The organism is Arthrobacter sp. N199823, from assembly GCF_002929705.1.
Lineage (GTDB): Bacteria > Actinomycetota > Actinomycetes > Actinomycetales > Micrococcaceae > Specibacter.
Genome location: NZ_PJIN01000009.1, coordinates 57,019 through 156,762, shown reverse-complemented (window position 1 = coordinate 156,762; position 99,744 = coordinate 57,019). Strand labels below are relative to the sequence as shown.

Sequence of the window (99,744 nt, the reverse complement as noted above, 5' to 3'; positions counted from 1 at the left end):
CACCTCGCTCACATCGCTGAAGGCATCGAAGATTCCGGCCACACCCGCCAAGAAGCCGCCTCCCTCCTCGCCGCACACTAATTCCTTCAGAACCCGCTAGAATTGAATCACTATGGCCAAAACAGACTCCGCATCCAGTAGCACCGACGACACCAAGCGCTCCTTGTTCTCGCGCAAGCCCAAGGCTGAGAAGCCGAAAAAGGACAAGAAGCCCAGCCGCATCAAGCAAATGGTGGACATCTTTAAGATGACCCGTAAGCATGATCCGATGGTTACCTGGCTGATGATTGGCGCATTCTTGCTGCCCATCGCCATCGCCCTCGGCATCGGTTTCTTGTTCGATAACTGGATCACCGGTTTGCTGATCGGTATTCCTTTGGGCTTGCTGTGTGCACTGCTGATCATGTCTCGCCGCGCCGAGCGTGCCGCTTATTCTCAGATTGAAGGCAAGGCTGGTGCTGCCGGGGCCGCGCTGAGTTCATTGAAGAAGGGCTGGATCTTTGATGAGCAGCCCGCCTCAGTGAACCCGCGGACGCAGGATGTCGTATTCCGTGCCATTGGAAAGCCCGGCATCGTTCTGGTCACCGAGGGCCCGTCCACCCGTATCAAGGGTTTGGTTGATGCAGAGCGACGCCGCCTGAGCCGCATTTTGCCGAACGTGAAGATCACCGTGATTGAGACCGGCAAGGCCGAAGGTCAGGTTCCCATCGCCAAGGTGACCAAGGCTCTGGGTAAGCTCCCCAAGGAGCTGACCAAGGTTGAGGTTAGCGCAGTCAACAAGCGCATCAGCTCGATGGGCAACAAGCTGCCGATCCCCAAGGGCATTGACCCCTACAAGGCCCGCCCGGATCGCAAAGCAGGACGCGGACGCTAGCCAGTAGAACATGAGAACACGCAGAAAGGCCCGGCAGGAATTCCTGCCGGGCCTTTCTGCGTCCACTCCTCACTGCTGAAGCCGTGCTACGCTCGCTGCAAGATTGGGCAATTCACATTGGGGGCTTCATGAATACCATGCGCAGCAACACCGTCCGCCTCAGTCTGGTGTGCGCCGTAAGCGTGCTAGCGCTGGGACTGACTGGCTGCACCGCTACCTCCGGCCCACCGCAGCTTTCGGATCCGCCCAGCGTTGCAGCCGAAGCAGCACCTAGTCAGACGGCCGCCGCTGTGCAGCAAAGCGTCCCGCACCCCGAAACGCAAGGGGAAACACTGGGCAGCTATGCCTCCGCACCGGCAACGGGAGGTAGTGCTCAGTCAGGCGGGGGCTTCGATGCCAACGGGGCCGGCCTCGATTTTCAGCTCAACTGTCAGGGCGCAGGAACCGTGACAGTGCTGGTCACGGGCGCCTCTGGCGACGCCGAAGCCGGCATCACATCCTTTATGGTTCGCTGCGAGGACGGAAAGCTGAACAGCACGGGGAATCGGGACTACACCTCACACGGGACCACCTCCGTGAGCGTCTCAGCCCCAGCCACCGTGACCTGGGCAATGACCGTGGGCGCAGTTCCCGCCGGTGAGACGCCACCAGCCTAGGTGGGCCGTCCGCCGTCGAACATTAACAGCAAAGCCTCCACCCAGCCAGAGCTTAAAGTCAGATGCGGGGCCGTCATTCGGCACCCGCATCGGTAAGTACTGTCTCGAAGCTGGCTTAGCGGCGAATCAAGATCGACTTGATAGCCCGGTCGTGGAGGCCGCGGTGATCGGCATCGACAATGATGACGGGGAAGACCAGGCACACCAGCAAGGAACGGATCACGCCGTCGAGCAGGCTGGGCTGGCGACCGTCGAGTCTGACCACTTCAATGCCCATAATTCGGTGCCCCACACTGTAGCCAAGGAAGCCTACGAGCAACATCTGCTCGATCGCGAAAATGGCCAGAACGGCGTTGGGATTGCCGTCGAAAAATGCGTTGGCAATCAGATAGCACAGGGCCCAGTCAATGCAAATGGCAAGGATGCGCCGCCCTGCTCGGGCCATAGATCCTGGGCCGGATTCGGGTTGCCCCAAACGCTCGCCGGGAAATTTGGATATATTAGAAGTGTCCGGCCCGCTGAGCCAAGAACTTATGTCTTTACGATCTACCACTCCTCCAGCCTACCGCCGCCGGGACGAACCCGAGCATCGGGGCTGATACGGAGGGTATGTAACATGCCGGAAACATTTCTGACACTGTTGAGTAATGGCGCTGTTCTACGCTTGTAGCAGTTGCACATGCACGATGGCCGCACCCAGCCGGCCGAAACCCCCAGCGCCAAGGAGCGTAGATGTTCAAGAACGCGGAAGAAGTACTTCAGTTCATCAAGGACGAAGATGTAAAATTCGTCGACATTCGGTTCACTGACCTGCCCGGCGTCCAGCAGCACTTCAATGTGCCCGCCAAGACTGTAGACCTTGACTTCTTCGTCAACGGCCAGCTCTTCGATGGTTCCTCCATCCGCGGCTTCCAGGGCATTGCCGAATCAGACATGCAGCTGATCCCGGACCCCACCACCGCCTTCGTTGACACGTTCCGCAAAGAGAAGACTCTTGCGTTGAACTTCTCAATCGTGAACCCGCGCACCGGAGATCCGTACCACCGCGACCCTCGTGGCGTAGCCGAAAAAGCCGAAGCCTACTTGGCGTCCACCGGCATTGCCGACACCGCTTTCTTTGGCTCGGAGGCTGAATTCTTCGTCTTCGACAACGTCCAGTACGAATCCTCCCCGCAGGGATCTTTCTACAAGATCGATTCGGAAGAAGCCAACTGGAACACCGGCCGCGAAGAAGTTGGCGGCAACTTGGGTTACAAGACCCCCGTCAAGGGCGGTTACTTCCCGGTTGCCCCGATTGACCACCAGGCAGACCTGCGCGACGCAATGTGCATGGAACTGGATGCCGCTGGCCTCGAAGTTGAGCGCTCTCACCACGAAGTTGGTGCCGCCGGTCAGGCTGAAATCAACTACAAGTTCAATACCCTTGTTCACTCTGCTGACGATCTGCAGAAGTTCAAGTACGTCATCAAGAACACCGCATGGGCCGCCGGCAAGTCCGTCACCTTCATGCCGAAGCCGGTCTTCGGCGACAACGGTTCAGGCATGCACTGCCACCAGTCACTGTGGAGCAATGGCGAGCCGCTGTTCTACGATGAGAAGGGCTACGCAGGCCTCTCTGACATGGCTCGCTGGTACATCGGTGGTCTGCTCAAGCACTCCTCCGCTGTGTTGGCATTCACCAACCCGACGGTGAACTCCTACCGCCGCTTGGTCAAGGGCTTCGAAGCCCCCGTGAACATGGTCTACTCGCAGGGCAACCGCTCTGCCGGTATCCGTATCCCGATCACCGGTTCCAACCCGAAGGCCAAGCGCCTCGAGTTCCGCGCACCGGATGCTTCCTCCAACCCGTACCTGGCCTTCTCAGCTCAGCTGATGGCTGGCCTTGACGGAATCAAGAACCGGATCGAACCCCCGGCTCCCATCGACAAGGACCTCTACGAGCTCCCCCCGGAAGAAGCCAAGGACATCCCCAAGGCTCCCGAGTCACTGGAAGAGGCACTCATTGCCTTGGAAAACGACAACGAGTTCCTCCAGGCCGGTGGCGTGTTCACCCAGGACCTGATCGACACCTGGATCGACTACAAGCGCGAATACGAGATCAAGCCGCTCTCACTGCGCCCGAACCCGTACGAGTTCGAGCTCTACTACGGCTGCTAGCTAGAACAGGCGGCTAAACGCGGTTTAGTCCGCAAGCAGTCCGCAAGAGAAAAACCTTGAGATAAAAGAAGGGCCGGAACATTGCGTTCCGGCCCTTCTTTTTCTTTACCCAGAAGCTCATGAGCCCAACTTCTGCTCCTGTCCGCCAAGAGACTTTCTACGTGCAGCAAGGACGCCGGCAACAGCGGTCCTCGATGCCTCATCTTTGTCTGGCCACATGTGACTATAGGTGTCCAAGGTGGTCTTTGCGGATGCGTGCCTCAGCCACGCCAGGACAACCTTCACATCGAGCCCCTCCGAGATCAAGAGGGACGCTAAGTAATGCGGATCATGGGCGCGAAATCCCTCAGGTAACCCAGCAATGGACTCTCTGGCTTCGCGGAACCGTACCTCAAATGTGTAGGGTCACATCGTCCACCCATGTTTGGCTTCGTCAAAGATTTCGGATGCGAGCAGGGACGGGTTGTGGTTGAGAATCACGGCGACCTCCCTCAGGATGCTAATCGGCGTATTCGCGATTTCAGCCTACAGCCTTCAGCCTTCAGCCTTCAGAAGATCAACTGGAGACGGACGGCTGGCGAGATCAAGCCGCGCACGAATGCCCCGCCCACTTTCGTGGACGGGGTTTGGCGGCGGCTTAGCCGAGCGTGGCGATAGGATCGCGGAATGACATTAGAACGTTGGGAGCGGGCTTCCGAATGGCCACTGATCGCTATTTCTGTGCTTTTCCTTGCCGCATATTCGGTCCAGGTTCTGGCATCTAATGCCCCAGCCGCAATCGCGAGCTGGTTCATGACCGTAACCTGGGGACTGTTTGCAGTCGACTACCTCGCCTCACTCTGGTTAGCCCAACAGCGTGGCCGTTGGTTCGTCCGGCACCTGCATGAATTGGCCATCGTGGCACTCCCGATGCTTCGGCCACTGCGCCTCTTGCGCCTCGTCACTTTGATAGGAGTGCTACAACGGGTAGCCGGGAATGCGCTGCGTGGCCGCGTAGTGACTTACGTGGTGGCAGCGTCCGGATTGCTGGTCTACATTGGCGCGCTCGCCATGTACGACGCTGAGAAGGGCGTGCCAAATGCCAATATTCAGTCATTCGGAGACGCAGCGTGTTGGGCGATCGTCACCATCACAACCGTCGGCTATGGTGATCTTTCCCCAGTAACTGCAACGGGCAGGGTTATCGCAGTAGCGCTTATGATTGGCGGCATAGCTTTGTTGGGAACGGTAACCGCCACCTTGGCAAGCTGGCTTGTCGATAAAGTCTCAGCCGAGGACAGTAAAGGACAGGCTGTTACGGCGGAACAGTTGGAGGCCTTACTGGCTGAGATAGGATCGCTGCGCGAGGAACTAAGCCGCTCACAATAAATGGGTGACTAGGCAAATTTAGAGACCCTGGTCACGAGTTCCAGCAGCGTTCGCATCTGCCAGCTCAAGGTTGTCCGACATGACGACGGTAGCTACTAATGGGGGAAACTGTCCCTGGCGTGCGGTCACATATACCTTGGCATCAAATGCAGAGTTTGCCATCTAACGGACATAGAAGTCGCGCAACACACTGCACGCCGATCCCGGAGCGGGAGCTGCACAGTCGTCCCGGTCATGCATGAGACTACTGGCGCAACTTTGGCCCCAGTTGCGGTCCGAGGTGTAAACGGGCCTACAACAATCGTGGCCCTAAACACGATATGCGATCGACTGGGTAACCCCATACTGTCCTAGTCCTAGAACACGCCCTGGACGGCGCGGGCCGAGCAAAGTCACTGATTAAACACTGCGGGGCCGGAACATTGTGTTCCGGCCCCGCAGTGTTTAATACTCAGTTCACACGCTATTTGCCGAAGACATCGTTGGCAGCGTCCTTGACGTGTTCGCCGGCCTGCTTTGCCTTCGCGGCGGCCTGATCGGCTGCGCCTTCAGCCTGAAGTTTTTCGTTGTTTACAGCATCGCCAACAGCTTCCTTGGCCTTGCCGGTCATTTCCTGTGCCTTGTTGCTGATCTTATCTCCGAGTCCCATGAGGACCTCCTTCAATATGAATCCAACGGGTTACGCTATTCACGGTACGAACTTAATCTGAGAGTAACCTGAGAACGGGATGAACGATGAGGACCGGCTCCTCTTAACGTTTCCCGTATTTCTTGTGCACCGCCTGCTTACTGACTCCCAAACACAGCGCAATGGCTTCCCAGGAAAGCCCCGCAGACCGTGCTCTCGCAACCATCTCCGACTCTGTGCGCGCAAGCTCCTTGCGCCATTCGGCAACGGCATACAAGGCTTCCGCGGGGCCCATTCCTTCAGTATTTCCCACCAGTGTTTCCATAATCAAACCTCCCATGTCAACTTTAGTTGACCATCATTCGGAGGTCAATGATTGTTGACAATTCAGGGAGTCCAACGAGTGACATGAGGCTCCGCCCAGCACCCACGGCGGGCTAGAAGATGGACCAACCCGTGAGAGCGGTAAGCTCCTCCACCGCACCGATGATTGCCACGGAATTGCCGTTGGGGCCCAGCGCTGAGCCTCACACAGTAATGGAGCAGCGGCCGATGAGACCACGAGGACGAAGAGGTGACAGGCCGGGTCCGCCAACGCTAGCTACACCATTTCGAAAGAGTTACCAACAGAAGCCTTCTGGCCAAGCGCTAGCTCCAACCCCGCTATGCCCTCACGGAGAATCTCTAACGTTGCTTCCGGAAGGCCTTTCAACGGAGGCAGCGTGAGCAGCGGTACGCAAGTACCCATTTCACAAGCCTCAACGGCGACGACGGCAACGCCGTAAAGTGATGCGGCGTTCACGTAAAACGGCCGTAAAGTGGTGCGGCGTTGGTAGTGGAGTGGAGCTAGAAGATGGACCAACCCGTGAGGGCAGTGAATTCATCCAGTGCAGCGATGCCGGCCACGGAGTTGCCGTTGGGACCCAGCGCGGGGCCCCACACAGTAATCGAGCAGCGGCCGGGCACAATGGCGACAATGCCTCCACCCACCCCACTCTTGCCCGGCAAGCCCACACGGTAGGCGAACTCCCCCGCAGCGTCGTAGGTGCCACAGGTAAGCATCACGGCGTTCACACGCTTGCTCTGGTTGGGACTCAAGAACGGGGAGCCACCAGCAGCAACACCGTGGCGGGCTAGGAAGAGCGACGCTTTCGCCAGGTCTTCGCACGTCATGGCCAACGCACACTGCTTGAAATAGTTCTCCAGCACGTCCTCCACGGGATTTTCAAGGTTCCCGTAGCTGGCCAGCAGATGCGCCAGGGAGGCATTGCGGTGCCCATGATCGGCTTCTGAGGCGGCCACGAGTGCGTCAATGTCCACTGTCGGGTTGCCGGACTCCAGACGCATGAGACCTCGAATGGCGCCCGCCGCGTCCCCTGTCAGGGTCAGCAGCCTATCGGTAACCACCAGAGCCCCGGCGTTAATGAACGGGTTCCGTGGAATGCCCTTGTCCGCTTCGAGCTGGATCATGGAGTTGAACGGCGTGCCCGACGGCTCCCTGAACACGCGTCGCCAGATCGAGTCGTAGTCGTAAGACATGACCAGCGCCAATGAGAACACCTTGGAAATACTCTGGATAGAGAAGGACTTCTGCCAGTCCCCCGCGCCGTACAGCTCACCGTCAGCCATGGCTACGCAAATACCAAAGTTGTCCGGCGAGACTTCGCCCAGACTGGGTATGTAGGAGGCTACTTCACCCTGTCGGCACAACGGCGCCACATGCCCCACAATTTCATCCAGGATCCCCTGCATGTCTTTCACGTGCGCTCCCCGCTGGCGTGCCGCCGTCGTACTTCAAGAAAATTGGACTGCCAAGAAAATCTGATCTCAAGGAAAAAGGGCGGTAGCTTCACAGCCACCGCCCCACTTAACCAAAGTGCTAGAGCACCTTCGCCAGGAATTCCTGCAGACGCGGCTGCTGAGCGTTCGTGAAGATGGCCTCAGGGGTGCCTTCTTCACAAATATAGCCGCCATCCATGAAGATCACGCGGTCGGCAACTTCGCGAGCGAAGCCCATCTCGTGCGTGACAACCACCATGGTCATACCCTCGGCGGCGAGGTCGCGAATGACCTGCAGCACCTCGCCCACCATTTCCGGGTCAAGGGCGCTGGTGGCCTCATCGAAGAGCATAATGCCGGGGTTCATGGCCAGCGCACGGGCAATCGCCACACGCTGCTTCTGACCACCCGAGAGCGACGCCGGACGGGCATCAGCTTTCTCGGCCAGCCCCACGCGCTCGAGCAGTTGCATGGCCTTGGCCCGACCCGCAGTCTTGTCCAGCTTCTTGAGCTCAACCGGGGCCATCATGATGTTCTGGATGACGCTCATGTGTGGGAAAAGGTTGAAGTGCTGGAACACCATGCCAATGTTTTGGCGCACCGTGTTCAGGTCAACCTTGGCATCGGTGAGGTCGTAACCGTTAACGGTTACGGTGCCTGCGGTAATGTCCTCAAGCTTGTTCAAGCAGCGCAAGAACGTGGATTTACCGGAGCCTGAGGGCCCAATGACACACACCACTTCACCCTCGGCGATATCAACGTCCAGGCCCTTGAGAACCTCATTGGAACCGAAGGATTTCTTCAAATCCCGGACACTGATTTTGGCGTTTTTCACAGCTGCTGTGGCTTCGCTCATTTGTTGAACTTCCTGTCCAGGACGTTGGAAAGCTGGGTCAAGATAGAGATCACGATGAAGTACAGCGCAGCGACGATCAACAGCGTTTCACCCGTACGGAAGTTGGACGCGTAGATCTGCTGGCCCTGATACGTCAGCTCCGCGAAGCCGATAACGGCCAGCAAGGAGGTGTCCTTCAAGGTGATGACGAACTGATTGATGAACGACGGCGTCATGATCTTCACCGCCTGCGGCACCACTACACGGCGCATGGAGGTGACGTAGCCCAGGCCCAGACTGCGGCTGGCCTCGAGCTGGCCGGGATCCACTGACTGGATACCGCCACGGACAATCTCTGTCATGTAAGCACCGGCGTTAAGGCTCAAGGTGAGTACACCAGCGGTGAGCACATCAATGGGCTGTCCTGTCATCTGCGGCAGACCAAAGTAGAAGAAGAACGCCTGGACCAACAGCGGGGTACCACGGAAAATGGATACGTAGACGGTGGCGATGGCGCGCAGAATCTTACTCTCTGCAACCTTGAAGAAGCCGAACAAGACACCGATCACCAAGGCGATGACCAAGGAAAGGACGGTGGCGACCATAGTCAGCCACAAACCCTTCATGAGGGCGGGGAAGCTGTCCTTGACGAGCTGGAAGAATCCGCCCTGTTCGGTTGCTTCGGTCTTGGCCAGGTACTTATCAAGAATGGCGTCATACTGGCCGTTAGCCTTCAACTCGGTCAAGCCGGTATTGAAGGCTTCCAGCAAGTCAGCATTTTGGCCCTTGTTCACGGCAAAACCGTACGAGCTACCCTGTTCCTTGTCGGTGACAATCTTCAGCCCGTTGTTCTGGCTCACACCATAGGCAAGCACCGGGTAATCGTCAAACACGGCTACAGAGTTGCCGGCCTTGACGTCGTCGTACATGGTTGCCGAATCAGCGAGGGCCTTGACTGTGAAGCCATACTCCCCCTTGATGGAGTTAGCGAAGGTTTCGCCCTCACTGCCGCGCTTGGCCGTGACGGTCTTACCCTTCAGATCAGCGTAAGTCTTGATGTCCTGGTCGTTCTTGCCCACGGCCATCTGCACGCCGGAGTCAAAGTACGGATCCGAGAAATCAAAGACATTCTTACGTTCGTCAGTGATGGACATGCCAGCAATAACGCCAGCAACCTGGTTGGACTGCAGTGCCTGCAGTGCCGCGTCAAAGCCCAGTGACTTAATGTCCACTTCGAAGCCCTGATTCTTGGCAATGGCATTCAACAGATCCATGTCGATGCCGACAAGGTTGCCGCTGCCATCACGGAATTCGAACGGGGCAAAGGTGGTGTCAGTGGCAATGGCAAATTTCTTACCCTTGACGTCGGCGTGCTGCACTGCGGTGTTCAGCGATGCCGGGGCGGACAGGCTCAACGCTGAGGCGCCACCCATCCCGAGCAACATGAAGACAACAGTAAAAAGGGCGGCGAGGGCGGCAAATTTGCCGCCACTGCGTCGCCGTAGAGGCGGAAGCCTGAGCATAAATTTTCCCTCACAACGTTATCGCGCCCCAGTTGGGGCGAATGAAGTACCCCTCGACGTTACAGCCTTTAGCTCAATCATGCGAGACGCATCACGATTCGGTATCAGTATTTGCCCCAACACACTAGTCGCGTCGACCCGCTAGGACAGATTTGCCCTCATGAACGGCCCCCGGGATGGCGAATTTAGCCGTAGTACAGCCGTTCAAAGACGGCCCGCGCCCTACGGGTCAGACCCAGATAATCGTCCTCAAAGGTTGAGGCGTTACCGGGTTCGTAACCGCACCATCGGGCGACTGCTTCCAGATCGCCTCTGGCTGACGGGAGAAGATCGGAGTTCTTTCCTGTCCACATGACGTTGGCGTTGCGGATTTTCCCGGCCAGCCGCCACGCTGCTTCCAAGACGGCCGCGTCCTCATCGTCCACCAAACCTATGACGCGAGCGGCTTCCAGCGCCGGCAGTGTTTGTGTGGTTCGCAGAGACTCATGCGCATGGGCGTGCTGCAGTTGCCACAATTGGACCAGCCACTCGACGTCGCTGAGGCCGCCCCGGCCTAGTTTGACGTGCCGGGCGGGGTCGGCGCCGCGAGGCAACCGCTCCCCTTCCATGCGGGCCTTGATCCGCTTGATCTCCCGCTGATCATCTTCGGAAAGCACCTTGGGGTAGCGAACAGGATCGGCCATGGCCACAAAGTCCCGGGCCAAATTGTCCGAACCAGCCATGGGACGTGCCCGAAGCAGAGCCTGAGCCTCCCAGGCAGATGACCAGCGGCCATAGTATTCCGCATATGCGTCCAGCGAACGAACCAACGGCCCACTTCTACCTTCGGGTCGCAAATCAGCATCGATACTCAGAACCCGTTCGGCCTGAATAGCAGGGCGTACCGGAGCAGTGAGCAGCGACATCAGTTTTTGCACAATGGCTATGGCCTGCTGGTTTGCGGCATCCACACGATCCTCCGCCACGCCGGGAACCGGCTGATGGACAAACAACACGTCAGCATCGGAGCCGTACCCAATTTCCCGTCCGCCTTGGCGCCCCATGGCTACGACCAGCACATTGGTTAGCGGCTCTGTGCCTGCGTAAACGGACGTCTCGGCGATCATCAGCGCGCCTAGAACCGCTGCCCTATCGGCATCGCTGAGTGCCTCGGAAACCTGATCCTGATCCAACAACCCTGAGCTATCGGCAATCCCAATACGGAGGATCTCTCGCTGCCGCAACAATCGCAGCAGCCGCACGGCCTCACTTGTTTCACTGTGGCGGCCAAGTTTGGAGCGGATTTCTGTCCACTGAGCCTCGAAACTCAATGGCACCAGTTCCTTGGAGTTGCCCAGCCAGGCAGTTGCCTCGGGCGAGACCTCCAACAAGTCACTGACAAGACGGGAACTCGAGAGTAAATGACACAGGCGCTCGGCCGCGGCTTGGTGGTCGCGCAGCATGCCAAGGTACCAATGGTAGGTTCCCAGCGCCTCGCTGACGCGGCGGAAGGCGAGGAGTCCGGCGTCGGGGTCTACTCCATCTGCCAGCCAGCCCAGCAGAACCGGCAAAAGCTGGCGCTGCAGCGCAGCACGCCGGCTCACTCCCGCGGTGAGGGATTCAATATGACGCACAGCTCCGGCCGTGTCCCGGTAACCCAAGGCAGCCAAGCGCGCACGGGCGGCGTCAGACGTCAACGCGGCATCCTCGGCGCTCAGGTGTGCGGCCGTGGCCAAAATGGGGCGGTAGAAGATTTGTTCATGTAGAGAGCGCACGGAACGCTTGACCTTCACCCAGTCGGCCTCAAGCGAATCGGCGCTGGGGCGCTTCATGCTCAAGGGCCCCTCTAACGCTCGGGCCAGGGCGCGCAATTGCTCAGGCGCGGTGGGCATGGTGTGGGTGCGGCGCATCTGCACCAGCTGAATCCGGTGCTCAAGCACACGCAGGTACGTGTAGTGCCGCAAAAGCAGCGCAGCATCGGTGCGGCCAATATAGCCGGCCATGGTCAGTGCATTAATGGCCTCTGTGGTGGACCGTAAACGAATGCTGGAGTCAGTCTTGCCATGCACCAATTGCAGCAACTGGACAGTGAATTCAACGTCACGCAGCCCACCCTTGCCCAGCTTGATCTGGCGCTCCGCATCGGCGTCACGAATACTTGCCGTCACGCGTCGACGCATGGCTTGAACGGACTCAACGAACCCATCCCGCTCGGAAGAGTTCCAAATCAGTGGCGACACAGCCTCCTCAAATTCCAGGCCCAGTTCCCGGTCCCCGGCAATGGCACGGGCCTTGAGAAGTGCTTGGAACTCCCAGCTCTGCGCCCACCGGTGATAGTAGGCCATGTAGGAATCAAGGGTGCGCACCAGCTGGCCGTCCCTGCCTTCCGGGCGCAGATTGGCGTCCACTTCCCACAGGCCTGGCTCACGTTCTGGGGCATAAATGATGCGTGAGATGGCGCTGGCCAGAGCGTTGCCGACCTGGACCATCTCGCCTTCGTCCAGAGCGATGGAGTCGCTGCCGGTGCCGGCTTTGGCACTGTCGCTGGGGTCGGGGTCCGCTTCCTCGGGGGGTTCATCCAGCGCCACGACGTACATGACGTCGACGTCGGAGATATAGTTCAGTTCCCGCGCGCCACACTTGCCCATCCCCAGCACGGCAAAACGCAGTGCGGCAACCTTCTCGGCTCCCATGGTTGCGCCCACTTCGGTCCGAGCCACGGCCAAGGCCGCCTCGAGCGCAGCCGCCGCCAAATCTGCCAGCTCAGCCCCCACCTTTGGCATTGCCTCCAAAGGAGACGGTGCTGCTAGGTCTCGCAACGCCAGCTCACACAGGTGCCTGCGGTATTTGGTGCGCAAGGCGATGCGAGCCTGCGTTCCGGACAGCTGCGCAACGGGACGCCCCGACGTCGGATCCGCCCCGACTGCCTCCAGCAACGAGGCCCGCAGTGCGGCTCCGTCTGCAGCGTCTGGGCTGGAGCTGGCGGACGGGTCCACCACGTCAAGATGTTCCGGATGGCGCATGAGGAATTCCGCCAATGCCTCCGAGGCTCCCAAAAGCCTAAACAGGGACACATTGGAAACCGTGGCCCCAGAGACTGGATCCGTGACGCTCAACAGCTCGCGGCTGGCTGGTACGGCACTGAGTAGCCGGACCAGCGATTGCAGGGCCATATCCGGATTGTCGGCCACGGCCAACGCATCGAGTAGCTCCGCCTGGTCAAGGTCTGCGAGTTCGGTGAATCCGAGGAACCGCTCACAGGTTTTCAGATCGGAGAAGCCACGGGATATCAGGGTGCGCGTCAGGGAGCTCATAGCAGTGGCTTAGAGCACCCCGAGGTAGCGGTTGATCTCGTAGGGGGTGACCTGGAGACGGTACTCCTGCCATTCGGCACGCTTGTTGCGCAAGAAGTTCTCAAACACCTGCTCGCCCAAAATCTCAGGCATGAGCTCAGATTCCTCCATCTGGCGCACAGCATCATGGAGGCTCGAGGGCAGCGGATCATGTCCCATGAGGCGGCGTTCTGCACTGGTCAAAGTGCTGATGTCTTCCACGGCTGCGGCGGGAAGCTCGTAGCCTTCTTCAATGCCCTTGAGCCCGGCACCGAGCAACACGGCGTAGGCCAGGTACGGGTTGGCAGCGGAATCGATCCCGCGGTATTCCAGGCGAGCGGCTTGACCCTTGCCCGGCTTGTAGAGCGGCACGCGCATCAGCGCTGAACGGTTATTGTGGCCCCAGGACAGGTAGCTGGGAGCCTCTCCCCCGCCCCAAAGACGCTTGTAAGAATTCACGAACTGGTTGGTCACTGCCGTGAACTCCGGGGCGTGCTTGAGGATTCCGGCCATAAACTGGCGCGCAGTTGTTGAGAGCTGGAATTCGGCGCTCGGATCGTAGAAGGCGTTACTGTCGCCCTCAAACAGCGAGAAGTGGGTATGCATGCCAGAGCCGGGGTGGTCCGAGAACGGCTTGGGCATAAACGTCGCGTACGTGCCCTGCTGGATGGCGACCTCGCGGATCACTGTGCGGAACGTCATGATGTTATCGGCTGTCGCCAGTGCATCGGCGTAGCGCAAATCAATTTCGTTCTGCCCGGGGCCACCTTCGTGGTGACTGAACTCGACGGAGATGCCAACGTCCTCGAGCATGGTCACAGCGGTGCGGCGGAAGTCCTGGGCAACACCACCGGGCACGTGGTCAAAGTAGCCGGCCTGGTCCACGGGTACGGGGATGCCATCAGGTCCGGGGCGGTCGGATTTCAGCAGGTAGAACTCAATTTCAGGGTGCGTGTAGCAGGTGAAGCCCATGTCTGCCGCCTTGGCCAGAACACGCTTCAAGACGTTGCGCGGATCGGCTGCGGAGGGCTCGCCGTCGGGAGTCAACACGTCGCAGAACATGCGTGAGGTCTGCTCCGTCTTGCCATTTCCGCGCCAGGGCAGGATCTGGAAGGTGGACGGGTCCGGCTGAGCCAACATGTCCGATTCGAAAACCCGAGCCAATCCTTCAATGGCCGAACCATCGAAGCCCAGCCCCTCTTCAAAGGCGCCTTCAACTTCGGCCGGGGCCAGTGCCACAGATTTCAGGCTGCCTACAACGTCGGTAAACCACAGGCGAACAAACCGAACATCGCGCTCCTCAATGGTGCGCAGCACAAACTCCTGTTGACGGTTCACGTACGGGCCTCTTCCTTCGGTCACCACCATCTGGCTCCATTTGCGGGCAGGTGGCGGGCTGGTTTGTGGCAGGTGGGTTGCCTGCAGTCATTACTCTACTAACTAGTGTGGCGCCCGATGCCCAATCCACGCGGGGAATCGTAATAAGCTGGGAACATGTCACCCACAAGCACCCCTGACTCAACCGCGTCCGCCGAGCTGGCGGCTCCCTACGGTGCTGGCGCGGCCGGCCGAACTGGAACGCCCGGCGGCATTCCTGCCACCGCAGCCAAGGTACGCACCCACCACCTGCTGGCAGCCAAAGCGGCGGGGAAGAAATTCGCCATGCTGACGGCTTATGACCAGTACACGGCACAAATTTTTGATGAAGCGGGCATTGAAGTGTTGCTCGTGGGCGATTCGGCCTCCAACAACGTCCTGGGCAACGAGACCTCGCTGCCCATCACCCTCGATGAGATGATCATCTTCTCCCGCGCCGTGACGGCCGGAGCCAAGCGTGCTTTAGTGGTGGCCGATCTGCCCTTCGGTAGTTATGAGCAGTCACCCGCGCAAGCCATCGCCTCCTCGGTTCGTCTCATGAAGGAGGGCCTGGTCCACGCCGTCAAGATGGAAGGCGGCGCCTACTACGCCCCCACCGTCCGTGCGCTGACGCAGGCTGGCGTGCCGGTCATGGCGCACATTGGCTTCACCCCGCAGAGCGAACACATGCTGGGCGGCTATCGGGTTCAGGGCCGCGGCGAGATGGCCCAGATCATGATTGACGACGCCGTGGCCCTGGCTGAGGCGGGCGCGTTCTGTGTGTTGATGGAAATGGTCCCCGCCGACACCGCTTCCGCTGTGGACGCCGCCGTGACTGTGCCCACCGTGGGCATCGGCGCAGGCAACTCCACCACCGGGCAGGTACTGGTATGGCAGGACATGGCCGGCTTGCGTACCGGCAAGATGGCCAAGTTCGTCAAGCAGTACGCCCAGATGCGCACAGTGCTGGCAGACGCGGCACGTGAATTTGGTGACGAAGTCCGCACCGGCGTCTTCCCAGGCCCCGAGCACACGTTCTAACCGAGGTTTATACGCACCACACCGACGTGTAGTTGCGTATAAGCAAACTGCACTTTGTTTATACGCAACGGATCCCTTCCGAGTTGCGGCAGTATGAGAGCACCGCAACTCGCCCGGGCGTGGCGTGCGTATAAACAAAGTGGTTAATCTGAGTACACCAGTCAAGCGGGCGGTGTGCAGCAGCCACACGAGGTGAGTTAGTCGTCGTCGGACTCTTCATCGAGGGCATCCGCCGCTGCATTGCGTTCCTGGACCTTCGCTAGAGCCCGCTCGGCTTCGGCGGCACTTTCATACGGTCCAATCAAGGACTTCCAACCCGACTGAGCGTCCTTTTCCACGGCGTGGGTTTCTACGTTGTACCAATACTGCGACATGATGGTCTCCAACTTTCGTAACTGAACGCTTCTAACTGCTGCCATCATAGGACTTTCTGGCGGGCAAAAACTTATAGGATGATGGCATGTCTTCAACAGCAACCTCAGCACCCCTTGGCAAATTGGTCCCCGGCACTATCAGCCCCGAACTGGCAGTCCCCTTCTCCATACCTCGCCCCGAATACGTGGGCAAGGCCGGTCCCGCACCATTCAAGGGCTCGGAAGTCAAGGACGCAGAGACGCTGGAAAAGATCCGCATCTCGAGCAAGATTGCCGCGCAGGCCATTGTGGAGGTTGGCAAACACATTCTCCCCGGTGTCACCACTGACGCCCTGGACCGCATAGGCCACGAGTTCCTCTTGGACCACAAGGCATACCCGTCAACGCTGGGATACCGCGGATTCCCCAAGTCACTGTGCTCCTCCCTCAACGAGGTAATTTGCCACGGCATCCCGGACACTACGGTGGTGGAGGACGGGGACATCATCAACATTGACATCACGGCTTTCAAGAACGGCGTCCACGGCGACACCAACTGGACGTTCACTGTGGGCGACGTTGATGAAGAGTCACGCCTGCTGGTGGAACGCACCCAAGAGTCCTTGAACCGCGCTATCCGCGCCGTTGCTCCGGGCCGGGAAATCAACGTCATTGGCCGCACCATCGCCTCCTACGCCAAGCGTTTTGGGTACGGAGTGGTGCGGGACTTCACCGGCCACGGCGTGGGCGAGGCCTTCCACACCGGCCTGATTATTCCGCATTATGACGCAGCACCGGCGTACAACACTGTGATGGAAGAGGGCATGGTCTTCACCATCGAACCCATGCTGGCCTTGGGAACCATTGATTGGGACATGTGGGCGGACGACTGGACAGTTGTCACTCGTGACCGCAAGCGCACAGCTCAGTTTGAACACACCATGGTTGTTACGTCCACAGGTGCAGAAGTCCTCACACTGCCGTAGCATTACCCGGTCACCACCTCTCCGCCAGCCGTGGCACTTGTACGCGAAAATCCATCTACCCTTGGAGCCTGCATGACTAAGAAGCACCCGTCCCGCACCACCGTCATTGGTATTGACATTGGCGGTACCGGCATCAAGGGCGGCATAGTCGACCTGGAAACCGGCGAGGTTGTGGGTGACCGCTTCCGGATCCCGACACCCAGCCCCTCCACCCCGCAGGCGGTGGCCAAGGTAGTCAAGGAGATCGTTGATGAGCTCTCCGGCCGCAAGCACGCCCCCAGCGAAGACGCACCCGTAGGCATCACGTTCCCGGCCATCGTTTCCCACGGCGTCTCCCGTTCAGCGGCCAATGTGGACAAGTCCTGGATCGATGCCAACGTCGATGAGATCTTCACGAACGAACTGGGCCGTGACGTTCAGGTCATGAATGACGCCGACGCAGCCGGCTTGGCCGAAGCCCGCTACGGTGCCGGCAAGGACGTCAAGGGCACAGTTTTGGTCATCACCCTCGGCACCGGCATTGGCTCCGCGTTCATCTACAACGGCAAGCTCATCCCCAACGTAGAACTGGGCCACCTGGAACTCGACGGCTTCGATGCCGAGACGAAGGCTTCAGCCAGCGCCCGCGAACGCGACGGCATCAGCTGGGACGAGTACGCAGTCCGGCTTCAGCGTTACTTCTCCCACGTGGAATTCTTGTTCTCGCCGGAGCTGTTCATTGTTGGCGGCGGAATTTCCAAGCGCAGCGAAGACTATCTGCCCCAGCTGGATCTACGCACCAAGATTATCCCGGCCGAGCTGGCCAACAACGCCGGCATTGTGGGCGGCGCCTTGCAGGCGGCCGTTCACTTCAAGCTGACCAAGTAGCCTTCAGCGAAACAGTAAAGGGTGTGTGCTCCAATCGTGATGATCGGAGCACACACCCTTTAGTGTGAAATCAGGTCCCGCTTATGCACTAGCGGCTGCTATTGCTGGGCAGCGGAGGAATCCTCGGAAAGCAGCTGATCCTCGCTGCGCAGCTGGGCAATGGACGATTCAAAGTCTTCAAGCGATTCAAAGGCTTGGTAGACACTGGCGAACCGCATATAGGCCACCAAGTCCAGCCGTCGAAGAGGCGCCAGAATAGCCAGCCCAACGTCATTGGCCTCAATCTCAGCCGCACCGCTGGCCCGAATGGACTCTTCGACTTCCTGCGCAAGCTTGGCCAGATCATCGTCAGTGACGGGACGTCCCTGACAGGCTTTACGGACACCACTGATGACCTTGCTGCGGCTGAACGGCTCCGCAACTCCGGACCGCTTGCTCACGGACAGGCTGGCGGTTTCTATGGTGCTGAATCGGCGGCCGCACTCGGTGCACTGCCGCCGTCGCCGGATGGATGAGCCGTCATCTGAAAGCCTTGAATCAACCACCCGGGAATCGGGATTACGGCAAAACGGACAATACATGCAACCCCCTTCGAATCAAGATCATCTTTAGTCTAGGTTCTAAACTAAACAAACTACAATCGCGTAATTATCGTGCGGACACGCCAGCGCTCTCGGACATGCGCCTAAGGAAACCGCACAGCTACGGCGTCTCCGTGCGCCGGCAGGCCTTCAGCACGCGACAAGGTAATGACGTGTCCGGCCACTTGCGCCAGCGCTTCCTTGTTGTAATTGATCAGCTGCACGGCGCGCAGGAACGTGGTCACGTTCAGGCCAGAGGAGAAGGCGGCTGTGCCACTGGTGGGCAGCACGTGGTTGGATCCGGCACAGTAATCGCCCAGGCTCACCGGGCTGTAGTCGCCCACGAAAATGGCCCCGGCGCTGGTGATTTGTGCGGCAACGCCGGGCGCATTCTCTGTCACCACCTCGAGGTGCTCGGCAGCGTAAGCGTTGCACACTGCCACGCCCTGGGCGATGTCATCCACCAGCACAATGCCCGACTGCACACCACTGAGTGCCGTCTCTACGCGTTCCCGGTGAGTAGTTTTAGCTACCTGCTGTGCCAATTCACGCTCGACGGCGTCCGCCAGTTCCAGCGAGGTGGTCACCAAAACTGATGCGGCGTTGGGATCGTGCTCGGCCTGGCTAATGAGGTCCGCGGCAACAAAGACCGGATTAGCCGTGTGGTCTGCCAGAACAGCAATTTCCGTGGCGCCAGCTTCGGAGTCAATACCCACAACACCCTTGACCAGGCGCTTGGCGGTGGCCACAAAAATGTTGCCCGGGCCAGTGACCACGTCAACAGGTTCAAGAGCTTCTCCCCCACCGTTTTCCGAGCTGCCGGCGGCTACCCCGTAGGCGAACGCGGCAATGGCTTGGGCGCCACCCATGGCGTAGACCTCGTCAATGCCTAGCAGAGCTGCTGCGGCTAGGACCGTCAGGTCAGGGAGTCCGCCAAATTCCTTCTGCGGCGGAGAAGCCAAAGCCACCGACCCCACGCCAGCAGCCAGGGCAGGAACAACGTTCATCACTACCGACGACGGGTATGCGGCGAGACCACCAGGTACGTAGAGCCCCACGCGACGCACGGGGATCCAGTGGGAGGAGACCACTGCTCCATCAGCCATGGGATAGTCAACATCTGCCGGCTTCTGCGCTTGGGCAAAGGCTTTGGCCCGGGTGATGGATTCTTCCAGCGCCGCACGCACGGCGGGGTCCAGCTCGGCCAGCGCTTGCGCCAGTGCCGCTGCCGGGACACGGGGATGTTCTTGACTCACGCCGTCGAACTTGAGGGCAAGACCAGCCAAGGCCGCGTGGCCGTCGCGGCGGACATCGGCAATGATGGTTTGCACGGCGGCTTCGGCGGTGGTTACGGTCGCGGAGGCGGTGCGGGGAACAGCACTTTTGAGCTCGGCCAGGGACAGGGTGTGCCCGCGGAGGTCCGTGCGGCGCAGGCGAACTGCGGATTCTGGGCTGTTGGCGGTTCCGGACACTGAAGTTTCAAGGTTGCTCACAACAGTGAAGTTTACCCGTTGCCCGGCACCCGTGTGGTCCGGGCCCCGTAGCCGCCGTTACTGGACTGCTGCTTCGCTCACCTGAGGCTGCTGCGCCGCGGTGACCTCCGGCGATGGGGCCTCCGAACGTTCTTTGGCGGGAGGCACCAAATAGTGGGCAAAGTGGACCACGAATAGCACCGCCGCGCTGGCCAGCGGCCAGAGCAGGAGCACCGCGGGTGAGCGGAGCGAGAAAATCATGCTGGGGCTGGGCAGATTATCCGGCACCGTCTGGAAGAGGTCTCCGGCGAACACACCGACGCGCCAGGCCAGCACCGAGCCGGCCAGCCCGGCAACTAGCAGGGCCAGCGTTGGGGCCGCCGATCCCCAGATGTGCGGAGTCTTGCGTCCTTGCCGCAACAACAGCACTGCCGACAAGACACCGGCCACGAGCATCAGGGCAGCCAGTGCCAGATCGCGAGGGAACCAGGTGGCGTAGTCCTTTCCATCCCCGTAAATGGCGCCGCCCGGGGCCAGCACAAACCATGCTGCACCCATGACGGCTCCCAAAGCTAAACTGACGCGCATCCAGCGCTGCCAAATGGCGGCGGGTCGGCTCGTTTTTCGCGACCTTGTGGCCGGTGTTAGCCGGGCCATGGAATCGTTCATCATTAGCCTTCCAAACAGGTGGGACCGAGCAAGACCTTTAAGTCGCCAAAGAGCGACGGCGTGGGGTTGACGCGGTGGTGCAATGGCAACTTCATGACCTTCATGGAGCGGGTTCCGGCGAGGTGCATCTTGACCTCGGTGTTGCCGCGGTGATCATTGAGCACTGACTTCAGCGCCTCGAGAATCTGTTCGTTGGCTTTATGTTCGGGCATGGAGATCACCAGCGGGCCGGACATGCCTTCGGTGAGGTCAGGGACGGTCATTTCCATGGCGTTCAAGGTGACGGCACCGTCGTCGCGCTTTTGGAGCCTTCCCTTGACCACCACAATCAAGTCCTCAGCCAACACGTTGGCAATGGGTCCGTAGGTCTGGCCGAAGAACATGACTTCAATGGAGCCGCCCAAGTCCTCGATTTCACAGCGGGCATAGGGATTACCGCTGCTCTTGGCGATGCGACGTTGCAGGTTGGTGATCATGCCGGAAATGGTGATGATGTGCCCGTCCTGGGGGCCGTCGTCGCCCAAGAGTTGGGTGATAGACATGTCCGCGTTCTGACTGAGGATGCCTTCAAGTCCACGCAGGGGATGGTCAGAAACGTAGAGGCCCAGCATGTCGCGTTCAAACGCCAGCTTGTCCTTCTTTTCCCATTCGGGCAGGTCGGGGATCTCTGTGATGAGAGCCGACTCAGGTTCCTCTTCCCCACCAATGCCGGCGAAGAGGTCAAACTGGCCAACAGCCTCGTTACGTTTGATCCCAATGACGGAGTCAACAGCTTCTTCGTGAATCATGGCCAGCGCCCGCCGGGCATGACCGAGGGAATCGAAGGCACCGGCCTTGACGAGAGATTCAATGGTGCGTTTGTTACAGACCACCGCGGGAACCTTCATCAGGAAGTCGGAGAAGCTTTCAAAGTTCCCCTTCTCCTTGCGCGAATCCACCAGTCCGTTGACCACATTGGCACCAACGTTGCGGATGGCACCCATACCGAAGCGGATATCGTGACCCACCGGAGTGAAGTTCAAGGCGGATTCGTTCACGTCCGGAGCCAGCACCGTAATGCCCATATGGCGGCATTCGTTCAGGTAGAGGGCAAGCTTGTCCTTGTCATCACCAACGCTAGTCAGCAGCGCAGCCATGTATTCGGCCGGGTAATGCGCCTTGAGGTAAGCGGTCCAGTAACTAATGACGCCGTAAGCCGCCGAGTGGGCCTTGTTGAAGGCGTAATCGGAGAACGGCAGCAAAATGCCCCACAGGGTGGTGACAGCGGCGTCGGAGTAGCCATTGTCCACCATGCCCTGATGGAAGCCGGCATACTGCTTATCCAGCTCAGACTTCTTCTTCTTACCCATGGCACGGCGCAAAATGTCGGCACGGCCCAGTGAATAGCCGGCCAACTTCTGCGCAATGGACATAACCTGCTCTTGGTACACGATCAGCCCGTAGGTACCACCCAGAATCTCGGCCAGAGGTTCCTCTAGCTCGGGGTGGATGGGGGTAATCGGCTGCAGGCCGTTCTTGCGCAAGGCATAGTTGGTGTGCGAATCGGCACCCATGGGACCTGGCCGGTACAGAGCCAAAACAGCAGAGATATCTTCAAAGTTATCCGGGCGCATGAGCTTGAGTAGCCCGCGCATGGGGCCACCATCTAGCTGGAAAACGCCCAGCGTGTCGCCACGGGCCATGAGCTCATAAGATCCGACGTCGTCGAGCTCCAGCGTCTCCAAGTCAAGGTCAACATTTTGGTTGGCTTTGATGTTTTCCAGCGCGTCAGTGATGATGGTGAGGTTTCGCAGCCCCAAAAAGTCCATCTTGATGAGGCCAAGGCCTTCACTGGTGGGGTAGTCAAACTGGGTGATGACCTGCCCGTCCTGGATGCGGCGCATGATCGGAATGACATCGATGATGGGATCCGAGCTCATGATCACACCGGCGGCGTGCACACCCCACTGGCGTTTGAGCCCTTCGAGTCCCTTGCCCAGTTCAAAGACCTTGGCGGCCTCGGGATCGGTGTTCATCAGGTTCCGGAAGTCCGCCGCTTCGCTGTAGCGCTTGGCCTCGGGGTTCTCAATGTCATTGAGCAGGATGTCCTTGGCCATGACTGCCGGAGGAAGGGCTTTGGTCAGCATTTCGCCCATGCTGAAGGGGTGGCCCAGGACGCGTGAGGCATCCTTCAACGCCTGCTTGGTCTTGATGCTGCCGTAGGTGACGATCATGGCGACGCGCTCATCGCCGTACTTTTCGGTCACATACTTAATGACCTCGTGGCGGCGACGATCATCGAAGTCAACGTCAAAGTCAGGCATGGAGACGCGCTCAGGGTTCAGGAAGCGCTCAAAGATCAGCCCGTGATGGATGGGATCCAGATCGGTGATGCGCATGGCGTAGGCCACCATGGAACCGGCACCGGAACCTCGGCCGGGACCAACGCGGATGCCGTGGTCCTTGGACCAGTTAATGAAGTCAGCAACCACCAGGAAGTAGCCGGGGAAGCCCATCTTGATGATGACGCCCAGCTCATAATCGGCCCGCTCACGTACATCGTCCGGGATGCCCTTGGGGTAGCGGTACTTCAGCCCGGCGTCGACCTCTTTAACAAGCCACGACGTTTCATCGTCACCCGGCGGGCAGGGGAACCGCGGCATGTAGTTGGCGTTGGTGTTGAAGGAAACTTCGCACCGCTCGGCGATCAGCAGCGTGTTATCGCAGGCCTCAGGGAGTTCAGAGAATAGCGCCCGCATTTCCGCAGGAGATTTCAGGTAGTAGCCGCTGCCGTTAAAGGCGAAGCGCTTGCCACCCTGGTCATAGGTGGGTTCGGTGAGTGTGGAGGCCGATTGCAACGCCAGCAGAGCCTCGTGAGCCTTGGCGTCGTGTTCGTGGGTGTAATGCAGATCATTCGTGGCAACCAGTGGAATCGCCAGTTCTTTGGCGAGGCGGAGAAGATCCTTGGTTACCCGGCGCTCAATGTCCAGACCGTGGTCCATGAGCTCACAGAAGTAGTTTTCTTTGCCGAAGATGTCCTGGAACTCGGCCGCGGCAGCCTTCGCCTCGTTGTACTGGCCCAAACGCAAACGGGTTTGGACCTCGCCGGAGGGGCAGCCGGTGGTGGCAATAAGTCCCGGGTGGTATTCGTTGAGCAGCTCCCGGTCCAGGCGCGGGTACTTGCCCATGGGCGAATCCAAGGACCCAATCGAGGAGGCGCGGAACAAGTTGCGCATGCCCTGGTTGTTGTAGCTGAGCAGAGTCATGTGCGTGTAGAAGCCACCGCCGGAGACATCGTCCTTCTTCTGCGCCTCTTCCGTACGCCACTTCACCCTGGTCTTGTCGGTGCGAGCCGTACCCGGGGTGACGTAAGCTTCCACGCCAATGATGGGCTTGATGCCGGCGTCGGTGGCCTTTTTCCAGAAGTCGAAGGCGCCAAACAAGTAACCGTGATCAGTGGTGGCCAGAGCGGGCATTTGGAGCCGCTTGGCCTCATCAAAGAGTTCGGTCAGGCGCGCCGCACCGTCCAGCATGGAATATTCGGTGTGCGTATGAAGATGAACAAAACTGTCAGTCGATGAGCTAGCCACCGAACCATTCTAGTGCTGATTCTCCACCCCTCTCTCCCAACGCCGCACCACTTTACGGCGTCATCGAGCTAACGCCGCACCACTTTACGGCGTCAGAGGGCCAACGCCGCACCACTTCCCGGCGGCATTAGCGAACCCCGCACCACGGAGGTGGTGCGGGGTTCGGGAAAAACCGCCTGGAAGTGATGCGGGGTTCCGGAAAAACCGCCGTAAGGTGGTGCGGCGTTCGAGAAAAACCGCCGGGAAGTGATGCGGGGTTGCTAGTGTTCGCCGCGAAGGTGATCCAGGGCGTACTCCAGGTCTTGCGGGTACGGGCTGGTGACGCTGACCCACTCCCCCGTGGCCGGGTGCGTGAATCCGAGCTTGTGGGCGTGCAGCCATTGGCGGGTCAGCCCCAGCTCGGCAGCCAAAGAGGGGTCTGCACCATACGTCAGGTCGCCGGCGCAGGGGTGTCGCAGCGCAGAAAAGTGTACGCGGATTTGATGAGTGCGGCCCGTCTCCAGGTGCACCTCCACCAGTGTTGCCTTGCCAAACGCCTCCAGCACCTCGTAGTGGGTTATGGAGGGACGTCCATCCTCAATGACGGCGAAGCGCCAGTCATGACCCGGGTGCCGACCGATAGGGGCATCAATGGTGCCCTGAAGCGGATCGGGCAAGCCCTGAACCACTGCGTGGTAAATCTTCTCCACGGTCCGCTCGCGGAAGGCCTGCTTGAGCACTGTGTAGGCATGCTCGGTCTTGGCCACCACCATGGCGCCGGAGGTACCCACGTCCAGACGGTGCACAATGCCCACCCGTTCCTGCGCACCTGAGGTGGAGATGCGGAAGCCGGCCGCAGCCAGCCCGCCCACTACTGTGGGACCAACCCAGCCCGGCGAGGGGTGTGCTGCCACGCCCACGGGCTTGTCAACCACCACGAAGTGCTCGTCATCGAGCAAGATATTCAACCCGTCCACGGGCTCCACCACAACCTCGAGAGGATCCTTACGCTCAGGAATGGTGACCTGAATGCTGGCACCCAGGACGAACTTGTCGCTTTTACCCAAGGCAGCACCGTTTTGCAGGACATTACCCTCGGTGCACAACAGTGCCGCAGCGGACCGGGAGATGCCCAGCAGCGCTGCCAGTCCGGCGTCGGCCCGGCTTCCGGAAACGTCCTCCGGAATCAAGAATGTCTCAGTCATTGCGTTCCTCATTATCTGAATTCTGTGCGTCTGGAGTCTTGGCTTCCGTGGCCGCGTTGTCGTTCGCCTTGCCGGACGTGCTCGCTGCTGCCTTGGAGCCGTCCATGCCGATTCCCAACAGGGTCAGGAGGCAGATCACAATGACCCCGCCCACGACGGCCATATCTGCCATGTTGAAGATGGCGAAGTTGGGGAAGGAAATGAAATCAACCACGTGCCCCATGGCGAACGACGGCGGACGCAACAGCCGGTCTGTCAGGTTACCGAGGGCGCCACCCAAGACCAGGCCTAAGCCAATAGCCCACCAGATGGAGGCAATCCTGCGCGAGAAAATCACGATCCCGACGGAAACGCACGCCATGATGATGGTGAAAACCCACGTGAAGTTCTCACCAATGGAGAAGGCAGCACCGGAATTGAGAATGTGGTACCACTGCAACACCCCTGGAATGACGGGGATCTTCTCACCAATTTCCATGGTGGAGCTCACCCACCATTTGGTCAGCTGGTCGCATAGGTAGGCAAAGGCGCCAACGCCAAGCCAGATCCACCAATAGTGGCGGCGGCGGGACTTGGCAGCGGGTGCCGTAGCCGGCAAAAAGTTCTCGCTCATGACACTTTCGGTTGTTTGAGTGATTCGGGCAAAAGGTACTTCTCAATCATAGGCGGCTATATCGGCAGCCCCATGACGAGGCTGTTGTGCGTTGTCCGCTTTCGAAAACTGGTTTAACAAACTAAAGCCGGTGGAACAAGTTTCCTTGCACCACCGGCTTTGAGTTATTCAGGCTAGGACTCCAGGCTGCTCTCGGTAAAGTCCGGGGCAGCCACTGAGCCGCGTGCGTCCAAGTCGCGCAGCTGGCCTTCGATGTAGCTCTTCAGGCGTGAGCGGTAATCGCGCTCGAAGCCGCGAAGCTGCTCAACCTTACGTTCAAGCACTGAACGCTGCTGCTCCAGGGCGCCAAGCGTCTTACGGCTCTTCTCCTGGGCATCGTTGACGAGCGTGCTGGCTTCGATCTGTGCCTCAGCAATGATCTTGTCGCGCTGCTCAACACCGGCGTTGACGTATTCGTCATGCAAGCGCTCGGCCAAGGCGATAACGCCGCTGGCTGACTGTGCGGAGGAAAGCGGAGCTGCCGGAGCAGGCGCTGCCTCTACCTTTTCTTCAACAACGGGCTCAGGAGCCTTGACAGGCTCCTTGACCTCAGGCTTAACGACAACGGGCTCGGCCTTTGCGGGCTCGGGTTCCTTGGCCAGCAGCGGGGCTACGGGAGCCGGAGCTGCTGCGGTGTTGGAACCACCGTCTGCGAGCTGCTTGCGCAGCTCGTCGTTTTCCTGGTGGAGTCTGCGAAGCTCGACGACGATCTCGTCAAGAAAATCGTCGACTTCGTCCTGGTCATAGCCTTCACGAAACTTTGTCGGCTGGAACCGCTTGTTGACAACGTCTTCTGGCGTAAGCGCCATCTAGTCACCTCATTGGTCTTATGTGAGTCAGAAACCGGCCGAAACCTGCCCGGACTACGGTACCGAATACAAATCGGGAGATCTGAACTTGGGTCTTTCGCTTTTACAATATAACTTTTCGTCGACGAAAACTAACGACGCGACACTAACCAGCAAAACTTCTTGTGATACTCATCCCAATGCCGACTGCAACAAGCAATAAAAGGAAGCCAATATCCAGTGCAACGGCCCCAATTTTAAGTGGCGGAATCATGGCCCGTAACTTGCGCAAAGGCGGATCGGTCAGCCGGTAAACCACGGAGGCGCCTACTAAAGCCGCACCCTTGGGGCGCCAGTCGCGAGCAAACACCTGAATCCAGTCAAAGACCATGCGTAGCAGCAGCGTCAAGAAGTAGAGCAGCAGGAGCAGGTACAGGAGAGCAAAGACAATTGTCACGCGTGTGCACACAATCACTAGGTGGCGGGAAAAGAACCGGCAGGAAAGGACGAGCCTTGCAACCAGAGTAAAGCAATGAGCGCGGGATTGCCCCGGACTCACCGGAACTTGCGTCCATCAGCTTAACGAACTGCCCGGACACAAAGTGCCCGGGCAGTTGGTTGAAATCTTTTTATTGCGTTGTGCGACTAGCTTTGGTTGAAGAAGGTGGCCTGCGTGTCGGAGATTTTCTTGTCATCGCCCAAAACTTCGATGTAGGACGGCGAGAGCAAGAACACCTTGTTGGTGACCCGCTCGATGGAGCCCCGAAGACCGAAGACCAGACCAGCGGAGAAATCCACCAGGCGCTTGGCGTCGGCTTCACCCATGTCGGTGACGTTCATGATGACAGGAATGCCATCCCGAAAGCTCTCCCCAATGATTTTGGCATCATTGTAGGAACGAGGATGGACTGTGGTGATCTGGCGCAAACTTTCAGCCTCTTCCCGGGTAGATGCAGCACGCTTGATGGGGGTTACCGGAGCGCGGTATTCGTCATCGCCGGCTTTGGGTGTGGCCGGTTCCACTGCAGCGGCCGGAGCCGGAGCAACGTCGCGTTCAAACACGTCTGCGTGGGTGTCCTCTTTGGGCAACGTCGGCGCGTACTCCGCGTCGTAGTGCTCGTCACCGTCGGCGAGCCCAAGAAAGATCATTGTCTTGCGCATAGCGCCAGCCATGGTTGCTCCTCATTAGTGTGCAAAGCTAAAAAACTCTGTGTTCAAAACGCTACAGCACCACGGGACGGGGTCCGAGGATATCGGAACCGACACGCAGGTGTGTCGCCCCGACCGCCATGGCCGCCTCCAAATCGTGGCTCATCCCAGCTGAAATACCCCTAGCGTTTGGGTGTTCCGCTACCAACCTCGCCGAGATGGCAGCCAGCAGTTCGAAGGCTGGCGCCGGCGCCTGACCCAGAGGAGCCACCGCCATGACCCCTGCGAGCCTTAGATGGGGCGATCCGGCGATCTGTTCTGCCAGTTTTAGGACGTCCGACGGCGCTGCCCCTCCCCTGCCGAGCGAGGGAGCGTCGGAGCCGGCTCCGTTGCCCAGATCCGCATAGGCCTCAGAGAGATCCACTTGAATGAAGCACTCCAGCGGATCCCGGACACTGAAATCTCGTTCCCTCGCCATCGCATTGGCCAGGGCAGTAATAAGCGAATCTCTGTCTATGGACTGCACGGAGTGGGCGTATGCCGCCACCGACTTGGCTTTGTTTTTCTGCAACTGGCCAATGAAGTGCCAGCGTAGTGGCGCTGCACCCGCGGCTGCCACTTCCAAGGACTTGGCAGCAGCTTCCTGGTCGCGGTTTTCGCCGACGTCAGCCACACCAAGGCTGCGCAGGCGCAGCACATCGGCGCCAGGATGGAACTTGGTCACGACGATGAGCGTGGGTCCGCCGGTCTCGGATGCAGCAGCACCGGACGGGGCAACGAGTGCCTGGGCGGCTATGATGCGCGCCTTGACCACGGCTAGGCGTTCGGCAAGTTGGAGTGTGCGGGGGTCCTGAGAGTTCATGGAAATATTTGCTTTCACTGCGCAATTGCGGGGAAATAGCTGACTGCGGACGTGCCCAACAGCCACGGAATCGTGGGCGGGAGCCTACTAACGGGACGAGACGGCAAAGCCAATAAAACGCCCTTCAGGCGAACCGTCGCTCATGGAACGGCGATGCGAATAGAACTCGGGGTTTTCCAGTGTGCACTCACCGCTGGCATGGGCACTGACGTTGTTGGCCCCCAATTGCGCCAGAACGGCAGCCGGCAAATCCAACGCTGGCGTGCCCCACGAGGTGGTGGCAAAGGATGCAGGCACCTTCCGGGCCACGGAGGCCCGCATGGTCTCGGGAACTTCGTAGCACTGACAGCAAACGCTCGGGCCTAGCCACCCCTCAATGGATGCGGCCCCGGCTGCATGCATGCTCGCCACAACGGCTCCCACCACATCGGCCTCAACCCCGGGACGCCCGGCATGGGCAACAGCTAAGATGACGCCGCCGTCCGCGGTATCACCCACAAGCACCACGGGGACACAATCGGCAACCATTACGGCAAGAGCAGCTCCTGTGGAGACCATGGCGTCAGCCGTTGGCGCTGCCCGGGGCACTTGCGTTACCTCGCCAGTACTTGCACTCTCTGAAATCGTGGCCACCACGTTTCCGTGGACCTGATTCATAAAGGCAAGAGACACCGGAGAGCCAGCCGTCTGGGACAGCGCGGCATTCAGCGCAACACGCCGCAGGACGACTGCGTGCTCGTCATCGCCAACGTGAAAGGCCAGGTTGCCAGTTTCCGTGCCGGTGAAACCGACCCAAATTCCTGGCCGCACCTGCTGAGCGGAAAACATAGAAGACAACCTGACCATTCATGAACGTTCGGCGCGCCGGCTGCGGTAGGCGCCGGCACGTACTGCTTACTTGAGGAAGTCGGGGACGTCCAGGTCATCGGAACGGTGTCCGGTGAGGTCTGGCTCCACGATAGCTGGCAGTTCTACATCAAAGCCACCGTCAGCAGGAACGTGAGATGCCGACTGCTGGCCCCACTGGTTCAGGTTGGTCACTGATGCGCTGCTGGGCACGGCGGCAGGGGCCGGCGGAACAACAGCGGCAGCAGGCTCTGCAGCTACGGGGGCAGCATCAGGGGCATCGAAGCCTGCGGCGATGACAGTGACACGGACCTCGTCACCCAGGGCGTCGTCAATGACGGCACCGAAGATGATGTTGGCCTCGGGGTGAGCCACTTCCTGAACGAGGCGGGCTGCCTCGTTGATTTCGAACAGCCCAAGATCGGAGCCACCCTGGACAGACAGCAGCACGCCGTGCGCACCATCAATGGAGGCTTCCAGCAGCGGGGAGGCAATGGCCAGTTCCGCAGCCTTGACGGCGCGGTCCTCGCCACGGGCCGAACCGATGCCCATCAGAGCCGAGCCGGCGCCCTGCATAACCGACTTTACGTCGGCAAAGTCAAGGTTGATCAGGCCGGGGGTGGTGATGAGGTCGGTGATGCCCTGGACGCCGGACAGCAGCACCTGATCGGCGGAACGGAAAGCATCCATGACGGAGACGTTGCGGTCGCTGATGGACAGCAAGCGATCGTTCGGGATGACGATCAGGGTGTCAACTTCGCCGCGCAACTCTTCGATGCCGTTATCGGCGCTGGAAGCGCGACGGCGGCCTTCGAAGGTAAACGGGCGCGTGACCACACCAATGGTCAGGGCGCCGAGGGAACGGGCGATCCGGGCCACCACGGGAGCGCCACCGGTTCCGGTTCCGCCGCCTTCGCCCGCTGTTACGAACACCATGTCAGCGCCACGCAGGACTTCTTCAATCTCTTCCTGGTGGTCCTCTGCTGCCTGCCGACCAACCTCCGGGTTGGCGCCGGCACCGAGGCCACGCGTTAGTTCGCGTCCAACATCAAGCTTGACGTCGGCGTCACTCATCAACAGCGCCTGAGCGTCTGTGTTGATGGCGATGAACTCAACGCCGCGCAGACCCACGTCAATCATGCGGTTCACTGCATTTACGCCGCCACCGCCGATGCCGACGACTTTGATGACTGCCAAGTAATTCTGGGGTGCTGCCACGTTACGTGTCCCTTGTTCGTATGTTGCTGGAAGATCAAAAAGCGTACCTTGCCACCTGAAATCAATGCGCTTGCAAGCTGCCAGCATCAATCCTGGGAGCAACCTTGAAGCAATGCCTGAAGCCTTGGTAGCTTAACCTTCAAGTTGAAGGTTATAGTTATGTCAACTAACTCTTGTCTGTGACGTTATTGCGCATCTGCGCCGCATGCAATTACCGCCACCGCGTGTCGCCCGAATCCGCGTAAAAAAGGTCCAAAACGACTCTTTTGTGTCCTCTTACGCACCCTCCGGCCAACTGTGGCCGCCGACACCAAAGTATCATCTGGTGACCGGATGGCGTGGCGCACTGACGTCAAACACCTTTGCTGGCACCGGAGCGGGCTTCCCCGCCGGGACTGTGGGTAGCGGGGCATTGAGCAGTGCTTCCAGTACCTGAGCCTTCAGTTCCATGTCGCTGGCGTTGCCCCAAATGACGCTCCGCCCGTCGGTGAGTTTGAGTTCCACGGTATCTCTGGACTTAGCACTCGCGTTGGCCAGCTGGCTGAGAATCGACTTGGGCAGGGTTGCTAAAACGCCGGTCATAGCTTGGAAGGTGTCCTTTCCAATAGCCGCCTTGCCCCCATCGATCAGTGGCAAGCCGGCCTTGGCCGGTTCCTTGGTGGTGCCCAGCTCAACCCCGTCCTGATCCACCAATGAATACGCCGAACCATTCTTCAAGAGCGCAACCGGCACTCGTTCCACCACGTGGACTACCAAGGTGGAGGGCGGCCTGGCTTCAATTCTTGAGCTCTTCACCTGCACCACCGGCCTCAGGAGCGAGGAAACATCCGCCCCCGTCACTTGCGGGAGCGGGCGTGACATGACGGGAGCCAAGGCCTCCTGCAGGGTGTCCTCGCTTACTAACTTGTTGCCTTCAAACTCAATGGTCTGTACTGACAACGCCGGGGAATATAGGGCAATACCCATCACCAGGATCAGGACCGCCACAATAGCTGCGACAGAGATCAAAATCGTACGTCGGCGACGCTTGTAACTCGGCAGCGGAAACGCCAGTACCTTTGCTACGGCGCTACCGTCCCCGGGTGCACCAGGCTCACCCTCAACCGAGCTTCCGCGGCCAGCACTCCCCCGCAGTGAGCTCTCAGCCTTAGCTTTAGCCGTGGCTGTTGATTCTTCTTCGACAATTCTTTTGCCCGGCGCTACCGTCCTCGGAACGGCTTTTACTGGCAGGGACGACTTTGGCGCGAGCTTCCCTGGCACGTGCGTCGTTGGGGCTGACTTTGGCTGTGCTGGCTTAGTCTGTGCCGACTTTGTCTGTGCAGCTTGAGCTGGCCCCGGAGCAGTTTTCTTGCCGGTACTTGTTGGACGAGTCATTGCCGCCGGACGCGGCACCCGGGGCGTTGGCTTCGCGTCGTCGAGAGGCACCGGGAGCATGGCCACCTTTTCGCTGGTGCCTCGCACTGTGCCGAAAGCCGCCGCAGAGCCGGGGGCCTGCGTTGCCGGCACCTCGGCAGCTGAGCCCACCGCTGGGACCACAGGCAGCGCGCCCGTGGCTGGCTTGCGGGTGCGGATGACTCGCGGTTTGCGCGGTTCAGCCATTGCCGCCGCCTGCGGCAAGGGTTGCCACAAGGATGGGGCCGAATTCTGTCACGTCACCGGCACCGACTGTCAAGATAATGTCTCCGGCAACCGCACCCTGACACAACCTGGCCACAGCCGCCAATGGATCCGGAGCATATCCGAACGGCTTGGTCAATGACCTCGTGATGAGTTCGCTGCTCACTCCTGCCACGGGATCTTCGCGGGCAGCATAAATATCCAGGACAGCCACGGTATCGGCCAGGTCCAATGCTTGGGCAAATTCGGTGGCGAACTCGGCAGTCCGTGAGAACAGGTGCGGCTGGAACAGCACGTGCACCTTGTGGGCACCTGCCACGGTCCGGGCGGCCAGCAGTGCGGCAGTCACTTCCGTGGGGTGGTGTGCGTAATCGTCGTACACGGCCACGCCGCGAGCAACACCTTTCGCTTCGAAGCGCCGCGCGGCCCCGGAGAACGTGCCAAGAGCGGTGAGGGCAAGGCCGGTGTCCACTCCGAGCGCCAGTGCAACGGCCACGGCTGCGGCCGCGTTGCTGAGGTTGTGGTTACCCGGAACCTGCAGCCGCAACGCCAAGGTGCCCGGTTCGACGTCGTGCATGGAAGCCGTTGCTTGGGAGCCCTGCAGCACAATGCTCGCGGTGGTGAGCAGCCCGTCATGACTGCCCGGAAGCAGTCGAACATCTGCATCCTGTGCAAAACCATAGGTGATGGTGTTGATCCCGGATGCTGCGGCCCGGGCAGCTAGATCAGCCGATCCGGCGTCGTCAGCACACGCAACCAAGGTGCCATCACGAGGAATGAGCGTCACGAACTGGCCAAAGGCGGCAAAGACCGCCTCGGGTGTGCCGTAATAATCCAGGTGATCGGCCTCGAGGTTGGTGACCACGGCAATCTTGGGCCGGTAGTTCAAGAAGGAAGCGTCCGACTCGTCGGCTTCAGCAACAAATACCCCGGCCGCGCCGTGAGCTGCATTGACACCCAAACCCTGAACGGTGCCACCTACGGCGAAGGAGGCATCGACCCCGGCACCACGCAGCATGACGGTGATCATGGAGGTAGTGGTGGTCTTGCCGTGCGTGCCGGCGACGGCCACCACAGTGTCATCGGCCATGGCCGCGGCAAGTGCTTCAGACCGGTGCAGCACGCGCAGCCCGGCCGCCCGGGCAGCAAGCAACTCAGGGTTGTCTTCGCGGATGGCGGTGGAAACCACCACGGTGTCCACGGCGGCCACGTTGGCGGCAGCCTGGCCCACATACACGGTGGCGCCGAGGGTGGCTAGTTGAGACAGCCCGGCGGAGTCTTTGGCATCGGATCCGCTGACAGCCAGACCCTGACCCACCATGATGCGGGCAATGGCCGACATCCCGGCGCCGCCCATGCCAATGAAATGGACACGTCCCAGTTCGGCAAGTGTGGGTGGTGTGTACATCGTGGCGCTCCCCGTCTCAGTCATGTCCTTCACTTTCCGCTCGCGGCAAAGACCATGGCGGCCATGCTTTCGGCGGCGTCCCTAATGCCCAGCCCTGCGGTATTGGCGCTCAGGCGTTCCAACCGCGGCGCGTCCAGGCACAGTGGTATGAGCTCGCTACGCACCCAAGCGGCATCCAGGGCGCTGTCTGGGACTAGCAGGGCAGCATCAGCTGCAACTAGCCCGGCTGCGTTGCGTGCCTGCTCACCGTTGCCAATGGGCAGGGGCACAAACACTGCTGGAAGCCCGACGGCGGCCACCTCCGACACTGTTCCGGCACCAGAGCGGCACAAGAGTAAATCTGCCGCCGCGTAGACATCTTCCATGCGCTCAACGTACTCCACTTGGCGGTAACCCGCCGCAGCCAACAGCTCGCCGTCGGGGCCGAGGACGGCCTTGCCCTTGCCTGTGATGTGGAGGGTTTGAATACCGGCGTTGGCAAGTTCCTGAAGTGAGCCGGCAATAGCTTGGTTCAGTCGCAACGCGCCCAACGAGCCGCCAGTGACAATCAACGTGGGCTGCTGCTGCGCAAGGCCAAGGCGCTCCCGCGCTGCGGCCTGGGCAGCGCCGCGTTGCAAGGTGGCGATTTCCTTGCGCATGGGCATGCCCACCAGGTGTGCGTGGCGGATGGCTGTTGCGGCGAAGGCGGTTCCCACATTGGTAGTGAAACGTGCGCCCACCTTATTAGCCAGACCGGCTTTAGTGTTGGCCTCGTGAATCACGATGGGAACACCCAGTGATTTAGCAGCCAGGTACATGGGGGTGCAGACGTAACCTCCCACACCCACCAGAACATCTGCCTTGGCATCTTTAAGGATCCGCTTGGCATCGGAAATGGCGCCGAACATCCGTACCGGAAGTTTCACCAAATCCATGGAGGGTTTGCGCGGCAGCGGAATGCGGCCAACGAACGCCAGCTCAAAACCTGCAGCTGGCACCAACGTGGTTTCCAGCCCTTCCTTGGTGCCGACGGCCACGATGGCACTGTCCGGATCCGTGGCCCGGATGGCAGCGGCAATGGCTAGTAGCGGGCTGACGTGCCCTGCCGAGCCGCCCCCGGCCAGCACTACTGACAGGGGTGTGGTGTGGATCTGTGTCATGAAGTTAACAAGTTTCTTTCGGGCTCAGTACGGGAAAAGGACAGAACAACGCCAAGTGCCGCAAGTACCATGATCAGCGATGTTCCACCGTAGGAAATCAAGGGCAGGGGAACACCAATCACCGGAAGCAGACCAACCACCACGGCAATGTTAACCACTGCCTGGCCAATGATCCAGGTCATGATCATGCCGCAGACAACTCGACTGAAGGGATCATTGCGGGAGTTGATGACTCGGAAGATGGAGAACGCCAGCACGGCGTACAAGCCGACAATGACCAAGGTGCCCAACAAGCCGAACTCCTCACCAATGATGGCAAAGATGAAGTCGTTGTGAGCTTCGGGAATCCAGTTCCACTTCTGCCGGCTCTGACCCAGACCCACACCAAACCAGCCACCGGAGGCCAGGGCGTAGGCGCCGTTCAGGTACTGATCACAGGCGCCATCCACACTGCAATCGCCCAGCCAGCTGGAAATACGGCCGCTGCGGTTATCGCTGAAGAAGGAGAACAGGAACGCCACAAGTGCCCCGGCACCCAATGCCAGGAACAGGAAGCGCTTGGGTACTGCAGCGAACATCAGGCCCGCCAAGACCATGATGCCCACGATGATTGCGGTTCCCAGATCTTTACCCAACAAGATCAAGGCGAGGATCATTCCTCCGCCAATTCCCACAGGGATCACCACGTGGACAAAGCGGCGGATGAGGCTCCCCTTCGCTGCAAGGACGGCACCCATCCACACAGCCAGCGCCAGTTTGGCGGCTTCGGAGGGCTGGAATTGGACACCGCCCAAACCGAGCCAGTTCTTATTGCCCTGAACGTCCACGCCCAGGGGGGTGAACACCAGCGCCAACAGGACTACGGCCAAGCCGAGCAAATAGGGCGCTACCTTTTTCCACAATGCCGGCGGTACGCACGACAAAATAAACATGAGCACCAGCCCAATGACGGCGAACCCCGCCTCCTTGATGAAGAGGTCGTAAGGGTCTTTGCCTTCTGAGATGGTCTCGGCCGTGGACGCCGAGAGCACAGTCATGCGCCCAATCAGCGTCAGGGCCAGGGTGGTGCCAATGATCCAGTAGTAGGCCGAGGTGGGCCTGCCAACCCGAAAATTGAACCAACTCCGGAATCGCGGAAACAGTTTGGCCTTACCGGGCGACTCTTTGACAGGAGCGGACTGCGGCGTCCGGTTCACAGTGGCTGCCGCAACAGCTGTTACGGGGGCAGAACCCTTGACGGCCGCAGCGGGTGTGGCTTTGCCGGACCGGCTTGGCTGTGCGGGCTTTTTTGCCACTATGACTCCTTGTTGACGCTTGCCCGTGATTCCAGAAGCTCCCGGACTGATTCAATGAAGGCATTGCCACGATGGGCGTAAGAGGTGAATTGGTCCATGGAGGCCGACGCCGGAGCCATCAGCACCGTGTCCCCGTCCACTGCCAATGACGCTGCCACTGCAACGGCCTCGGCCATGACAGCGTCACCGCGCAGCTCAGAGCCGCTGGAACGCCGTCCACCGCTGGCATGCGTGGCAATGACCTGCACATCCGGGGCTAGGCGCTCCAGGGAACTGGCCAAATCAGAACTGTCGGCACCAATCAGCACCACTGCTTTGAGCCGCGCCGCGTGTTTGCTGACAAGATCGTCATAATCAACGCCCTTGGACAGTCCGCCAGCAATCCAGATGACTGGCTTGAATGCTGCCAGTGAGGCAGCTGCCGCATGCGGGTTGGTGGCTTTGGAGTCATTGACCCACAAAACACCACCGGCCTTGGCAACAGCCTGGATGCGGTGGTCACCGTTTTGGTAGTTCACCAAACCCTTGCGCACATCCTCGGCAGTGAGGCCACAGGCCCGCACGAGTGCGGCTGCGGCGGCGGCGTTGGCCACAAGGTGCCGCGGCACCAGCTCACCAATATCGCTGACCTTGGCCAGCTCGGTAGCGGAGTCCTTGCGTTCTGCAATGAACGCCCTGTCCACGAGCAGTCCTTCCACCACACCGACCATGCTGATGGCCGGAATTCCCGTGGTGAAGCCGATGGCTCGGCAACCTTCTTGCACATCGGCTTCTTGAACCATGCGCTCGGTCTCAATTTGTTCCGCGTTGTACACGCAGGCAAGTTCGGTGTTGGCGTAAACCTTGGCTTTGTCTGCGGCGTAGGCGGCAAAGCTACCATGCCAGTCAACGTGATCTTCGGCCAGGTTCAGGCACACACTAGCCACTGGCGCCAGGGACTCGGTCCAGTGCAATTGGAACGTGGAGAGTTCAACTGCCAAGAAATCCCAGCCCTCGGGATCTCGAACAGCATCAAGAATGGGGGTGCCAATATTGCCGGCGGCAATGGCCCGCAGGCCTGCGGCTTGCAGCATAGCTTCCACCATGGTGGTGGTGGTGGTTTTGCCATTGGTGCCGGTGATGGTGATCCAGCGAGCAGTCTTCCTGCCCTCGCGCTGGCGCACCCGCCACGCCAATTCAACGTCACCCCAGATGGGAATACCCGCCTCTGCTGCAGCAGCCAGCAGAGGGTGAGATGGCTTGTAGCCCGGGCTCGTGACCACCAGTTGGGCTATCTCCCCAGCAACCTGCGGCAGGACGGTGGAGCTTTCCTCACCCAGGATCACCTGGGTGACCCCAACAATCTTGAGGGTGTCAGCATTAGCCCGGGCGTCGTCGTCGTCCGAGGCGGCAACAACGACCACCTGGGCACCGAGCTCGGCCAAGGTATCGGCCACAGAAAAGCCGGTCTTACTGATGCCCGTGACAACCACACGCAGCCCAGCCCAGTCGGCATCCCAGCTGGTCAGTGAATCAAGTCGGTCTTGCAATGCACTCACAGTCGAACAATCCATTCAGCGTAAAAAGCTCCCAGTCCCACAGCTACCAGCAGTCCTGCCAGAATCCAGAACCTGACTACCACTGTGACTTCTTTCCAGCCCTTGAGCTCGAAGTGGTGCTGCAACGGTGCCATGAGGAAGACTCGCTTGCCACGGCTCAGCTTGAAGTAGCCCACCTGGATGATGACGGAAGCGGAGATGATAACGAACAGTCCGCCAATGATGGGCAGCAGCAGTTCGGTGCGGGACAAGATGGCGAAGGCGGCAATGGCGCCACCAATGGCGAGGGATCCGGTGTCACCCATGAAAATCTTGGCTGGGGAGGTATTCCACCAGAGGAAACCAATCAACGCCGCAAACATGATGACCGAAATCAAGGACAGATCTAGCGGGTCGCGGACCTCGTAGCAGACGGTCTCAGCGGGTACCTTGTGGGAGCCGCAACCTTGGCTGCTCTGCCACAGGCCGATGAGAGTGTAGGCACCGAAGACTAGAATGGCGGCGCCCGTGGCCAGCCCGTCCAAACCGTCAGTCAAGTTCACGCCGTTGGTGGCTGCTGTGATGATCAAGTTGGACCAGATAACAAACAGCACCACGCCCAGCCCTGCACCAGCGAAGGCCAGGTTCAGGGAGGGGATGTCGCGGGCAAAGGATATGAACGTGCTCGCCGGAGTACGGCCGGAACTATCAGGGAAGCCCAACGCCATCACGGCAAAGGAAATGCCCACCACGGCCTGGCCCACGAGCTTGCCCTTGGGGTTCAATCCGGTGTTGTGCTGCTTGGTGATCTTCAGGAAGTCATCCAGGAAACCAACCAGTCCCATGCCCACCATGAGGTAGATCATGAGCAAACCTGAGGCTGTGGGGCCGGTGGAATTATTGTTGATCAACCACACAATCAAGTGCGTGATGAAGTAGGAGGCCACGACAGAACCAATCACCACGGTGCCGCCCATGGTGGGGGTACCGCGCTTGATCTGGTGTGTGGTGGGGCCGTCTTCTCGAATGATCTGGCCGTACCCTTGCCGCACCAGGAACTTGATGAAGATGGGTGTGCCGATCATGGCAAAGGCCAAAGCCAAGCCAGCTCCAATGAGCAGTGCAATCATGGCTAGGCAGTCCTTTCGCCTGAAGTGATATCGCTTGATGATGTGGGGCTATTCCCCGGGGGTAATGCTATCCGATCGCCTAAGAACCGAAGCCCAGCGCCATTGGAGGACTTGAACAAGACAATGTCTCCAGGCGCCAATTCGGCGTCCAGAACGGCCGCAGCGGCGTCCGCATCGGGGAAGAACATTGATTCATCTCCCCAGGAACCTTCCATGACTGCTCCCACATGCATGGCGCGGGCACCCTGGCCAACAACCAGCAGCCGGGAAATGTTCAACCGTACAGCAACCCGGCCCACGGCATCGTGCTCCAGCACCGAATCTTCGCCAAGTTCCAGCATCTCCCCCAGCACAGCCCAGGTACGCCGGGCACCGCTGCCGCCCAACTCGGCCAAGGTGCGCAAGGCAGCACGCATGGATTCCGGATTGGCGTTGTAGGCGTCATTGATGACCGTCACACCATCGCTGCGGTCGGTACGTTCCATCCTGTACCGGCTGCTGGCGCGCTGCTCATTGAGCGAGGCCACGATCTGCTCCGGGGTGGCTCCGGCGGCGTGCGCTGCGGAGGCGGCGGCGAGCAGATTCGTGACGTGGTGCAGCCCCAACAGCTTGCTGGCCACGTGCAGCGGCTCGGAGCGTCCGGGGAAACTGAGTTCAAACTCGGGCTGCCCGTCGGCGTTGGTGCGCACGTTGCGGGCCAGGACCATCTCATCCGACGCCGGCCCGTTGGCAAGGGTGCCTGCACCGGGAGTTGCTCCGGCGCCGAGCAGGACATCAGCGTCAGCGCTGCTGAAGAAACTCACGGGAGCGCCGGAACGGGCGGCCATGGCTCGGACACGGCCGTCGTCAAAGTTGAGCAGGGCCCGTCCAGTGGGGGTCAACGCCTCCACGAGCTCGCCCTTGGCCACGGCAATATTGTCTATGGAGCCAAATTCGCCGGCATGCGCGCTGCCCACACCGAGAACCACACCCAGATCGGGGCGCACCAGGGCACCCAGGTACCGGATCTGCCCCATCTTCGTGGCACCCATTTCGATGATGAGATAGCGAGTGTCCTCATCTGCGCGGAAGACCGTCAGCGGCACACCCACTTCACCGTTATAGGAGCCCACAGGAGCCACAGTGGGACCCAGCGGGGACAGAATGCCCGCCAACAAGTCCTTGGTGGTGGTCTTGCCAGCAGAACCGGTGATGCCAATGACACTCAGAGGAGAATGGGCGCGGATCTGGCGCACCACCTCGGCCGCAAGCGATCCCATGGCGAGCACGGAGTCAGCGACGATGACAGCCGGGACGGGAGTTCCGTCGTCGAACGCTACTTCCCGCTCGGCAAGTGTCAGCACGGCACCGGCGGCGAAGGCTGCGGCGATGAAGTCATGACCGTCGGCCGCTTCACCGGCCTTGGCCACGTACAAGCTGCCGGCGCGGGCATCACGAGAATCGGTGATGATGGCGGCGACATCAATGAGCAGATCCGGGTCGGTGCCCGGCGTCAGGGTGCCCTGAGTGAGCTCGGCGATTTGGGCTGCTGTAATTTCAATCATCAGTTGGTGACTCTATCTTGCTTGCAACGGTAAGGGGGAATCCGCGGGCCACCAGGGCCGCGCGCAATTCAACCCGATCATCGAGGGAAAAGTTGACCCCTTTGACCTCTTGGTAAACTTCATGGCCGCGTCCGGCGACCAGAATAACGTCCTGGGCTCGGGCTATTTCCACGGCTCGGGCGATCGCTGCGGCTCGCGGGGCGATCTCCTCAATGATGCGGCCCAGATTGGCGGAATCATTGGCATCGCGTGCACCGGCCAGGACACTGGCGCGAATGCCTGCAGGGTCCTCGTCGTGCGGATCGTCGTCGGTGATAATAACCACGTCCGCACCCTGGGCAACCACTGCACCCATAATGGGACGCTTGGTGGCATCGCGTTCCCCCGTGGCACCAAAGACGGCGATCACGCGGGCGTCCGGAGTGTCAGGCCGAACGGCGTCCAGCGCCCTGGCCAGGGCGTCGGGATTGTGCGCAAAGTCCACTACCGCCACGGGTGCCGTGCCAATCAACTGCATCCGGCCCGGCACTTCCACGGTGAACGGATCATGGCGGTCCAAAGCATCCTGTAAGCGCGCCACGTGTGCTTGGAACTGCTGGTTGCTTGCTGTACTCTCTGGGCTTGTTGAGGACTCAACACGTTCGACGCCGGAGCTTGCCTGCGCGCTTATCCCCCGTAACTTGGTGGCCACCATGACCAGTGCCAACGCCGCGTTGGAGACGTTAAATCCACCGGGGAGGCCGGTGCGGACGTTAAGCAGCGTGCCGTTGGGTCCGCTGAGTGTGAAGCGTGAGCCCACTCCCTCCCGGCGAACATCCAGCACCTGCCAATCCGCAACCTGGGTGCCTGTGCCCGAAGGTGCGTCTGTTCCAGCCACAGGGGGGTGGGTGGACAGGGTGACGGTGGGAACGGTTGATGCTGCCGCCATGCGCTGGCCCCAAACATCATCAATCGTGATGACAGCCTGCCGGGAGTGCGCTGGAGTGAACAATGCGGCCTTGGTGTCAAAGTAGCCGTCCATGCCACCGTGCAGGTCCAGATGGTCCTGTGTGAGGTTGGTGAAGCCGGCAACGTCAAAGACCACACCATCCACGCGGCCGAAGGCCAGCGCGTGCGAGGAAACCTCCATGGACGCGGCACTCAAACCCTTTTCCGCCATGAGGGCAACGAGTGCGTGGACATCTGTGGATTCCGGCGTGGTCAGCTTGCTGGGAATTGCTTCCTCGCCAGCCAGGATTTCAATGGTGCCAATCAGTCCGGTGCCATGACCGAGTGCCCGCAGCAGCGAGTTCAAAAAATACGTGGTGGTGGTCTTGCCGTTGGTGCCCGTGAGCCCGAACAGCTCCAATGAGTTACGCTCACTTGCTGCAGCGGTTCCCGAAGTTCCGTAGACCGCAGCGGCCAGCTTCCCGGCCACAGCGCGCGCGTCTTGCACCACAAGCACCGGCACAGCTGCCGATTCACCCAAGAGCCGGGCTCCGGCGTCGTCCGTCATGATGGCAAGAGCACCCGAGGAAATGGCGGCCTCGGCAAAGGACGCGCCATGGCTTCGGGCGCCAGGCAGCGCAAGGTACAAATCTCCCGGCCAGACGGCTCTTGAATCAAGGCTCACACCTGTGATGCGGATGCTGGCCTGCTCGAAAGGCACGCTTTCAGGGAGCAGGCCCGCCACGCCGGCCAACTCGGCTAGAGTGGCGCCACTGTGGCGGCTAGGCCGCAAGGGGTTGCCGGGGGTGTTCACAGGCACTTGAACGAAATCCTTTTCTACTGCAGAATCCACGGAGAAATCTTCGGGGTTGCGTCTCATTTGTAAAACTTGGGGAGCTTGACGGGCGGGGTGGTGGAAGGCGGCACATCGTTGCTGCGAAGCACCTGCCCCATCACTTGATTAAACGTATACCCCTGAGTGATTCCATAGACGTTGCCTTGCGGACGTTGGACAGTTATACCCACCACATAGCGGGGATCATCCATGGGCGCCATGCCGATGAAGGAGGTGGTGTAGCCGTCGAAGCCCACACCATTATCGGCAGGCGCCTCGGCGGTGCCTGTCTTGCCGCCAGTGCGGTAGCCGGGAATGTCGACTACCTTGTAGTCGGTCATGGTCACCACGCCTTCAAGCATGTCCCTGGCGTCCTTGGCCGTCTCGGGGCTAATGACCTTCACACCGGGGGCCTGGGGAACCGTCTCCACCGTGCCATCGGCGTGGGTGAAGGAGTCGATGATGGCTGGCTTGAGCCGGACGCCGTTGTTAGCGATGGTTTGGAAGACCATGGTGGTTTGCAGCGGGGTTTGCGCAACACCCTGACCGAACAGCACCGTGTACTGCTGCCGGCCGTCCCAGTTCTGCCATTTCGCCAGGATGCCCGGGCTCTCACCCGGCAGTGCAATGCCCGTCTTCTCCCCCACGCCGAACTTACGCATGTAGTCATAGCGCTGCTGCAGGCTGAGCTTGGATCCGGCCATGACTGTTCCGGTGTTCATGGAATCGGTGATGATTCCGGAAAGAGTGCGCTTCTCGGTTCCATGGGTGAAGGAGTCAGAGAAATTCTGCCCGTCAATGGTCAACGTTGGTGGCACCAGATACTCACTCAGGGGCGTGGCCAGGCCTTCTTGAACCAAGGCCGCGGCCGTCATGATCTTGCTGGTGGAGCCAGGCTCCACCACCGAGCTGATGCTGCGTGAGCCAATGTCGGAGGGATCTGAGGCGCCCACATTGTTGGGATCATAGGAGTCACTGTCAGCGATGGCCACGGCCTTGCCGGTCTTGGCCTCCACAACTGTGATGCTGACCCATTCAGCTTTGTACTGCTCTTTTTGCTGCTGTGCGGCCTGCTGCGCGTAGAACTGGATATCTTGGTCAATGGTGAGCTTGACAGTTTGCCCGTCAACAGCCGGGACGGTGCGGACCGGGGCCGTGGGAATGATAATGCCGTTCTTGCCTGCCTGATAGGTCCGCGAACCGTCTTTCCCTGTCAATTTGGCATCCATTGTCTGCTCAATGCCAGCCAATGCCTTGCCCTGTTTGTCCAAGAATCCCACGATGGGGCCACCCACGGCTCCCATGGGGTAGACGCGCTTTGTGACAACTTCGGAGTAGATGCCAGGAACTCGCAGCGCGGCGACTTGCTGCTCAACTTGCGGGCTGACATCCATGGCAACGAAGTTATGGACCTTATCGCCTGTCACGCTCTTTTTGACGTCATCGAAGGGCAGCTTCAAAAGCTGGGACAACTGCTCGATGCCCTCATCAGCAGTGAAGCTTTCCACTTTCCACTGGCCGGTTGCCGGATCAATGATTCCTTCACCGGTCTTTGGGTCAATGTCGACCCGCTTAAACTCGGGGTACTGCGCAAAGTTAATCTGGGAAACGGTGATGTTGTAGCGAATGATGCTTTCGGCAAGTACTTTTCCCTTGACGTCAACAATTTTCCCGCGGACAGCTGGCAGCGTCTGAACCACCTTGCGCTGGTTCTCGGCCGCCTGCGCCATGTTGCCCACATCCAGGCCCTGCACCAGGACCAGCCTGCCGGCGATGATGAGCAGGATAACCATCATGGCGATGAAACCCCACCCGATGCGCCCGCGGCCGATCTTATTGAGTTGCTGTGCATTTGCACCACGTGCGCTCGGACTTGAGTTTTGTACCACCGCTTGAGTTCCTTGCATTCCTTGCTTCGCGAATTGGTGAAGCGCTCAGTCCATCATAGAAAAGTTAACTGTCCTTTTGTGCCGGTCCCGGAATGGTGCCGCCATTAAGGTCAGGAGTGGCCGGCACATTGGCCGCGGGCTTCGGCGTCTCTTTGACAGCGCTGGGTTTAGCCGCGCTGGCCTTGGCTGCAGTGTCTTCAGCGTCACTGTTTTCCGTGGCATTGACCTGGGCCGCGGGGCTCAGCGGGGCTTCAACCGGAACAGGAGCCTGCGGCGTGTCGATGACGGCGGCCGGTATGTCTACCAGGCCTTTGGTATCGGCCGAGGCCGGCAGCGGCGAACCGCTGACGGACTTGGTTCGCACATCAATTTGTCCCGTGACGCCTGCCGGAACCATGCCCAGCGCCGCAGCCTGTGCCGCCAGTTCCTGAGGAGCCTGCTTCGCAGCAATTTCCTGTTCCATAGACTGGTTCGCCTTGATCAGCTCGGATTGCTGACTCTTCAGGTCCACCAGCTCGTACTGGCCCTTTGAAACGGAAATACTCATCACCAGAACCACACCCAAGGCCACTGCCACCATCAGCAGCAGTGTCACCGCCAAGGATGAGCGCCCGCCTCGCGGTGCTGACACCACCAGTGACAACGCAGCCCTAGACTTTTTGACCTTCGGTTCCGAGGGCGCAACAGGGGGCAGAGGCTCGGTCAGGACGCGGGCAGTGTTGCCCACAACGACATGGCTGGAGCGTAGGGCGTTCTGGCTCATACGGCACTCCTGATTCTGATCTTTTCCACGGCCCGCAAGCGTGCTGATGCTGCCCTTGGATTCTCTGCAATTTCCTGCGCTGTTGGTATTTCAGTGCCCTTGGTCAGGCGTTTCAAGGTGGCCTTGTGCTCTTCGAGCTCCACGGGGAATCCCGCAGGAGCCGACGATGCGGCTCCTGCTGCGAAGACGGCCTTGACGATCTTGTCTTCCAGCGAGTGATAAGACATCACCACAGCGCGGCCGTGGAGGCTGAGAGCATCCACGGCCGCGGGAATCGCGGTCTCGAGAACGCTCAGTTCCTCGTTGACTTCAATGCGCAGCGCTTGGAACGTCCGTTTTGCAGGGTGCCCACCGGTCTTGGCGGCTCCGGAGGGAACAACGTTGCGGATGATCTCCACCAGCTCCCCTGTGCGTGTCAGCGGGGCCTTATCGCGTGCGGCGACAATGTGATTGGCAATGCGTCCGGCGAACTTCTCCTCGCCCCACTTGCGGATGATGCGCACCAGCTCCTCTTCCGAGTAGCTGTTGATCACATCGGCTGCTGTCTGGCCGCGGCTGGTGTCCATGCGCATGTCAAGGGGTGCATCGAAGGAGTAAGCGAATCCGCGATCACGTTCATCAAGTTGCAAGGAGGAGACTCCGAGGTCCATCAGGATGCCGTCAATGCTGGGAACCCCCAGGTCGGCCAAAACATCGGCAATCTCGTCGTACACCGCATGGACCAGGTCGGTGCGGTCCTTAAACGGTGACAACCGCTCTCCGGCCAAGCCCAACGCTTCGGTGTCGCGATCGATGCCAATCAGATGCAAATCAGGGTAGCGCTGCAACATGGCTTCGCTGTGCCCGCCCATGCCCAACGTGGCGTCAATGACAACAGGGGTGCGCCCCGCAGCTCGGGCCACCTCAAAGGCAGGAGCCAGGAGGTTGATGCAGCGATCTTTTAGAACTGGAGTGTGGCGTTCGGACGTAGGTGGCGTGGGGGTTTCCGACGTCATCACGACTCCGTTTCTCTTCGGTCAAAACCGGGAGGGGATTCTCGTTCCCCCATGGCATTGCTCACTGGCGATAAATATTTTCCTGCAGGTCTTACTTGGTACTGATCTGGTTCAGGCGGCCCGCGTGCGTCGCTGCACTGTGCCGGTTTGAGACCGTTGCCGGTCTTAAACCAGATCCCCCTCCGCGCCAAGCCCCGTCCTGCCTGGCTCCGGGGAAGGTGAGCCAGGTTTGACGGCCTTGCTGGGCGGCTGGAGATCTCATTCAAGACCACCGTTATTGCCGTGCTGCTCTTGTTCATTGCTGCTGTTTGGTGCTGTTTGGTGCTGTTTTGCGCTTGGCCTCTCAGGCACTAACTAATGCCTGGAATACCCAACTCGTCTGTTGCCGAGAAGGCCATCTCCTTGGCTGCCAAGTATTCGTTCCAGGAAGGTGCATCCCAGATCTCAGCCCTGCTACCTGCGCCAATGACGACCAGTTCCTTCTCCAGCCCTGCGTAGGAACGCAAAGCCGCTGGAATGGTGACCCGCCCCTGCTTATCCGGAACCTCATCAGAGGCCCCAGACAGGAAGATTCGAATGTAGTCACGGGCCGCCATGTTGGACAGTGGCGCATCCTGCATCTGAGCCAGCACCTTTTCAAACTCCCGTGCGCTGAACACGTAAATACAGTTTTCCTGCCCTTTGGTTAAGACCAGGCCGCTGGATAATTCCTCCCGGAATTTAGCGGGCAGAATGATCCGTCCCTTCTCATCAAGACGCGGTGAGTGTGTTCCGAGAAACAACCCGACACCGCCTTCATTGTTGAGAGCTTTTGACCAATCCAGCCCCATTCCCCTCTTACGTGCTCCACATTACTCCACAATCCTCCACCGTCAACTTCATAAGGCCTGATTTCGTCACCGTGTCGCGAGTAAATTCCGCGTGATGGCGGCGATGTTTTGGCACAACAAACGGTGGAGGGAAAAGTCAATAATGACGCCGGCTGTAGCCGAAAATGTGGCTCAAGAACCACTCCAGCACTACTTTTGGGCTCGTCGTGACCCGCCGGGGAGGAAAAAGGAGCATCCGGGAGTGGACAGCGGAGGGAGAACAGGTGGGGGCGTGATGGGCTCCGGGAAGCTGCGCCGGGCCACTGTCCAAGACGCACCAACCCTAGTAACGCAAAAGAGACGGCGTTGGCGGATGGAGACAATGCTCAAACATTGTCTCCATCCGCCAACGCCGTCTCAAGGATGACGACTTGTTGACTAACGGGGTGAAGCGTTAAAGCGGAGTTACTGCTCCCGACGCCGTTCGTCCCACTTTTCTTCGAGGTTGCTCATGAAACCACTCTTCTGCTTCGCTGCAGACTTGACTCCGTCTTTACTCGCGGCTGGTCCTGCATCGCTGGATTTTGCTTTCGAAACTGCGAAATAGACCCCCGCACCCATGACGAGGAAGCCCAAAACACCCACAACTATCAGTTGCGTCGCCACACCGCCGAGCAGTATGAGCAGCCCAACAATCATCACCAAGACGCCAATGACTACGTTTCGCGTCGACATTGAGCGCGCCGGCGAGCTCGACAAGGCATTGGCAAATTTTGGATCTTCAGCATGCAGTTGCTGCTCTAGTTGATCCAGCAATCTCTGTTCGTGCTCAGAGAGGGGCATGACGACCTCCTTCAGGTCAGAACCGTGGCACTTGACTCGTTAACGCCTTGACATCAGTGTTAGTTCCCGAGTTGCCAGGGCAATTGCGGATTCCGCTCTTGATTCTGACGGCTTGAGTGCCAACAGCATTGAAGCTGTCAAAGTGTCAACTTCTAGTACTAACAATAGGCGTGAAAGTGCCGAACTGGTACCCAGTGTGACGTCGGTGTCTTGACGCTATCTTGAAGTTACCGAACAGCTCCGCCAGCTAAGGCTGATCCCGGGGTTTCAGGAGCCTGGCGGGACCAATTTTGGCGCTTCCAAAGCGGGCAGCAATGGCATCCCCCACTGCCTGCGCGTTGCGTGAATGCTCATCCCGCGGATCCAACTCAAGTTGCAACGGAACATCGTGGACAGCTTCGAGCTTTTCCATGCGAACGCCGATCAGCCGCACCGCTTGGGATCGCGGTCCGAGTCCCTGCAACAGCCCTACTGCCGCGCCGTAAATGGTTGCCGCGTTATCTGTCCCTGCTCCGAGAGTTCGTGAGCGGCTGATGGTGGAAAAGTCGGCGTACTTAACTTTCAGCGCGACGGTCCGCCCGCTAAAAGCCCCTTGGCGCATTCTTGTGGCCACCCGGTGTGAGAGCCTCAGCAACTCACGGGTGAGGATCTCGTCGTCGTGCGTGTCAACGGCGAAGGTCTCTTCGGCACCAATGCTCTTCTCCTGGTGAGCAGGGGTGACAGGCCGCGGATCGATCCCCCATGCAAGGGCGTGCAGGTTCGCGCCGGTGACTCCCAACGCCCGTTGCAGGGTGGAGAGCGGTGTCCCAGCGACGTCGGCAACGGTGAAGATCCCCAGCCGGGCAAGTGACTGGCGGGTCTTCTCTCCCACGCCCCAGAGCGCTTCCACGGGGAGGGTGTGCAAATATTCTACCGTGCGGGACTTTTCGATCAGCAGCATCCCGTTCGGCTTGCACCGGGTGGAGGCTACCTTGGCAACAAATTTGCTGGATGCAATGCCCACCGAGGCCGTTATGCCCAGTTCGGCGGAAATCCGAGCACGAATCTGGGCGCCAATCTCCAGCGGCGTCCCCAGCCGGCGCAGGGATCCGCTGACATCCAGAAACGCCTCGTCAACACTGAGCTGCTCCACTGTGTCAGTAATGGAATGAAAGATCCCCATGATCTGGCCGGAAATCTGCTGGTAGAGCTGGTGCTGTGGGGCAATAACGACGGCGGCTGGGCAGATCCGCTGTGCCGTGGACATGGGCATGGCTGAACGGACGCCACGGGCGCGGGCTTCGTAGGAAGCTGACAATACTACTGACCGCCCCTCGGGATGGCCCACAATGACCATCTTCCCCTTGAGTTCCGGGCGTGTACGCAGTTCCGCTGCGACAAAGAAGGCGTCCATGTCCACATGCATGATGGTGCACCCTCCCTGGTCGAGGGCGGGCGGCTCCGCAGGTAGTTCGGGCTGATTCACACGCTCAGTCTAGTGAACCCGCTTGGTGCACCCAATCGTTGCCACAGCCCACCGGGGTGAGGAACGCAACACAGCAAGGGCGGCGCTGCCCAACATGGGTAAACTGATGAAGATGTCACCGACCCGGCACCTGCAGCTAAGGAAATCAGTCATGAATCCCACCCCGCTTCGCGCACTGGCACCCCGCCGCAAGCAGCTGCTGGCAGCCGCCGCAGTCTCCACAGCTTTGCTCTTGGCTGCGTGTTCCGGTGCCGGCGAACCGGACGGGACCACCACGAGCGCGTCCGCAACTTCTGGTGCAACCGTGGCTGCAACGTCTTCTTCCGCTACTTCTAGTTCAGCATCAGCCAGCAGCACAGCAACTGCTACTGCTACTGCCCAGACGGCCATCAAAGAATTGGTCGCCGGCTTCCCCGCCAAGGTGATTCCGCTGCCCAAGGGTGCACAAATTCAGGCTTCCAGCCTCGAAACGGGCAGCACCGTTTCAACAACGTCGCTGACGGCTACTACCACCGAGACCCCGGCGCAGATCCTGGCGTTCTACACCAAGTCATTCACCGCTCAGGGCTTCAAGGCTCAGCCAGGAGATGCTGTGGACGGCGTTCCGCTCAAGACATACGTTCGCGCTGCTGGTGAGGAAATCATCACCGTCTCGGTGGTGGTGACGTCGGCGACGTCCACCTTTACCGTCGGCGCCACATTGCTGCCAGCCTCAATGAAGTAGGCACTCAGCAGTCCGGCCTGTCCCCATAATTTGCCGCCGTCACAGTCGGCACCTCCCACAGCAAGGAACCTTGAGCGCATGAACCACACGCCTGCCCAGTCAGACGTCTCCATTGCCGGCGAACACGATGCATTCATTGCGGCGGTGGCACAGCAGCTCAATAGCTTTCTGGCAGAAAAACATGAGCTTCTGGCGCAAATCTCTCCGGCAACTCTAGTTCTGGTTGACTCCATCAAGACCCTCGTCACCGGCGGCAAACGCATGCGAGCTCTGCTGTGTTACTGGGGTTGGCGCGGTGCCGGTGGCGCCGCCGATGCACCCGCCGTCATCCAGGCCGGCGCTGCCTTGGAACTCTTCCAAGCTGCGGCACTGATTCATGATGACATCATCGACCGTTCAGACACTCGCCGCGGCGGTCCCAGTGTTCACAAACGATTCAGCACTTTGCACACTGATAGTAAATGGTCTCTGGACAACGAGCGGTTCGGTCATGCCGCAGCCATTCTCACCGGCGATCTTTGCCTCTCGCTGAGCGAAGAAATGTTCTCCCGCATCGATACCGGCTCATCTAGCCGGGCCAGGGACGTCTTCAACATTATGCGCACCGAAGTCATGGCCGGGCAGTATTTGGATATTCTGGAGGAAGTGGCTGGGCCCTCGAAACCTCACGAAACAGCTGTTGCTAGAGCGTCGGCCATTATTCGCTATAAGAGCGCTAAATATTCTTCCGAGCACCCGTTGGTGTTGGGCGGAGCCTTGGCCGGCGCCGACGACTCCATGCTCAATAGTTACAGCGCCTTTGCCCTGCCGCTTGGCGAGGCTTTTCAGCTGCGCGACGACGTCTTGGGCGTCTTCGGAGATCCGGCTCAGACCGGGAAACCGGCTGGCGATGACCTACGAGAAGGCAAGCGCACGGTTTTGGTGGGGCTGACCATCGATGCAGCTGGGGAAGCGGACCGTGACTTTGTTGACCAAAACTTGGGACGTCAGGATCTGAGCGAAGCCGAGATTGCCAAGCTATGCGCCATCATGCTTGAAACAGGCGCCCTGGAGCGCACCGAGGAAATGATTGCTGCGCTGAGCACAGATGCCTTCACGGCTTTGGCAGAACTACCCGTTTCAGAAACTGTGCGCGAAGCACTGCTGGCCTTGGGTCAGAGCGCCGTATCGAGAACGTCCTGATCCCACTTAGCGAGCAACAGGTTCCGATCTGAGGGACCGCTGTGGCTGGTGTAGAACCATAGCGGCTCTCCGGATAGCTGGCCGGTTAATAGTGCCGCGCCTGGCAAGTATTCACCAGAGCAGCTCACGCTGCTGGTTTGCCGAAACAACCCAGCAGCGTCAGTGATTCTATACAAGCGGGGATTCTTACCAGCCGAGGGCGCCTGCGCGTCGACGGATTTCTGTTTTCCGGCCTGCATGCAAGGCGTCAATGGGACGCCCCGGCAGGGACTCATCCGCTGTGAAGAGCCACTCGATGGCTTCCTCATCTTCAAAACCTGCGTCTTGGAGCACCGTGATGGTACCGCGGAGGCTTTCCAAGATGTGGTCCTCGACGATGAACGCCGCAGGAACGGCGCGAATGTTGCGCTCTCCAATGCGTGCGGCCAGCAAGGAGCCGTCTTTGACGAGGGCATGGACTTTGGTTACCGAAACATCAAGTTTCTGGGCAACATCGGGCAAGGGCAGCCATTCGCTGACTACTGATTCAAGATTACTCACCCTCAAAGGTTCCCACATATTGGTAACGTGCGTGTGAATATTGTGCTGGAGTGCACATATTAAAGCCCTTTATGTGACTTTAACTCCCTTTGTACCGACCTTTGGTGTAAATTCCCAGTAGTCTCACTAGTAACTTCAACACCACTAGTAACATCAGCAACGTGAACTCGAGGTCCACACCCATGACTCCAACACGCCCGTCTGCCAACACCGGCAAGCAGCTTGCCGCCGTTGCCACAGCAGCTATTCCCGTTGTTATGCTCTCGTCTCTGGCGATGGCGGTCCCAGCGACTGCAGCCCCCACCCACCCCGGAACTCAACCGCACGGTAGCCATGGAGCTCTGAACTCCGCAGACGTGTTGGCCGCCATTCAGGCGCGAACTGCGCAAGTGCAGGCCAAATCCTCCAGCATTCCGGCAGCCGTGGTTGCCAGCTCCTTGCCAACAGCAGTGACCGCCACGCCTCTCGTAGCCCAGACACAGGTGGCGCAGGCGCTCATTGCCAAAACGGCCGCCAACGTTCGGTACACCGTTAAGTCCGGTGATACCGTCTCTGCCATCGCGGCCAAGCACGGCGTCAGCACATCGAAGGTCCTGAGTTTGAACAGACTCTCCAACGCTTCGATCATTTACCCCGGACAAGTCCTAGTGATCTCAGGAGCCGCCAAATCCACTGCCGCCGCTCCCACCGCCTCCACCGCCACAGCCGCCGCGAGCTACACGGTTAAGTCCGGGGACACGCTCAGCGGCATTGCCAGCAAGCACAAGGTCAGCCTGGGCTCGATCTTCTCGCTGAACGGGCTCAACGCCAGCTCCGTGATCTACCCCGGCCAGAAGATCAAGGTAGGCGGCACTGCCAAGGCGGCAACGCCGTCGGCCCCGTCAACGGCGGCACCCAAGGCCACCTCATCCGGTTCGCAAAGCTACGTAGTCAAGTCCGGGGACACGCTCAGCGGTATTGCCAGCAAGCACAACGTCAGCCTGGGCTCGATCTTCTCGCTGAACGGGCTCAACGGCAGCTCCGTGATCTACCCCGGCCAGAAGATCAAGGTAGGCGGCACCGCCAAGGCGGCAACGCCGTCGGCCCCGTCAACGGCGGCACCCAAGGCCACCACAAGCGGCAAGTACACCATCAAGTCCGGCGATACTCTGGGCGCCATTGCCGCCAAGCATGGCGTGAGCCTCTCCGCTTTGGCCTCAGCCAACGGCATCACTGTCAACGGCGTGATTTACCCCGGCAAGGTCCTCACCATCCCGGGCCTGAAGTCCAATTCAAGCTCGATCACGCCCATTGCGCCGAAGCCGGCCCTCACGCCGGAGCAGGAGGTGCCCAGCACGTTCCTGCACTACACCTACCCTGCCGCGGTAGTAGCAGATGCCAATAAGAACAAGGCTGCTCTGCTGGCCGCGCCCTCTCCCACCCGTGCGCAGATGAAACAGATCGTCTCCAGCACAGCCTCCAAGATGGGTGTTGACCCCGCCCTGGCTATGGCGTTCGCACAGCAGGAATCCGGCTTCAACCACCAGTCGGTCTCCCCCGCCAATGCCATTGGCACCATGCAGGTCATTCCCGACGCCGGCGATTGGGCATCGGGACTGGTGGGCCGCAAGCTGAACCTGTTGGACCCGTACGACAACGTGACAGCAGGCGTGGCCATCATCCGCGCATTGCTGCGCGGAGCCCCCAGCGAGGACCTGGCTATTGCCGGTTACTACCAAGGGGAATACTCGGTCCACCTGTACGGGATGTACCCGGATACGGTGAACTACGTTGCCGGTATCAAGGCAAACCGGAACCTGTTCCGCTAAATCAGGACGAGGAAGCAGTACGCTCTCAACGAAAAGGGGCCCCAGCGCAGTGTTGCTGGCGGCCCCTTTACGTTTGTGCTCCTAAACTTGAAGAGTGCAAGATGCGTCTGCCGACCCGCGAATCGGGTCCACAATCGAAAACCGCTACCTGGTTCTATCCAAGGTGGCTGACGGCGGCATGTCCACCGTCTACCTGGCCAAGGACCTGCGACTCAACCGCAACATAGCGCTGAAGATCCTGCATCCACACCTTGCCACCGACAACGCGTTCATTGGCAGGCTCAGCCGGGAGGCCCAGAGCGCCGCCAGCCTGTCCCACCCCCATGTGGTGCAGATCCACGATCACGGTGTGGGCCCGGAGTGCGCCTACCTGGTCTTCGAGTTCATTGACGGATACACGCTTCGAGACGTCATCGAGCGGCAGGGCGCGCTGACCCCGCGCCAGGCACTCGATTTACTGGATCCCATCGTCGCAGGTCTCGCAGCCGCGCACAGCGCTGGCCTGGTGCACCGCGACGTCAAGCCGGAGAATGTCCTCATCTCCCACCAAGGCTGGGTCAAAATTGGTGACTTTGGGCTATCCCGAGCCGTTACCACGTCCACCAACACCGGCACGCTCTTTGGCACTGTTGCCTACATTGCTCCCGAGCTGGCTCGCGGCGAAGGCGGCGATGCCCGCAGCGACATTTACTCTGCCGGCATCATGCTCTATGAACTTCTCACCGGCCACCAGCCCTTCCGTGGAACGGTTCCCGTGGCTGTGGTCATGGCGCACGTTCAGGATGAGATGCCTGCCCCGTCCGCCGACATTCCGGCCCTGCCCCCTGTCATGGATGAATTGGTCCGCTACATGACGGAGAAGGATCCGGACCACCGCCCGGCCAATGGCGCCGCCTTGCTGGAGGATCTGCGCCACATCCGTGCCTCGCTCACTCCTGCCGAGCTTGATGCCGGCGGATCGGCCACGCTGCCGGCCATCGAGCCCCAGCTTCCCGGAACCAGCCACACGGTGGCCTTTGATCAGAGCCACACCACGGTTCTGGCCGCCCCGCAGTTTCCCACCTCGGTCCTGCCCCGCTCCCCCCAGCTCTATGCCGAGGATCCCCACAGTGACCGGTATGCCCTTGCGGAGCCCACATCTTCCGCGTACGACGCCGGGGCGTCACAGCCCGCTCACATCGGCACCTCCAGCTATCCCCCCGTCAGTGACGAGGCCCCGGCGGCTCCCCTGAACAAACGCCAAGCTGCCGCGGCCAACAAGGCAAAAGCCAAGGCGGCCGCCACACCGAAGAAGACCCTTGGTTCGCGGCATCCCCGCAGGCGAGCCGTGCTCTGGATCCTGCTGGTGCTAGTGCTGGGCATTCTTGCAGCAGGTGCCGGCTGGTTCTTAGCCTTAGGTCCGGGTGCTTTGGCAACCGTCCCGGATGTGGGCAACAAAAGTGTGGAGCAGGCCTTGAGTGTGCTGCGCGCCGAAGGCTTTGAGGCGACCTCCACGACGGACATCTATGACGAAAAGGTGGCTGCCGGTTTTGTGGTGGACACCGACCCCACGGCCGGCAGTTCCCTCCGCAAGTTCAACAATGTCACCGTCCAAATTTCCTTGGGCCCCGTGCTCTATCAGGTCCCCAACGTCACGGGCATGCCACAAGACGGCGCCAAGAAGGCTCTCACCGACGCGCAGCTCGCCGTAGGAACACTCACTGAAGCGTTTGACGAAAAGGTGGCTGCCGGCGTCGTGCTCAAGCAGGATCCCGCAGCCGGGAAAGAGTTCCGGGCCAACACCAAGGTCAACCTGGTGGTCTCCAAGGGCCCCAAACCGATCCCGGTGCCTGCTCTGACGGGCAAGACTCAGGCGGACGCAGAGGCGGCGCTGAAGTCCCTGGGTCTGGTGGCGGTGATCTCCCCGGAGCAGGTCAACAGCCGCACGGTTCCGGCAGGATCGGTCATCACGGCCTCACCAGATAGTGGCACGCTCACCGCTGGCGGCAAGGTCACGCTCACCATATCCAAGGGCCCCAAGATGGTCAGTGTGCCGGATTTGGTGGGCAAACAGGTCGGTGTGGCAACACGTGAGCTCGAGGCGCTCGGTTTTGAGGTCAAGGTGGAGAATCTGCTGGGCGGATTCTTCGGCACTGTCCGTTTCCAGGACCCACAGGGTGGCGAAGCTCCCGAAGGCAGCACAGTAACACTTCGCGTCATCTGAGTCCCACCTCCAGGCGCCGCTCTGCCTCACCCTAGCCCCGCTTTCCTTCTCTCTCCCCCCCCCTCTTCGCGCCCCGCGCCGCCCGCGAGGATGCAGTAGTGACTAATGTTCGCGAGAAACATTAGCAACTACTGAATCTTCGCGAGGCTGGAAGGGACTTTCGCGGGAGGTTCGGCGAGGACCATCGCAGGGAAATTGGCTGGCGGGGCCTGAAAACGCTTAAAGTACGACGGCGGCCCGCCCCTTCGCGCTGAAGGTGCGGGCCGCCGTGGTGGGTGAAACAGCTGTTACTTGGACTGGCGCAGGGCCTCGGAAACCAGGAACGCCATTTCGAGGGACTGCTTGTGGTTCAGGCGAGGGTCACACACCGACTCGTAGCCGGTCAGGAACGCTTCCTGATCGACGGGATCGGCGCCGCCGAGGCACTCAGCCACATCGTCACCTGTCATCTCCACGTGCAGACCGCCCGGGATGGTACCCAGTGCCTGGTGAACTTCGAAGAAGCCGCGCACCTCGTCAATGACGTCGTCGAAGTTGCGGGTCTTGTAGCCGTTGGGCGAGGTGACGGTGTTGCCGTGCATGGGATCGGTGACCCACAGGACCTGAGCGCCGGAGGCCGTGACCTTCTCGACCAGGTTCGGGAGCTTTTCGCGAATGTTGGTGGCACCCATGCGGGTAATGAACGTCAGGCGGCCGGGCTCGCGGTTCGGGTCAAGCTTCTCAATCAGCCGCAGGGCGTCGTCCGGGGACGTGGTGGGCCCAAGCTTGACACCGATCGGGTTACGAACCCGGGACAGGAAGTCCACGTGTGCCTGGTCGAGATCGCGGGTGCGCTCACCGATCCAGAGGAAGTGTGCGGAGGTGTCGTACGGCAGGCCGGTTCGAGAATCGATGCGGGTCAGGGCGCGCTCGTAATCCAGCAGCAGCGCTTCGTGGCTGGCGAAGAATTCAACTGTCTTGAGGGCGTCGAAGTCGGCACCGCAGGAGGCCATGAACTTAATGGCACTGTCAATGTCCTTGGCCAAGCGCTCGTAGCGACTGTGTGCCGGGTTCGAGGTGAAGCCGCGGTTCCATTCGTGGACGCTGCGCAAATCTGCGAAGCCGCCCTGTGTGAAGGCGCGGATCAAATTCAGCGTCGATGCTGAGGTGTGGTACGCCTTGAGCATGCGAGCGGGATCGTGCTGACGCGACTCCGGGGTGAAGTCGAAGCCGTTGACGATGTCTCCACGGTAGGCCGGGAGGGTCACGCCGTCGCGCGTTTCATCATTGGAGGAGCGCGGCTTGGCGAACTGGCCGGCCATGCGCCCCATCTTGATGACGGGCAGCTGTGCGCCATAGGTCAGCACCACTGCCATCTGAAGAATGGTCTTGACGCGGGCGCTGATCTTATCGGCAGTGGCAGCCTCGAAGGTCTCGGCGCAGTCGCCGCCCTGCAGCAAGAATGCCTTGCCCTGGGAGGCCTGAGCCAGGCGGGAACGCAGCACATCCACTTCGCCGGCAAAGACTAGCGGAGGCAGGACTGAGAGTTCCTTGACCGTGGGGGCGAAGGACGGAGACTCGGACCAGGTGGGCTGCTGCGCAATCGGCAGGCCGCGCCAGTCGTCAAGGCCCGGGTAGACGGCAGCACCGGGGACGGAGAGTCCGGCAGCGGGTGCATTTGATGCGTTCAAAGTTAGATCAGTCACGGCTAAATCCTATCCCCGAAAGGGCACAGCTGCGAACCGGTCCAGCCACTGAGATTTCGAAAGGAGCAAGCTCGGCCTTGAGCCGCGGCTGCGAGAGATCAGTGACGGTGATCAGTGCAGGGACAGCGATCAGCGCGTGGTGGCTTCGGGATCGCCGGGAGACGCTTCAACGGCCGATTCACTGGCAGCATCTGCTGCGGGCTCCGCCGCTCCCTCGGCCCCTGCCACAGCTTCAACCTCGGCCCCCGTTTCAGGAACCGGCGCAGCCTTCTTGGCACCAATGACAGTCACGGCGCCCGGAGCAAGGATGGCGGTGGGCTCAATGCGGACGGCGTCGGCAGCCGTCTTGATTGAGTCCCCATCCTTGGCAGTGGCTGACTTGGCCGACTTCTCGGCGGCCAGCTTGTCCTTGATGGTGGAGGCGTAGGAGTCAACGTACTCCTGGCCGGAGAGTCGCATGAGCTCGTACATGATTTCATCTGTCACAGAGCGTTGCACGAACCGGTCATCAGCCATGCCCTGGTAGCGACTAAAATCCATAGGTTCGCCAAAGATCACGCCGAGTCGGCGGATGCTGGGGATGCGCCGGCCAATGGGCTGGACCTTGTCGGTGCCAATCATGGCCACCGGGATGACGGGAACGTTGGCGGTCAAGATGAGCTTGGCCACACCTACCTTGCCTCGGTACAGGCGGCCGTCGGGGCTGCGGGTTCCTTCGGGGTAAATCCCCAGAAGTCCGCCACCGTTGAGGACTTCCACACCTGTCTGCAATGAGTTGGCCGATGCCGCGCCGCCGGACCGGTCCATGGGCAGCTGATTGGTGAGCTTGAAGAAGGCAGCGGTCAGGCGACCCTTGATGCCGCGTCCGGTGAAGTAGTCACTTTTGGCCAAGAACACGACGGGCCGAGGCACCATCAACGGCATAAAAATTGAGTCCGAGAATGACAAGTGGTTGCTGGCCAGAACGGCCGGTCCGTCGATGGGCAGGTTATCCAAGCCTTTAGTCCAGGGCCGGAATAGTACCTTCAATACTGGGCCCAAAAATATCTTCTTCAGTACCCAATAAATCACGGTGGTATTCCTTACTATTACGCTCCGGGCCAACAAGCAGTCTCAGGTCATTGCGGTACCCCCGCTGCGGACGTATCAACAGTAGTCTAGTGACAGCATCACAGATTTCGTGGCAGCGGCTCCGCAGCAATGCCATACACGTTTCCGGCCACGGCGGCCGGCAGGAGAGGAAAACAACCATGGCGAAATCGTTTCGTTCCGAAGGTCACGGCGACTTGGCCCGGGTTGGTGTGGCCGTGTGCCATGGTTTTACCGGCTCACCAGTTAGCATGCAGGGCTGGAGCGACTATTTGGCCGAGGCCGGATTCGCCGTCAACATGCCCCTTCTGGCGGGGCACGGGACCTCGTGGCAGGATCTCGCCAAGACCCCGTGGCAGAACTGGTACCGGGATTTTGAGGCCTCCTACTTGGAGTTGAGCGCCCGCTGCGACACGGTGTTTGTTGCTGGCATGTCCATGGGTGGCGCGCTGGCATTGCGGGTTGCTGCCCTGCACCCGGTGGCGGGTGTTGCTTTGGTCAATCCCGGGCTGACATTTAGTGACAAACGGGCGCAATATTCTGGACTGCTGAAATGGGTCCTCAAGAGTGTCCCTGCCATTGGTGATGACATCAAAATGCCCGGCATTTCCGAGGGCGCGTACACCCGCACACCCGTGGCAGCCGTCCACCAGCTCAGCCAGCTCTTTAGCGACACCACGAAGCTGCTTCCCCAAGTCAGCGCACCCACCCTGATTTTCCGATCCACCGTGGACAATGTGGTGCCAGATTCCAGCATTGACGTCATCAAGGCTCATCTGGGCAGCTCCGAACTCCAGGTTGTTCCCTTGGAAAACAGCTACCATGTAGCCACCATGGACAATGACGCACCCTTGATCTTTTCCCAGTCTGCAGATTTCTTTCGGAGGCCCCACCATGCAATCTGACCCCGGCGCGGGTACGCCGCATACCGGCGACGACGACGATGTCTGGCGGGATCTCGTGGCCCGCTTAGAGGAGGCCGACGACGCGTTCCTCGAGGACCAGAGCCCCACTGCGGATAGTAAAGCTGAGGGTAGTACCGACGGTAAAGACGCGCACGACGGCGGCACACCTGTTCCGCACCCCGCGGCATCTGACGCTGTGGTTCCGCGAGTTAACGAACCCCGCGCCTCCGAACCCAAGACAGTCATTGACTTTGACCCCTTGGGTGTCTGGCATGATCAAGAGGCGCCGGCCCCACGAGAGCTTGCCGCGGATAGCCGCAACCCCGCAGGGCTGGGTGGCGCGGAGGAAGACTTCATCTCCTTCGGGCCACGCGACTATGAAGCCGACGATGATGAGGAAGGCTTTGTCCCCGAGGAATTGCCCAGCCTGCGTAATTCCGATCCTGCCATCATGATGTCCTGGATCGGCGCGGCAGGCGCCCCGCTCTTCTTGGTTTTTTCGGCGATCTTCTGGCGTCAGATCCCCACTCTGCTGGTGATGGCCGTCATTGTGGCATTCATTGCCGGCACTGGATACCTGCTGTACCGCCTGCCCAACCACCGCGATCATGACAGCGGAGATGGCGCCGTCGTCTAGCTATCAACGTCTCGACGCGAGGGATTTGGCCATAATGCTCAGTACTTCCTAGTGGAGGCGCAACTGTTCTCTGGCAAGATCGGCAGCGCCAATGAGACCCGCTGACGGGCCCAGCTGCGCCTGCGCAATGACCGCCTCCTGACGGTAACCGCGGCCCGTCAGATTCCGCAAGTACGCGCGGCGTGCTGGCTCCAGCAGCAGATCACCGGCAGCACTGAGCCCGCCACCAATGATGAACACGGCTGGATCCAGTGCTGCGGCGAGGTTGGCTATGCCCAGGCCGAGCCACTCCCCCACCTCGGCCACCAGTTCCTGGGCAGTTGCTTCGCCCTGTAAGGCTAGATCGGTCACCACCGATCCGGTGATGCCCTTGGGCCGGCCGTGAGCCGCAGCCAGCAAGCCAGCCGCCATGGGTGAATGTTTGCGGGCCAATTCCCGGCCCTCGCGGCCCAAGGCATTTCCGGAGGCGTACTGCTCCCAGCAGCCCCGGTTTCCACATTCGCAGCGGTGACCGCCGGGCATGATGATTTGATGTCCGAACTCTCCAGCCATGCCGAAACTGCCGCGTTCCACACGGCCATCAATCACCAAGGCACCACCAATTCCAGTACCCAAGGTCAACATGACCATTCTGTCCCGGTCCCGGCCCGCACCAAAGCGCCATTCCGCCCAGGCTGCGGCATCGGCGTCGTTAGTCACCAGGACCGGACGGGCCAACATTGCCTCAAGGTTTGCGCGCAGCGGCTCGTCGCGCCAGGCCAGGTGGGGGCTGAAGACGACTCGGGAGCCGGAAAGATCCATCCAGCCGGCAGCACCGATACCCACGGCATCAATGGGATGCCGGCGCCCCAACTCGTGAACCAACTCCGCAATCACGGCCTCTACGGCGCGGGCATCACGGCCGGGAGTGTCTCTCCGGACTTCTTCGAGGATGACGCCGTGAGCATCCACCACGCCTGCGGCGACTTTAGTCCCGCCAATGTCAATGCCAAGGGACAGCGGAGCCACGGACGCCCGGGTACGGGCAGGAATTGGAGGGAACATCTCCAAATTCTAGCGAGGGTATGCGCTCTGCTGAAATTGCGTACGTGAGCTGAAACACATAATGTTACTAGCGGGTAACATAGCGGTCCCGGCGGATATCCCACTTGGCGGCTAGAGTGAAGCAAAACGATCGCAGGCCCACATATCAAAGGAGCTATTGTGCAAGAGATTTCCGTCCCGGCCAAAGTAGTCAGCCCCCGGACCATGAATACGACCGACTTTGTGCTCCGCCAAGCAAAATTGGCTGCCAATCCGGCCCTTTTCTCAAAGCGCAATGAAGACCATGTGTGGGTGGATGTTTCTGCGAAGGAATTCTTGGCCGACGTCAGCGCCATTGCCAAGGGCCTGATAGCCTCCGGCATCAAAGTGGGTGACCGGGTAGGCATTATGGCGCGGACCCGGTATGAATGGTCGCTGGTTGACTTCGCCATCTGGTTTGCCGGGGCCGTCTCGGTGCCGATCTACGAGACCTCGTCCCCGTCGCAGGTGGCGTGGAACTTGGGCGACTCAGCTGCCGTGGCAATTTTCGCCGAGACCGGATCACATGAAAACATCATCCGGCAGGCCGCTCATAATGAGAACCTGACCACATTGGAGCATGTCTGGCAGTTGGAAGGCGACGGCCTGGACGTTTTGCGCGACGCCGGGCGCGATGTCACCGATGAGACTCTGGAGGCAGCTCGCACGGCCAACGGCCTGGACGACGTGGCGACCATCATTTACACCTCCGGCACCACCGGCCGGCCCAAGGGTTGCATGCTGACACATCACAACTTCGTGGAGCTCAGCGAAAACGCTCGTGCCGTACTGGGCGCAAGCGTGGTCCCGCCCGGATCGCAGACCATCATGTTCTTGCCGCTGGCGCACGTTTTTGCCCGCTATATTTCCGTTCTTGCTGTGGCCGCCGGCGCCAAGGTAGGCCACACACCGGACATTAAGAACCTGTTGGCGGACCTCCAGAGCTTCCAGCCCACGTTCATTTTGGCCGTGCCGCGGGTCTTTGAGAAGGTGTACAACTCCGCGTCCTTGAAAGCCGAGGGCGAAGGCAAGGGCAAGATTTTTGCCGCTGCCACCAAGACTGCCATTGAGTACTCACGCGCCACCCAGGACGGTGGCGCTGGCATTGTTCTCAAGGCCAAGCATTTTGTGTTCGACAAGCTTGTCTACGTCAAGCTCCGTAACGCCATGGGCGGCCAGGTACGCCACGCGGTCTCCGGCGGTGGGCCGTTGGGTGAACGGCTGGGCCACTTCTTCCAGGGCATTGGCTTGCAGATCCTCGAGGGTTACGGCCTGACCGAGACCACTGCCCCCATTACCGTCAACCGGCCCGAACACATCAAGATCGGTACTGTGGGCGCCCCGCTCCCGGGTAACGCGGTCAAGATTGCGGCCGACGGCGAGATCCTCGTCAAGGGCGTCTGTGTCATGAAGGGCTACTTTGGCCGCGATGACCTCACCGCCGAGAACTTCACCGATGGCTGGTTCCGCACTGGCGACATTGGCGAACTCGATGAGCAGGGCTTCCTGAAAATCACTGGGCGCAAGAAAGAAATTATTGTCACCTCTGGCGGCAAAAACGTGGTGCCAGCCTTGTTGGAGGACCAGATCCGGGCCGACGCGATTGTGTCCCAGTGTGTTGTCATTGGCGAGCAGCGCCCGTTCATTGCAGCCATCGTCACGATCGACGAGGACGCCTTGCCGCAGTGGGGTAAGGCTCACGGCCTGCCTGCGGGAATCTCCGTTGCCGAAGCTGCCAAAAACGCCACGGTGATTGCTGCCGTGCAAGCTGCGGTGAACAAGGCCAACTCCACGGTCTCCGCCGCCGAGGCCATCAAGCAGTTCAGGATCGTGGATTCGGACTTCACCGAGACCTCAGGCCACCTGACCCCGTCATTGAAGGTCAAGCGTGCCCAGGTCATGAAGGACTTTGAAGCCGTGGTGGAAGAAGTCTACCTGAGCAAGAAGCCGGTCTAAACAGCAGCCAGATTCCCACCGCGGCTCCGGGCGCGTATGCGCCCGCTTTCTGCGTACGTCCGAACGTACGCAGAAAGCGGGGGCATACGCGCTTAAGGCTGGATGCGGGGGCAGAACTCTCGGAGAACTGGACCGTGGCCGCGGCAACTGTGCGTGCCGGCTACACGGCCAAGGGGCCGAAGAACTTCCTGGAATCCGTAAACACCGGCTGCGGGCCTCCAGCAGGATCGGGTCCGACGCCGGCCATGCCCGCGTAGGCGTGCAGCTCACCTTTCGGAGGGAGCGGCTGCGGGTTCAGGCTCGCTTCCGAACCTGCCCGCGGCCATTCCACGTCACCCGTGGCAGTCCGGGCCGGGATGAGCCAGTGGTCCCCCGTGCGGTACTGGGCCACGTTGCCGTTGGCCGCCCCAGGGAAGGCCACCTGCACCCCATCCTCCAGATCCAGCCAGGTGACGGGCACGGCGGCGGACTCAACCACCGCCACGGCGCCACCAGCGGCCGGGTCGCCGTCGTGGTCCCAGCGGCGCAGGTACGGATGCAGCCGCCGGTCCTGACCCACGCGGGGATCCGCCACGCCCTCCAGAACGGCACTGAAGGTGTCGCGGTCCACCGAGTGCACGCGCAGGAGTGGCCCGGCATCGTGCCGCAGTGTGGAGTTGTCATCGACAAGTTCCACCCAGCCGCCCACCACAAGCCCCAAATCCGGGTCTCTTCCCAGCGAGGACAGCATGACGGTGGTTTTCTTGGCCACTGCGTCCGGAACGGGCGGCTCCGTCAGCGGGAACACGATGGAGCCGTTGTCCCGGGACCACTTGAACGTGGCACCGGAACCGGCGCTCCCGGGCGTGTGGACTTCCACCCGGAACAGCTGGTTCTCCAGTCCGCGATAGCGTGCAGCGGGATCCACCGTGCAGGGATCGTTGCTGCCGGCCGGCGGCTCGGCCCGGGCGGCCAGCTCCGGGACAGTGCGGCCCAGCAGCTGGTCCAGAGTGGCAAGGGCCCCATTGCCACCATCGGGCTGCGGGAGGAGAACTCGCACCTGCCAGGTGAGCTGCGCACGCGTTGCCGTGTCCGGCCCACCCAGTGCCACCTCCGCAATGCGTGGATCCTCCACGGCGCTGATGTGCCGTTCCCAGACGTCCAGGTAGATGGTGAAGTCGCTCAGGGTGGCCAGTGCTTCCATGGTGGTTGCCGCATCAAAGGGGTAGCCGGGCTGCTCGCTGTACAGCAGCGGGCCGGGGTTCTCGCACAGCAGCCCGTCCACGTAGTAGCGGCCGGCACCGATCACGAAGTCCCCGGGCAGCAGCTGCTTGCCCAGCGCCTTGGCTCCGGCGGCGTCGGCAATGACAGCAAACCCGGCATTGTCCAGGGGTCCACCCTCGGGGCCGATCAAGTCCCGGGCCAGCAGCCTCCGGTAGTGCCCGGCAATGGCTGCCTGTTCGTTGAAATCGGCGTCGACGTGGACCCGCCCCTGCTGCATCAGGACGCGGGTGTAGTGGTTGTCCGGATCAAACGTGTCCCGGCTGAAGTCGCCTTTCATGGTGTGCCCCTAACTCGTGAAGATGATGCCGGTGGAGAAGCCTGCAACGGTGTATTCGTCCAGCCGCGCGCGCAGGTTCGCGGCACGTTGGGGTGCAAAGAGATCGTGGAAGACGCCCATTTCTGATTTGTCGGACGCTCCGCGGACAATTTCAACCGCGGTTCCGGCCACCAGGCGTCCATAGGCGGTGTTTCCGTACCGCCTGCTGGCGAATGCCGGCCGGACCCGCATGGCTTCCCGCTTCGCGGCCGCCGCGCCGTCGGCAGGGTTGCCGGGATGGGCGGCCTTGGCTGCCTCCTGCACCAGATCAGGCTGGCAGTTGAAGCGGCGCGGCGTCCGCGAGGCCGGCGGCAGGTAGCTAAAGCGCACGCAGCCGCGCTGCCGCCGGGCCACCGCCAGTTCGCCGAGGAAGATGCTGTCCTCCCCCAGCATGAGCTCGTGAGCGCGCACCTGGCCGATGACAGTGCAGCGCTGCACGCACAGCGAGCTGAACGCGGTTCCGCCCACCTCGTCGCACAGCACTTGTTTGCAAGGATCCGTGGCATCCCATAGGCAGTCAGCCAATGCCAGCATGGGAGCCTCGCCGTTATCCGGGTCGCGGCGAACTTGTACGGGGCCCAGAATGCTGCGGCTGATACGCACGGCGGCCCGGGTTCCGTCCAACAGAATGCTGGGCTCGTCGGGCCGCTGCGGTTCGCAGTCGCAGTCCAGGTTCCACCCGGGCACCAGTGTGCAGTGGCGGACAGTGACGTCGCACAAGTCTCCGCCGCCTGTGAGATCGTCACCGTCGCCGGCACCGCGGCGGGTACCGGGGCCGTTGACCACCAGCCCGCGCCCCACCACCAGGAGCCCGTCCAGCACGAACCGGCTGGCGTCGCCGCCCGTGACGCTGAGCGGATCGGGCTGGTCTACGCGGTAGTCCAACAGCCGCAGCACGGGCCGGGCGCCGTCGGCCGCGCGCAGTTGCAGGTACTCGCCTTGGGCGAGTGTGAATTCAAAGCGCTCCTCGTAGGCCCTGCTGTCCACGACCTCGATGACTCCGGCCGCGGGCCATTCGGCGTTGCGCCGGTCCTTGCGCCACCGCCTGTAGGCTCCCATGATGGAGCCGAACTCGCCCTTGCGTGGGGAATCCTTGCGCACTCGGTACATGGCCGCGCCTGCCGGTTGGGCCGTCCGCCGCGGATATTCACCGCCGCCGAGGTCCGTGCTGAAGCCGTAGTGGTAGCCAACGGTGACGCCGCGGGGCAGTTGCCCTGCGGCAAACACCAGCCTGCCGCGTTCCGGATCGACTAGGACCTTGTTCCTCGGGGCCTTGTAGGCGTGCCAATCGGAAAGGTTCGCCGGGATGACCTCCGCCGCGACCAGCTCGTGTCTGGCCCCGCCGCGCCAGCCCCAGGCGGTCACGGACATGCTCTTCCCGGCCCCAAAGTACGACGCCGATGCCCTCGCCTTGGGCGGGTGCCGGCCCAGCAATTCCGTGATGGCGGTCCTGCTGACGCGCTGCGGCAGGCGCAGGGCTGGATCGCCTGCACCAAAAGGATCCGGGGGCTGGGTGAACAGGGGCGTGTCGTGGCCCAGCACGCTGAACGTGAAGCACTGACTGCCTTCCTTTTCGACACAGCAGGCAGGGGCATCCGTGATCGCATAGGACACTAGTGGGGCGGCGAAGAGGCTGATGTCGGGAATGTTGAAGCGAGCTGTGGTGCGGTGCGAACCAGGCCGGCGGACGTCAACGCAATGAGCGGTGGTATCGCCGGGACCTCCCATCATGGACAGTGCCGGGCCATTGCGCAGGTCTGCGGTTCCGCCCCGGTCTAGGTGGCGGTGGTTCAGGTGCTGGTTCCAGCCCAAAAGCTTGAACCCCTCAACGGCAACGGCCTCCCAGCCGGCCGACTCCAGCGACAGCTGCTCCAACAGCGCAATGGTGCCTTTCCGGCGTCGAAAGTTGATGGTGTGGGCTGCCTCCCGCCGTGGCATGAGGACCTTGTTGCGGGCCGCGCTGCCGGCTCCGGCGCCAGGACGAACGGCGTCGTGCACGGGCTGGTAGCCCACCAGCTCAGCAATGTAGGGTACGGCCCAGTCTTCGGCTGTTTCAATGAACCAGTTCCCGTAGAGGGTGGCGATGTTTGCCTCCACCAAGGCGCCTTGTTCATCCATGACGGCCAGCAGCTCCCGCAAGGGGTAGCCCTGTTCCGCGTCGCGCATGCGGTAAGTCGCGGGCAAGAGGTTGTACAAATAGTCTGCCGGCCGGCTCATGACTGCACCTCATTCAGGATCAGGCTGTCCGGGACAGCGGCTTGCAAGTAGGCGAGCTGGGCTGGGAGCGCAATGCCGCCGTCGACCCTGCCGGACAAAACTGCGATGCGGCGCGGCAGGGCACCACCGCGGCGTGCCGGGACACCGGGAGTGACGTTGCCGCCCGGCAGCCCACCCCTCAGCCATGCCAAGCCGGACGTGAGGTCCTCCCGCTGGAGGGTTTTCAGGACATCAAGGTCCACGTACGCCACCCCGGGAACCGCGGCCATGGTGGCGATGACGGCGCTGCTGGCCAGGTCCTCCCCCAGCGCCATGGCCGCAAATCCGAATGATTCCAGCAGGGCGGCCCGTACCGCCGGCTCCACGAGCGTCCAGTCGTAGTCGGCCTGGACCGAGACGTTGGCACTGAGCACCAAAGCCAGCGCCTCGCGCTGTACCAGCTGGAGGCGCAGTTGCGTCTCGCCGAAAAGCGTCAGCGCGCTGCGGAGGTTGCGGAACAGGTCGGAGCTGGGTTCAATGGGAACGTCATCCAGGCCGGCGATGGTCACCTGAAGCACAGCCGAGCCACCGGCATACAACAGCGCCGAGCTCGCCTTGCCAATTCCGGCAAATGTCGCGGCAAAGTCTGCGTAGTCCTGCACCGACACCAGCCGGTCCAGGGCCGTGACGGAGCGTGGGGCGTTGGCCCGGATCAGCTCGCGGGGCTCTGGGTCGGCGCCGCCGGAGGTACGCAGCGGATTGGTCACGTCTGTGACGCCCAGAGGCCGGGTTGCCAGCTGGCTGATTTGCCCGGGACGGACGTTGCCGGGTGCACCGATGCCGCTGCGATAGCCGGCCTGGACGTTGTCACCCCCACTGGGCAGGCGCTGCCCATGCGGCGGGGAGCCGAAGGTGACAGTGGTTGCTCCCGTGTCCGAGCTGGCGGTGAAGAAGCCACGCTGCCCGTCTGCCAGGAAGGCCAGACCCGGAACCTCCGGCCATTGCACGCCGTTGACCCGGACCACCAGTGTGCTGGCTGCCCCGGCCGGGGTGGGCGCGGCCAGGTAGGTCAGTGGCGCGGCCTTGAGTGAAAACTGCTGGAGGGCCGCCGCTGCGCTGCCAGCGCCCAACACCTCCTGCCGGGTTTCCCCGTGGGTTGCGTGTGCCACGTTGCCGTAGACGGCCACCGTGTCCCGCTTGTAGCTGTAGGCCAGCGGCTGGGCGAAGGTGAGGAAGGTGTGGCGCTCCTCGCCGGCCAGGATGGTGCCGTCATCACTTCTGCCCGTGTGGGCCACGGCGGCAAGCATGAGCAGTTCGGCCCCCTGCACGCCTTCGGTGCCCAGATCCGCCCGCTCACCCGTGACAATGACCCAGCGCCCGGCGGTGAGGCCGTCGTAGAGCCCGTCTAGTTCCAGCTCCGCGTCCTGGACGTTGTCGGTGATGGGTTCCTGGGCCAGTTCCAGTGCTTCTTCCTGGACGTAGGCAGCGGAAGCGCGGAGGTTGGCCATGGCGTCTGGGTTGTTCGGCTTCCACCATTCATCGGCCAGCACCAAGGTGGTGGCAGGGCCGGAGAGCCCGTAGGCCTTGCGGGAACCGGTCCGCACCAGCTTGGCCATGGTCAGCAGCGCACCGAAGGGGTCTGTCTTGGCGGGGTCTTCGGGGTCCAGCGGGAAACCGCGCTCCATGACCACGTGCTGGCCCGGCTGCAGGCCTTCAACCACACCGTCCAGGTAGGCCACAAACGGAGATTCGTCTCCCGCCAAGTCAAGCTCCTTACTGTCCGCCGGCGGGTGGTACTCGCCACCCTTGAAAAACCCCTGCACCTGGGCATTGTGCCCGAACAGCGGGCTGCGCCGGCGCAGGGCGGACACGCTCACCGTGGTTGAGTTGCTGATGCGAGTCGCGGCAAGGGCTGCATAGAGCGTGGGCGCCAGCTTGGCGTACAGCCCGGCGAGCAGCTGCGGGTACACATTGCCGGCACCGGTGAACGTGGCGGCAAAGGAGCGCTCCATCTTCTGCGAGTTGGCGGGCGGCACCGAGGCCGGAAGCAGCAGGCCGTCGACGAGAGCATCGATGGGGCTTTGGCCCTTGCGGGCCAGCCGCGCCGCTGCCGGCAGCACGCCTGCAAGAATGCCTGCGGCCGCTCCGCCGGTTGTTCCAGAGCTGGCGGCGACGGCCGCCAGCGCCGCCCGGGCCCGTTCGAGCGAGGGAACCAGTCGCGTCCAGCCCCTCTCGCGCGCCGTGGCCAGTTCGGTGCCCAAGACGGCCACCGCATCGGTCCCCACGCTGCGGGCAAACACAGCCGCGGGCACGGTACCCAATTGCTGCGCCAGCTTGTCCAGCACCACCTCAATACGCTGCGCCGTTGCAGTGCCGGCGGCATCCGCCATGGCCGCCTTGGCAGCGGCAATTGCCTCCCTGTGCACGGCCAAGGCCAGGTCCCCGCCAGTCCAGTCCGTGAGTTCCACGCGGGTCAGCCCGGCGTGCGCATCCGCCGTGGCGGACTTGACGCGCACGGCCTGTACGGTGCCGGTGCCCAGGTCCAACACCAGGGCGTCGTTGGGCTTGAGCCCGGTAGCGGTACCGGCCAGGCACAGCCCGCGGGCCAGCACGGCAGCGGCATCCTGGGCCCGGGACATCCGGGGGCGCAGCTGGTTCCAGGCGGCCCGGGCCGGCAAATCGGTGCTGCTTTCAAAGGCCTGCATGGTTTCGCCAGGACCTGGGACGCTATTGGCGCGGGACCCTGCCGGGATGAGGACCTCCGTGGTGTTGGGGTCGAGGGTGTAGGCCAGGTAGGCAGTGGCGGCCACTCCCGGGCGCGGCCGCCAGCCAACGAGTGCCGCCAGCTCCCGGACCGAGCGTTCCCAGGTGGCGGTGCGCAAGTAGCCTTCGTTGCACAACCGCTCCTGGTAGAAGGTGAGCACGTCCGCGGCCGTTGCCCAGGCATCGAGCATGGCCATGGACGGGTCCGACAGTTCCCGCGTGCGCAGTCCCGCCAGGGCCGGGTGGCCGGCACTGGAGAGCCCTTGGACCATGGCGGCCAGGAAGGCAGGCCGCGTGCCGACGCGGTAGGACAGTGCCGGTAACCCCGGGGCGTTGGTGGTGGGCAGCGGTGCGGGTGTTGCCTGAGCGTTGGCTCCTTGTGCGTTCACAGCCCGCCTCCCAAAGTCAGTGTGAGTATCCCGTGGTCCGGGAAGTTGGGTGAATTATCCATGCGCACGATCTCCAACGGCCCCACGGCAAGCACACCGTGTTCCAGTTCCTGGCCGCCCGGCATGCCCTGCCGCCGTAGCAAGGACACCACGGCGCTTTCAACGCCCGGCACGGATGCCGCAAGCGCCACGAGGGAGGAGACATACACACCGGTGCCGAAGGTGAGCCGGTCCGGGTTGAAGAAACCGTCCGGGCCGCTTCCCAGCAGGCGCAGCAGCTCCGCCCGCACCTCGCCGCGCACAAAGTGCGGCAGGACGCAGATTTCCAGCCCCACCTCGATCGGCACGTAGCCGGCGGCGGTGACGGCGAGGTCGTGGCCCATCCGCCGGTAGGGAATGAGCGCCGCGGCAGTGGAGTCCAGCAGGGCCGGCGAGGGCTGTTCGCTGCCCCACGGATCCACACCCACCCGGGCCTCGTACCAGCTGCCGGTCCAGGCCAATTGGGCGGCGGCACGCTGCAGTTCCGGGGCCTGCCCGGCCAGTTCTGCGTAGTCATCTGCCGTGACGGCGCGCAGCCGGGTGCGCCGGAACGCATCGGGCGCCAGCAGCCGGGCCTCGGCGACTGTTTCGCGGTCCATGCCGCCGGACGCCGGCAGCGGGTTGCGGGGCTTGATGGATGCCCCACTCCAGGAACCCGCGCGCAGCACCATGAACGTGATACTGTCCCTGCCCACATTGCCGGCCGCGCCGTTGCCCACGCGGTACCGAGGCGTGCCGATGAGCCCGGCCGCGGGCTGCTCGCCCAAGTCTCCGTCGCCGAAGCGGAGGTGGGCCTGGCCGGCGTCGTCCATCTCAGCCACGAAGGCGCGGTCGCGGGGCGAACTCTCCAGCAGGGTCTGCCGTGGCCCCCATTGCGTGATGCTGCCGTCAGCGGGGTCCAGGAAGGAAAGTTCGACGGCGGGACCCGCCTCCCGGGGGTCCCTCGCCGTGTCGGTGCACGCTGCACCGGGCACCACGGGGTCGCTGTGGGTTAGGGGTTGCTCGGCCAGTACGGGCGCAATGCGGGTAGGCGCAATGGTTTCCTCGACGGCACCGCCGTCGCAGCAGCACTCTCCGGACACGGTTTCCACGGGGACTGGGTCCCAGGGCGGGTCCGTGACGGTGCGGCCATGGTCCACCAGGATGGTGTTGCCGCGTGCCACGCTGATGCCCTCCACCAGTGTGCATTCCGGGGCGGCGGTGCGGGTGGACAGGCAGAGGTCAAAGATGAGCGCATCCACAGGGTGCCAGGTGACGCGCACCAGCCAACCCCTATCCTCCGGGTTGTCCACGGAGGTGAGCCTGACGGCCTGGCGGTGGTCGGGGCGGGCGTCGGCAGGGTTGCCCGTGACGGGTCCCTTGACCTCCTCAAGAATCAGCGCACTGCCTGCTGTCAACTCAAGCGGCCCCGCGGGGACTGTTCCATTCCAGGACGCCGGCAGCGGTTCGCGCGGGTGTGCTCGGCGCCAGCGGTACCGGTCCACCAGTGTGGCTTCCGTGGTACCCCGCGACAGCCTGCATTCGGGCTCCCCACCGGTATCGATGCTGATCTCGCTCTGGGCGGCGTGGAACACCAAGCCGGTGGCAGTGGCGTCGGCAGGCTCGAAGACTTCCATGCCGGCCGCGGGGAGCTGGTCAAGTTGGTCCTGTTCAAGCACGGTGCCGGGAGTTGCAGCCAAGGCAGGGAAGGCAGTGATGAAGTAAATGTCGCGGGCATCCACGGGCTCGGTGTCCGTGTCTGTGCTGACGGTCAGCCAGGCCCGGGCGTTGAGCCCTTCGTGGAGGAAATAGTCCACGAGCCGCACATGCCGGCGCACCGAGACCCGCTGTCGGGCCGTTCCCAGGTACGCTTCGGTGGCCACGGCGTCCTGGTAGTAGCTCAGCTCGTCCGCGGCGTACGCCAGCACCTCCACGAGGGCAATGCCGACGTCCGCTGCGTGCCGTTCCTGCCAGCCGGGCATGGTGGCGGAGAGTCGGTCCAGCATCAAGGTGCGGAAACTTTCATAGTCCTTGGCCAGGTAGTCGATCGAGGGATCGGGCGCCAGTGCAGCTGGGGAGGGACATTCCTGGACGCAGTCGACGCCGGTGGGGCAGCCTGCCTTGAAGCTGAAGGCCGCCTGGGAAAAGTCCGCGTTGAAGCCGGGCAGCGGGCCCCAGCCCGTGGCGCCTGCACTGCCCAGGCTAACTGTGTACGTGGAGAAATCGCCGGGGCGGTCCACGCTGACGGCCAGGGCAGACCCGGAGGAGGGACCGTCGTCGGCTTCCCCGTCATCGTCCTCGTCGAAGGGGTCGGTGGGGGCTCGTTGCACGGTCAGCCCGGTCACCACGATGCCGGTGACGGCCTCTCCTCCCGTGATGCGGACGTTGGCCGGAACCAGCCCGCCTGGCTGCCCGCCGCCGGCAAGCTGGGGCATCTCGCCCATGAAGTACACCAGGACAGAGCGCTGGTCATCGGAGACTTCCACGTAGTCAATGGCGTTGAGGTTGGCACGGTTGGCAAATGCCGCTGCCCGGGCCAGTCCTCCCCCGCACGGTGCGTTTCGGGAACAGCCGCCGCAGCCTGAACAGCCAGAGCAGGCTGTGCACTCGGCGCATGATCCACAGCCAGCCAGGTTCTGGATCGCTGTCATGGCGCATCCCCGCTCGTGAAGGTTGCGTTCCGGGTGTCGCTGCTGCCGGCAAGCCGGTAGCTAATATCCACGCTGACGGTGGAGTCGTTACTTTCCACGGTGAGCGTCTGGATTTGAACCACGTCGCCAAGCCAGCGCTGCAGGCCGGCCTGGACCGTGAACTGCAATGCTGCAGCCAGTTCCGGGCTGTTGGGGCCAAAGATGAGCTGCTGGAGGCCGCTGCCGAAGTCGGGCCGGTTGACCCGCTCCCCGGGGTTGGTGAACAGGAATTGCTCCATCATGTCCCGCACATGTCCGGCGTCGTCAGTGGTGGCGGTGCGACCCAGGGGATCGAAGTGCCAGGGGTGGTCGATGTTCATGGCGCGTTCACACCCCCACAACCCGGGTCTGAAAAGCGGCCGGCATGAGCGGGGCCACTGTGGGTGCACAGATGGCCTGGCTGTCGGCCAGCAGCAACGGCTGCCCGTTGGACAACACGCGGGTACTGCCCGTGGTCCAGGTGGCCGTCACGCACGGGCCGTTGCCGGCGGTGGGCGGCGGCAGGGGGCAGCCGGCAACGGTCCAAGGCGGGGGCATGGTCACCGTGGGCTGGCCGTTGAGTGTGACGCGTGGGTTGGGCGTGGTGGGCTGGGCCTGCCCGCCGTGCGCACACAGCACTGTGGCACCTACATGAAGCAGTGGTCCCGGCATGGTGTTCCCCTTTCCTGGTGGCCGTCAGGTGACGGCCAGCGCCCCGTTGTTGATGGTGACTGTGGGCCCGGCCAGCAAAATGCTGGCCGCCGCGTTGGTGATGGTGATGCCTGTTTCGTTGATGAGGATCGATGCGCCTCCTGCGCTGCGGATCTGGATGCCGCCGGCCGGCCCGGGCAGGTCACTGAGGGTGATGGAGTTGGCCAGCCCCGTCTGCAACACGATGCTGGGGCTGAGCGGATTACCGGCCAGCGCGATTGCCGGAATCTCGGCGGCGCTGCCCCAGAATCCGCCGGTCCAGATGGGGTAGTCAAGATCGCCCTGCTCGTACTCAATCCATACAGCGGAACCGATGGCCGGAACCACGAACACCCCTGACTGCTTGCCGGCAAACGGCACACAGGGCAGGGCCCAGGTGGACGGGATGAGTCCGGTGGCGTCGGGGACAATGGCCTGGATGCGGCCCATTTGTTGCGGGTCAACGTTCAGGGCCACGGTGCCCAGATACTTGCCAAAATGTTCGCCACTCATGCCGCCACCACCGGAACCGTTGAAATGAGCCCGTTGCGGCTCAGCTTGAATTTTTGGGTGAATTCTCCGCGCTTGAGCGAATGCCGGACCTCGGAAACGTAGTACAGCCCGTCGAAGGCCACACCCGCCCCGCGCACCCCCACAAGCTGCCGGGCCGCCAGGATGCGGCCGTAGCGCAGCACATCCAGTGAACCTTCAGCCTCCACGGTGTCGGCCGAGTTGGCCGCAGCCGCGATGCCCACCATGATGGCCTGGGCAGGGGTGTACTTGGCTGTCTCCTTGAGCCGTGTGATGTTCGACGGCGGCAGGTTGACTAGCCCCAGCGGCGGGTTGAGTGGGGTGATGGGCGGGATGGGAATGGGGATGGGGATGTGTGTTTGCTCGTTCTGAATGAAGACGATGGGCAGGGTGGCCTTCTGCGGCTTGTACGTGAACGTGATGGAGGCGGCGTTGCTGTGGGCGTCCATGTCGAGGTTGAGTGCCGGTTGGGGCACCCCGACCTTGATCCGCGGGCCCCAATAGGCGGTGCACACGCCCGGGACAGGGCCCGGGGACAGGTAGAACACGTAGCCCACCTTTTTGGCCAGGGCCGTGACGTATTTCAGGTCGGTGCCCTGTTGTGCGGGGATCTTGGCGGTGGGGATGGGCACGTCCAGCATGATGCTGGGGATGATGAGCGGAATCACGCCAAGGACGGCGTACTTGGCCAGCACCAGAGCAACTGCGGCTTCGGCCGGCATGGCCGGGAACGGTAGGCCTGTCAGGTCAAGCTTGTCCATGAGCTTGCCCAGGTCCTCCCCCGTGATCTGCAGGACCGAGTGCCCGGCGTCGTTGCCGGGCAGCACCTGGGCCTGAGTCACCACTCCGTCGGCCAGGACGCTCACGGAGCCATTGACGGTGGCGGTGAGCACGACCCGGACTATCGGGAAGGGGGATCCGCCCGCAACAAGGAACAGCGTGGGAAGAATTGATGTGTTGCTCATGGTGAATTTGAGCGTGAACACGCCCGGTCCGTTGTCCCCCTGGGTGGCTTCAACGCTGACCAGGGCATCAATCACGGATTCCGGGACCGGAAGGGCTATGGCCGGGCCCACCATGAGCCCCAGTTGCAGGGAACTAGACATGAGGCACCCCCGGGATTCCCTCGGCCAAGGCAATGCATAGCACTGTGCCGGGCACGGCTGTCACGTCCCGGGGGTTCGTGGCCCGGTTGGCGTCAGCCACGCGCCAGGACAGTTCGGGATCGCCCAGCGCGGCCGCGGCAATGGTGTCGAGCCGGTCACCGGCCGCCACGGTGTGGGTGGCAACGCCTGCAAGGGCCTCCGGGTGCGGGAGGAAGCGGCGGTCAAGGTAGGCAATTTCCGAACCGTCCGGCGCAGTCCACGTCCTGGTCCCGGTGAAAACATAGCGGCTGTTGGCGGCAAAATTGGCGGCCATGACTAGATCCCCCTGATCCCGAGTGCGCCGAGTCCGGCTTGTGGCCGGCTGGCGGCGAATTGTTCCTTTTGGGCCAGGTAACCCATGAAGAGGCTGCCGGCACGGTGCGCGAAGCCGGTGTCGTCAACGGTGAGGACGCGCAGACCCAGGCTGACCTTGGCCTGGATGGGGTTGAGGTTCACGTCGAAGGCCTCCTCGGTGATGGAGAATTCGGTGATGCGCACGGGCAGCACGCGGTTTTTACTCCAGATAAACAAGGGCAGGGGTGCCTCCATGGGCAGTATTTCCAGGCGGCCGGCCTGCTGCAGGGCATTGTTGGCCAGCAGCTGGGCGCTGCTGGGGTACACGAGGGTTTCCAGGGCGGCGAGTTGGGGGAAGATCCCGGAATCACTGGCCTGCCCGGTGCCGAGTTCAAGTTGGTCGACGGCGTCGATCTCGGCCTCAAATTTGATGGTCTCCGTGGGCGGGCCCTTGATGCGCAACACCTCCGAACGGTCAGGGGTGTCCGTGCCCGCGCCGTGGACGGCCAAGGTGCGGCTGAGGCTGGCCGGGTTATATTGCAGGGCGATGATGCGCAGCACCGCCGAGGTGTCCGGATCGATCAGCACTATGCCCCCACGGATCAGCCGTGGCGCGTTTGGCGGGGCACTCATGGCGTGCCTGCCGCACGGCCCGCGTTTGTGTTTGCACTCCGGTCCAAGACCACCCCAAAAGCCGCTTGCATAAAGATGGCCATGACGTCCCGACCGGTGCCGTCACCGCTGTCCAAAGCCGCGGCAATGGCCGTGGCGCACGCCAATGCCGCATTGGCGGGTAGCAGCAGTTCGACCCCGCGGAGAGGTGCGTCCGCACCATCCGAGGAAGCCAGGTGGGCAATGACCGCCAGTACTGCGTGACCACCGCCGGCATGTTCTGCTCCGCCGGTTTCCGGCAACACGTTGCCGGAAACGGCGCCAGTCCCTACCCCTGCCATGATGCGGCCCATCACCGTGTCATCCACGGTGAAGTGCAGCAGGGCGGTGGCATCGTTGGCGTAGTTCAACCCGGCGCTTTCCAACGGTTCAAAGTCGGCCAAAGCCGCAAGCCTGTACCAGGTGGACACAAGCACCGAGGGGATGGGCTTCTTTTGCGGCCCAACATACGTTAACTTCAGCGCTGCTGTCCGGAGACTTCGTGGCGTTGCCCCGGCCAATTCACTGAACAGCCCGTTGATCTGCATTTCCCCTCCCTCAATCCTGATTCACTGTTTCTGGTGCTAGCTAAAGGCTCCGGCAGTCCCGCCAGCAGCGGCTCCTGCCACGCCTCCGATGATGGCCCCCGCGATGCCACCCAGAGCAAAGCCGAGCAGGGCTCCGACCAGGCCTCCGGCAATCCCACCCAGTATGCCGCCGAGCAGACTGTCCCCTCCTTCGCCGGGCATTTTGAACCCGCGGTTGCTGTTGAACAGCTTCACGGCCGACTCGAATTTACTGCCGGGGGTGCCCGTTCGGGTCTGCTTGGTCGAGGTGGTTCCAGCCACACCCTTAGTCTTTTCGTAACCCCAATCGGCGTATCCGTAGTAGGTGCCGGCATCATCCCCGGCTGCGCTGAACGCAGCGGTGCGGAAATCCCAATTCACCTTCGTTCCACCAGCCGGGATGCCGGCGTCGGAAAGGTTGGGCGAATCCGATGTCGAGGCCGTCACCTTGGGGTTCATGACAGCATTACCTTGCGGGCCGAAGTCGTTCGGGTCGTCGCCGTTGTAGTAGGGGTCCTTCTCACCCGGCGTGTAGTCCACATGGTAAAACTCGTCGGTGGTGTCGGCGTCCTGATAGCTGAATGCCGGCACGATTGACCCAGGCTTGGCCGGAACACCGTCCAAGCTTTCACGCATCACTTGGATGAAGACAATCTTGGTGCTCGTATCCCCTGATTCCGGAACGTAGCTTGTGGCAACGGTTCCGGACCCGGAGGAGGAGATCCCCTGCACATTCTCGCCTCCAGGACTCGGTTGGCGCGTGCCCGAATCCAGACGTTTGCCGGTTCCACCGTGCAGTGGGATACGGGAGAAGTCCAGGCCAGGTCCTGCCGCCGAAAATAGTCCTACCGCCGGTGCGGGCCCGACGGCGCTGACCGCCACGGGCTGGCGGGCCGCCAATGGCCTCGCTTCTCGGCTGTGAAATTCACTCATGGCCGGATCCCTTCGTAAATGGTGCGGGCCAGGGCACGTCCCAGACTTGCAACATGGTCCGTGCCGGGTTGGTTATTACCAGCTGCTTTGATCTCAGATGCCGTGACGGTTGCCGTTGCTGCCGGTCGCCAATCAGTGGTGCCAGCCAGAAGCTGTTCGAGCGTCGTCGTGAGGGCGTCGCGGAGTGCTGCCCTCTGCGTCGGGTCCAGCGCGGGCCCTTCAATGACCAGCCGGTCAATTGTCATCTCAATGTCCATGGCCAACTCCTGCGTCTGCTCCTGCTGGCTGCCAGTGGAAGTCGGATTCGTTCAGCGGCTTGTCCAGCTTGCGGTATTCACTTCGCGCAGCGGCCAGAATCAGCTCCATGGTGACCCCGCCGCCGTCAGCCGCACCCAGAAAGGCTGCGTTGAGCGCCACATTGGTGATGCTTCCACCGGTCAGGTTCAGCCGTGCCAGGCGGTCAAAGTCAACGCCGTCCACAGGTGCCGCCGCAGGGAAAGCCCCGGCCCAGATGGCCCGGCGCTCCGGCAGCGCCGGGAACGGAAAGTTGACCACAAACCGCAGCCGGCGCAGGAACGCCTGGTCCAGACTGTCCTTTCGGTTCGTAGCCAGGACTGCCAGTCCACGGAACTGCTCCATGCGTTGAAGCAAGTAGCTGACTTCAATGTTCGCGTATCGGTCGTGGCTGTCCTTGATCTCGCTGCGCTTGCCGAACAGTGCGTCCGCCTCGTCAAAGAACAGCACCGCGCCGCCATTTTCGGCGGCATCGAAGAGCTGACGGAGGTTCTTTTCCGTCTCACCAATGTATTTACTGACGACGGCGGAGAGATCGATTCGATACAACGACAGGCCCAGCTCGCCAGCTAACGCTTCGGCCGCCAAAGTCTTTCCGGTGCCGCTCTCGCCGGCAAACATTACGCTGATGCCCAGACCTCGGGACATGCGGGCGGCAAACCCATAGTTCCCATACACCGCAGCCCTCCCGGTGACCTGTCCTGCGATCTCGTGCAGCAGCGCCTGTTCAGGTGCTGGGAGCTGCAAGTCGGCGAAGGTGGCGGTGGATTCAACCCGCTGCACCAACTGGTCCAAAGCCGGCCTAGCCAGGGCGAGGGCAGCCGTCCACAACCGGGCATCGACATCGGGCACAGGGCTGCTGGCTTGTGGCAGGCCTGCAACTGCAGCGTGGATAGCGTCCAGCTCAAAGTCGAATTGCCCCGCCAAGCGTGCTGCGCCAGACGTGCTAGCCACCGCAGCCCAGGCCAGGCGCTGCTCGGCAGGAGTTGGATTGGCGATATCAATCGCGGGCGCACGCAGGCCAGGCCAGCGGTCCCGCACGTCTAAAAAGATGATCCCCCCACTGTGTGAAAGCCAGTGCCGCACGGCCTCACCGTCCGTACTTGCGGCTTCAGTGGTGGCAGAGTCCACGTACAGGGCGACGTCGGACAGCATGGTTTCGCGGTGCCACAGCAGAGCAGCAGCCCTGGCGCCACCGGGTGCCGCGGCTATGTCGACGGCCTCGATCGCGAACAACCGTTTCCCCTCCAGATCCGCCGCTTGGGCAGCAATCAACCGTTTGCTTCCCAGATGTGGGCCGAGGAGCAGCACAACGTGGGAAGCTGCCGCAGTCGCTGCCATAGCGGCCACATCACGTGCTGCTTGTCCCTGCGACAGCGAAAGGACACCGGGTGACGGCGGCAGCTGTTCGAGCAGTGGGCGCAGGCGGCCATCCACGTGGTCAAGACCCTTGAGGTAGTTGACCAGGCGTTCGTCCAGGGTTAACCGGGCAGTCAACAGCGGCTGGCCCGGACCCGGCAACACCTGGACCAGCGGCCAATGGCGCAGCGGCCCATCCGGGGACATGGCGTCCCACGCAGGGCCGTCAAAGAGCTGCATGGCCAGGGCAAAGGTGGGGTGGTCACGCCCGGCGTCGTGCTGCGCCGCCGCGCAAAGGGCACCCATCCCGGTGTCCAGTTCCATGGCGGCGCAGAGGAACACAATGTCCGTTTCAAAGCCGGTCAGGCCGAACGAGGCAGCCAGCCTGGCCAGGGGAAGATCGGGCTCGGGGGCCGGCGGGCCCGGTTCCGTCCGGGCGGGATCCGCCGCAGAGCCCACTGCGGCACCGATGTCAACTCCGCCGGCGCCGGGTACACGCGGAGTGCTGTCCGCGAGCGCCTGCAGCCTGCCTCGCAGCCAGTCGAGGCGGGCCGACAGGAAATCGTCGTTGGTGGCCAGCCATTGCTCCCGGGCGCTCATATGAGGATCACCTGCTGGGCCGGGTCGAATGCTGGCACGGCACCTGTGTACGTGACGGGGATGCTGTCCACGCCGTCCACGCGGAGCCGAACAGGGTGGGTGCCGGCACCGGCGTCGGGCGCTGTGAAGGTGATGATGGTGGGGGTGCTGGCGAACGCCGGGTCCCCGGGTGCCGGGTTGACTATCGAGTCCGGTGCCACGGAGGCTTCCCCGCAGAGAATCACGATGTTCTGCCCCTCGCCAACACGTGGAGTACATGTGAGGGTGACGGTGCCACCCATGGCAACGGTCGCTGGGGCGTGCGGGCGCAGCGTGATCGTCGGTGCCAGGGCTAGGCCCACCGCGCCGCTCACCAACGGGGGCAGTCCCGACTGCTCCGTCAGTGCCGCGACGGAATAGAAGCCCGGCACCCAGTGCCCCCACGCGAGCGCGTCACTAGTCAGATCTGGCAGTGTGACTGTCAGCTGGCCGGGGGCCGGGCCTGCTGCCGGTGCCAGTTCTACTGGCGGCAGCGGCAGGGTGGGCGGCCGTGGCCGCCACAGGCTCGTGAATCGCAGCACTGTACCCACGGCAGAGAGGCTACTTCCCTCCACCAGCACTGTCTCTCCCTGGCGTGCCGCGGCCTGCGAGCGCGGCGGCAGCATCCTCGCGAGAGCTGGTGCCGCACCCAAGACGGAGTGGACGCCTTCGTCGTTGGCGCCGCGGGCCAACACGGGCAGGGGCGCACGGGCAGCGGCCTGGCTGTCGATCAGCACCACTGACACCTCATAGGCGGCAGAGACTCGCATGTTGGTTTGGAACGCCGTCCAAAGCTTGGATAGTTCATCCACGCCCAGTGGCAGAGGCGTGATGCGGATGCGTTCGGCTTGCTCCCCTACGCCGCTGCTGGCCAAGGCTGCTGCGAGCTCGTCGGCTCCCAGGACGCTGTGGTCGTGGAGCACCCCCATGGCCGCCCCCAGCACGCGGTGGCTGACGGCATCTTGATCGGAGTCGTCGCGGCCGTAAGCAGTCATCAGGTAGTGCAGGTTCAGGGCCAGCGGCGGGCTGGCAGGTCCTCCCTGGTTCGGTGCCGGGTCCTGATTGCGCCAAGCCGCGTTGACGGCGGTCTCGTACAAGAACACGTTCAGGGACGTGCCGGTCATGGTCTTGCGGGCCATATCGGGTGTCCGCGTGGTGACGGAGAGGTCCTGCAGCACTGGATCGAGCTGCGGCATCGTGCCTTGGAGCAGGTTCCGCAGCGTGGCGGTAACGGCGGCGAGCGCCCAAGAGCTGCTCATGACCGGTCCCTGAGGTACTCATCCAGGCCCATGAGCCCGGCCCGTTCCCTGGCGGGGCTTTGCGGGGCTGGTGCCGCCACGGCTCTGACCTCGATCCTCCCTATGCTGACATGGATGTGCTGCTCGGGCGCCCTGGCGGCTTCCCGCCGGGCCAGTGGCTCCAGCCTCGGCCGTACCTGCCCTTCGGTGCTGCCCTGCCACACCGCGCGCCCGTCCCCGTCACTGTGGGCTGCGGGGCTGCTCTCCCCTGTCCCTTCCAAACCATGCACGACGCCGGACACCCGCCCCAGGCGCCCCGCCCCATCTTCCGCTGTGGCCTGGGCCAACATCGGCACAGCGGATGCCGTTGCAGCATCCAAGCTCTCAGCGTCGGAAAAGACCGCAGGCAGTGACACGGGCATTGACAGAGCGGCAACCACTGCGGAGCGAACGGAGTTGCTTCCCTCCCCCCTATGAGGGTTCCCCTCGACAACGCTGGAGTGCGGGGCTGACGCTTCATCCACCATCCAGGATCGGGCGGCACGGGACTGGGGCGGTTCCTCCAGCCGGTCGGTTCCATCCTGGCGCTCGGATGGGAGGGCGGGATTTCCCGTTATCGGCGCCTCACTGGCTTGCGTGCCGCTCCGCAGGCTTTCCTTCGCATCGCGCTCCTCAAGACGTTCAAGGTCGGTGCTCTCGCGCCCGCCACCTGAGCTATCTTGTTCCCCGGATCCCGGCCACCAGGGCGTGCCCGGGCTTTCAAAGCGGGAGGCTAGCCGGGGCACCACGGCAAGTGCCGACGTCGTGCCTGCAACTGCGCCCACGGCGGAGGGAGCTGGCGGAAGTTCGCGGCGCAGCAGGCCGGTCAGGAAACTCATGTCACTACCAGCTCCAAGTAGGCCTGGCGGCGCAGGGGCGGTAGGGCCAAGATGTCGCGCTCGGACCAGCCATAGGCGCGTGCCAAGGTGTGGACGTCCATCAGTAGGCGGCGGGCCCAGTGGTGCAGCTCGCTCCACAGATAGGAGGCAATATGGAAGGGAGCAAGCCAGCCCTGGCCACAGCCGGGGCACTGCACCGACAACTCTGTGGCGGCGGCGGGGTCGGCGCGGCCCAGCTCCTCCCCCAGGGTGGCTAGCACTTCCGGTGGCAACGTACCGGGGTCAACGGGGGCGCCGGCTTCCGTGACGGCGGTAATGCAGCGGGCGGTAAGTGTGGTCTCAGCGGGGCTGACGCTGTCGGGTTGTTCAGGGTTGGCGTTATCCAGTGCCAGTAGGTCCCGGCTCGTGACCGGGCGCAGAGTGGCCGCATAGCGCTCCAGACTTACCGTGAGCGGCGCGGCAGACTGGGCGTGCGGTGGAGCAGCAAGGTCAGCGGCGGTGAAGGCAAGCACCACTTCCATCCCGCAACCGGGGCACTGGGCAATGGCCTCAAGCTCGGGCCCAAACAGTGACGCACGGAAGGCCAGGAGTTCAGTGTCGCGCCTGCCCAGCGGCCAGTCGGCTAAGGAGTCCGGCTCTGCGTCAGGAACCGCAGCGGCGAGCATCACCAAGGCCCGGCGCACTGGGTCCTGACCAAGACAGGTCCCCCACACCTCCAGCAGTTGGGCTGCCCCTGGCCCGGGCACGCTTCATCACCCGTTTGCCGGGGTGAGAGACGGCTCGGTGGGTTCGGTGACGGAGGTGTCCCGTTCCCAGCCCTCGTTCTCCAACTTGATGTGAGCGATCGCCACGGCGTTGGCATTGGCATCAAGGTCCGGCAGGGCCTGGTATTCCGAGACCCAGCAGCGGTGGATGTTGTAGGCCAGGACCTTCTGGCCGGCCTCGTTGTAGACCTCCAAGATGATGTCCTTACGGAAGTCCTTCAGTGACGCCTCGGCACCGAGTCCGGACCCGAAGTCCCATACCTTGGATGCCCACGCCTCAAAGTCGGTGTCGTGGGTGACACCGCGCTCGATGGTGATGGCGTCGTACTCGGTACGCCCAGGCGATTTCCTGCTCGAGGAAGGGTCCCCGCCTTCGCGGTGCTTGACCACTTCAGTGGTCCGTTTCAGCCCGCCCACTTTGCTGACGCCGGCCACGTAGTGCCCGTCCCACTTGATGCGGAACTTGAAATTCTTGTACGGGTCAAAGCGCTGGGCATTGACACTGAACTGGGCCATGGCGTCCTCCTCAGGCCTGAACCGCGCCGGCGATTTGCTGGAGCGAGATAATAACGAATTCAGCCGGCTTGAGCGGCGCGAAACCCACCAGAATATTCACCACACCGGCGTTGATGTCGTTCTGCGTGGTGGTTTCGGAGTCGCACTTCACAAAGTACGCGTCCTTGGGCGTGGACCCTTGAAAGGCGCCCTGCCTGAACAGATCATGCATAAACGCGCCCATGTTAAGGCGGACCTGTGCCCACAGCGGTTCGTCATTGGGTTCAAACACCACCCACTGTGTGCCACGGAACAGGCTCTCCTCAATGAACAACGCCGTGCGACGCACCGGCAGGTACTTCCATTCCGAGGCCAGCTGATCGTTTCCTTCCAGTGTGCGGGCACCCCAGGCCACCGTGCCGGCGGCCGGGAAGGTGCGCAGGCAATTCACACCTAGCGGGTTCAAGCTTCCGTTTTCAGCATCCGTCAGCGGCACCGTGAGCTTCTGGGTGCCGTTGACTGTGGCCTCCAAGCCGGCGGGCGCCTTCCAGACACCCCGGCTGCTGTCTGTGCGGGCCATGATTCCGGCCATGGCGCCACTGGGCACCAGTTCCCCGGGCCTGTTGTCGCGCAAGGGATCCGGCACCACCAGCCGGGGGAAATACAGCGCCGCGTAGTTGCTGGTGGCAGCGACGGCCTGGTTTGCCATACCTGTGACCACCTCTGACGCTTCGCTCCAGTCATGCGGGGAGTCGAGCACCAAGACAGCCCGGCGCGCCTGGCAGTAGGCCACGGCATCCGGAACAAGAGCGCCGTACTCAATGTCGCCGTCGTTGGGGCCGCCACTGGCGCCTGCCTTGTACGGCGGGATGCACAGCAAGTTGAACAAGTCCGCGTTGTCCAGAGCGTAGAGACCCCGCTTTGCCCCCCGCTTGCCCTGTCCATTGAAGTCGGTGCTGTCAAGTGCCAAGCTGTCACTCGCCTGGCCATCTGGCACCACTACGGTGTTGGTGGCCGGCAGTTCGGCGTCTGTTGCCGTGGCAGCCACGTAGTTGTCGGCCCATGGGTCAAACTGGCCCTTCCCATTGTTGGGCTCCGGGCTCTCTGGCGGGACCGTCCCCGGCGCCCCAGCAGCGGTGACGAGTGCCGATTCGGCCGCCAGCACCAAGTCCACGCGGCGGCGGTTGCCGGTCTCAATGGACAAGTTGAGGAAAGTTTCCACGTTGCCGGTGCTGGCATCGCGGACCATGAGGTTGAAGACATTGGGCACCGTGGTGTCGGAATTGGTCACCGGGTCCTTCACATGCAGCAACTTGACCCGGGCACGCAAGCCGTTGCCCCAAGCACCCGGAGCCTTTGCTGTCAGGACCAGGCCACCGAGGGCCAGGGTAGCAAAGTCCAGCTGGGTTGCCGCGAGGGCTGCAGCCACGGCTGCGGCCTGCACCGATGCCACCGTGGCACCCGCTACGACGGCCGCCTTTGCTGCGGTAGCCACCTTCTGGGCCAGGGCCTTGTCGGCCGGCTCCACGTACGTGTCTGCCTTCGTCTGTGCGGCGTCGGCTGCGAGCGCCGGCGTTGCACCGGACACTGCATTGGCCGTGTCCATGGCAATCTTGCGGGCCGCCATGGTTCCGGTACCCGGCGTCTGGCCAACTGCGTCCGGGGCGCTGTTGTGGAACAGGCGGACAATGATCGCACGGCTGCCGCCGTTTCGGTAGAAGTCGCGAACGGCGTAGCCCAACGAGCTTTGCAACCAGAGACCGCCAAATGTCCTTTCAAAGTCGGAGTAGCTGTTGATAGTCACGGGCGTGTCGGCCGGTCCTCTAGCTGCCCTCCCAATGAAGGCTGTGATGGAGGTTGCCACTCCGGTGATGGTGTGGACGCCGCTGTCTACTTCGGTGATGTAGACGCCCGGATAACTTGTTGACACTGGCATGAGAACCCCCACCAGGACTGGAGCTGCACAATTTTTGGGCGCTAAACGGGGCCCAGGTGGTGGGCCGCCGTAGCGATGAAAAACGCGGGTCTTACAACAACTAGTAGTCCAAAGAATGCGCCCCACATGCACGCGGTGTCAACAACATATTTCTCCCACCAAAATCGCCCTCACCGGTGCCGTTTCGCTCCAGAAATTGTTCTCGCAACTCAGCCATGGGCTTGTACCCGGGCCGCGGTTGATCGCGATTGATGAGGTCATGCCTAGCCCTGCCAGGATGCCAGTGCCGAAGGCCGGGAATCCCCCAGCCGGCTCATGGCCACAGTGGGAGAAAGACCACAGAACGTCTCAAACTCATGGATCAGGTGCATTTGGTCGTGGTATCCCGCGCCGACCGAGATGTCCAGCCACGACTTCTCCGGGCACCGGACTTTGGCGTCTAATGCCGACTGGAAGCGCGCCACCCGAGCGAACCGCTTCGGCGTAATGCCGAGCTCGCGAATGAAGGCCCTCTCGAGCTCCCGCACACAGAGGTTCATTTGCCATGCCAAATCCGTGATGGTGATACGACCGCCATACCGGGTTAGCAGGGACACCGCTGCCGAGGTGGCGGTGGGTGCGCCCCTGTCCAGACACAACTGCCGGTATAGGAACGCCTCAGCCAGTCCTATTCGCTCAAGAAAAATGCTTGATTCGGCCAAGACGTTCCACAGCCCCTCAAGGGGATGTCCCAACACGTCCCGCGAATCGAAATGCGTCTCCGCCACTAGTCGGCTCGGCACCCGAAACAGCGTCCATAGGGCCATGGGCTCCAAGAAAATGGCGAAGGAATCGATGGTGCCCTGGAACTGCAGACTGGTGACTGAATGCGTGTGCGGTCCTACCAGAGACATGGGGCGGGCAATCTCACAGCTGCCGTCTGGCCGCTGAACTCGCATAGGGTCACCGAAGTCGAAGTGGATGATCGTTTCCAGAAAGGCCGGCATGGGCTGGGCGTCGAAAGTGCCTGTCAGGGTGCGCTGAGCGAACGCCCGCACAAAGGGGCGAAGGCCAGGCGAGGCAGGGGCGGATTGGACAGTACGCATCGATCCCAAACCTTCTCACTCGGGCGTCGCATTTCTACTAGGCGACGAAGACTCCCGAAGCGAATCATGTGTGTAAGCGAATCTTGAACGATTCGCGGCGGAAATACAATGCCTCGGGGGGAACAGCTTTTCGGGGCCAACTTTCCAAAGCCATGCAGCTCGGCTTGGAGGAGAAGGAGCCCATCATGTCTGACGGAAGCGAACACCAGCAGAAGGCGGCCATCCGCCCCGTCAAGGAGGCCATTGAGGACCAGCTCCTAGCCACCCCGGGCGTGGTTGGTGTGGATATCGGCCAGAAGATCAGCGGTGGCAAGCCCACCGGAGAGCTGAGCATTGTTGTGTTTGTTGCGGCGAAAAAGAAGAAGTCCGCACTGAACGCCAAGGACGTGGTTCCGCCCGTGGTTGAGGGGGTTAAGACCGATGTCCAGGAGCTGGTCATTGAACTCCAGCCTGCCATGGTGCAGCTGGACGGCGACCTTCAGGTGGATGCCACCAGCTACACCACATTGCACGGCGGCATCAGTATGGGGCCCTCACGGAGCATCTTCATGAACCCGCCAGATGTTCCGGCCCCTGGGAACTACGTGTTTGTCGGAACCTTGGGTGCCATGGTGCGGGATCGCGCCAGCGGCGCCACCATGGCCCTGACAAACTTCCACGTTGCCTGTGTTGACAGCGGCTGGGCCGTGGGCAACCGCATGGTCCAGCCGGGACGGGTGGACGGGGGCAGCCCTGCCACGCAGGAATTCGGCGCACTGACGCGGGCCCAGTTGACAGAAAACACCGACGGTGCCGTGGTCACCGTTGATTCTTCCAAGGCTTGGGACTATACGGTGGAAGGAATCGGCGACGTGGCGGGCACCGCCCCGGCCACCACGGGCATGGCTGTCCAGAAGCGCGGTCGGACCACTGAACACACGTTCGGAAACGTAGCCTCCACAGATGCAACCCTCAGCATTGACTACGGCGATGGCATTGGCAGCCGCACACTCCGGCACCAGATCCGCATTTCCACCGACACAACGCAGTCCGCCCGCTTCTCTGACCACGGAGACTCCGGGTCAACGGTGTTGGACATGAACCGCAATGTTGTTGGCCTGCTGTTCGCCGGTTCCACCGACGGCTCCACCACCTTTGCCAACCCGATCGCAACGGCCCTCAATGAGCTCGGAGTCGACCTCCTGGTGCGCCCTGCAGTTGTGGTCACGAGGCCCATCCTCACCTGCCTGAACACGAGGCTCTCGGTTTGCGAGCTGACGCGGCCGGCCACCTGCTACATTGAGACCCGCTTGGCTGTCTGCAACTTGACCCGGCCGGTGGTCTGCTACGTAGAGACCCGAACAGTGATCTGTAACGTTGTGACCCGCACACCGCTCTGCCCAGTGACACGCACGCCTGTCTGCAACCTAGTGACCCGCCCGGCCATCTGCAACGTCCTGACGCGCGCCGGCTGTCCTGGTGACTGGGAGATTCCCGGAGAGGTCATCAACCCCGGGACTCGCGGGGATTCAGGGGATGCTGGCTGGCAGGGCTCCCAATACGACACGGGTTCTTTTGACGGGGATCCGGCCTACCTCGCCGGATATCTTGCAGCACTTGAGGAAATCGCAGCCATTGAGCAAGAAGGTGAAAGCTGAGTTCCGTGACGATCCCCGCCTTGGTGGCCCGTGGCGTTGCGGCTGCAATTCTTGACGCCGGCGAAGTCCTGGACGGGGCAGTATCCGTGTACCCGCAGCCACGCAGCAATGTCGTCCACCGGGTGGAGCGGCACGGGGTGCCGCTGGCCTATGTTAAGCAGCGCGGGGCCTCCTCGATGCTGGACGGGGACGACGTCGTCATGAACGAACGTATGGTGCTCACGGCCTTGGCCGGGTTGGACTGTGTGCCGCGCCTCCTTCCCCTCGATGATGCCGCAGCCGTCTGGGTGGGTGCAGTGCCTGGCCAGACCCTGGCTGAAGTCCCCTTTGGTGGCGAGGAGTTCGACGGCGCCTGCCGGGCCTTGGCGAAATCGCTCGCCGAGCTCCACACCTGGTCCGTTGACGTTTCCGTGGTGGATCTGCCACGGGCACCGGAGCCCTGGGCGCTGCGGGCCGATCATCTGCCCCCGTCGATGGCTGGTAGTCCCGCCGGCTCGGCGTGTGCTGCGGTCCTGGAGCTGGCACACGAACCCGGAGTGCGAACTGCCCTGAACCACGCGGCCTCCCGGTGGACGGCCACAGCATGGATCCATGGGGATGTCTCGGCGAACAACGTCATCATCCAGCGAGGCCGGGCTTGGCTAGTGGACTTGGAGAGCGCCGGAATGGGCCATCCGGCCTGGGATCTAGCCACGGCGGTATCCACCTTGCGTGCCCTTGGCAGCAGCGGGGAGGAATTTCTGACGGAGTATTGGCAGCGGGACGGGCCGGCCCGCCTTGACGATTCGATGCTCACCCTGCGTGCAGTCCAGAGCGCATGGCAACTGGCGGCACTCAGCACGCAGCAGGGGGACCATGCCGCCCACGGCAGCGAACAATTCGAGGCAGCGAGGCGCCATGCCGCCTCCTTCCTGGCGACCCACGGCAGGCGATGACGGTGCATGGCTTCTCCCCAGCTCATGTGAGGTCATTGCTCCAAGCCCGGGCAGTAGGGGTGCCGCCAGCAGCAGAGAGCCAAGACCTCGCCGCCACCTTGTACAGCCACTGGTATGCCGCCCCGCTAGCGGAGTCTCGCGTTGACCCTGCTTGGCCTCCCTTGGAGGGCATGCTACGGCTAGCCCAAGGAGAAGCCCTCGGCTGGACACCGGCCATTGTCATCGGCCATGGCGCCGGCGGGATAACCGTCGCACGGGCAGCCGACGGCAGAGCAAGGGCCCTGCTCCGCGGAAGCTATACGCACCAAGAAGGCAGCGAACGCACCGGCCTGCCGGCACAGGCAGGAGAGCACATCATGGCGGTTCCCCGGTCCGGCGGCGTGGTCTCCGAGGGGTGGTGGCGAAGCTGGGGAGGCGGCTGGGATCCCCGCTCGGCCCCAAAAGACGTCACACGGGTGTACCTGGGACCTGCATTGTGGGAACTCCCCTACCTGGTCGGCCTGCTGACAGTGGCACTTGAGACCCGGAGCGAGCCATGGATGATCAAGGTTCTCGCGCAGGAGCACAGTCTGGGCCGCCCCGACGCGATGGTCATCTACGTGGCGTCGACAGCGGCCTTTGGCGACATTGTCGAGTGCGCTAGGGGCCGGGTGCGGACTCGGCCAGGTCCCCCGCTGACTGAAATACTCGCCCCGGGTGTTTCTTGGGCTCAGGAACCCGGGGACGGCTGCAGCTTCGGTGAGAGCCGCTGTTCCCTCATGGCTGGGATACTGCAGCGCACCACAAACGCGGACGATGAGACCTTCCTTGGCACCGCCTCCGAAGAATTCCTGTCGGCTGGGCTGGATCCGACTGCACCGCACCTGCGCAGGAGGGCCCATGAGTGAGCAGGGAGAGCTGCGCTTGCTGCGGACGAGTCTGAACCGGTGCCTTGACGCCATCACGGCAACCACCATCAGGGACGGAGGCCGGGCCGGATGGCTCAGCTGGGACCTTGCTGCCGACGGTGAGCCCCGGCGGATGGTGGGCGGGCGGCCCGGCCTCTACGACGGCGATGCCGGGATGGCGTGGGCACTCGCGGCCCTTGCCAGGGCAACAGACCGGAAAGATCTTGGCGAACTTGCGGCGGCAGTTGCCCACACCCTGTGCGACGCCAGCCAGCCGGGGCTGCTGTCCGGGCAGACCGGAATTTCCTTGGCGCAACATGCGGCAGGCCAGACCCCTCGACAGCTACCAGATCCGTCAACCGTTGCCGGTTCCGATCTCACGAGCGGTCTGGCTGGCCTGCTGCTGGCCCAGGTGCGCATGGGCTGCTGCGGGCCGGCAACGCTCGACGCCGTGGAGCGCCTCACGATGATGGCAACGCAGACCCCTGTAGGTGTTTGTTGGCCCGAGTCCAACTCCTCGGAAGGAAAGCCACTGTGCGGTATGGCCCATGGCAACAGCGGAATTGCTCTGGCCCTGGCCGAGGCGGCAGCGGCATATCCACCCTGTGCAGGGAAGGCCACCGAGCTCGCGGTCCAAGCCCTGCGCTGGGAATCCGCCTGGTTCAACCCCGTCCTGGGCCTCTGGCCGGACTTGCGCACCAATCCGCCGGTGTATCCGGCGCTCTGGTGCCACGGGGCCGCCGGAATCGCTGCAGTCCGACTACGGCTGCTACATCTCCGGGCAGGCCTTGGGCTTCCTGCGGATCAGCTCAGGGCTGAAGCCGAGGCCGCCGTGGCAGCTTGTGGCACCGAACTCCAGCGGGAGCTGAGCAGCGGCACCATGCCCGCCGGGCTGACGTTGTGCCACGGACTGGGTGGGCCGCTCGAGGCGCTCATTCTTGCCCATGAAACGTGGAACGTGAAATCCCACCTGGGTGCCGCCCGGCAATACGCGGCGGCCGCCCTTGACACGCTCGAAGAGGATCCCCTCGCCTGGCCAAGCGGGCTCCGGGCCAGCGGGAGCACAGGCCTATTTGTTGGTGTTGCGGGGGCTGCTCTCGTGTTGTCCAGGCTACTCAACCCTGAGCAAATAGCCAGTCCCGCCTTGCTGTTGTGATGGGTGCGGATGATGGTGCCGCCGGTTCCCTCGCGGGCAGTAAGATTTCCGCGGTCGCTGGGCGACCTTGAAAATCCATCCCCGCTCCGGGAACCGGCGGCACCGTCGTGTGGGCCCACGCTTGCCAGGTTCCCGGAAATCGCGCCAGCGATTTGCGGGCCGGCAAGTGGGGATTAGGAGATGACCACCAGCAGGTCTCCACCCTGTACCTGGGCAACCCCGGATACGGCGAGGCGGGAGACGGTGCCGCCCACCGGCGTCGTAATTGAGGCCTCCATCTTCATGGCCTCGATGGTGGCGACTGTTGCGCCGGCCTCGACAACGTCGCCCACGGCGACCTTGACCGAGACGGCGCCGGCGAACGGTGCGGCAACCTGGCCGGGAGCGGTCTCATCGGCCTTCTCGGCGGCCTTGACGGTGCTTTCGATGCTCCGGTCACGGACCAGCACCGGACGGCTCTGACCGTTCAGCTTGGCGACCACGGTACGCATGCCCTTCTCGTCGGGCTCGGAGATGGTCTCGAGCTCGGCAATCAAGCGCACACCCTTGCCCAGCGGCATGATGTGTTCCACGCCGCGGCGCAGACCGTACAGGTAATCGCGGGTGTCCAGGATGGAGACATCGCCGTACGTTTTGCGGATTGACTCGAAGTCCTTCGTGGGGCCGGCAAAGAGCAAGCGGTTCAGGGCTGCCCTGCGAGTTTCGCTGTCGCCTGCCAGCTGCGCGCTGTCCTCGTCGGTCAGCGTGCCCATGCGCTCAACAATGGTGCGGCCCTGCAACGCCTTCGTGCGGAACGGTTCGGGCCAGCCGCCGGGAGGGGTGCCCAGCTCGCCGCCGAGGAAGCCCACCACGGAGTCGGGGATGTCGTAATTCTGCGGGTTTTCCTCGAAGTCGGCCGGGTCAGCCTTGATGCCCACCAGGTGCAGGGCAAGGTCTCCAACTACCTTGGACGACGGCGTGACCTTGACCAGGTGCCCCAGGATCCGGTCTGCGGCGGTGTACATGTCCTCGATTTCCTCGAAGCGCTCCCCCAGACCCAGTGCGATGGCCTGCTGACGCAGGTTGGAAAGCTGGCCGCCCGGAATCTCGTGCAGGTACACACGGCCGGTGGGTGCGGCCAAGCCGGATTCGAACGGTGCGTACAGGCGGCGCACGGCCTCCCAGTACGGCTCGAGAGAGCTGATGGCGGCCAGGTCAATGCCGGTGTCGCGCTCGGTGTGCGCCAGAGCAGCAACCAAGGCCGAGGCTGAGGGCTGGCTCGTGGTGCCTGACAGGGCAGCTGAGGCGACGTCAACGGCGTCGACTCCTGCATTGATGGCAGCCATCAACGTAGCCAGCTGGCCGCCGGCGGTGTCGTGGGTGTGCAAGTGCACCGGCAGGTCAAAGCGCTCACGCAAGGCGGTGACCAGCTTGGCGGCAGCGGCCGGGCGGAGTACGCCAGCCATGTCCTTGATGGCCAGAATGTGGGCGCCGGCGTCAACGATGCGCTGAGCCAGTTCCAGGTAGTAATCAAGGGTGTAGATGCCTTCAGCCGGGTCCAGCAGATCACCGGTGTAGCAGAGGGCAACCTCGGCAACGGCGGTTCCGGTGGCGCGCACGGCCTTGATGGCCGGCTCCATCTGGTCCACGTCGTTGAGCGCGTCAAAGATGCGGAAAATATCGATGCCGCTGGCGGCAGCTTCCTGCACAAAGGCGTCGGTCACCTCCGCCGGGTACGGGGTGTAGCCCACCGTGTTGCGTCCACGCAGCAGCATCTGCAGGCAGACGTTGGGCAGAGCTTCACGCAACTGTGACAGACGTTGCCACGGGTCCTCACCGAGGAAGCGCAGGGAGACGTCATAGGTGGCTCCGCCCCAGGCTTCAACAGAGAGCAGCTGCGGGGTCAAAATAGACACGGCAGGGCCGGCTGCGAGCAAGTCTCGGGTGCGCACGCGGGTGGCCAGCAGCGACTGGTGTGCGTCACGGAAGGTGGTGTCTGTGACGGCCACGGCGGTCTGTGCACGCAGGGCAGCGGCAAAGCCCACCGGTCCGAGCTCGGCCAGCTGCTGGCGGGTACCGGCAGGAGCATCCGCCAGATCAACGTCGGGCAGCTTGCGGGCCGGGTCTTCAATCACTGAGAGTTCGCCATGCGGCTTATTGACAGTGACATCGGCCAGCCAGGTCAGCAACTTGGTACCGCGGTCGCTGGAGACGTGAGAGTTCAGCAGCTCGGGCCGCTCGTCAATGAAGGAGGTGGCCACGTCGCCGGCGTTGAAGGCCGGGTCAGCCAACACGGCCTGCAGGAAGGAGATGTTGGTGGAGACACCGCGGATGCGGAACTCGGCCAGGGCGCGGCGGGCGCGGGAGACGGCTGTCTGGTAGTCACGGCCGCGGCAGGTGAGCTTAACCAGCATGGAGTCAAAATGCGGGCTGATCTCGGCACCTGCGTAAATGGTGCCGCCGTCGAGCCGTACGCCGGCGCCACCGGCGGAACGGTAAGTGGTGATCTTTCCAACGTCGGGGCGGAATCCGTTGGAGGGGTCCTCCGTGGTGATGCGGCACTGCAACGCGGCACCCTTGACATGGACGTTGTCCTGGGTCAGGCCCAGATCAGCCAGGGTTTCGCCTGCGGCAATACGCATCTGCGCCTGGACCAGGTCCACGTCAGTGATTTCCTCGGTCACGGTGTGCTCGACCTGGATGCGTGGGTTCATCTCAATGAAAACGTGCTGTCCGGCGCGCTCACCCACAGTGTCAACGAGGAACTCGACGGTTCCGGCGTTCACGTAGCCCATGGCCTTGGCGAACTTCACGGCATCTGAGTGCAACGCCTGGCGAATGTTTTCATCCAGGTTCGGGGCCGGGGCAATCTCCACGACCTTCTGGTGGCGGCGCTGCAAGGAACAGTCGCGCTCGAAGAGGTGGATGACATTGCCTTCATTGTCGGCCAGAATCTGGACCTCAATGTGACGCGGGCGCAGTACTGCCTGCTCAAGGAACATGGTGGGGTCACCAAAGGCTGCATCGGCTTCACGCATGGCTGCCTTGAGAGCCTCCTCGAGGTCCTCAGCCTTTTCTACGCGGCGCATGCCACGACCGCCGCCGCCGGCCACGGCCTTGGCGAAGATGGGGTAACCAATCTCGGCGGCCGCGCCAAGGAGGTAGTCAAGATCGGCACTGGGCTCGCTGGACTGCAGGACCGGAATACCGGCTTTGCGTGCAGCATCAATGGCGTGAACCTTGTTACCTGTCAGTTCCAGCACTTCGGCGGGCGGGCCAATGAAGGTGATGCCGGCATCACGGGCGGCGCTTGCCAGTTCGGGGTTTTCGGAGAGGAATCCGTAGCCGGGGTAAATGGCATCGGCGCCAGATTCCTTCGCTACGCGAATCACTTCAGCAACGTCAAGGTACGCCCGGACCGGGTGTCCTTCTTCACCAATCAGGTAGGCTTCATCGGCCTTCTGACGGTGGATGGAGGTGCGGTCCTCATGCGGGAAAACGGCAACTGTCTTGGCACCGAGCTCGTAGCTGGCACGGAATGCCCGGATCGCGATTTCGCCGCGGTTGGCAACCAGAATTTTCGAAAACATCTCACTCCTGTGTGAACAATGGTGGCGAAGCACAAGCGTCAACAGCGTGAGCCGTGATCCGCTTGTGCAGCCACAATTCCGGGGCGCAAGCCCCGGAATCGTGTTGCCTTGTAGAAATTGGTGTAGTTCGGTGACACAAAGTGGTGCAAGTTTCACCCCTGCAGCCATTGTGCACCAAATCCAGTGGCGTACCTCATTGCACCCTACGTAATAAAGAGTGAGTTAGAACACTTCCGCAAGTTCCTCAATTGAGGGGCAGGAGCACACAAGGTGGCGGTCGCCGTACGCCTGATCGACGCGGCGCACCAAGGGCCAGTACTTGGCGCGCGGGTCCACCCCAGCCGGGAACACAGCTTCTTCGCGGCTGTAAGGGTGATCCCAGTCCTGTGCAATGCTCTGCGCCGTGTGCGGGGCGTTAACCAGCGGGTTGTCTTCCGCGGGCCACAGTCCTTCCTGCACCGCAGCGATTTCCTTGCGGATGGAGATCATGGCGTTGATGAAACGGTCAATCTCACCCAGGTCCTCCGACTCCGTGGGCTCCACCATCAAGGTGCCAGGTACCGGGAAGGACATGGTGGGTGCGTGGAAGCCGTAGTCGATGAGCCGCTTGGCCACGTCCTCAACGCTCACGCCCGAGTCCGCCGTGATGCCGCGCAGGTCCAGGATGCATTCGTGCGCCACCAGATCGTGGGCGCCGGTGTACAGCACCGGGTAGTGCTCACTGAGGCTGCGGGCAATGTAGTTCGCCGACAAAATGGCGATCTGGGTGGCTTGCCGGAGCCCTTCTGGGCCCATCAGCCGAATGTAGGCCCAAGAAATGGGAAGGATCGACGCCGAACCGTACGGTGCGCTGGAGACCAGACCCACCGAGGTGCCCGCGTCGAGCTCACGGGCAGGCAGGTGCTTGGCCAGGTGCGCGCCAACAGCCACGGGACCCACACCGGGGCCGCCGCCGCCGTGCGGGATGCAGAACGTCTTATGCAGGTTCAGATGGGAGACATCGGCACCGAATTTGCCCGGCTGAGCCAAGCCAACCAGAGCGTTAAGGTTGGCGCCATCCACATAAACCTGCCCACCGGCGTCGTGAATCATGGCGCAAATGTTGGAGATCTCAGTCTCAAACACGCCGTGTGTTGACGGGTAGGTGAGCATAATCGCGGCCAGATTGTTCTCGTGGACGCTGATCTGGCGCTTGAGGTCATCGATGTCAACGTTGCCGAAGCCGTCGGTGGCCACCGGAACAACCTTCAGCCCGGCCATGACGGCGGAGGCGGCGTTGGTGCCGTGGGCCGAGGTGGGGATCAGGACGATGTCGCGGTGCGGGTTGCCGTTCTCAACATGGTGGGCGCGGATCGCCATGAGCCCGGCGAACTCGCCCTGCGAGCCGGCGTTGGGCTGCACGGAGACGGCGTCGTAGCCGGTGATCTCGGCCAGCCAGGCTTCCAGCTGCGTGGCCATTTCCACGATGCCCACGGTGTCGGAGGCCGGCGCGAACGGGTGCAGATTGGAGAACTCCGGCCAGGTAACGGCCGCCATCTCGGCTGTGGCGTTGAGCTTCATGGTGCACGAACCCAGCGGGATCATGCCGCGGTCCAGCGCGTAATCGGCGTCGGAGAGCTTACGCAGGTAGCGCAGCATCTGCGTCTCGGAGTTGTGCGTGTGGAACACGGCGTTGGCCATGAAGTCCGTGGCCCGTGCCGGGGTGGGAAGCACGACGGCGGCCGCATCCTTGGCGATGTCCGGCTGCTGGGCGCCGAACAAGGTGGCCAACGCGGCGATGTCGGCCTCCGTGGTTGTCTCGTCCACGGCGATCTGCAGGTGGTCATGGTCAATCTGACGCAGCAGGTATCCGGCACGATGAGCGGCTGCCACCAGCTCAGCGGCAGCGTGGCCGCTACCAGGGGCAACCTTGACCTTGACGGTGTCAAAGTAGTTTTCGTGAACCACTGTGTGGCCCGCGGCGCTGGCGGTCTCGGCAACAGCCACAGCCATCGCGTGCACGCGAGTGGCAATCCGCTGCAGGCCTTCGGGCCCATGATAGACCGCGTACATGCCGGCCATGACCGCCAGCAGCACCTGGGCGGTGCAAATATTGGAGGTGGCCTTCTCGCGGCGGATGTGTTGCTCGCGTGTCTGCAGCGCCAAACGGTAGGCCTGGTTCCCGGCGGCATCCAAGGACACTCCTACCAGACGTCCCGGCAGCGAACGCTCAAGGCCCTTGCGGACGGCCATGTAACCGGCGTGCGGACCACCAAAGCCCATGGGGACGCCAAAGCGCTGCGAGGTTCCCACGGCCAGGTCCGCGCCGAGCTCACCGGGAGATTCCAGCAGGGTCAGGGCCAGAAGGTCGGCGGCCACAGCCACCACGGCCTTCTTCGCGTGGGCGGCGGCAATCACGGGGGCAATATCCCGGATCAGGCCGGAATCTCCGGGGTATTGCAGGAGCACGCCAAAGAACTCAACGTCAGGGAGTTCGTCGTCGAAATTGTGAGAGCGGACGGGGATTCCCATGGCCTTGGTGCGGGTGGTGATCACGGCGAGGGTCTGCGGGAAGATGTCAGCATCGACCAGCAGGACGGCGTCGTCGCTGGCACTTCGATTGTTTCTGCGCATGAGAGCCACGGCCTCGGCGGCGGCGGTTCCCTCGTCGAGCATCGAGGCATTGGCGGTGGTCATGCCCGTGAGGTCTGCCACAACTGTTTGGAAATTCAGCAAGGCTTCGAGACGGCCCTGAGAGATTTCAGGCTGGTACGGGGTGTACGCCGTGTACCAGGCCGGGCTCTCCAAAACGTTGCGCTGAATGACACCAGGGGTGTGCGTGCCGTAATAGCCCTGACCAATCAGGGATTTATTGACGGTATTTTTGCCCGCCAGAGCCTTCAATTCTTCCAGCATGGCCTCTTCAGAGACTGCCGCCTGCAGCTTGAGGGGCTCGGTGCTGTAAATCGATTTGGGCAGCGCGGCTGTAGAAAGCTCCTCCAAAGAAGCAAATCCTAGGGCGCTCAACATATGATGAATGTGGGGCTGCGCTGCAACCCCAATGTGGCGCTCGCTAAAGGTGGCCGACACAAGGTTGTTTGTGTTGTGGCGCGCGGGCAAATTTTCTGGGGTGTTTGTCAATGGATTCTCCAAGTCGCGAACGTTCCACAGCTATTGTATGTGTCAACGCCAGCACCAGACACAAGATTTAATAAGCAACGCAAAGGGTAATGGTTAATCCGTGCAAGTAGTCAGTATCAGCAGCCTCAAGGGCGGCGTCGGCAAGACCTCAGTCACGCTCGGGCTGGCTTCGGCAGCCTTGGCCGCGGGCATCCCCACCCTCGTCATCGACTTGGATCCACATGCCGACGCCACCACCGGTCTCGGTGTTGTGCCGCGCGGCCAGTTGGACATCGGGCAGATGATCAAGAACGCCCGCAAGGCCGATCTTGGCGCCAATGTGGTGCCCAGCGGGTGGCTTGCTGCCCACAAGACCGACGGCGGAACGGTGCCAACACTCGATGTCGCCATGGGCTCCGCCTTCAGCGGCATTTATGACCGACCCGACCTGGGTAAGCGGGATCTGCGCCGGCTGGCTACCATCCTGTCTAACGCCGACCGCGACGGCAGCGCCCCGTACCAGCTGGTCCTGATTGACTGTCCCCCGTCACTGAACGGTTTGACGCGCATGGCATGGACTGCCAGCAGCAGGGTCCTGCTGGTTGCTGAGCCCGGGTTGTTCTCCGTTGCCGGCACCCAGCGCACGGTGCGCGCCATTGAATTGTTCCGCACCGAATTTGCTCCTGCACTGGTCCCTGCAGGAATTGTGGCTAACCGTGTCCGCTCCGGCTCCAACGAGCATGCGTACCGTCTGGCCGAGATGAAGACGATGTTCGGCGATTTGCTGCTCTCTCCCACCATTCCGGAGCAGGCCAATTGGCAGCAGATTCAAGGTGCAGCGCATCCGGTGCACCAGTGGCCCGGGGATTCGGCGAAGAACGCCTCGGCACTCTTTGACCGGCTGCTTGATTCAGTGCTGACCCAGAGCGCCACAAGAAGTCGCCTGTACCGGGGCTAGCGCCGCCGGAAACGGAAAATCGCTACACTTTGACGTTTTCGCGGTGGTTCAAACCATAGTGGAAACGAAAAAAGTGCAGCGATTTTCTTGTGTTAGGAGATTTTGCGAGCTTCGCGACGCTTGACGAGTTCATCGTCGGGGTATGACTGCACGGCGGCGTGTTCGCTGGGAAGTGCCGCGAGGCTGCCTTCAACTTCGCGCCACACACGGCCTACGGCAATGCCGAACACGCCCTGTCCACCCTGAACCAGGTCAATGACCTCATCGGCGGAGGTGCATTCATACACGGAGGCGCCATCGCTCATCAAGGTGATCTGAGCCAGGTCTTCAACACCGCGTTCACGCAGGTGTTCCACAGCAGAACGGATCTGCTGGAGCGAAACGCCCGTATCCAGTAGCCGCTTGACCACCTTCAGGACCAGAATGTCCCGGAATCCATAGAGCCGCTGAGACCCTGAGCCCGCGGCTCCGCGAACTGCAGGTTCCACCAGACCCGTGCGGGCCCAATAGTCGAGCTGGCGGTAGGTGATCCCGGCAGCTTTGCACGCCGTAGGTCCACGGTAACCGGCATCTTGATCCAGAACAGGCAGATCTTCTGTGAAGAGCAAACCCTGTGAGCCCGCGCTTAAGGAAGTGCTGGGGACAGCGGCTGCACTCAACCCGCCGATGTCACTGGTGGCACTCACGTGGATCCTCCTGTTCGCAGTCCCCTGATGGATGGCTGCACGCCGATGGACAAGAACACACAAGAAGTGGGCCTCTTGCAGGGCCGTAACCTCAAGTCTGCCCGCGCCAGCCACGGCTTGCAATGGGGAACTCAATACCTTGACGTTAGAACGGCACGGGACGAAGGTCAAAGATCTTGGCACTTCAATTTCAGCGTGTCGAAACTTTAGACCTCAACTTGAACCTTAGGGACTCGGCGCAAAGCCCTGAAATCCGCGGATTACTTCTCAAAATCCTCGGGTTCGACATCATTGAGGAATTCCCGAAATTGACGAACCTCACGTTCCTTGGCGTCGTCGTCAGAGGCATCTTGGCCTGCTTGAGTATCATGATCATGCCCGTCACCACCAAGCTCAACGCCAGCCTCATCCACGAGGGCCTCGGCGGCCCAAATGGAACACTTGGCGCGCTGAGCGATCGCGATGGCGTCTGAGGCCCTGGAACTCACAATAGTGCCGTTGTCCATGACCAGCTCGCCGAAGAAAACACCCTCTTCAACCTTGGTCAGATTCACACGCACAATACTGTGCTCCAGCGCTTGGACTACCCCGCACAACAAATCGTGAGTCAGTGGCCGTGGTGGGACCACGCCCTGCTCAGCCAAAGCAATCGCTGTGGCTTCTGCGGCGCCGATCCAGATGGGAATATGCCGCGGGCCAAGGCGCTCACGCAGCAGCACCAGCGGCTGATTGGAGGGCATCTCGATCCGGACACCCACAATCTCCACTTCAATCATGGTGCTTCCATCGCAGCGATCTTGGCTTGCACCAAGGAGCTGTGCAGGCTCAGACAGAGTTCGGCAACTTCTCTTGCCGCTTCGGCTGCCCGAACGGCCGAGGTACCGTCCTTACGTGAGGACAGCGGCGCCACCACGCGTTCCACCAAACCAAACTCGCGTTCCGCGGCCGCTTGGAAGGGACGCAGGTGCCGCGGTTCCAGCCCGTGGGCAGCCAGGGCGGTGCAAGCCTGAGCAATACGCACAGCGTGGTCATCAA

83 protein-coding genes (1 of these 83 only partly in view) are annotated in these 99,744 nt (G+C 62.0%); 19 read left to right on the top strand and 64 right to left on the bottom strand.

Annotated elements, in window-relative coordinates; translation table 11 throughout:
• Positions 1 to 112: 112 nt before the first annotated feature.
• Positions 113 to 874, top strand: coding sequence for a DUF4191 domain-containing protein (locus CXQ93_RS16800; RefSeq protein ID WP_104111569.1), 762 nt, complete (start codon positions 113 to 115; stop codon positions 872 to 874).
• 128 nt (positions 875 to 1,002) lie between these two features.
• Positions 1,003 to 1,530: a hypothetical protein gene (locus tag CXQ93_RS16795; protein ID WP_146073246.1), complete on the top strand. Its 528-nt coding sequence runs from the start codon at positions 1,003 to 1,005 to the stop codon at positions 1,528 to 1,530.
• A gap of 115 nt (positions 1,531 to 1,645) precedes the next feature.
• Here CXQ93_RS16795 and CXQ93_RS16790 read toward each other — a convergent pair whose 3' ends face one another.
• Positions 1,646 to 2,083, bottom strand: coding sequence for an RDD family protein (locus tag CXQ93_RS16790; RefSeq protein WP_104111567.1), 438 nt, complete (start codon positions 2,081 to 2,083; stop codon positions 1,646 to 1,648).
• Between the two features lie 179 nt (positions 2,084 to 2,262).
• On the opposite strand from CXQ93_RS16790, the gene glnA (CXQ93_RS16785) reads away from it, so the two are divergent.
• On the top strand, positions 2,263 to 3,687 hold the full coding sequence (gene glnA, locus CXQ93_RS16785) for a type I glutamate--ammonia ligase (protein ID WP_104111566.1): 1,425 nt from the start codon (positions 2,263 to 2,265) through the stop codon (positions 3,685 to 3,687).
• Positions 3,688 to 4,353: 666 nt separating this feature from the next.
• A complete protein-coding gene (locus CXQ93_RS16775) occupies positions 4,354 to 5,055 on the top strand; it encodes a potassium channel family protein (RefSeq protein WP_104111565.1) in 702 nt (233 codons plus the stop codon).
• 463 nt (positions 5,056 to 5,518) lie between these two features.
• Here CXQ93_RS16775 and CXQ93_RS16770 read toward each other — a convergent pair whose 3' ends face one another.
• From CXQ93_RS16770 to glnA (CXQ93_RS16740), 7 genes are all read right to left on the bottom strand, one after another.
• On the bottom strand, positions 5,519 to 5,704 hold the full coding sequence (locus CXQ93_RS16770; protein ID WP_104111564.1) for a CsbD family protein: 186 nt from the start codon (positions 5,702 to 5,704) through the stop codon (positions 5,519 to 5,521).
• A gap of 103 nt (positions 5,705 to 5,807) precedes the next feature.
• Complete coding sequence (locus CXQ93_RS21160; protein ID WP_104111584.1) at positions 5,808 to 6,008, bottom strand: transcriptional regulator; 201 nt, start codon at positions 6,006 to 6,008, stop codon at positions 5,808 to 5,810.
• Positions 6,009 to 6,529: 521 nt separating this feature from the next.
• The gene (locus CXQ93_RS16760; RefSeq protein ID WP_104111583.1) at positions 6,530 to 7,435 is read right to left on the bottom strand and encodes a glutaminase; all 906 of its coding nucleotides are present in this window, start codon (positions 7,433 to 7,435) and stop codon (positions 6,530 to 6,532) included.
• Between the two features lie 127 nt (positions 7,436 to 7,562).
• On the bottom strand, positions 7,563 to 8,318 hold the full coding sequence (locus CXQ93_RS16755) for an amino acid ABC transporter ATP-binding protein (RefSeq protein ID WP_104111563.1): 756 nt from the start codon (positions 8,316 to 8,318) through the stop codon (positions 7,563 to 7,565).
• Entirely contained in the window at positions 8,315 to 9,820 is a 1,506-nt protein-coding gene (locus CXQ93_RS16750; protein WP_218713901.1) for an amino acid ABC transporter substrate-binding protein/permease, read from the bottom strand. Before CXQ93_RS16750 ends, CXQ93_RS16755 begins: the two co-directional genes overlap by 4 nt.
• A 185-nt stretch (positions 9,821 to 10,005) precedes the next feature.
• Positions 10,006 to 13,113: a bifunctional [glutamine synthetase] adenylyltransferase/[glutamine synthetase]-adenylyl-L-tyrosine phosphorylase gene (locus CXQ93_RS16745; RefSeq protein ID WP_104111562.1), complete on the bottom strand. Its 3,108-nt coding sequence runs from the start codon at positions 13,111 to 13,113 to the stop codon at positions 10,006 to 10,008.
• Positions 13,114 to 13,122: 9 nt separating this feature from the next.
• The gene (gene glnA, locus CXQ93_RS16740) at positions 13,123 to 14,469 is read right to left on the bottom strand and encodes a type I glutamate--ammonia ligase (RefSeq protein ID WP_062293705.1); all 1,347 of its coding nucleotides are present in this window, start codon (positions 14,467 to 14,469) and stop codon (positions 13,123 to 13,125) included.
• A gap of 156 nt (positions 14,470 to 14,625) precedes the next feature.
• Between glnA (CXQ93_RS16740) and panB the strand changes: the two genes are divergently transcribed.
• The gene (gene panB, locus CXQ93_RS16735) at positions 14,626 to 15,528 is read left to right on the top strand and encodes a 3-methyl-2-oxobutanoate hydroxymethyltransferase (protein WP_104111561.1); all 903 of its coding nucleotides are present in this window, start codon (positions 14,626 to 14,628) and stop codon (positions 15,526 to 15,528) included.
• A 197-nt stretch (positions 15,529 to 15,725) separates the two neighbouring features.
• On the opposite strand, the gene CXQ93_RS20425 is transcribed toward panB, so the two are convergent.
• The gene (locus CXQ93_RS20425) at positions 15,726 to 15,902 is read right to left on the bottom strand and encodes an SPOR domain-containing protein (RefSeq protein WP_146073245.1); all 177 of its coding nucleotides are present in this window, start codon (positions 15,900 to 15,902) and stop codon (positions 15,726 to 15,728) included.
• 86 nt (positions 15,903 to 15,988) lie between these two features.
• On the opposite strand from CXQ93_RS20425, the gene map reads away from it, so the two are divergent.
• Entirely contained in the window at positions 15,989 to 16,867 is an 879-nt protein-coding gene (gene map, locus CXQ93_RS16730; RefSeq protein WP_104111560.1) for a type I methionyl aminopeptidase, read from the top strand.
• A gap of 72 nt (positions 16,868 to 16,939) precedes the next feature.
• Entirely contained in the window at positions 16,940 to 17,734 is a 795-nt protein-coding gene (gene ppgK, locus CXQ93_RS16725) for a polyphosphate--glucose phosphotransferase (RefSeq protein WP_104111559.1), read from the top strand.
• A gap of 98 nt (positions 17,735 to 17,832) precedes the next feature.
• Here the strand turns inward: ppgK and nrdR are convergent, their stop codons facing one another.
• The 26 genes from nrdR to dinB all read right to left on the bottom strand — a co-directional run bounded on the left by nrdR (position 17,833) and on the right by dinB (position 48,900).
• Entirely contained in the window at positions 17,833 to 18,315 is a 483-nt protein-coding gene (gene nrdR, locus CXQ93_RS16720) for a transcriptional regulator NrdR (protein WP_104111558.1), read from the bottom strand.
• Positions 18,316 to 18,419: 104 nt separating this feature from the next.
• Positions 18,420 to 19,787 (bottom strand): histidinol dehydrogenase, encoded by a 1,368-nt coding sequence (gene hisD, locus CXQ93_RS16715; RefSeq protein WP_104111557.1) that lies wholly within the window; start codon positions 19,785 to 19,787, stop codon positions 18,420 to 18,422.
• Positions 19,788 to 19,865: 78 nt separating this feature from the next.
• Positions 19,866 to 20,459, bottom strand: coding sequence for a hypothetical protein (locus CXQ93_RS16710; protein WP_104111556.1), 594 nt, complete (start codon positions 20,457 to 20,459; stop codon positions 19,866 to 19,868).
• Entirely contained in the window at positions 20,459 to 24,025 is a 3,567-nt protein-coding gene (gene dnaE, locus CXQ93_RS16705; protein WP_104111555.1) for a DNA polymerase III subunit alpha, read from the bottom strand. The genes CXQ93_RS16710 and dnaE overlap by 1 nt, the downstream gene beginning before the upstream one ends.
• A gap of 260 nt (positions 24,026 to 24,285) precedes the next feature.
• The gene (locus CXQ93_RS16700) at positions 24,286 to 25,209 is read right to left on the bottom strand and encodes an RluA family pseudouridine synthase (protein WP_104111554.1); all 924 of its coding nucleotides are present in this window, start codon (positions 25,207 to 25,209) and stop codon (positions 24,286 to 24,288) included.
• A complete protein-coding gene (lspA, locus tag CXQ93_RS16695; protein WP_104111553.1) occupies positions 25,202 to 25,822 on the bottom strand; it encodes a signal peptidase II in 621 nt (206 codons plus the stop codon). The genes CXQ93_RS16700 and lspA overlap by 8 nt, the downstream gene beginning before the upstream one ends.
• A gap of 173 nt (positions 25,823 to 25,995) precedes the next feature.
• On the bottom strand, positions 25,996 to 26,670 hold the full coding sequence (locus CXQ93_RS16690; protein ID WP_104111552.1) for a DivIVA domain-containing protein: 675 nt from the start codon (positions 26,668 to 26,670) through the stop codon (positions 25,996 to 25,998).
• A gap of 145 nt (positions 26,671 to 26,815) precedes the next feature.
• Entirely contained in the window at positions 26,816 to 27,106 is a 291-nt protein-coding gene (locus tag CXQ93_RS16685; protein ID WP_062293714.1) for a YggT family protein, read from the bottom strand.
• Between the two features lie 188 nt (positions 27,107 to 27,294).
• Positions 27,295 to 27,822, bottom strand: a complete 528-nt coding sequence (locus CXQ93_RS16680) for a cell division protein SepF (RefSeq protein ID WP_104111551.1) — start codon at positions 27,820 to 27,822, stop codon at positions 27,295 to 27,297.
• Between the two features lie 49 nt (positions 27,823 to 27,871).
• On the bottom strand, positions 27,872 to 28,660 hold the full coding sequence (locus CXQ93_RS16675) for a YggS family pyridoxal phosphate enzyme (protein WP_104111550.1): 789 nt from the start codon (positions 28,658 to 28,660) through the stop codon (positions 27,872 to 27,874).
• An 87-nt stretch (positions 28,661 to 28,747) separates the two neighbouring features.
• A complete protein-coding gene (locus tag CXQ93_RS16670; RefSeq protein ID WP_104111549.1) occupies positions 28,748 to 29,488 on the bottom strand; it encodes a polyphenol oxidase family protein in 741 nt (246 codons plus the stop codon).
• A 66-nt stretch (positions 29,489 to 29,554) separates the two neighbouring features.
• Complete coding sequence (gene ftsZ / locus CXQ93_RS16665) at positions 29,555 to 30,724, bottom strand: cell division protein FtsZ (protein WP_104111581.1); 1,170 nt, start codon at positions 30,722 to 30,724, stop codon at positions 29,555 to 29,557.
• 318 nt (positions 30,725 to 31,042) lie between these two features.
• Entirely contained in the window at positions 31,043 to 32,323 is a 1,281-nt protein-coding gene (locus CXQ93_RS16660; RefSeq protein WP_104111548.1) for a cell division protein FtsQ/DivIB, read from the bottom strand.
• Positions 32,316 to 33,773, bottom strand: a complete 1,458-nt coding sequence (murC, locus tag CXQ93_RS16655) for a UDP-N-acetylmuramate--L-alanine ligase (RefSeq protein ID WP_258069081.1) — start codon at positions 33,771 to 33,773, stop codon at positions 32,316 to 32,318. The genes CXQ93_RS16660 and murC overlap by 8 nt, the downstream gene beginning before the upstream one ends.
• A gap of 5 nt (positions 33,774 to 33,778) precedes the next feature.
• Positions 33,779 to 34,888 carry an undecaprenyldiphospho-muramoylpentapeptide beta-N-acetylglucosaminyltransferase gene (gene murG / locus CXQ93_RS16650; RefSeq protein ID WP_104111546.1) on the bottom strand — a complete coding sequence of 370 codons (1,110 nt, stop codon included), beginning with the start codon at positions 34,886 to 34,888 and terminating at the stop codon, positions 33,779 to 33,781.
• Entirely contained in the window at positions 34,885 to 36,183 is a 1,299-nt protein-coding gene (ftsW, locus tag CXQ93_RS16645; protein ID WP_258069080.1) for a putative lipid II flippase FtsW, read from the bottom strand. Before ftsW ends, murG begins: the two co-directional genes overlap by 4 nt.
• Complete coding sequence (gene murD, locus CXQ93_RS16640) at positions 36,183 to 37,736, bottom strand: UDP-N-acetylmuramoyl-L-alanine--D-glutamate ligase (protein ID WP_104111545.1); 1,554 nt, start codon at positions 37,734 to 37,736, stop codon at positions 36,183 to 36,185. Before murD ends, ftsW begins: the two co-directional genes overlap by 1 nt.
• Entirely contained in the window at positions 37,718 to 38,830 is a 1,113-nt protein-coding gene (mraY, locus tag CXQ93_RS16635; protein WP_104111544.1) for a phospho-N-acetylmuramoyl-pentapeptide-transferase, read from the bottom strand. Before mraY ends, murD begins: the two co-directional genes overlap by 19 nt.
• A gap of 2 nt (positions 38,831 to 38,832) precedes the next feature.
• On the bottom strand, positions 38,833 to 40,374 hold the full coding sequence (gene murF, locus CXQ93_RS16630) for a UDP-N-acetylmuramoyl-tripeptide--D-alanyl-D-alanine ligase (RefSeq protein WP_104111543.1): 1,542 nt from the start codon (positions 40,372 to 40,374) through the stop codon (positions 38,833 to 38,835).
• Complete coding sequence (locus CXQ93_RS16625; RefSeq protein WP_104111542.1) at positions 40,367 to 42,181, bottom strand: Mur ligase family protein; 1,815 nt, start codon at positions 42,179 to 42,181, stop codon at positions 40,367 to 40,369. Before CXQ93_RS16625 ends, murF begins: the two co-directional genes overlap by 8 nt.
• Positions 42,178 to 44,025, bottom strand: coding sequence for a penicillin-binding protein 2 (locus CXQ93_RS16620; RefSeq protein WP_258069079.1), 1,848 nt, complete (start codon positions 44,023 to 44,025; stop codon positions 42,178 to 42,180). Before CXQ93_RS16620 ends, CXQ93_RS16625 begins: the two co-directional genes overlap by 4 nt.
• A 64-nt stretch (positions 44,026 to 44,089) precedes the next feature.
• Positions 44,090 to 44,788 carry a hypothetical protein gene (locus tag CXQ93_RS16615; protein WP_104111541.1) on the bottom strand — a complete coding sequence of 233 codons (699 nt, stop codon included), beginning with the start codon at positions 44,786 to 44,788 and terminating at the stop codon, positions 44,090 to 44,092.
• Positions 44,785 to 45,783 carry a 16S rRNA (cytosine(1402)-N(4))-methyltransferase RsmH gene (rsmH, locus tag CXQ93_RS16610; RefSeq protein ID WP_104111540.1) on the bottom strand — a complete coding sequence of 333 codons (999 nt, stop codon included), beginning with the start codon at positions 45,781 to 45,783 and terminating at the stop codon, positions 44,785 to 44,787. The genes CXQ93_RS16615 and rsmH overlap by 4 nt, the downstream gene beginning before the upstream one ends.
• Before the next feature lie 350 nt (positions 45,784 to 46,133).
• Positions 46,134 to 46,565 (bottom strand): division/cell wall cluster transcriptional repressor MraZ, encoded by a 432-nt coding sequence (gene mraZ / locus CXQ93_RS16605; protein WP_104111578.1) that lies wholly within the window; start codon positions 46,563 to 46,565, stop codon positions 46,134 to 46,136.
• Between the two features lie 492 nt (positions 46,566 to 47,057).
• Positions 47,058 to 47,435, bottom strand: coding sequence for a DUF3040 domain-containing protein (locus CXQ93_RS16600; protein WP_104111539.1), 378 nt, complete (start codon positions 47,433 to 47,435; stop codon positions 47,058 to 47,060).
• A gap of 247 nt (positions 47,436 to 47,682) precedes the next feature.
• The gene (gene dinB / locus CXQ93_RS16595; RefSeq protein WP_308470634.1) at positions 47,683 to 48,900 is read right to left on the bottom strand and encodes a DNA polymerase IV; all 1,218 of its coding nucleotides are present in this window, start codon (positions 48,898 to 48,900) and stop codon (positions 47,683 to 47,685) included.
• 151 nt (positions 48,901 to 49,051) lie between these two features.
• Between dinB and CXQ93_RS16590 the strand changes: the two genes are divergently transcribed.
• Both CXQ93_RS16590 and CXQ93_RS16585 read left to right on the top strand, forming a co-directional pair.
• On the top strand, positions 49,052 to 49,624 hold the full coding sequence (locus tag CXQ93_RS16590) for a hypothetical protein (protein ID WP_104111537.1): 573 nt from the start codon (positions 49,052 to 49,054) through the stop codon (positions 49,622 to 49,624).
• Positions 49,625 to 49,702: 78 nt separating this feature from the next.
• Positions 49,703 to 50,806, top strand: a complete 1,104-nt coding sequence (locus CXQ93_RS16585) for a polyprenyl synthetase family protein (RefSeq protein ID WP_104111536.1) — start codon at positions 49,703 to 49,705, stop codon at positions 50,804 to 50,806.
• A 186-nt stretch (positions 50,807 to 50,992) separates the two neighbouring features.
• On the opposite strand, the gene CXQ93_RS16580 is transcribed toward CXQ93_RS16585, so the two are convergent.
• Complete coding sequence (locus CXQ93_RS16580) at positions 50,993 to 51,364, bottom strand: Rv2175c family DNA-binding protein (protein ID WP_256939509.1); 372 nt, start codon at positions 51,362 to 51,364, stop codon at positions 50,993 to 50,995.
• Between the two features lie 164 nt (positions 51,365 to 51,528).
• On the opposite strand from CXQ93_RS16580, the gene CXQ93_RS16575 reads away from it, so the two are divergent.
• A complete protein-coding gene (locus CXQ93_RS16575) occupies positions 51,529 to 53,154 on the top strand; it encodes a LysM peptidoglycan-binding domain-containing protein (RefSeq protein WP_258069078.1) in 1,626 nt (541 codons plus the stop codon).
• Between the two features lie 94 nt (positions 53,155 to 53,248).
• The gene (locus tag CXQ93_RS16570; protein ID WP_104111534.1) at positions 53,249 to 55,357 is read left to right on the top strand and encodes a Stk1 family PASTA domain-containing Ser/Thr kinase; all 2,109 of its coding nucleotides are present in this window, start codon (positions 53,249 to 53,251) and stop codon (positions 55,355 to 55,357) included.
• A 287-nt stretch (positions 55,358 to 55,644) separates the two neighbouring features.
• Here the strand turns inward: CXQ93_RS16570 and CXQ93_RS16565 are convergent, their stop codons facing one another.
• Both CXQ93_RS16565 and CXQ93_RS16560 read right to left on the bottom strand, forming a co-directional pair.
• Positions 55,645 to 57,042, bottom strand: a complete 1,398-nt coding sequence (locus CXQ93_RS16565; protein ID WP_104111533.1) for a class II 3-deoxy-7-phosphoheptulonate synthase — start codon at positions 57,040 to 57,042, stop codon at positions 55,645 to 55,647.
• A 129-nt stretch (positions 57,043 to 57,171) separates the two neighbouring features.
• Positions 57,172 to 58,113, bottom strand: coding sequence for a 1-acyl-sn-glycerol-3-phosphate acyltransferase (locus CXQ93_RS16560; RefSeq protein WP_104111532.1), 942 nt, complete (start codon positions 58,111 to 58,113; stop codon positions 57,172 to 57,174).
• A 179-nt stretch (positions 58,114 to 58,292) separates the two neighbouring features.
• Here CXQ93_RS16560 and CXQ93_RS16555 point away from each other — a divergent pair, with 179 nt between their 5' ends.
• Positions 58,293 to 59,036 carry a carboxylesterase gene (locus tag CXQ93_RS16555; protein ID WP_104111531.1) on the top strand — a complete coding sequence of 248 codons (744 nt, stop codon included), beginning with the start codon at positions 58,293 to 58,295 and terminating at the stop codon, positions 59,034 to 59,036.
• On the top strand, positions 59,026 to 59,673 hold the full coding sequence (locus CXQ93_RS16550; RefSeq protein WP_104111530.1) for a hypothetical protein: 648 nt from the start codon (positions 59,026 to 59,028) through the stop codon (positions 59,671 to 59,673). The genes CXQ93_RS16555 and CXQ93_RS16550 overlap by 11 nt, the downstream gene beginning before the upstream one ends.
• 48 nt (positions 59,674 to 59,721) lie before the next feature.
• Here CXQ93_RS16550 and CXQ93_RS16545 read toward each other — a convergent pair whose 3' ends face one another.
• Positions 59,722 to 60,717 (bottom strand): ROK family glucokinase, encoded by a 996-nt coding sequence (locus CXQ93_RS16545; RefSeq protein ID WP_104111529.1) that lies wholly within the window; start codon positions 60,715 to 60,717, stop codon positions 59,722 to 59,724.
• Positions 60,718 to 60,876: 159 nt separating this feature from the next.
• On the opposite strand from CXQ93_RS16545, the gene CXQ93_RS16540 reads away from it, so the two are divergent.
• Positions 60,877 to 62,691 carry a long-chain fatty acid--CoA ligase gene (locus tag CXQ93_RS16540; protein ID WP_104111528.1) on the top strand — a complete coding sequence of 605 codons (1,815 nt, stop codon included), beginning with the start codon at positions 60,877 to 60,879 and terminating at the stop codon, positions 62,689 to 62,691.
• A gap of 160 nt (positions 62,692 to 62,851) precedes the next feature.
• On the opposite strand, the gene CXQ93_RS16535 is transcribed toward CXQ93_RS16540, so the two are convergent.
• The 20 genes from CXQ93_RS16535 to CXQ93_RS16440 all read right to left on the bottom strand — a co-directional run bounded on the left by CXQ93_RS16535 (position 62,852) and on the right by CXQ93_RS16440 (position 85,782).
• A complete protein-coding gene (locus tag CXQ93_RS16535; RefSeq protein WP_104111527.1) occupies positions 62,852 to 64,231 on the bottom strand; it encodes a DUF6519 domain-containing protein in 1,380 nt (459 codons plus the stop codon).
• A 9-nt stretch (positions 64,232 to 64,240) separates the two neighbouring features.
• Complete coding sequence (locus tag CXQ93_RS16530) at positions 64,241 to 66,487, bottom strand: hypothetical protein (RefSeq protein ID WP_104111526.1); 2,247 nt, start codon at positions 66,485 to 66,487, stop codon at positions 64,241 to 64,243.
• On the bottom strand, positions 66,484 to 69,618 hold the full coding sequence (locus tag CXQ93_RS20710; protein ID WP_181036196.1) for a putative baseplate assembly protein: 3,135 nt from the start codon (positions 69,616 to 69,618) through the stop codon (positions 66,484 to 66,486). The genes CXQ93_RS16530 and CXQ93_RS20710 overlap by 4 nt, the downstream gene beginning before the upstream one ends.
• Positions 69,615 to 72,287, bottom strand: a complete 2,673-nt coding sequence (locus CXQ93_RS16520) for a putative baseplate assembly protein (RefSeq protein ID WP_104111524.1) — start codon at positions 72,285 to 72,287, stop codon at positions 69,615 to 69,617. Before CXQ93_RS16520 ends, CXQ93_RS20710 begins: the two co-directional genes overlap by 4 nt.
• Positions 72,284 to 72,646, bottom strand: coding sequence for a GPW/gp25 family protein (locus tag CXQ93_RS16515; RefSeq protein WP_104111523.1), 363 nt, complete (start codon positions 72,644 to 72,646; stop codon positions 72,284 to 72,286). Before CXQ93_RS16515 ends, CXQ93_RS16520 begins: the two co-directional genes overlap by 4 nt.
• Before the next feature lie 7 nt (positions 72,647 to 72,653).
• Positions 72,654 to 72,977, bottom strand: coding sequence for a hypothetical protein (locus CXQ93_RS16510; protein ID WP_104111522.1), 324 nt, complete (start codon positions 72,975 to 72,977; stop codon positions 72,654 to 72,656).
• Positions 72,978 to 73,001: 24 nt separating this feature from the next.
• On the bottom strand, positions 73,002 to 73,508 hold the full coding sequence (locus CXQ93_RS16505; protein WP_104111521.1) for a phage baseplate assembly protein V: 507 nt from the start codon (positions 73,506 to 73,508) through the stop codon (positions 73,002 to 73,004).
• Positions 73,505 to 74,632 (bottom strand): hypothetical protein, encoded by a 1,128-nt coding sequence (locus tag CXQ93_RS16500; RefSeq protein ID WP_104111520.1) that lies wholly within the window; start codon positions 74,630 to 74,632, stop codon positions 73,505 to 73,507. Before CXQ93_RS16500 ends, CXQ93_RS16505 begins: the two co-directional genes overlap by 4 nt.
• Positions 74,625 to 74,945, bottom strand: a complete 321-nt coding sequence (locus CXQ93_RS16495; RefSeq protein ID WP_104111519.1) for a LysM domain-containing protein — start codon at positions 74,943 to 74,945, stop codon at positions 74,625 to 74,627. The genes CXQ93_RS16500 and CXQ93_RS16495 overlap by 8 nt, the downstream gene beginning before the upstream one ends.
• A 2-nt stretch (positions 74,946 to 74,947) precedes the next feature.
• A complete protein-coding gene (locus tag CXQ93_RS16490; protein ID WP_104111518.1) occupies positions 74,948 to 75,598 on the bottom strand; it encodes a hypothetical protein in 651 nt (216 codons plus the stop codon).
• Positions 75,595 to 76,164: a hypothetical protein gene (locus tag CXQ93_RS16485; RefSeq protein WP_104111517.1), complete on the bottom strand. Its 570-nt coding sequence runs from the start codon at positions 76,162 to 76,164 to the stop codon at positions 75,595 to 75,597. The genes CXQ93_RS16490 and CXQ93_RS16485 overlap by 4 nt, the downstream gene beginning before the upstream one ends.
• 36 nt (positions 76,165 to 76,200) lie before the next feature.
• Positions 76,201 to 77,115 carry a hypothetical protein gene (locus CXQ93_RS16480; protein ID WP_104111516.1) on the bottom strand — a complete coding sequence of 305 codons (915 nt, stop codon included), beginning with the start codon at positions 77,113 to 77,115 and terminating at the stop codon, positions 76,201 to 76,203.
• A complete protein-coding gene (locus CXQ93_RS16475; RefSeq protein ID WP_104111515.1) occupies positions 77,112 to 77,372 on the bottom strand; it encodes a hypothetical protein in 261 nt (86 codons plus the stop codon). The genes CXQ93_RS16480 and CXQ93_RS16475 overlap by 4 nt, the downstream gene beginning before the upstream one ends.
• Positions 77,362 to 79,368, bottom strand: a complete 2,007-nt coding sequence (locus CXQ93_RS16470) for an ATP-binding protein (RefSeq protein ID WP_104111514.1) — start codon at positions 79,366 to 79,368, stop codon at positions 77,362 to 77,364. Before CXQ93_RS16470 ends, CXQ93_RS16475 begins: the two co-directional genes overlap by 11 nt.
• Positions 79,365 to 80,645, bottom strand: a complete 1,281-nt coding sequence (locus tag CXQ93_RS16465; protein ID WP_104111513.1) for a DUF4255 domain-containing protein — start codon at positions 80,643 to 80,645, stop codon at positions 79,365 to 79,367. Before CXQ93_RS16465 ends, CXQ93_RS16470 begins: the two co-directional genes overlap by 4 nt.
• Positions 80,642 to 81,502: a hypothetical protein gene (locus CXQ93_RS16460; RefSeq protein ID WP_104111512.1), complete on the bottom strand. Its 861-nt coding sequence runs from the start codon at positions 81,500 to 81,502 to the stop codon at positions 80,642 to 80,644. Before CXQ93_RS16460 ends, CXQ93_RS16465 begins: the two co-directional genes overlap by 4 nt.
• The gene (locus tag CXQ93_RS16455) at positions 81,499 to 82,248 is read right to left on the bottom strand and encodes a phage baseplate protein (protein ID WP_146073244.1); all 750 of its coding nucleotides are present in this window, start codon (positions 82,246 to 82,248) and stop codon (positions 81,499 to 81,501) included. The genes CXQ93_RS16460 and CXQ93_RS16455 overlap by 4 nt, the downstream gene beginning before the upstream one ends.
• A gap of 6 nt (positions 82,249 to 82,254) precedes the next feature.
• Positions 82,255 to 82,782, bottom strand: a complete 528-nt coding sequence (locus CXQ93_RS16450) for a phage tail protein (RefSeq protein WP_104111510.1) — start codon at positions 82,780 to 82,782, stop codon at positions 82,255 to 82,257.
• Between the two features lie 10 nt (positions 82,783 to 82,792).
• Positions 82,793 to 84,697 (bottom strand): phage tail sheath C-terminal domain-containing protein, encoded by a 1,905-nt coding sequence (locus CXQ93_RS16445; RefSeq protein ID WP_104111509.1) that lies wholly within the window; start codon positions 84,695 to 84,697, stop codon positions 82,793 to 82,795.
• Positions 84,698 to 84,960: 263 nt separating this feature from the next.
• On the bottom strand, positions 84,961 to 85,782 hold the full coding sequence (locus CXQ93_RS16440) for an AraC family transcriptional regulator (protein WP_104111508.1): 822 nt from the start codon (positions 85,780 to 85,782) through the stop codon (positions 84,961 to 84,963).
• A 185-nt stretch (positions 85,783 to 85,967) separates the two neighbouring features.
• On the opposite strand from CXQ93_RS16440, the gene CXQ93_RS16435 reads away from it, so the two are divergent.
• The 4 genes from CXQ93_RS16435 to CXQ93_RS16420 are packed head-to-tail and all read left to right on the top strand — an operon-like array spanning position 85,968 to position 90,397.
• Positions 85,968 to 87,419: a hypothetical protein gene (locus CXQ93_RS16435; RefSeq protein WP_181036195.1), complete on the top strand. Its 1,452-nt coding sequence runs from the start codon at positions 85,968 to 85,970 to the stop codon at positions 87,417 to 87,419.
• A gap of 5 nt (positions 87,420 to 87,424) precedes the next feature.
• The gene (locus CXQ93_RS16430) at positions 87,425 to 88,354 is read left to right on the top strand and encodes a phosphotransferase family protein (RefSeq protein WP_181036194.1); all 930 of its coding nucleotides are present in this window, start codon (positions 87,425 to 87,427) and stop codon (positions 88,352 to 88,354) included.
• Entirely contained in the window at positions 88,351 to 89,241 is an 891-nt protein-coding gene (locus tag CXQ93_RS16425; RefSeq protein ID WP_146073243.1) for a T3SS effector HopA1 family protein, read from the top strand. The genes CXQ93_RS16430 and CXQ93_RS16425 overlap by 4 nt, the downstream gene beginning before the upstream one ends.
• Positions 89,234 to 90,397 (top strand): lanthionine synthetase LanC family protein, encoded by a 1,164-nt coding sequence (locus tag CXQ93_RS16420; RefSeq protein ID WP_181036193.1) that lies wholly within the window; start codon positions 89,234 to 89,236, stop codon positions 90,395 to 90,397. The genes CXQ93_RS16425 and CXQ93_RS16420 overlap by 8 nt, the downstream gene beginning before the upstream one ends.
• Before the next feature lie 173 nt (positions 90,398 to 90,570).
• On the opposite strand, the gene CXQ93_RS16415 is transcribed toward CXQ93_RS16420, so the two are convergent.
• Positions 90,571 to 93,966 (bottom strand): pyruvate carboxylase, encoded by a 3,396-nt coding sequence (locus CXQ93_RS16415; RefSeq protein WP_104111504.1) that lies wholly within the window; start codon positions 93,964 to 93,966, stop codon positions 90,571 to 90,573.
• Positions 93,967 to 94,188: 222 nt separating this feature from the next.
• Complete coding sequence (gene gcvP / locus CXQ93_RS16410; protein WP_219817380.1) at positions 94,189 to 97,035, bottom strand: aminomethyl-transferring glycine dehydrogenase; 2,847 nt, start codon at positions 97,033 to 97,035, stop codon at positions 94,189 to 94,191.
• Positions 97,036 to 97,186: 151 nt separating this feature from the next.
• Between gcvP and CXQ93_RS16405 the strand changes: the two genes are divergently transcribed.
• On the top strand, positions 97,187 to 98,023 hold the full coding sequence (locus CXQ93_RS16405; protein WP_104111503.1) for a ParA family protein: 837 nt from the start codon (positions 97,187 to 97,189) through the stop codon (positions 98,021 to 98,023).
• 92 nt (positions 98,024 to 98,115) lie between these two features.
• Here the strand turns inward: CXQ93_RS16405 and CXQ93_RS16400 are convergent, their stop codons facing one another.
• The 3 genes from CXQ93_RS16400 to CXQ93_RS16390 all read right to left on the bottom strand — a co-directional run.
• Positions 98,116 to 98,691: a MerR family transcriptional regulator gene (locus tag CXQ93_RS16400; RefSeq protein WP_104111575.1), complete on the bottom strand. Its 576-nt coding sequence runs from the start codon at positions 98,689 to 98,691 to the stop codon at positions 98,116 to 98,118.
• A 278-nt stretch (positions 98,692 to 98,969) separates the two neighbouring features.
• Positions 98,970 to 99,485, bottom strand: coding sequence for a bifunctional nuclease family protein (locus CXQ93_RS16395; RefSeq protein ID WP_104111502.1), 516 nt, complete (start codon positions 99,483 to 99,485; stop codon positions 98,970 to 98,972).
• Positions 99,482 to 99,744, bottom strand: partial view of a MerR family transcriptional regulator gene (locus CXQ93_RS16390; protein WP_104111501.1) — the end only. It continues 496 nt past the right edge of the window; only the last 263 of its 759 coding nucleotides appear in the window; its start codon lies beyond the right edge, outside the window; it ends in the stop codon at positions 99,482 to 99,484. The genes CXQ93_RS16395 and CXQ93_RS16390 overlap by 4 nt, the downstream gene beginning before the upstream one ends.

Bases quoted from the DNA above. Each gene is read 5' to 3' on its own strand.
- CXQ93_RS16575 (WP_258069078.1), top strand. From the start codon at position 51,529: ATGACTCCAACACGCCCGTCTGCCAACACCGGCAAGCAGCTTGCCGCC.
- CXQ93_RS16770 (WP_104111564.1), bottom strand. From the start codon at position 5,704: ATGGGACTCGGAGATAAGATCAGCAACAAGGCACAGGAAATGACCGGC.
- CXQ93_RS16440 (WP_104111508.1), bottom strand. From the start codon at position 85,782: ATGCGTACTGTCCAATCCGCCCCTGCCTCGCCTGGCCTTCGCCCCTTT.
- murD (WP_104111545.1), bottom strand. From the start codon at position 37,736: ATGGATTGTTCGACTGTGAGTGCATTGCAAGACCGACTTGATTCACTG.
- murF (WP_104111543.1), bottom strand. From the start codon at position 40,374: ATGATTGAAATTACAGCAGCCCAAATCGCCGAGCTCACTCAGGGCACC.
- CXQ93_RS16535 (WP_104111527.1), bottom strand. From the start codon at position 64,231: ATGAAAGGCGACTTCAGCCGGGACACGTTTGATCCGGACAACCACTAC.
- CXQ93_RS16775 (WP_104111565.1), top strand. From the start codon at position 4,354: ATGACATTAGAACGTTGGGAGCGGGCTTCCGAATGGCCACTGATCGCT.
- panB (WP_104111561.1), top strand. From the start codon at position 14,626: ATGTCACCCACAAGCACCCCTGACTCAACCGCGTCCGCCGAGCTGGCG.
- CXQ93_RS16490 (WP_104111518.1), bottom strand. From the start codon at position 75,598: ATGAGTGCCCCGCCAAACGCGCCACGGCTGATCCGTGGGGGCATAGTG.
- CXQ93_RS16760 (WP_104111583.1), bottom strand. From the start codon at position 7,435: ATGCAGGGGATCCTGGATGAAATTGTGGGGCATGTGGCGCCGTTGTGC.
- CXQ93_RS16585 (WP_104111536.1), top strand. From the start codon at position 49,703: ATGAACCACACGCCTGCCCAGTCAGACGTCTCCATTGCCGGCGAACAC.
- CXQ93_RS16505 (WP_104111521.1), bottom strand. From the start codon at position 73,508: ATGAGTGGCGAACATTTTGGCAAGTATCTGGGCACCGTGGCCCTGAAC.
- CXQ93_RS16550 (WP_104111530.1), top strand. From the start codon at position 59,026: ATGCAATCTGACCCCGGCGCGGGTACGCCGCATACCGGCGACGACGAC.
- CXQ93_RS16515 (WP_104111523.1), bottom strand. From the start codon at position 72,646: ATGAACATCGACCACCCCTGGCACTTCGATCCCCTGGGTCGCACCGCC.
- CXQ93_RS16710 (WP_104111556.1), bottom strand. From the start codon at position 20,459: ATGATGAACGATTCCATGGCCCGGCTAACACCGGCCACAAGGTCGCGA.
- CXQ93_RS16755 (WP_104111563.1), bottom strand. From the start codon at position 8,318: ATGAGCGAAGCCACAGCAGCTGTGAAAAACGCCAAAATCAGTGTCCGG.
- CXQ93_RS16475 (WP_104111515.1), bottom strand. From the start codon at position 77,372: ATGGACATTGAGATGACAATTGACCGGCTGGTCATTGAAGGGCCCGCG.
- mraY (WP_104111544.1), bottom strand. From the start codon at position 38,830: ATGATTGCACTGCTCATTGGAGCTGGCTTGGCTTTGGCCTTTGCCATG.
- CXQ93_RS16795 (WP_146073246.1), top strand. From the start codon at position 1,003: ATGAATACCATGCGCAGCAACACCGTCCGCCTCAGTCTGGTGTGCGCC.
- CXQ93_RS16615 (WP_104111541.1), bottom strand. From the start codon at position 44,788: ATGAGCCAGAACGCCCTACGCTCCAGCCATGTCGTTGTGGGCAACACT.
- glnA (WP_104111566.1), top strand. From the start codon at position 2,263: ATGTTCAAGAACGCGGAAGAAGTACTTCAGTTCATCAAGGACGAAGAT.
- CXQ93_RS16600 (WP_104111539.1), bottom strand. From the start codon at position 47,435: ATGCCCCTCTCTGAGCACGAACAGAGATTGCTGGATCAACTAGAGCAG.
- CXQ93_RS16435 (WP_181036195.1), top strand. From the start codon at position 85,968: ATGTCTGACGGAAGCGAACACCAGCAGAAGGCGGCCATCCGCCCCGTC.
- CXQ93_RS16800 (WP_104111569.1), top strand. From the start codon at position 113: ATGGCCAAAACAGACTCCGCATCCAGTAGCACCGACGACACCAAGCGC.
- CXQ93_RS16450 (WP_104111510.1), bottom strand. From the start codon at position 82,782: ATGGCCCAGTTCAGTGTCAATGCCCAGCGCTTTGACCCGTACAAGAAT.
- rsmH (WP_104111540.1), bottom strand. From the start codon at position 45,783: ATGACGTCGGAAACCCCCACGCCACCTACGTCCGAACGCCACACTCCA.
- CXQ93_RS16555 (WP_104111531.1), top strand. From the start codon at position 58,293: ATGGCGAAATCGTTTCGTTCCGAAGGTCACGGCGACTTGGCCCGGGTT.
- CXQ93_RS16415 (WP_104111504.1), bottom strand. From the start codon at position 93,966: ATGTTTTCGAAAATTCTGGTTGCCAACCGCGGCGAAATCGCGATCCGG.
- CXQ93_RS16670 (WP_104111549.1), bottom strand. From the start codon at position 29,488: ATGTTTTCCGCTCAGCAGGTGCGGCCAGGAATTTGGGTCGGTTTCACC.
- CXQ93_RS16395 (WP_104111502.1), bottom strand. From the start codon at position 99,485: ATGATTGAAGTGGAGATTGTGGGTGTCCGGATCGAGATGCCCTCCAAT.
- CXQ93_RS16495 (WP_104111519.1), bottom strand. From the start codon at position 74,945: ATGGCCGCCAATTTTGCCGCCAACAGCCGCTATGTTTTCACCGGGACC.
- CXQ93_RS16520 (WP_104111524.1), bottom strand. From the start codon at position 72,287: ATGACAGCGATCCAGAACCTGGCTGGCTGTGGATCATGCGCCGAGTGC.
- CXQ93_RS20425 (WP_146073245.1), bottom strand. From the start codon at position 15,902: ATGTCGCAGTATTGGTACAACGTAGAAACCCACGCCGTGGAAAAGGAC.
- CXQ93_RS21160 (WP_104111584.1), bottom strand. From the start codon at position 6,008: ATGGAAACACTGGTGGGAAATACTGAAGGAATGGGCCCCGCGGAAGCC.
- CXQ93_RS16690 (WP_104111552.1), bottom strand. From the start codon at position 26,670: ATGGCGCTTACGCCAGAAGACGTTGTCAACAAGCGGTTCCAGCCGACA.
- CXQ93_RS16460 (WP_104111512.1), bottom strand. From the start codon at position 81,502: ATGAGTTTCCTGACCGGCCTGCTGCGCCGCGAACTTCCGCCAGCTCCC.
- lspA (WP_104111553.1), bottom strand. From the start codon at position 25,822: ATGAGCGAGAACTTTTTGCCGGCTACGGCACCCGCTGCCAAGTCCCGC.
- CXQ93_RS16480 (WP_104111516.1), bottom strand. From the start codon at position 77,115: ATGAGTGAATTTCACAGCCGAGAAGCGAGGCCATTGGCGGCCCGCCAG.
- CXQ93_RS16485 (WP_104111517.1), bottom strand. From the start codon at position 76,164: ATGCAGATCAACGGGCTGTTCAGTGAATTGGCCGGGGCAACGCCACGA.
- CXQ93_RS16510 (WP_104111522.1), bottom strand. From the start codon at position 72,977: ATGCCGGGACCACTGCTTCATGTAGGTGCCACAGTGCTGTGTGCGCAC.
- CXQ93_RS16580 (WP_256939509.1), bottom strand. From the start codon at position 51,364: ATGTGGGAACCTTTGAGGGTGAGTAATCTTGAATCAGTAGTCAGCGAA.
- CXQ93_RS16675 (WP_104111550.1), bottom strand. From the start codon at position 28,660: ATGAACTCTCAGGACCCCCGCACACTCCAACTTGCCGAACGCCTAGCC.
- CXQ93_RS16420 (WP_181036193.1), top strand. From the start codon at position 89,234: ATGAGTGAGCAGGGAGAGCTGCGCTTGCTGCGGACGAGTCTGAACCGG.
- CXQ93_RS16660 (WP_104111548.1), bottom strand. From the start codon at position 32,323: ATGGCTGAACCGCGCAAACCGCGAGTCATCCGCACCCGCAAGCCAGCC.
- nrdR (WP_104111558.1), bottom strand. From the start codon at position 18,315: ATGTATTGTCCGTTTTGCCGTAATCCCGATTCCCGGGTGGTTGATTCA.
- CXQ93_RS16750 (WP_218713901.1), bottom strand. From the start codon at position 9,820: ATGCTCAGGCTTCCGCCTCTACGGCGACGCAGTGGCGGCAAATTTGCC.
- murG (WP_104111546.1), bottom strand. From the start codon at position 34,888: ATGACACAGATCCACACCACACCCCTGTCAGTAGTGCTGGCCGGGGGC.
- CXQ93_RS16425 (WP_146073243.1), top strand. From the start codon at position 88,351: ATGACGGTGCATGGCTTCTCCCCAGCTCATGTGAGGTCATTGCTCCAA.
- CXQ93_RS16470 (WP_104111514.1), bottom strand. From the start codon at position 79,368: ATGAGCGCCCGGGAGCAATGGCTGGCCACCAACGACGATTTCCTGTCG.
- CXQ93_RS16545 (WP_104111529.1), bottom strand. From the start codon at position 60,717: ATGTTCCCTCCAATTCCTGCCCGTACCCGGGCGTCCGTGGCTCCGCTG.
- CXQ93_RS16625 (WP_104111542.1), bottom strand. From the start codon at position 42,181: ATGAGACGCAACCCCGAAGATTTCTCCGTGGATTCTGCAGTAGAAAAG.
- CXQ93_RS16590 (WP_104111537.1), top strand. From the start codon at position 49,052: ATGAATCCCACCCCGCTTCGCGCACTGGCACCCCGCCGCAAGCAGCTG.
- ppgK (WP_104111559.1), top strand. From the start codon at position 16,940: ATGACTAAGAAGCACCCGTCCCGCACCACCGTCATTGGTATTGACATT.
- CXQ93_RS16445 (WP_104111509.1), bottom strand. From the start codon at position 84,697: ATGCCAGTGTCAACAAGTTATCCGGGCGTCTACATCACCGAAGTAGAC.
- CXQ93_RS16530 (WP_104111526.1), bottom strand. From the start codon at position 66,487: ATGAGCCGGCCGGCAGACTATTTGTACAACCTCTTGCCCGCGACTTAC.
- CXQ93_RS16700 (WP_104111554.1), bottom strand. From the start codon at position 25,209: ATGACTGAGACATTCTTGATTCCGGAGGACGTTTCCGGAAGCCGGGCC.
- map (WP_104111560.1), top strand. From the start codon at position 15,989: ATGTCTTCAACAGCAACCTCAGCACCCCTTGGCAAATTGGTCCCCGGC.
- CXQ93_RS16465 (WP_104111513.1), bottom strand. From the start codon at position 80,645: ATGAGCAGCTCTTGGGCGCTCGCCGCCGTTACCGCCACGCTGCGGAAC.
- CXQ93_RS16680 (WP_104111551.1), bottom strand. From the start codon at position 27,822: ATGGCTGGCGCTATGCGCAAGACAATGATCTTTCTTGGGCTCGCCGAC.
- CXQ93_RS16745 (WP_104111562.1), bottom strand. From the start codon at position 13,113: ATGAGCTCCCTGACGCGCACCCTGATATCCCGTGGCTTCTCCGATCTG.
- CXQ93_RS16500 (WP_104111520.1), bottom strand. From the start codon at position 74,632: ATGTCTAGTTCCCTGCAACTGGGGCTCATGGTGGGCCCGGCCATAGCC.
- murC (WP_258069081.1), bottom strand. From the start codon at position 33,773: ATGACTGAGACGGGGAGCGCCACGATGTACACACCACCCACACTTGCC.